Here is a 114358-nt window from a genome sequence, read left to right as displayed (position 1 = left end):
TCGACGCAGAATACCAGCATCTCAAGGATCGCACCCATCGCTGGGTGGTGGAGCGGCTGGATGAGGAAGGCATCGAGGTTGGCAATGCCGGCCGCGATCAGCTTGCCGATTTTGTCCGCACTGCGGTTGGGCAGCATATCGCCCTGAATCGGGTGCCCCTGTCCACGCAGGATCTTAATCAGCTGGTTCGCGATACACTGGACGAGGTAACCGGTTATGGGCCATTGGAGCCTTTGCTGGCCGATCCCCGTATCAACGATATCCTGGTAAATGGCCCGGACAGCGTCTTCATTGAGGTGGCCGGGGTCCTGCAAAAGGCATCGGTGCGATTCATCAACGACGATCATGTGGTGCGGGTAATTCGTCGTATGCTCGCTCCCCTGGGGCGGCGGCTGGACGAGTCCAGTCCCATGGTGGATGCTCGTCTGCCGGACGGGTCCCGGGTCAATGCGATCATTCCGCCGCTGGCCCTGGATGGCCCCAGCATCAGTATCCGTAAATTCACCCGTCACCATCTTGGTGCTCAGGAGCTGATTGATAGCGGCTCCCTGACAGAGGCGTGTCTGGATACCATGGTCAAGGCCGTGGAGTCGCGGCGTAACATCATCATCAGCGGTGGTACCGGCACCGGCAAGACCACCATGCTGAACCTGATCAGCCAGTACATTCCCCGTCAGGAACGTATCCTCACCATTGAGGATTCCGCCGAGCTGGTTCTCAATCATCCTCATGTAGTGCGTCTGGAAACTCGTCCGGCGAATACTGAAGGCAAGGGGCGCATCAGTGCGCGAGAGTTGGTAATCAATGCCCTGCGAATGCGCCCGGACCGGATTATTCTCGGCGAGGTACGCTCCAACGAGATCATCGAATTGCTCCAGGCCATGAATACAGGTCATGACGGTTCCATGAGTACCATTCACGCCAATAGCACCCGTGACGCGCTTGTGCGTATCGAAACATTGCTGGCGGTGAGTGGCTATGAGGCCAGTGAAACTGCCATCGGACGACTGATCGGTTCGGCGCTGGATATCATCATTCAACTGGAAAGGTTGCCCGATGGTCGCCGTCGCGTCAGCGAAGTGGTCGCGCTGACGCCGACGGAAAACGATCTGTACCACATGGATTACCTGTATCGGAGCCAGACATGAGTGCGGTAGAGCTGCTTGGCATGGCACAGCTGCTCGGCATTATTGCCGTGCTGACGGTGCTTATGCAGCTCGTCTGGTTTCGTTATCGGCAGCGCAGCCTGTTGACCGAGCGAGTGCGTCAGCGTTTGCAGCAACGGATGGAAATCGGCGGCGAACCGGGGCAAGTGCGAGTGGTTGCGGGTCCGTTGGAGCGACTGCTGTTGCGTGCCGATATTCGCCTGTCCAGAACGCAGCTGTCGCTGCTTGGTATCGTCATTTTTTTGCTTTTGGTGCTGGTGTTGGCGTCCTCCGGGCTCATTGCGGCGGCGGTGGTGTTGGCGCTGGTGGCAGCGAGCCTGTGGATGTACTGGCGGTTTCGCTTCCAGCAACAGCGGCGGATGATTTTTGAATCACTGCCGGGAATCATGGAGTCGACCCTGCGCTATATGAGTGCCGGCCGGTCGCTGGAGGCGTCGTTGATGGAGTCCTTTCAGGATGCTCCGCCGGTGTTTGCGCCGCTGACCTTCAGGCTGCGTAGTGCGATTGAATCCGGGCGCGATTACACGGGTTTGTTTGAAGACTTTTCCCGGCTTTACCAAGTGTCATCGCTGGTACTGGTTTCCATTGCGCTACGGACTTCCGCGCGGTTCGGCTCCTCCATTCGGCCAGTCCTGGAGCAGGTGGCTACATCGCTGCGTTCTCAGCAAGAGCTGCGTCGGGAGTTTCTTGCCTCCACCGCAGAGACTCGCTTTACCGCTGGCGCCTTTACCCTGCTGCCGCTGGGTATGGCTGCCTACATGATGCTGATTAACGAGAAGTATGCCGAGGTGCTACTGAATACGGACACCGGCCATACCATGTTGATGATTGCCGGTATCCTGCAGGGCCTTGGTGTGCTTGTTATCTGGCGAATGATACAGGGGGTCGGCCGTGAATAATGTGCTGCTGATTCTCGCTATTTTGCTGTCGGTCTTGTCTGTGTGGCTGGTATACAAGACTCGGGATTGGGCGTTACGTGCGCGGGTCAGCCAGCGTTTGCAAGATAGCGGCAACCATCGGGATGATGAGGATCGGGGTTTCTGGCTGTGGAAGCTGTCCAGTTCGCTGACGGAATCCTCTATCGCTTCGGGCGATTATCAGGAGATTCGCCAGGCATTGGCAGGCATGGGTAAGAGCCGAGAGCAATCCCAGGTCATTTACCTGCTGTCTTGCTGGCTGTTGCCGGCTCTGGTGGCGCTGGTGGGGTTTCTGGTGTTTGGTTTGCTGGGCGGTCTGTTGGCGTCGGCGGCGGGATTCATTGTACCGCGTAGGGTCATTCGCGGCATGGGGGCTCAGGCAGAGCTCAGGCAGAATCTGGAAGCCGTAGAGCTTTGCCATATGACACGGATGCTGATGGAGGCGGGGCTCTCACTTGAGCGCGTATTGCGCATCATCGGTCGCCAGGGGCGTCCGCTTCTACCTATTCTGATCATGCGGATAGACCGTTTTAATCGATTGATGAAATCCGGTGCAGAGCGCACGCAGGCACTGGATGAGTTGGGCGAAAACAAACGCATTCCGGTGCTGCGAAGTTATGTAGTACTGATGAAGCAAAGCAGTCAATTGGGTGCCGGAGTATCCGCCAGCCTGGATCAAATTATTGAAGAAGCCCAGAACGTGGAACGTAACCGCATTCGGGAGGAAACCAATCGGATCGGCGCCAAGATGACGGTGGTAATGATGGCGTTCATGCTGCCGGCACTGTTCATCTTGATAGGCGGCCCGGCGGTGATTTCCATTGCCGATGCATTGGCACGATAACAAAGGGAGTAACGACATGCGTGGCATGGTTTGGGGAGCACTGGTACTACTGGCGGGGTGTGCCCATCAGTCAGTGCCGGAGTCGGCCCCGGGAACAGTGGATGTGTCATCAATTGCCTGCAAGGAGGCATTGCAGCCAGAACAGCGCGTGGATCTGGAAATGGTGGATACCCTGATGGCCAAGGGGCGCAATTATGCAGCTCTGGCCCAGCTGGAAAGTAAACCGATGAGCGCCATCGATCACTGGTTACGCTACGGCCAGTTGTTGGCGGCCTCCGGCAAGCTGGATGAGGCTGAGCAGGTGTATCGTGCCCTGGCCAACCGCTGTGATGATGGTCGTAGTCGTCATGGCCTGGGTATGGTGTTGCTCAAGCGCCATGAAGTCATGGCGGCACTCTCCCACCTGGAGCGGGCTCGCAGCCTGGCTCCGGCCACTTCCCAGGTGCGTAATGATTACGGCTATGCCTTGATGCTGGTAGGTCGCTACGAGGATGCGGCTTTCGAGCTGCGCACCGCCCTGGAGCTGGCCAATGGCAAGGGGCCGGTTCGTCAGAATCTGGCTGTGGCCTATCTGATGACCGATGACCGTGAGGGCCTTCGGGCGTTACAGTCGAATTATGGTTTTTCGGAGGATGAAATCGCCTATGCCGAGAAACTCAGTGAACAGTTCGGGAGGACCCGACAATGAAAAAACTGGCCTTGATACTGATGTTGCCGGGAACGGTGCTGGCGGCGGAGCCCCGGCAAGCCTATACCTTTGGTGTTTCCGGGCAGGTCGTCAGTAATAAATCCGAGACGGTCACTGACTGGCTGCTCAATCAGCAGAGGGACTCCCGCCCTGCAGGGCAGAGTGAGCTGGCGGCACCGCTTTATGTGGATACCCAGCGCCGCCTGGCAGATTCCTTCCGTACCGCGATTCCGGAAAGTTTCGGTGAACAGACCCGAGACGACAATTAATCGTTTCCGGCAGCGCGGGGCCCTGTCGGTCATCACCCCGCTATTGCTGCTGATCGTCATTATTCTCACGGTAATGGCGCTGGATGGCGCACGTCTGTACAGCCTGCGCAGCGAGATGCAGGCCCAGGTGAATGTGGCCGCCCAGGCTGCGGCGGGGGAGACACAGACATGCGGCGGGCAGGCACCCAGCTCTGCCGTGGTGCAACAGCGTGCGCAGGCAGCCGCCGCCGCCCAGGGGTTCCAGGGTGATGCTGCTGCCCTGCAGGTGCAGCTCGGTGTCATTGAAGATGGCGACAATGATGGGGTAGTGGCTTTCGCACCTGTTAGCTTCATTGAAGAAAGTAATGCAGTACTGGTGAGTTATACACGCACCGAACCGATATCCATGCTGCTGCCGCAATCGGTGTTCGGAGGTATCGACATTTCAGTCAACGCCGCCGTGCGTAAGGAAGTGGAGGCAACCATCAGTGCTGCCGGGGGTACAGCCGGCGTAGGTGGTGATGCCACCTTGCTCGGCACTCTTCTTGGTGTGGTTCTTAATCAGCCGGGGTTCGGACTGGACCCGACCGATCTGAACAGTCTAGAAAACGCCACGGTACAACTGGGAGATTTGCTCTCTGCAGCGGGGGTTGATGACCTGGTGGAGCTCTTGCCGCTTGAGGCATCTGCCCTGGCGGCTGCACTCAGTGATGTTGGTGGGATTGCTGCGCCGGTGGCGGATATGCTCGATGACCTGGTAACGGCTGAGGGGATAGAGACTATCAAGGTGGCCGATATTATCAGTGTTGCGGAGAATGCCTCTGTCCCGGACTCCAGCGAATTTCCTGTCTATGACCTGGTCATCAGTCTGGTGCTCAATCTGGCGGAGCAGCAGCAAGCTGGAGAAGGTGGGGTGCTGTCATTGCCGCTGAATATCAACAATCTTTCCATTCCGTTGATTGCCAATATTACGGCTGTGGACCTGGGCTTGAATGTGGGGGAGCCGCCTACGGTGGCCGTGGGGCCGGCCCGACAGAATGCGGACGGTGAATGGGTAACCAGTTTCTATGCCCCGGACCTGACTCTTCAGTTGTCGGCTGATGTGGAACTGTTGCCAATAAACATTGGTGGGCTTTTGTCGTTTTCGCTGGCTGATTTGACCATTCCTCTGGCAGTGAATGCCGGTGGTGGCAGAGGCCAGCTGGTGTCTGCTGACTGTGCCCGTGGTACGGCAAACACCGTCGAGTTCGGCGTTAATCTTGAGCGGGAAGTGGCTCGTATCGTAACTGGGACATTGACCTCGGATGGCGAGTTACAGCCTGAGCCGCTGGAAGCGACTGTCGGCAGGTTGACCTTGTTGTCAGGGCTGCTCCCTCCCATTGAAGGCATACTTTACCTGAATGCGGAAGTGGATGGTCTGGCGCCCGGCGTGGAAGAAACGGTATTCATGGATCCGCGCTATGATTTGTATTGTGATCCTGTCGATGGGTGTGATCAGTTGAGATACAGCGACCTGGGTGATGGGTTGTCCGGTCTTGATCTGGATGTAGAGGTTAATGAGGCCTCATTGCTTAAAAGCAGTTTTGGTTTGATCAACCTGACGCCGCTATTGAAGCCTATTCTGGATCCGGTGCTGGCGTTGTTGGACGACGTGATATTGAGTCTGGCTCAGGCAGTGATTAACCCTTTGCTGAGAACCCTGGGTGTCGGCTTGGGGGGGATCAGTGTCAATATCAGCGCTGCCAACCAGGATGGCATTCAACTCATCGAGAACATTACGGTTGAGCCGCTGGGTCAGTGATGATGGCCGTCGCTGCCGCTCGCGGCCATTCAGCGACACGTCTGATGCAGGCGGGTTTCGATCCTGCACCATGTAGCGTGCATTGCCTCGCCTGTTTGCCGTCCGGCTGTAACTCTTATTCTATCGTTGGCAATCTGAAACCATAAAAAAGGCCGCAAAAGCGGCCTTTTTTACGGTGCCTTGATATGGCTAAGGCTCAGTGGGCAACTGCGGCCGGCCGGTAACGGGTCAGCTGATCGGCAAACTCTTGCAGGGCAGCAATGCCGGACTCGCGGGCATCGTGGTACCACTGCTCCAGGGCTTCCACCATTTCTGACGAGTTACGGCTGGTCTGGGACCAGATGTCCTGCAGGCGCAGGCGGAACTGGTAGATGGCATCCAGGGTTTCGTTGCTTTCCGTCAGTGTCTGCAGGCGCTTTTTCTGTCCGGGCTTGATCAGGCTGATGTCGCGGTGGAACAGGGCATGGGCACGGGCATACAAATCGCGGGTAGCGTCGCAGGCGCGGGCCTGTTCCTGCTTGAACACCGGCAAGATCACGGTCTTGCGGTAGTTGGCCATTACCTGGAAGCGGTGCTGCATGATGCCGCGAAGGGCATCCAGATCCACTTTGCTGGCGCTTTTCTCGAAGGCCGGCTTGGGAGCGACCTTTTTCACCTTGGCCAGGCCAAGTATCTCGAACAGACGAATCCAGGCCCAGCCCATGTCGAACTCGAAACGGCGCACGGACAGCTTGGCGGAGTTGGGGTAGGTGTGGTGGTTGTTATGCAGCTCTTCGCCACCAATCAGGATGCCCCAGGGAGAAATATTGCGTGACGCATCGGCACATTCGAAGTTGCGGTAGCCCCAGTAATGACCGATACCGTTGATGACGCCGGCGGCGAACAGCGGGATCCACATCATCTGAACGGCCCAAACAGTGATGCCGGCAGCGCCAAACAGCAGCAGGTCGATCACGGCCATCAGGGTGACGCCACCCATGGGAAAGCGGGAATAGACGTTTCGCTCAATCCAGTCGTCCGGGCAGCCCGCCCCGTATTTACTCAGGGTTTCCTGGTTTTCCGCTTCTTCGCGGTACAGTTCGGCACCTTCGCGCAGGACTTTCTGGATACCTTTGACCTGCGGGCTGTGCGGGTCGTCTTCGGTTTCGCACTTGGCGTGGTGTTTGCGGTGGATAGCGGTCCACTCGAGGGTATTCTGGCCGGTGGTCAGCCACAGCCAGAAACGGAAAAAGTGTTTCAGCACCGGGTGTAGTTCCAGAGCCCGGTGGGCGGAATAGCGGTGCAGGTAGACGGTGACGCCGACAATGGTGATGTGGGTCATGGCCAGGGTGATCAGAATCAGGGCACCCAGGCTGGGGGCCAACAGGCCGTTGCTCAGATAATTCAGCATGAAAGTCGCACAAGGTAAAAACGGAGTTCCTATTGTGCCCAGTCGGGGTGACAGGAAGAAGGTGCCGGATAGGTCAAATTCGGACTTTCGGGCCAAGGGTTGGCCAGGGGCGGATAAACGGTAGGAGAAAGCGCGCAAGGCCCCCGGGGTTTGACCCGGAGAGCAATTGCAGGCCGGAAACGGAAGGCTATGGGCGACGGCAAAGGGGTGAAAGGTTCCCGGGTTTGCTTTTCGAAACTCGCACCTCGTCACTCGCTACGTCGATCCAGGCTTTTATAGGCAGGGGTCAGGGCGCTCCAGCAACAGGTGTCCATGGGGATCCACCGATGCCTGCCAGCCCGGGGCCAGCCAGGTCGTGCCCACCGCTTCGGCAATCAGCGCCGGGCCTTGCAGGATCTGGCCGGCGCCCAGGGCGTCGCGATCATAAATGGTCACCTGCTGGTCCACGCCGGGCAGCTGCGCGTGCCGGGTCGCCGCTACGGTGAGGGCCGGCAGGGGCGGTTGGGTGGGTGGTGAGGTGGTGGCCAGGCTTTGCACCCTGATGTTCACCTGCCGTACCGGTAAGGCCAGCCGGTGGCCGAAGCGCTGCTCATGGGCATCATGAAATAACCGTTCCCGCTCCGCTGCCTCGTCCTGCCAGGGAATCTGCAGCACCGATGACTGGCCCTGGTAGCACATATCCACAAAGACCCGGTGCTGGATGTGGCTGGCGGGCACGCCCTCGCGGATCAGCTCTTCATGGCCTTGCTGTTGCAGGATCTCGATTTGCGATTGCAGCACGGTGTGGTCAGATGCCTCGGGCAGGGCCTGGAGTTGTTCTCGTTTGCGTGGCGCATAGACCAGCCCCTCGGCGGACAGGACCCCGGCACGGCGGGGGACAATGGCCCGCTGCATGCCCAGGTTGTCTGCCAGGGCGCAGACGTGCAGGCCGCCAGCGCCGCCAAAACTGAGCAGGGCGAAATCCGCCGGGTCGAAGCCTTTCTGGATGGAAATCACCCGTAGCGCCTGGGTCATGTGTTCATTGGCCAGCGCCAGTACTCCTTCAGCGGTGTCTTCCACGCCCAGGCCCAGCTGTGTTGCCAGTGTCTCCATGGCGTTTCGGGCGGCGGCGGTATCCAGTGTCAGGGAGCCGCCCAGGGCGAAATCCGGTTGCAGCCGGCCGAGTACCACATTGGCGTCGGTGACCGTAACCCGGTCGCCGCCACGGCCATAACAGGCCGGGCCCGGGTCGGCGCCGGCGGAATGTGGGCCCACATGTAAGAGGCCGGCATCATCCACATAGGCCAGCGAGCCACCACCGGCGCCGATGGTGTGCATGTCGACCATGGGCACCGCCACCGGATAGGGGCCAATGTGGCCCTGCTGGGTGAGGCGCAGGTCGCCGTCCAGCAGTGCCACGTCCGTAGAAGTGCCGCCCATGTCGAAGGTCATCAGTTGTGGTTGCTGAAGTTGCTCACCCAGGCGTCGGGCGGCAGCAAGGCCGCCGGCAGGCCCGGACAACAGAAGATTCACCGCCAGCCCGGCGGCCTGCTCGGAAGCGATGGTGCCGCCGTGGGATTGCATGATGGCCAGAGGTGCGGGCGTTGTCGCTTGCTGAAGGCGCTGCAGATAGTCCGCCACTTTCGGCGCTAGCCAGGCATTCAGCCAGGTGGCCATGCCGCGCTCGTATTCTCCCCGAGTCGCCAGAATGGCGTGGGAAGCACTGACGGTCAGGCCAGCTGCCTGCAGGGCCTGGCGGATGCGCTGCTCGTGGGATGAGTTCAGATAGGAAAATAACAGGCACAGGGCCACAGATTGGGGCTGGTGGCCAAGCACCTTTTCAACCAGTGCCGTCAGGTCCGCTTCTTCGAGCGGTGTTACTTCCTTTCCCTGGGCATCGAGCCGGGCAGGAATGCCTACAACTTCCAGAGTTTCCAGCACCGAGGGCGGTGGAGTCGGTGTCAGGTTATAGAGTTCTGCCCGGTTCTGGCGGCCGATGCGCAGAATGTCCTCAAGCCCCTGGTTGGTAATCAGCAAGGTGTTAGCGCCCTTGCCTTCCAGTGCCGCATTGGTGGCCACCGTGGTGCCGTGGACGATGGCAAGCTGTCCTGCGGCCATGGCATCGCCGAGCCCAAGCTCGTCAATGCCTTGCAGGATAGCCTGCTCGGGGGCCGAGGGCGTGGACAGTACCTTGTGAATGCGCGGCTCACCGTCGCCGAGCAGTACAAAGTCGGTAAAGGTGCCGCCGGTGTCGACACCGAGCCAATAGGAAAGGGACATAGCAGTGAATAGTGAACCGTGAAAAGTTAACAGCGACAAACAGGGCGTATCTGTTGGCCCCGGTGGTGCTACCATACCCGAAGCGGGTGAATTTTAACTATTCACTGTTAACTATTAACTATTCACTGCTTTCTTCATGCCCGAACTACCCGAAGTGGAAACCACCCTCAGAGGCATTCGCCCCCATCTGGAAGGGCGCATCCTGAAAGCGGTTACCGTGCGTGACCCGCGGCTGCGCTGGCCGGTCAGTGACGCCCTGTATGCGCTGAAGGATTGCCCGGTAATCGCCTTGCGGCGCCGGGCCAAGTACCTGCTGATCGAGCTGGAGGCAGGCCAGGTGATGATCCACCTGGGCATGTCCGGCACCCTGCGTGTGGTGGAGGCGGCGTTGCCGTTGCGCAAGCATGATCATGTGGATCTGCTGCTCGACAGTGGCAAGGTGCTGCGTTTCAACGACCCCCGTCGTTTCGGCAGTGTGTTATATCAGCCCGGCGCTGAGCCCCATGCATTACTGGCCGCGCTGGGTCCGGAGCCGCTGGGGGATGAGTTCGATGGCGACTGGTTGTTCGCCCGCTCACGGGGGCGAAAGGTAGCGGTGAAAAGCTTCATCATGGATAACGCCACGGTGGTCGGGGTAGGGAATATTTATGCGCAGGAAAGCCTGTTTCTTGCCGGTATCCATCCTTCCCGAGCGGCAGGGCGCATTTCCCGGGAACGTTATCAGCGCCTGGCAGGTGCCATCAAAGCGGTACTGGCCCGAGCCATTGAGGCTGGCGGCACCACCCTTAAGGATTTCACCAGTGCAGAGGGGCAGCCGGGCTATTTTGCCCAGTCCCTGAGCGTCTATGGTCGTGCGGGCTTGCCCTGCCCACAATGTGCGAGCCTGCTCAAGGCTGATCGCCACGGGCAGCGCAGTACCAGCTATTGCCCGCAATGCCAGCGGTAGGGTGTGACTGCGAAGTGAGAGCTGGTCACGAATTGACCATGCCGCCTATTGCTGGGGTACGAACAAAGGTGTAGATTGTGATGCAATTGTCGGAATATTAACGACTTAGCTGAAACAATGTCAGCGATACTTTAACTATAAAAATACAAGAGGGATTCACCATGAAGCGAGCAAAGCGCCCGGTAGTGGCATCTGTTCTCGCCTCCACCCTGGTGCTGAGTGCAATGACGCCGCTTGCTACTCATGCCCGATCCATGGGGGACGTGGATAATCGCCCAGGCGAAGTGGCCATGATCGGGGATGCCCTGATTGCCCGCCCTGTGCTGGCGGCTTCAACCCTGGTGGGATTCGCGCTCTTTACCGTCACGCTGCCGGTCAGCCTGCTGGGGGGCAATGAAGACGAGGCTGCCGAGAAGCTGGTAAGGGCCCCGGCCCGTAGTACGTTTCTGCGCTGCCTGGGTTGCACCCCGGCCCAGCACGATCAGCTTGCTGCTGAAAAAACAAGAAAAGACGCTCAAGAGAATAAGTAAGCCGGTAGGCTGATAAACAAGGAGTTAACATGAAAAAGCTTTGTGCCTCACTGGTGTTGTGCGGTTTGGGGGTCGTATCGGCCAACTCCTATGCAGATGGTTACCTTGCCGTGGGTTATGCCCAGCTTGAGCAGAATGATCGCTTTTTTGGTGATGATCGTTTTGATACTGGTGACCTGGTCGTCAAGTTGGGCGCTGACATTAATGAGTACTTCGGTGCTGAGATGCGGTTGGGGACGACGGTAATCAGCAATGAGGAGTCCGTAGCTGGCGGTGACCTGGAATATCGTCAGAATTATTTCTATGGTGGTTATGTGCGAGCCCGCTGGTCCAACAAGACTGCGCTGACTCCCTATGCGGTACTGGGCATTGCCCGCGCAAAAGAAACCCTGGATACCCCGATGGGTTCTTTCAATGATGACTGGACCGATTCGTCTTATGGGGCAGGTGTGGATCTGGATATTACTGACAGTCTGGCGATCAATGCAGAATACGTTTTGTATCGTGATAAGGACAATGTGACGATCAAAGGGCCGGCCGCTTCTCTGGTTTGGCGCTTCTAGAAACATCTTTCTGGCCCAGAAGAAAATCTGCTCCCCGCGAAAGTATTCCAGAGGGGAGCAGGTTTTTTTTGTCTGCAGGTGCGGTTTTGTGGAGCAATCGGCAAACAGCGCCGTGCTTAACCCAAGGTCAGGCAGTGCTTCTTTTCGCTGCAAAGATCGTTGAAAAGCGTTTTACACAGACCGTTCACCTTCTGGTCAAGCGCATTGTCATCGAAAGGGTCGTCTGCCAATGGTTGCCACTGCATGGCATTGAGCTGTAGCTGAATGTTGCGCAGCAGCATCCGGTACGGGTCTTTCAGGTCATACATGTCCAGAATCCCTTCCGCGTGGATCAGGGTGTGCATGCCCATGCTCATGGACCACTGGCCGATGCTGAAAGCCAACGGTGCCAGACCGTGGGTTTGCAGTTCGCCGTTTTCCATGGCGTCCTTGACCACCTGTTCTACCATGCGTCCGATGGGCTGGGTCGCCTCCAGCAGTTGTTCCCGGCGGTTGGCAGATGCTGCCTGCCAGACCACTTCGGTCATCACATATTGTTCCAGCCGGAAATGCTCAGGGTAGTGCTGGGCGAACAGGGCATAGGCCACGGCAAAGGCCAGCATCTTGTCACGGGTGCTCAGGTCTGAGTCGGCGACGCGCTGGAAGTATTCCCGGCGGGTGGTGGTCAGTTCCGTGCAGACCGCGATCAGCAAATCTTCTTTGGAGGCAAAATGGTGGTAAAGGGTGCCGGTGGCAAAATTGCAGCTTCGGGCAATGGCGGCCATCTGAATGCCGAGCAGGCCTTCGTTGCACAGTTGCTGGCGAGTAGCTTCGATAAACAGTTGTTCGCGTTCTGCCAGCGCCTGTTCGCGCCCGCTCCGTGTCTTGATCATAGTCGGTATCTGTTGTGATGCATGGAAACAGTGTGAATAGCATTAGAGGGTGGTTCAAGCGCTTTGTGATAGCGCCTCTGCCAGCCTTTCTAATACCCCGTTCAGGTGATGCATGCCCTTCTCGGTGCAGTGCAGCCGCTGAGCGGTGACCTCCAGCAATCCCTGTTGCTGGAGTTCCCCCAGATTGTTAATCCATTGTGCCGCAGGAAGCCCGGTGTTGTCCTCTACAGTCTGTAACCGGATACCGGCCACTAGTCGCAAGCCATTCATCAGGGCTTCAAACAAGCGGTCGTCTTCTGCCACTGGTTGGTACTGGCGGCGGGCTTCTTCCGGGTTGGCCAGATAGTCTTCCGGCTTACGGGTTTTCTGGTAGCGGTGGATGGTGCCTCGGCTCGCATTGGTGATCTTGCCGTGGGCGCCGGCGCCGATCCCCAGGTAATCGCCGAACCCCCAGTAATTCAGGTTATGCCGGCAGGCATGGCCGTCTTTTGCAAAGGCCGACACTTCGTAGCGGCGGTAACCCTGGCTGGCCAATAGGGCAAAGCCGGCTTGCTCGGTGTCGGCCATGTGATCAGGGCTTGGTTGATCGGGGGGGGAGCGGTAGAACACCGTGTTGGGTTCAATGGTGAGCTCGTACCAGCTCAGGTGTGTGGGTTGCAGATCCATGGCCTGCTCAAGATCGGCCAGGGCCTGCTCCCGGCTCTGGCCGGGCAGGGCATGCATGATATCCAGATTGAAGGTAGTGAAGCCGGCCTCCCTGGCCTGGTGGGCGGCCTGGATAGCGGCCCCGGCGTCATGAATGCGCCCCAGGGCCTGCAGATGGGTATTGTTGAAGCTTTGCACCCCGATCGACAACCGGTTGATACCGGCTTCCCGAAAACCGGCGAAACGACCGGCTTCCACAGTGCCGGGGTTGGCCTCCAGGGTGATCTCGGCCTGGTCACTCAGAGACAGCCGTTGCCGGATACCCTGGAACAGCTGCCGATAAAAATCCCCGGACAGCAGACTTGGTGTGCCGCCGCCAATAAAGACGGTTTCCACCGGACGATCTCCAATCAGCGGCAGGTCCTGATCCAGGTCCGCCAGCAGTGCCTGTAGATAAGCCGCCTCCGGCAACTCGCCCCGTTCATGGGAATTAAAGTCGCAATAGGGGCATTTGCGCACACACCACGGAGTGTGGATGTAGAGGGAGAGCGGAGGGTTCTTGAGGGGCATGAGGGCAATGAACAGTTAAAAGTGAACAGTGAACAGCTAAAATTCACCTGGTTCGAGTATGGTAGCAAACTGCCGAGGTGGAGGTGTGTGTCTTTTGGCCTTCGCTGTTAACTATTCACTTTTGACTGTTCACTGATTTATGCATATCTGGGTAGATGCGGACGCCTGTCCGCGGCCGGTGAAAGAGGTGTTGTTTCGGGCGGCGCAGCGAGTACAGATTCCCTGCACCCTGGTGGCCAATCAGCAGGTGGCGGTGCCCCGTTCTCCGTTGATCCGTGCCATTCAGGTGGGGCAGGGTTTTGATGTGGCGGATAACGAGATTGTTCGCCGTTGTCAGCCGGGGGATCTGGTGGTCACCCAGGATATTCCGTTGGCGGCGGAAGTCGTGGCGAAGGGTGCGGAGGCAGTGACGCCCCACGGCCACTGGCTGGACAAGGATACCGTGCGCGAGCGGCTGAACATGCGCGATTTCATGGAGGAGATGCGCTCCGCCGGCATGCAGACCGGCGGGCCGAGCAGTTATTCCAGCCAGGACAAGGGCCGTTTTGCCAATGCCCTGGACCGCTGGCTGGCCCGCATTCAGAAATAGCTGACCAGGCCGATCTGGCCCCAGCTTAAGTCATCGCCACCGTCCCGGCGCACGTCCTCCCCGGCCCAGCTATGCTGCCAGCCAGCGTGGAGTTCCAATGCTGGCATAATGTTCCAGAGTAGCTGGGCCCCCACTTGCCGATGGTTCGGACCGTTGTAGTCTTCACTGGCGTAGCCGTCATCGTAGGTTTGGGTGATATACAGCTTGCCGGTCCACCCGGAAAACAGTTCGCGTTGGGTGTGCAGCGTCAGTGAAAGCGCCGGAGGCTTGCTTGCTCCAGGTACCATCCAGTGACAGGGACAACCAGGGCTGGATCGGTGCATGAAAACCGGCGCCGGTCTCCACATCGTCAGCCCCTTGTGGATGAAACTGCAGGTAGGTGACGTTGAGGTAGGGGCTCCAGTGCTCAAAAAAGGGAGCGTATTCCACGAAGATGTTGTTTTCCCGGTAATCGCTGCCGTTGGCCCAAGCCTGCCAGACCCCGGCGGTGAGTTCCTGGCGGGTCAGGTCAACGGCCGCGGAGACCAGCGGGTTGCTGTCCAGGTTGTCCCGCCCTTCGCTCACGTAGCGACTCTGCCACTGTGACTGGAAGGTGCCTTCCAGGCCACTACCGTGTGTGAGCGAAACGGACAATGCCAGCGCGCTGGCAGTGGCAAGTTGTTGTTTTCGCATAGATGGCATCCCTGCTGCATTTTCTGAACATGTTAGCAGGCAGGGGCGATATCCGGGTGAAGGCGGCTTGTGGCGCTTACTGTAGTGCCTGGATCAGCTGGGCCATGGCCTTGCCCCGATGGCTGATGGCGTTTTTCTCTTCCGCGGGTAGCTGGGCGGCGGTGCAGTTCTTTTCTCTCACGAAGAAATGCGGGTCATAGCCAAAACCCTGATCCCCCTGGGGCTCCAGTACGATTTCCCCGTCCCAGGTACCCTGGCAGATCAGCGGCGTGGCATCGTCCTCGTGGCGCATCAGTACGATCACGGCCACATAGCGGGCGCTGCGGGAAACGTCCGGTGCATCAGCCAGCATCTCCACCAGCAGGGCGTTGTTCTTGGCGTCGGTGGCGCCGACCCCGGAAAACCGTGCCGAGTACACCCCGGGGGCGCCGTTCAGTGCAGCCACTTCAATCCCCGAGTCATCGGCGATGGCGGGCAGGCCGGTATGTTTGCTGGCATTGCGGGCCTTGATGATGGCGTTTTCCACAAAGGTGGTGCCGGTCTCATCCGCTTCCGGCACGGAAAATTCACTTTGGGCGACCACCTGGATATTAAGCGGCTCCAGCAGGCGCTGCATTTCGGCGAGTTTCTTGGCGTTGCCGGAGGCGAGAACGATTTTTTCCATGAAAACTCCTGACGTCGTTAGCGGCGAGCTTCAAGCTGCAAGCTACAACGCGAATCCGGGTTTTGTCTGTTTAGTAATTCAGGAGCCGCGCCGGGGATTTGGGCGCGGCTCCGAGGTTCAACCAAAAAAGAATCTGCAATCGCGTTGCAGCTTGAAGCTTGTTGCTTGCAGCTGCTTTTATACCGTCACCCGGTAAATCGCAATTTCCCCGAACAGGTTCGGCCATAGCCGTGCCAGTACGCCGCTGCGGTGACGGCGGTTGATCACCTGCCGTTCCAGGATGCGGATGTTGCTTTTGCGACAATGGGTTTCGAAATCCTGAACCGTGCACAGGTGGATATTCGGGGTGTTGTACCATTCGTAGGGCAGCGCGGAAGACACCGGCATGCGCCCCTTCAGGCCCAGGTAGGCGCGTACCCGCCAGTGACCGAAGTTGGGAAAGGTGATAATGGCCTCGCGGCCCACGCGCAGCATTTCATTGAGGATCTGGTCCGGGCGCAGTACCGCCTGTAGCGCCTGGGTCATCACCACATAGTCAAAGCGATGGTTCTGGAAGTTGCCCAGCCCTTCGTCCAGATCCTGCTCCAGCACGTTGACGCCTTTTTCGAAACAGGCTGCCAGGTTGTCCTGGTTGATCTCCAGGCCGTAGCCACGAATCTGTTTATGGTGCTGCAGGTGGGCCAGCAGGGTGCCGTCACCACAGCCCAGATCCAGCAGGCTGGCGTCAGCGGGGATCCAGTCACTGATCAGTTGCAGGTCATCACGCATGGTTGCCTGCCTCCACATTGTTGACGCCGTTTTCCACCTCGTTGGCGACCCTGTGCATGTAGGCGCCAAACAGCTTGGTGTATTCGGGGATATCCAGCAGGAAGGCGTCGTGGCCTTTGGGGGTATCGATTTCCGCGTAGCTCACATCGCGGCCGGCATGGACCAGGCCGTTGACGATTTCCCGGCTGCGCTCCGGCGCAAAACGCCAATCCGAAGTGAATGACATGACCAGGAACTTGCACTCCGGCTTTGCCAGGGCGGTTTCCAGAGAGTTATCGAACTCCCGGGCCGGATCGAAATAGTCCAGCGCCTTGGTCATCAGCAGGTAGGTGTTGGCGTCGAAGTTGCGCGAGAACACTTCGCCCTGGTGGCGCAGATAGGATTCCACCTGGAATTCCACGTCAAAGCCGAAATGGAAGCGGCCGGCACGCAGGTCGCGGCCGAACTTCATGCGCATGGCGTCGTCGCTCAGGTAGGTGATGTGGCCGACCATGCGCGCCAGGATCAGCCCCTGACGGGGGTAGGTGTCATGCAGGTAATAACGGCCGCCGTGGAAGTTGGGGTCGGTAAGGATGGACTGGCGCGCCACTTCATTGAAGGCAATGTTCTGGGCAGACAGTTTGGGTGCCGCCGCGATCACCACCGCATGGCTGAGCCGGTCCGGATAGTCGATGGACCACTGCAATGCCTGCATGCCGCCCATGCTGCCGCCGATCACAGCGGCCCAGCGGGTAATACCCAGCACATCCGCCAGTCTGGCCTGGCTGTTCACCCAGTCCTTCACCGTCATCATGGGAAAATCCGGGCCCCAGGGCTGACCACTTTCCGGGTTGATGGATGACGGGCCGGTGGAGCCGTGGCAGCCACCCAGATTGTTCAGGCTGACCACGAAAAAACGGTTGGTATCGATCACCTTGCCGGGGCCGATGCAGGTATCCCACCAGCCAGGGCGCTTGTCGTCAGTGCTGTGGTATCCGGCGGCATGGTGATGGCCGGACAGGGCATGACAGATCAGCACCGCATTGGAGGCGTCGCTGTTGAGGGTGCCGTAGGTTTCGTAGACCAGCTCGTAGGACGACAGGGTACGACCGCATTCCAGTTCGAGGGCGGTATCAAACTGGAGCGTCTTGGCCTCGACCAGACCGACAGAGTCTTCGGCAGACCATGGAGCGTCGTGGGGGATCTGTTGCGGCATGATGACTCGCTTGCAAAGGATGCCGCAAAGTCTAAAGCCCGCCCGGTAGCCGTGCAATCGACTACCGGGCGACAGGCTGGGTAATTCCTCCTCCTATATTCACGCCAGGGGTGAGAAATGGTCCTCTTCGCCCTGATTGCGGATCTCGATGTGGTGGTCCAGCGCCTGGTGGACGCGATTACGTTCATGCTTGCGATCCACATCGATAAGGATCAGGTAATTGCCGTTCTTCACCGACTGCAGGTACGGAGATAAATGATGATTGGCCTGGGAAATGCCGCGCAGACCACCGGCCCAGGCGCCGAAACAGGTGAAGAACAGGGCAGTGAGTAGCCATACGCCAAGGTGAGCGTCCACACCCCAGGGGTCAATAAAGGCAATGGCGTAACCGGCGATCAGGCCGATCAGCAGCCCGCGGGTGGCGCCGCTGTAGCCGTTGCTCATGATGTCGGTGTCTTCCCAGGGGGTGGTGGCATTGATGCCGTGACGATCCAGCTCGCCCGCATCCCGGGCCATCACATGGATGCGGTCACCACCGATTCCGGCGGTGTCCAGGCGGGAGATCGCGTTGCGAACCTGTTGCAGGTTGGGGACGAGATAGTAAACACGATACATGCGTCTTACCCTCCATCGTTATATGTTGGGTTCACGCTAAGCCTGCCACAGTGAGGGTCGGGTCAAAAAGTCATCAATTCGGGGTGAAGCATGGCAAAACAGGATCTTCTCGAGCGCCTCTACGCCCAGGTGGCCAACGAGGAAGATGCGCGCACCTGCACGGATATCAGTGAGGCTGCCTGCCGGGAGGTGCCCGGGAATTTCTTTCGCATTATCAGTGCCAATACCCTGACCAAGATCGGCGATCTGCTGATTAACCCGAAAACTGTGCTGGCCTGGCTGATCGCCGCGGTGGGCGCGCCGTCGTCGCTGGCGGCATTGCTGGTCCCCATCCGGGAGTCGGGCTCGCTGATTCCCCAGTTGATGATTGGCGCCCTGGTGCGTCGCTATCCGGTGCGTAAGGGGTTCTGGGCACTGGGGGCAGTCTTGCAGGGACTGGCCGTACTGGGGATGGGGGTCGCTGTGTGGATGCTGGAGGGCATGCAGGCGGGCCTGACCATTGTGGGCTTGCTGGTCCTGTTCAGTATCAGTCGCGGCTTCTGCTCGGTGGCCATGAAGGATGTGCAGGGCAAATGCATTCCCAAATCCCGCCGCGGCCGCCTTACCGGGTTGTCTGCCACGCTGTCGGGCGCCATCACGTTCGCGCTGTCACTGGTGATCTTTCGCGGTGGTGAGGACCCGTCCATGGCGTTTTATGGCGCGTTGTTGGCGTCGGCCGGGGTGGCGTGGTTAGTGGCTGCTGGTGTGTTCTTCACCGTCGACGAGTATCCGGGGGCCAGCGAAGGCGGCAATAACGCCTTCAAGGAAGCGCTGGCCAGCCTTGGCTTGCTGAAAACCGATGCCCCTTTCCGCCGTTTTGTGATCACCCGTGCCTTGCTGATGGCCTCGTCGCTGGCCTCACCGTTCCTGGTGCTGGTGGCCCAGGAGCAGGCTTCCCTGCCGCTGTTGCTGGGCAGCTTCGTACTCGCCTCCAGTTTGGCCAGCACCGTCAGCGCCACGGTCTGGGGGTATATGGCTGACACCTCCAGCCGCAACGTGATGGTGCGCGGCGGCGGGCTGGCGGCGCTGGTCTGTCTGCTGGCCGGTGGTTTTGCCGCCTGGGGACCCCAGGCTGACTGGCTCCACTGGCTGTATCCGCTGGCCTTCTTCGTGCTCGCCATCGCCCATGCCGGCGTGCGCATCGGCCGCAAGACCTACATGGTGGATATGGCCGGTGGCACCAAACGCACGGACTATACCGCGGTCAGTAATACCGTTATCGGTGTTCTGTTGCTGGCGGTGGGTGGCATCAGTGCGGGGGTGGCGATGCTGGGCAATGACTGGGCCTTGTTGGTGCTGGGGAGCATGGGGGCTATCGGGGTATTTAGCGCGTTGTCACTGAAGGACGTTTGAGGAAGAGGCAGGCTTCAAGCTACACCGCGAGATGCAGGCCGCTGGCAACCCGGCGAGATAAGGTTTTATGTGGAAAATCAGTCGGGATCGCGGGCAGAGTGTTTCCGTTCAGAATGGTCTGGCCCGCGCCTTGTAGCTTGAAACTTGTCGCTTGCAGCTCAGCCCTTCTCAAACAGCAGATCCCACACCCCGTGCCCGAGCTTCTCCCCGCGCCGTTCAAACTTGGTTTCCGGGCGCCATGCTGGTCGCGGTGAAAACTGGCCGATACCGGCCAGATTGGTGAAGCCGTCGGCACCGTTCATCACATCCATCATGTGTTCGGAATAGTTTTCCCAGTCCGTGGCCATGTGTAGTACGCCGCCGGGTTGCAGCTTGCGATGCACCAGGGCCACCCAGGCGGGCTGGACGATGCGGCGCTTGTGGTGCTTTTTCTTGTGCCAGGGATCGGGAAAATAAAGCTGTACCCGGGCCAGGCTGTTATCGGGGATACACAGCTCAAGAATCTCCACCGCGTCATCGCAGTAGCTGCGCAGGTTGCTCAGACCGCGCTGCTGGATCTCCATCAGCAGGGCGCCGACACCGGGGCGATGCACTTCGATACCGATAAAGTCCTTGTCCGGATCGGCCTGGGCCATATCCGCCAGGGAGTGGCCCATGCCGTAGCCGATCTCCAGCACCCGTGGTGCATCACGGCCGAACACCGCTTGCGGGTCGAGCAGGCCGTCGGCACGTTCCAGGCCAAACTGCGGCCAGAGGGTATCCAGCGCATTGCGCTGACCGGCGGTGAGACGGCCTTCGCGCAACACAAAGCTGCGCACCTTGCGCATGACCTTGCCGGTTTCCGGGTCTTTATCCTGTTTGATGAAGTCGAGCATGGGGTTGCCAGGTGAGTTGAGCGGGGGGCGATTGTAGCAAAAACCGTGGCAGGGGGGAGTTCACGTCATCTTGATGGCTGGCGGGTGACCATGATCCTGCAAGTCATGGTATTGAAACCCCGTTACCCCTGGCGCCGACTCTCCCCCAGAGCGGCGCCATTTTTTTTGCTAGCGGCTGATGCCGTCCAGCGGCGATGAGGCAGAGGCATAGGCCTTGCGGGGCATGCGCCCGGCCAGGAAAGCCTCCCGTCCAGCTTCGATGGCTTTCTTCATGGCCGAGGCCATTAATACCGGCTTCTGCGCATGGGCCACCGCAGAGTTGAGCAGCACGCCGTCACAGCCCATTTCCATGGCAATGGCCGCATCGGAGGCGGTGCCGACGCCGGCATCCACGATGATTGGCACCTTGGCCTCTTCCATGATCAGGCGGATGTTGTGCGGGTTGAGAATGCCCAGCCCGGAGCCGATCAGGGAGCCCAGCGGCATTACCGCCACGCAACCCATGGTTTCCAGTTCCTTGGCCACAATCGGGTCGTCGTTGGTGTACACCATCACCTTGAAGCCGTCGTCGATCAGCTCCTGAGCGGCCTTCAGGGTGTGGGGGATGTTCGGGTACAGGGTTTTCTGGTCGCCCAGCACTTCCAGCTTGACCAGATCGTGACCATCCAGCAGTTCCCGAGCCAGCTTGCAGCAGCGCACCGCATCCTCGGCAGAGAAGCAGCCGGCGGTGTTGGGCAGGATGGTGTATTTGTCCGGGCTGATGAAATCCAGCAGGTTGGGCTCATCCGCATTCTGGCCAATATTGGTACGACGAATGGCCACGGTGACGATCTCGGCGCCGCTGGTTTCGATGGCCTCGCGGGTTTCGTCGAAATCCTTGTACTTGCCGGTGCCGATCAGCAGTCGGGAAGAATAGGTGTTACCGGCAATGGTCAACAGATCGGACATGGGGGCCTCGGGGTCAGGTTACTGCAAATGGAATAGGGTCTGGGTGATGTCAGCCACCACCGATGGCATGAACAATTTCCACCACGTCGCCGTCTTTCAGAACGAAATCGGCATGCCGGCTCTTCGGAACAATGTCCCGGTTCACTTCCACGGCCAGCCGCCGGCCGGCCAGATTCAGCTGAGTCACCAGATCCGCGATGGTGGAGCCATCCAGGGTAAGGATATCGCCGTTGACGGTAAGCTTCATGATAGAGATCAAACTGCCTTGAACAGGGACCAGGCCAGCATCAGCCAGCCGATGATCAGCGCGGTGCCGCCCAGCGGGGTAATGGCGCCGAGCCATTTCTGACCGCTGAGCACCAGTACATACAGGCTACCACTGAACACCAGAGTGCCGGCAAACAGCACCCAGCCGGCGGTGATCATGCCGCTGGCAGCAAACGCCTTGGCCAGCAGCCCACACAGCAGCATGGCCAGGGCATGGTAGAAATGGTATTCGCTGGCGGTGGACCACACGGCCAGCATGGATTCGTCCACGCGGGATTTCAGACCATGGGCACCGAAGGCGCCGAGGATAACGGCCAGTGCGCCGTTCAGGGCGCCGAGTAGTAGCAGAGTTTTCATGGACGGTATGTTACTCGCTTGCAGGCATACACGCAGCACGCAACAGACGGAAAATGAAAAGCCCCTCGAAAGGGGCTTTGCGTGTTGCTGGCCGCGTGTGGCGTGCAGCGTCTCTTTTTACGCCGCGATGGCGTTGCGCAGTTTCTTGATGGCGTTGTTTTCCAGCTGGCGGATACGCTCGGCGGACACGCCGTATTCGTTGGCCAGGTCCTGCAGGGTGGACTTCTGATCAGCCAGCCAGCGGCGCTCAAGGATGTCGCGGCTGCGTTCGTCCAGTGCCATCAGGGCAGAGCTCAGCTGGCGACTTTCCCGTTCCTGTTGGTCCTGCTCGGCCAGCAGATCCGCCGGATCGCTGTTGTCGCTGTGCAGGTAGGCAGCCGGGGACACCACGGGGCTGTCCTCGTCATCGTTGGTGGGGCCGTCGAAGCTGGCGTCATAGGCACCCAGACGGCCTTCCATATCTTTCACCTGGGCAGCGGTAACACCCAGATCATCAGCCACTCGCTGGGCTTCTTCCATGCTCAGGCGACCCAGACGCTTCTTCTGCCCGCGCAGGTTGAAGAACAGTTTGCGCTGGGCCTTGGTGGTGGCCACCTTGACGATGCGCCAGTTCTTGATCACATATTCGTGAATTTCCGCCTTGATCCAGTGCACCGCAAAACTCACCAAACGCACGCCCTTGGTGGGGTCGAAACGCTTCACCGCTTTCATCAGACCCACATTGCCTTCCTGGACCAGGTCGCCCAGAGGCAGGCCGTAGCCGGTGTAGCTGCGGGCGATATGCACCACAAAACGCAGATGCGACAGCACCAGGTTGCGGGCGGCATCAAGATCTTGCTCGTAGTAATACTGTTCCGCCAAACGTTGTTCGTCGTCTGCGCTGAGTACCGGCACGGCATTAACGGCTCGCATGTAGGCGTCCAGGTTGTTACCCGGTACGGCCAGCATAAGCGCCTGTGCTTGTGTTGAAGGGGTTGTCATGCGCGTTGTCTCCTCGTTGAAGACCAGTCTCTATCCTTGTGTGCCATGATATTAGCACTCGGTTGATTGGAGTGCTAATAGGCAAAAAGGTTCCCGGCGATTGAGAGGGTCGATGGGGCAATCGTTGAGTCTAGATGGGCCATGTGAACCGGGGATGAACAAGGAATTGGACTCGGACAAAGGAGCAAGGTTCCGGGGGGAGGCTGCTGTAGGAGTGGCGCTTGAGCCGCGAACATGCTTGCCACAAGCCGTGCCAGGCATTCGCGGCTCAAGTGCCGCTCCTACAGGGGGGCTGGGGGTAGCTCAGAAATTCGGCTCGATATCGCCCAGATGCCGGCCCACCGCCAGCCAGGCGCCGAGCAGCCCCAGGATGCCACTGAATACGGGCAGGATGATCAGACTGGATGCGGCCATGGAAGTGAGTGATTCCTCACTATTGTACAGGGCCAGCAGTTCGTCGATGGGCCCGCCCAGCCACCACAGGGCTATCTGTACCAGGATTACCGCCGCTGCGCCGCCGGCAAAGCCGAAGCAGAACCCGGAGTAGAGGAAGGGGCGGCGCACGAAGCCATCGGTGCCGCCGACGATTTTCACCACCACGATCTCCTCCCGGCGGCTTTCGATGGCCAGCCGGATGGTGTTCACCACCACCAGTACCACAGCGGCGGCCAGCGCCAGGGTGAGGGCGGAAATCAGCCGTTCGCCCAGCTCGATCAGAGCATGCAGGCGGCGCACCCATTCCACGTCCAACTGCACCAGATCGACGCCGTCCGCCTCCGCCAGGCGGTTTTCCAGGGCACGCAGGGTGACCGGGTCGGTGTCGTCCGGGTAAACCACGATCAATGGTGGTAGCGGGTTGTCCGGCAGGGCCTCCAGCACGTCACCGAAGCCGGACAGGGTCTTGAATTCCGCCAGTGCCTGTTCCCGGGTGATCACCTCGGTGCGGGTAATGTTATCCAGCCCTTGCCAGTCCCGGGCCAGCTCCCGCTGGCGCTGCTCAGCGATGTTCATTTCCAGAAACACGGACAGATGGGCATTGCCGTCCCAGCCGCGAGTAATGGCGCGGGCATTGTCCAGCAGCACTGCCAGGCCTGCGGGCAGGGCCAGGGCAATGGCGATAACCAGGATGGTCATGGCGCTGCTGGCGCGGGCTGCATTGAGCCGTTGCAGGGCATCCTTGAAAGAGTCCTGGTGGTGCTGGCGCCAACTGCGGAAACGGTCCTGCAGGGAGGTGCGGGCACTGTGTGCCCCGGCCACCCGGCGCACTCGCTCCGGTTTCTGGCGACTGGCCTTGATCGGGGTGGCGTTTCTTGGCCCCTTGTTAGCTGCCATGGTGGCCCCCTTCGTCGCCGTCGTGGATCAGGCGCCCCTCACGCAGGGTCAGCAGGCGGTGGTTATAGCGGGCGATCAGGCTCAGGTCGTGGGTGGCGATCAGCACGGCGACGCCGACCCGGGCAAAATCCTTGAACAGATCCATGATCTCCTCGGAAAGGGCCGGGTCCAGGTTGCCGGTGGGCTCGTCCGCCAGCAGCAACGGAGGCTTGTTGACCACCGCACGGGCGATACCTACACGCTGTTGTTCGCCGCCGGACAGCATGATCGGGTTGAGCTTTTCCTTGTCCAGCAGGCCGACCTTGTCCAGGGCGGCGCGTACCCGCTTGCCGATGTCGCTGCGGGCGTAGCCGGCGATGATCAGGGGCAAGGCCACGTTGTCGAACACGGTGCGGTCGAACAGCAGCTGGTGGTTCTGATGCACCATGCCGATCTTGCGGCGCAGCAGGGGAATATGGCGGTTGCCGAAACCGTTCAGGTTCTGGCCGTCGATTAACACCTGCCCCTGGGTAGGACGCTCGAGCATCATCAGCAGCTTCAGCAGGGTGGACTTGCCCGCCCCGGAGTGACCGGTCAAAAACGTCAGCTGCCCGGCAGGGAGCGTGAAGCTCACCTTGCTGAGTGCGTCTTTGCCATTCGGGTAGCGTTTGCTGACCCGGTCAAACTGAATCATGAAGTCTGCTCGATTATTGTTGGGTGCCCGGCCTGCCGTTGGCGCGTCCCTTCAGGGGGACGGACGTCCGACGTCTGACGTCAGACGATATCTTCAAACAACGCCTGCACAAACTCTTCCGCATGGAAGGGTCGCAGGTCTTCCAGCCGCTCCCCCACGCCGATAAAGCGGATCGGCAGGCCGGTGCGTTTGGCCAGGGCGAACAGGATACCGCCTTTGGCGGTGCCGTCGAGCTTGGTCAGTGCCAACCCGGTCACGCCGGCGGCATCGCGGAACTGTTCCGCCTGCTGGATGGCATTCTGGCCGGTGCCGGCGTCCAGTACCAGCAGCACTTCGTGGGGTGCATCCGGGATCAGTTTCTTCATCACCCGGGTGACCTTGGTCAGCTCTTCCATCAGGTTGCCGCGGGTGTGCAGGCGGCCGGCGGTGTCGGCGATCAGCACGTCCGCACCGCGGGACTGGGCAGCCTGGACCGCGTCATAGACCACGGATGCAGAGTCTGCGCCGGTGTGCTGGGCCACCACGGGAATATCGTTACGCTCGCCCCATACCTGCAGCTGCTCCACGGCGGCGGCGCGGAAGGTGTCGCCGGCCGCCAGCATCACGCTCTTGCCTTCCGCCTTGAAGCGGCAGGCCAGCTTGCCGATGGTGGTGGTCTTGCCGACCCCGTTCACGCCGACCATCAGGATCACATAGGGTTTCTTGCTGCCGTCGATGTTGAGCGGTTGGTCCACCGGCACCAGCAGCTTGCGCAGTTCGTTCTGCAGGGACTCGTACAGGGCGTCAGCATCTACCAGTTCCTCGCGGCTGACCTGGCCGGTCAGTGCCTCGATGATCACGTCGGTGGCTTCCACGCCCACATCCGCCACCAGCAGCTGGGTTTCGATTTCCTCGAAAATCTCGTCGTCGATTTCCTTGGCGCCCACCAGCAGGTCTGCCAGACCCTTGCCCAGGCCCTTGCGGGTCTTGCCCAGGCCCTGCTTCATGCGCGTCCAGAAGTTTCCGCCTTCGTCGCCATCATCCGCCGTTTCAGGCTGGTTTTCTGCCTGTGGTGCCGCTTCCGGGGTGACGGGGGGTGTTTCCGGCTGGGGCGTTGCCGGGAGCGTCGGCTCGGTTCGGGGCCCAGCGGGGCCGGTCGCTTCCGGTTCGGGCTCAGCGCCAGCCTCGTTCAGTTCATCGGCATCCACACCGGTGAACATGCGCTTCCAGAAGCCGGTCTTCTTGTCTTCCGGCTTGGGTGCGTTGTCGTCGTCGCGGGAAACTTCGTCGCTCATGTTCAGTCTTATCCAATCGCGAAGAGGGTAAATCGAGCCTCTTCCTTTGCAATGAGGCTGCAAGGACAGGGCGGTAAACCGGTATGCTATGCCGGCGATAACAAAAATGCGCCCTCCTGCAGGCTTGAGTTCGCCTGGCGGGCTTTCAACTGCCTGCTAGCGAACGCGCGGCTATCCTAACACTTCGCTCACGGGGGAGCAGCTTCCGGGGGCGGTAGCGCAACACAATGAGGACAATGGATGAGAAAACTCATGGTGGCACTGGCGGCCATTCTCTGGAGTCTGACCGCCCGGGCCGAGCTGCCCACCCATGCCTTTACCCTGGATAACGGCCTCAAGGTGCTGATCCGTGAGGATCATCGGGCCCCTGTGGTTACCGTGATGGTCTGGTTCAAGGCCGGCAGCTTCGATGAAGCGCCCTATGAAACCGGCCTGGCCCACGTGCTTGAGCACATGATGTTCAAGGGGACCGAGCGACTGGGCCCGGGGGATTTCTCCAAACTGGTGGCCCGTTATGGGGGCAGCGACAATGCCTTCACCAGTTATGACTACACCGCCTATTTCCAGCAGTACGAGGTGTCGCGCCTGCCGCTGGCCCTGGAGCTGGAGGCGGAGCGGCTGGGCAACCTGAAGATCGACGATGACGAGTTCCATCGCGAGTTGCAGGTGGTGCTGGAAGAGCGTCGTATGCGCACCGACGATAACCCCAATGCCCTGGCCTGGGAAAAATTCCAGGCGGTGGCCCGGCCGGGCACCGGCTATGCCCACCCGATCATCGGCTGGCGTTCGCTGCTGGCCCAGCTGCAGCCGGAACAGGCACGTAGCTGGTACGAGCGCTTCTATGTACCGGGCAATGCCACCCTGGTGGTTGCCGGTGACGTGACCCGCGACCAGGTGGAGCCGCTGGTGCGCCGATTCTTCAGCGACTTGCCTGCCGGTACCACGCCGCCACGGCCGACACAGACGGTGACTCCTCCCGCCGGTGAGCGACGTCTGGACCTGACCATGGCCGTGCAGGTGCCCGCTCTCTACATGCTCTATAACGTTCCCTCCCTAGTGACTGCGGAACAGAAGCGGGATTTCTATGCCCTGACCATGCTCGCCGGGGTGCTGGATGGCGGCATGAGTGCCCGCATCGAAACGGAGCTGGTGCGCGGAGAGAAGCTGGTGGCCGGGGCCGGTGCCAGCTACAGCGGCATCCAGCGCGGCGATGGCACCTTTACCCTTACCGCGACCCCGAACCCGGGGGTCACTCTGGAGCAGGTAGAGCAGGCCCTGCGTGAGCAGATCAGGACCCTGCAGACCACCTTGCCGAGTGAGGACGAAATGGCACGAGTGCGAGCCGGTGTGCTGGCCAGCCAGGTGTTCGAAAAGGATTCGGTGATGGGTCAGGCCATGGAGCTGGGCATGCTCAGTACCCTGGGGCTGGATATCGATCTGGCCGAGCAGTTTGAAGAGCAGCTGGGCAAGGTCACCGCTGAGGATGTGCAGCGGGTGGCCCGCCAGTGGCTGGTGCCGGAGCGGCTGGCAGTGGCCCATGTGGTGCCTGAGCAGGGGGAGCAGCAATGAAAAGCGAGCTACAAGCTACAAGTTACAAGCTACAAGGGGTGAAGATGGCGGCTTACTCTCCTCGCAGGGCGGCGTTCCGCGCTGCCGGTGTCGAGGGCGCGGCGCCTGCGCTATTCGATTGGCTGAAAGGTTTGCGCGCGTTGCAGCCTGTAGCTTGCAGCTTTCGCCTTCTGGCAGTGTCGGCAGCGTTGCTGCTCAGCGCCTGCGCCAGCTTCCCGACTACGGAAAAACAGGTGGCGGCCAGTGAGCCCCAGGCGCCGCAGTTGGACATCCAGTCATGGCAGACGGAGCAGGGTGCCAAGGTCATGTTCGTGCACAGCGATGCCTTGCCCATGCTGGATATTCGTCTGGTGATGGCCGCCGGCAGTTCCCGGGATGACGGCTTGCCCGGCGTAGCCTCGCTGACCAGCGCCCTGATCGGCCAGGGCGCCGACGCCCTGAGTGTGGATCACATCGCCCGCGGCTTTGAAGATCGCGGCGCCAGCTTTTCCTCCAGCAGTTACCGGGACATGGGCATTATCAGCCTGCGCACCCTGTCGGCGGTGGAATATCGCCAGCCGGTGGTGGCGCTGTTCAACCGGGTGATCGGTTCACCCAACTTCCCCCAGGACGCGCTGGACCGTCTGCGCACCCGCGCCATGCAGGGGCTGCGCATGGAGCAGCAGGTGCCGGGCCCGCAGGTCAGCAAGGCGTTCATGGCCACTCTGTTTGCCGACCATCCCTATGGTCAGCCCAGTGAAGGAACGCTGGAGAGCTTGCCGCAGATCCAGCGGCAGCAGCTGGTGGATTTCTATGAGAGCTATTACGCCGCTGGCAATACCGTAATCGCCATGGTGGGGGACCTGTCGCGCAGTGAGGCCGAGGAGATAGCCGCACGGATCAGTGCGGCACTGCCAGAGGGCCCGGCGGCGCCAGAGCTGCCCCGGGCAGAGGTGCTCAGCGAACGCAAACGCGAGCACATCGATTTCCCTTCCGCCCAGACCCATATTCTGCTGGGCAACCAGGCCACCTGGCGGGGCAACCCGGATCATGTGGCCCTGCACGTGGGCAACCAGATTCTCGGCGGTGGCGGCTTTGCCTCCATTCTCACCGACGAGGTGCGCCAGCAGCGCGGCTTTGTCTACGGCATCGGCAGCGGCTTCTCGGCCATGGCGGCGGGCGGCCCTTTCCAGGTGCAGTTCAAGACCGCCAACGAGAATGCGGATGAGGCGCTGAGCTTGACGCTGGATCTGATTGGCAAATTTGTTGAAGACGGTCCCACTGACGCGCAGCTGGAGCAGGCGCGGGCCAATATTCTTGGCAGCTTTGCCCTGAGCACCGCCGACAATAGCGACATCATCGGCCAGCTGGGCGCCATCGGTTTCTACGATCTGCCGCTGGATTACCTGCAGTGGTTCAACCGCCAGGTGCGGCAGGTCACCGTGACGGATATCCGCGAGGCCTTCCAGCGAACCCTGGATGTGGATGATCTGGCCATCGTCAGTATCGGCCCGGAGGCACCACAGATCTTGCAGGATCAGGGCAGTGATGCCCCGGAGGTGGAGGAAGCGCGCCGTGGCGACTAGAGGTCAGGGCCGCAAAGGCGGCGCCACCAGCAAGGGCCAGGTGCGTATCATTGGCGGTGAACGACGGGGCCACCGTTTGCAGTTTGTCGATCAGGGGGGCGATCTGCGCCCCTCGTCCGATCGCATGCGCGAAACCCTGTTCAACTGGCTGCAGTTCGAATTGCCCGGCCTGCGGGTGCTGGATCTGTTTGCCGGTTCCGGGGTGCTCGGCGCAGAGGCCTTGAGCCGCGGTGCAAAGCGGGCAGTACTGGTGGAAAAAAAGCGCGAGCGTGCCGCCGACCTGAAACGCCAGTTACTGCCGTTGTTTGACGACCGTATCGAGATTCACAACGCGGATGCCCTGCAGTGGCTGGCCCACAGCGCCCTGCAGTTTGATCTGGTGTTTGTGGACCCGCCCTACGACCTGGGGCTGGCGGAGCCGGCCTGTGCGGCGCTGGAACAGCAGGGGCTTTTGGCAGAAGGCGCCTGGGTCTATGTGGAAAGCCGTCGTCACGGGGAGTCCCCTTCGGTACCGGCGAACTGGCAGCTGTATCGGGAGAAAAGCGGAGGTGACATTCTCGCCCGATTGTTTCGCCGTGAAACGGCTTGATTCCCATTCGTCGGTTTGTGGCGGAGAAAGGGGACAGTCGGCTCTCTAAAGGGGGTAAATGGTATGCGGGGGTATGTCAGTGTGATTGAAGTCGCAGTCGCTCCGTTGAATTATGTATATGAAGCCATTGGGGGTGGCTGCTGACGACGGCACATAACTGACACCGTCACCGGCTCAAGGACGGGGGCGAATATGGAAAAGGTCTCGGAACGGATTCAGACGGCATCCATCGGCCTGGACAAGGACCGGTTTCTGCGGCAGTTGCTTGGCTATCTGGCCGAGTCCCTGCAGGAAGTCACCGGCATGGATCAGGCCGAAGGCTTCATCTCCCTGGTGGGCCAGAAAATCGGTGACGAACTGAACGCGCACTATCTGCAAGCCCTCAAACTGACTCAACTGGACCGCCACCAGATCGCCGCAGTGCTGGTGGATCTCAAGCGTCGTATCGACGGGGATTTCTATCTGATCCATGCGGATGAGCGGCAACTGGTGCTGGGCAACCGCCGTTGTCCGTTCGGCGACAAGGTGATCGGTCGCCCGGCCCTGTGCATGATGACGTCCAATGTGTTCGGCGTGATCGCAGCGGAAAATGCCGGTTATGCCCGGGTGGACATCCAGAAGGCCATCGCCAATGGTGACGGCCACTGTCATGTGGTCATCTCCCTGGACGGCAGCGATATGGAGGCGGGGCGGGAGTACTTTCGCTCCGGGGAATGATGCCTTTGTCCGCGGATTGCCGCGCCCTGATTGATGCGTTATCCATGCCGGTGTTCGTGGTCCATGGCGATGGCCGGCTGGAGTGGCTGAACCGCCGGGCTCGACGGGTGCTGGCTGGCAGCGCGCCGCAAACCATCAAGAACCTGCTGGTGTCACCTTCGCGAAGCGAGGAATTTCTGCGCGTCATGCGCCGCAACCAGGCATTTTCCCACCTGGCGGTGCACCTGCGACCACCATTGCAGGACAGCTATATTGCCAGTACCCGCATTGCCCGGCAGGGGGAGTTTCTGGATTGCTGGCTGCTGGAGCTGTTGCCCCGGCAACTGGTGGTGGGTGGCATGTATCAGCTTTCCCAGATGATTCAGCGCACCACGGTGCTGAAACGGGAACGGGCGGTAGCGGAAAAGACCGCCCGAATGGCGCTGACCCAGGCGTCCCGGGATTCCCTTACCGGCATTGCCAATCGGCGGGCCTTCGATGACTGGCTGGCGGCGGCCCTGATTCAGGCGGATCAGCAGCAGGACTGGCTGTCGGTGATGATTGTGGATCTGGACTATTTCAAAGCCATCAATGACACCCATGGTCATGATCTGGGCGACCAGGTGCTCAAGCGCGTGGCGCGGTTGCTTGGCGGTGCGCTCACCCGGCGTGGCGATCAGGTGGCGCGCATCGGTGGCGAGGAGTTCGGTGTGTTGTTGCCCGGGGCGGATATCCATGCCTCCCTGAAAGTGGCCTGGCGGCTGGTGATGACCCTGCGGCACTACAATGTGGGATGTCCGGCTGGTGACAGCTGGCACCCGGTGACCCTGTCCGTGGGGGTGGCCACACGACTTCCCGATCAGATGACCACCGGCCGCGACCTGATGCGTGAGGCCGACCGCAGCCTTTATCTGGCCAAGCAACGGGGCCGTGACCAGGCAGTACATGGGGCCCTTTCTGCCCAGTCAGATCCTCCCAGAGCCGATGCCGGCTAATGTGGCGCCCAGGCACAATCAGGATGTGGCTATCCACAACCTGTGCGGCTTGGCGGCAATCCACAAGCAGGAAATGGCACAACCTGAACTAGAGCCCCATTTGTGACTGGCGAATACTGTGTCCATACGCAGGAGGATTTGCCATGAATAGCAAAGCGGTTGCGACGTCGCCGAACACGCCAAAAAAACTGAACAACAGTGATATTCAGCCCCGCAAGATGGATTTTGCCTTCGACCCGGCCATGCCCCGTTACTGGTTCGACGGCGATCAGTTCAAGACCATTCTGCTGACGGCCCTGTCCTGCACCTTTCCGGAAGGTGAGCGCTTTTTTGTCCGTTCCGTGCGGCATTATCAAAAGCAGATCCAGGACCCGCTGCTGCGCGAGCAGGTGAAAGGCTTTATCGGCCAGGAAGCCCACCACGGCAACGAGCACGATGCCTTCAACCACTTTATGGAATCCAAGGGTGTGCCCACCCGCCAGGTGGATGAATTCGTTAATCGCGGCATGCGTTTCATGGCCAAGCACCTGTCGCCGCAACGACAGCTGGCCAAGACCTGCGCGCTGGAACACTTCACCGCCATGCTGGCGGAACTGATGCTGGAGCACCCGGACTTCTTCAAGGGCATGGACGAGCGCATGTTGCCACTGTGGTTATGGCATGCGGTGGAAGAAAGCGAGCACAAGGCGGTGGCCTTTGATGTGTATCAGGACCAGGTGGACAACTACTGGGTGCGCACCTCGGAAATGGCCTTTACCACCGTGGAATTCATCAGTTTCACCATTTTCCATTACTACCAGCTGCGCAAGGGCATGGATGATCCCACCGATTGGCGATCCGTGCGCGGTGGCGTTAACTGGCTGCTTGGCAAACCGGGCTGGCTACGCAAACTGGGCAAGTCCTACCTGGCCTATTACAAGCGGGATTTTCATCCTGCCAAGCGCGACAGCACCTTCCTGCGCAAGCAGGGGTTGAAGAAACTGGCGCGTCTGCTGGATCGACCGGATCTGCTTGGCTGAGCAAGGCGCGGTGGATTATGGCATTCGGCCTGATGCACCCTGCGTGGCCCTTCATGTTTTCCTGTCGTACTGGCGTGTTACGGTGGAGAAACACCATGGAGGTGTTTATGCACTGGTTTCATACACTGAAAGAAAAGCTGTTCCCTTCTCGTCATCAGCACAAGGATGAACAGCCCGCCCACGAGCCGCTGGATTATCACCCGGCCCATGAAGGGGAAACACCGGACGATCTGCATCGTGGCCGGCACCGTATCAAGGAAACCTTTACCAGCCACTGGGATCTGGACTATCTGCCCCGCGAAGAGCTGGAAGAGGCGTTGTCGAAAAACCGCAAGGATAAAGAGCAAAAGTAGGCGGCGAACCGGGTCAAATGTCGCCGCCGCGCCGGGGGCGGGGTATCTGCTGTTCCTGAAACCGCCGGGAAACCCGCACCACGATATCGCTCTGGAAGGCCTTCTCGTAATGCACGTCCAGCACATAGGCCTTGGAGCGCAGGCGGATCGCCAGCAGGTTACCGATTTCCACTTCCTCGATAGCGAAAGACACCGGCTTTTTCAGGTAGGCGTAGCGGCTGGTGACAATCACTTCCTCGATAATGCTTTTCGCGGCTTCCAGGTCCGCATCCAGCCCCACGTGAAAGTCGGTGACGATCATCATGTCCAGCTCGCCGGCATTGCCGGAGGCCACCACATCGGTGATGAAGCGGGAGTTAGGGATGGTTACCAGGTTGTCGTCCAGGGTCTGCAGGCGCACGGTGCGCAGGCCGATGGACACGATTTCCCCGTAGACATCCGCAAAGCTGACCCGGTCGCCCACCCGGAAGGGGCGGTCGAACAACAGCAGCAGGCCGGCCACCAGGGAGGCGGCGATGTCCTTGAGGGCGAAACCCAGGGCCACGGCGATGGAGCCACCGGCAGCCAGCATGAATTCCTTGGGCGGTTGCAGCACCCCGATGATCAGCGCGGCGGTACCCACGGTGTAGAGCACAAAGCCGATCAGGGTGGTGATCTGCAGAATCAGGAAGCGCCGGGTGGGCAGCTTTTCGGTGATCTTCAGGCTGGCCTTGCTGATACCCCAGTTCAGTGCCCACAGCACAAAGCCGCCGATAAACAGCAGCAACAGGGCGTAGATGTTGAACAGCTCAACCACCACCGCCAGATCATTGACGATATTGCCTTCATTCATTGAGCAGATTCTTCCTTGTCAGGTAACTGATCACCTGCTGATACCACAGGGGTTTCAGCCGGTAGCGGCCGTCCTCGGATTTATTCAGGAAACCGGCATCGAAACCGCCCTTGAGAGCGTAGCGCACCACATTGCCCGGCAGGTTGGTCACATGACAGATTTCCTGGCTGGTCAGATTTTCATGGGTGGCAATGGCGGCGTACACGAACAGGGCATTCTCGCCCATGCTGTCGAGAATGCTGGCAGAAGGCGGCGTGGGCAGGCCCACCAGCACCTGTCGGCCCTTGGGCTTCACCGAGGTCAGCCATAATCGCAGGGCCACCATGGGATTGCCGCGGCAGGCATCCCAGAGCAGGCTGAAATAGCGTTGCTCCGCGTTGCGAACATTGCCCGCTTCCGGTCCGCGGGAAGAGAGCAGCACCTCGTCGTAGCGGACCCGATGACCACTGAGGTGGTTGCGCGCCAGGATCAGTGAGCGGATATCGGTCTGACCCCAGCGCTTCACTTTCACCACGTTGCGGAACTGGTAATCACGGCCGAATACATTGCACAAATAGGCCCAGCTCTGGTTGTTGATCATCAGCAGCCAGAACACATTATCCAGCCGTGCATTGACCAGGCTGAGCACCGTGCGCCAGCCTTCCAGGCCGCCGATTTCCTTGAGGAAAAAGTTCTGCGCCTCGTCCAGCACCACCAGGGTGGGCTGGCGCTCCTCGTCACTTTTCACCAGTGCCGCCGGACCTTCCCCGGCCAGGTCCACATCCAGGGCATCGCCCACCAGGGAAAGAATGGCATCCGGGTCCATGGTCTTGGCCGGCACCGTCAGCTTGACCAGATTGAGGCCTTTGCAGCTTTCCGCCAGCGCCCGTTCCAGCCGGTCGATACTGACCGTTTTCCCGCAGCCCTTTTCGCCCACCACCACCTGGGCATTTTCGTCGGTCTTGTCCTCATGCCAGCGCTGGATGTTTTTTTCCATGGCCGTCACCAGGCCGGTATCCACAAAGGGCGTTTTGCTGCCTTCTGGCAGGGCGGTGGCAAACCAGCGTTCGTAATGTTCATCCACTGGCTGTTCATTGTCGGCATCATCTTCATCGTTGTTGATGCGGGTGCGCAGCCGGAACAGGCGAGCCTTGAAGCGCATATACCAATCGAAGTCCGCCAGCACCCGATCCACGAAGCCCACCAGAAAACTGGCCAGCGCCACCGGTAACAGCAGCGGCGCAAACAGCCAGAACAGGACCGGGGTGAGCAGTTTCTCCGCCAGCGGATCCAGCCGCGAAGGGAGAATCGCTTGCAGGCAACGCTGATAATCCTCGGGACGAAGCGCCAGTAGTCGGCCCAGCCCCCAGTAAATGGCTACCAGCAAAATGCCAAGGCAGAGGTAATAGAGCAATGACGGGCCCAGGCTTTCCCACACGATCAACAACGGCAACCAGGGCAGTATCAACCAGCGTGAAATGAGCCTGGCGTGGTCGTGGACCTGTCGTGACTGATCGCTGCTCAGATAGGCGTTGGCACTCTGTGCTACCCGGATCACCAGCCATTCACCGATCAGGCAGAGCAATCCGTAAATCACATAAAGCCGGGCCAGCGGTAGCAGCCAGACAAGAATGCGGGTGGAGGGGGTGTCCAGAAGCGGTGCCAGCAGATCCAGCATCAGCCATAACAGCACCCAGGGCAGCATTGGCGCCAGGCCGCTGATCAGGCGGCTGGCGTTGCGCAGCCAGCGGTGCTCACCACTGGCGCGGACCACGGATTCGTGCAGGGTCAGAGTCCATTGGCGGGTGCGCCGGGCCAGTCGTATCAACAACATGAAGCCGGCAATGCCGAGAATCAGCGCCACGCTGTTCTGCACCAGCGGCAGAAAGCGTTTGTTCTTTGCTGATTCCTGCAGATCAAGGTCGATCACATGGGCGGTATCCAGCAATCGCTGGCCGATGCGCTCGACTTCGTGGCTGAGTAATGCCGGCGCCTGGGCGGGCCCCCCCATGGCGTCAATCTGGCTCCACAGGGAGTGGCGCTGCCACAGATCGGCGCGCAGCTGGCGTAGTTGGCTCTGGATTTCCAGGCGTGTTCGCAGCAGGTCACGCCATTGTGCAGTGGGCTGCGGTGGCAGGGTCAGTGCCGGGCTCTGGTACCAGAGTTGATCCAGTTGTTGCAGCGCCTGTTTTGGTGATGCTCCGAGCAGGGGCAGGATGGCCCAGGTTTGCTGGACATGATTGCTGAGTGTGCTGGCCGCCTGGCTGACCGGTTCCAGAGAGTCTTCCGTATCGGTGAGCGTCTGCAGGTGCTGGTAGAGCGCAGCCAGGGCCGAGAATGCCTGACGCTGGGTGCTGGGCAGCTGGGTGAATTGCTGGCGCAGGGCATGCAGTTTCTGGTCCTGCTGGTGCAGTTGTCCGACCAGGGTATCGATATCGTTTTGCAGGGCCTCGCACTTGTTGACCGGCACGCTGCGCTCGCCGGGTTCGGGCTGCGGCAGGGCGGGGGTTTCCTCAAGGGGGTGGCCAAGCAGATCTGCCAGCTGACGGGGATCGGGAACGTTACCATTCAGGTAGGTCTGTAGCTGCTGACGCTGGGCGGCTTGCTGCTGTTTTTCCTGTTGGAGCTGCTCCAGGGTCTGGCGGGCTGCTTCGCAGGCGGCCACACCGTTGGCGTGCGCCATGGCGGCCAGGGCCAGAAAAATAACAGCAATACACAGCCGTAAACATGGCGATACCATTCGCAATTCCTTCTCCTCAGCAGCGTCCATTGTAGGAACCGGTAGCCATGCCGTCATCCATTGATATTGCCCATAGGGGCGGACAGCCAGTCAAGAGGATACCAAGATAACAGAGTGCTATAGTCAAGAAAGGCTCAAAACGGTTCCAAGGAGGCAGCCATGAGCGAATTGATTGTGCGGGCCCTGATGGCCAAACACCCGGCGGCAGTGAAAATCGGCACGGAGCTGACGGCGGTGGTGGATATTCTGTTGCAGCACAAATTCACTGGTCTGCCGGTGGTGGATGATCACAACAAGGTGGTGGGCTTCGTGTCCGAGCAGGATTGTCTGCGTAAGCTGCTGGTGTCCAGCTACCACTGTGAGGGCAGTCTGGTGGTGGAAGAGTTCATGCATGACCAGCCTCTCACTGTTCACGAAGAGGACTCGGCGGTGAATGTGGCGGAACTGATGGTCACCCAGAAACCGAAGATCTACCCGGTGGTGGATGACAAGGGCATTCTGGTGGGGCTGCTGACCCGGGAGCAGGTACTGCGGGCCCTCAAGGACAGCCGCCGCGGCTGCGATTGATCACGTCGGTAGCCAATCGCGAGTGACAAGGAGCGACGGCGGGGTGCGGGCTGTTCTCGAACCTTGAACCCGTGACCCCTGCGTACAATCCCGCGTTCATCCCCCGCATTACATTCGACGACAGCTCAAAACAACAACTCGGGAGAGCTGTCATGCGTAACCTGCAAACTTTTCTGGCCGATTACGGCGAGAGTCACCAGAACCCGGTCAACCAGTGGGTTCATATCCTCTGTGTGCCGGCCATTTTTATTTCCACCATCGGCCTGTTCTGGCTACTGCCCCTGGGGCGCTGGCTGGGCCTGGAAGGGGCTGCGGCCTACTGGGTCAATGGTGGCACCCTGCTGGCGGTAATCTGCATGCCGTTTTACTTGCGCATGTCTGTGGGCATGACGGTGCTGATGGCAGTCTGGCTGGCCGCGGCCCTGGCGATCATCGTGGCGGTGGATCGCAGTGGTCTGTCACTGGCCTGGAGTGCCGCGGTGGTGTGGCTGCTGGCCTGGGCGGTGCAGGTATGGGGTCACAAGGTGGAAGGCAAGAAGCCATCTTTTGTGGATGATCTGGTGTTTCTGCTGGTGGGGCCCATGTTCGTCAGTATTGAGCTGGCCCACAAACTCGGCGTTCGCTCCCGCGAATCGGCCTGATAATCCATTGCTCGCCAGCGGCCGGGCGGGCATGATCGGCGGTTATGGATGCCACACACTCACCTTCATCAGACTTGCCGTTAACGCCCCTGTTTCTCTGGCCGGGCGGCTGGTTGATGGTGATGCCTGCCATCGATAATCAGCCCCACCAGCATGTGGCGGCCTCCCTGTTGGTGGGGGTTCACCAGCCGATTCGAGTAACGGTGGATGGCCGTCCGCGCCAGGAGCGGGTGGTGCTGGTGCCGCCGGATATGCCCCAGAGCTTGAACAGCCGGGGGCCGGTGGCGGTGATTCACCTGGACCCGGATGAGCCCGCCTGGCGAGCCCTGGCTCGTCTGGGTGGGCTGGATGAAAAGCAGCAACGCTGGTGTGTTGAGCAGATTGCGGCACTGGTGCAGACCGGCAGTGAAGCCCGGGCCCGGCAATTTCTGCACGGTCTGCGACGTCTGGCAGAGCCCCTGCCGCTGGATCCTCGCATCGCCGATGCCTGTGGTCTGATGCGTGCAGGGGAGATGGCTCCCTCCATGGATGCCCTGGCGGAGCACGCCAACCTTTCCGCTTCCCGATTCCGGCACCTGTTTCGTGAACAGCTAGGTGTTTCACTCAAGCGTTATCAGCTGCATCTCAAGTGTCAGCGGGCGCTGGCCCTGTGGCGTAGCGGCATGAATTTCACCGAGCTGGCGGTGGCCGCCGGCTTCTACGATCAGCCCCACCTCAATCGCACCCTGCGTGCCATGTTCGACTCCCTGCCATCGCGGTATGCTCGGGGTCTACCGGTGCAAGTGGTGCACCTGAAAGAATAATGATGGAGGCCCCATGGATTACCAGCATATTTCCACTGATCTGGATGAAAAGATTCTTACCATTACCCTCAACCGTCCGGATCGGCTGAACGCGTTCACCTTGCGCATGAAAGACGAGCTGGTCCATGCCTTTGGTGAGGCGGACCGCAATGATGCGGTGCGCGCGGTGATCGTTACCGGTGCCGGCAAGGTGTTCTGCGCCGGCATGGAAATGCAGCCTGAAGAGGGCGGCAATGTGTTCGGTTATGATGACGCCGAAGGGATGAACCCGCCGCTGGAACAGATTCGTGATTCCGGTGGTGAGGTGTCCCTGGCCATCTACAACTGCCGCAAACCGGTAATCGGCGCTATCAATGGCGCTGCCGTGGGGGTGGGTATCACCATGACCCTGCCCATGGATATTCGTCTGGTGGCGGCCAACAGCAAGATCGGTTTTGTGTTCACCCAGCGGGGGCTGACCCCGGAAGCTTGTTCCTCCTGGTTCCTGCCGCGAGTGGTGGGTATTCAGAAAGCCATGGAATGGGTTATCAGTGGTGATATCTTCATGGCCGAAGAAGGCGTGGAGGCCGGGCTGTTCCACAGTGTCCATGACAAGGGTGAAGTGGTGGATGTGGCCCGCTGCATTGCCCGTAAGATGATCGCCAAGAGTTCCCCGGTGGCGGCGGCCCTGGCCAAACAGATGCTCTGGCGCAACCCCAACTTTGCCCACCCCATGCAGGCCCATGCGGTGGAATCAAAAATGATCTATTGGTCCAACGAATTCTGGGATGGTCGCGACGGCTTCACCGCCTTCCTGGAAAAACGCGAACCGCGTTTTGAAACGCCAATGGCGGATATTCCGCAGCAGTTTGATTTCTGGAAAGAAGAGAAGATCAGTGAACAGTGAACAGTGAACAGTGAACAGTGAACAGTTAATAGCTCCGCGATCATGATGCGTGATGGCTGAAAGCCAGGAGGCCGCGACCAAACTTTGGTCGCGGCCTCCTGCGTTTGAAACACTGCGGCGCTTTGCCCCGCGCCGCTGTTCACTGTTAACTATTCACTATTAACTGCCTTTTCCCTGTACTGCGCCGGTGTCATGCCGGTCCAGCGTTTGAATGCCTTGGAAAAGGCGCTCTCATCGGAAAAGCCCAGTTTGTCGGCGATATCGGCCAGCCGGGTGCCTGCCTGTAATTCCGTTTCTGCCATGCCTTGCAGCAGGGCATCGCGCAGCAGTTTGAAGCTGCTGCCTTCCTCGCCCAGTTTGCGCACCAGATGGCGCCCGCTCATGGCCAACTGGTCGGCGACTTTTTCCTTGCCCCAGTGCGGGTACTGGCGGAGCAGGTCGCGGACGGTGGCGCTGAGAGACTGGCTGCCCAGGTTGTCCAGCAGCTGGTCGGCTAGGGTGCGCAGGTGGTGGCACAGGGACGGGTTGGCATGGATCAGCGGCAGGCTCAGATCGCTGGCAGGTAGCACCAGGGTGTTGTGCTCGGCGGCAAAGCGTACCGGCAAACCGAGCAGGGATTCGTAGCGGCGATTGTCGTCCAGCGCCGGGTGGGCGAAGGTAATGCGGCTGGCATGCAGATGATCGCCGGTGGTCCAGCGTGACAGTTGCAGCAGGGCGGTCATGGCCGCTTCCACCCGTTCCCGCTGGCGCACGGTGTACTGGGGCTGGTAGCGAATCTCGCATTCGCTGTCGTGTACTTGATACGAGAAGGTGCCCCCCTCGCCGACGATGGGGTAGTAATCCATCAGCGAATCCAGCGCCTCTTCCACGGTGTCGCAGCTCATCAGCACCATGCCCACGGTATCCAGATGCCCCACCTGCAAGGCCAGCCCAAACTGGATGCCCACCAGCGGGTCGCGGGCCTGTTCGCAGAAGCTTTCCCAGATTTCCCCCTGCAGCGCCAGGCTGACACGGTCCTGTTCGCCGATGGCCTGTTGCAGCCTGACGGGCAGGGCAAAACCCAGCTGTTCTGCCGCCTGGCTGATGGCCTGGGTAAAGCGCACTGTCACGGTGGGGGTGTGCGTCATGGGGTGTGCGCCATAGTGGTAAACAGAGGTAAGAGGTCCCGAATTAACCGTGGCAAGGTCCCGAATTGGCCGTGAGCCTGCAACCGGTGAACCGTAGAGTAGACATCATACCAAATGCTGAGTCCAACTCGGCAAACCCGGATCCGGGTTCATAATAATAGTTATCGGGACAGCCATGTACGCAGTGATAGGCGCCGGCCCCATGGGCCTGGCCACCGCCAGAAATCTTAACAAGTACGATATTCCTTTCATCGGGTTCGATCTGAACAGCGATGTGGGGGGCCTGTGGGACATCGATAATCCCCACAGCACCATGTATCAGTCCGCGCACCTGATTTCCTCCAAGGGAATGACCGAATTCAGTGAATTCCCCATGCCCGATGAGGTGGCCACTTATCCCCATCACAGTGAAATGAAGCGCTATTTCCAGAGTTATGCGCGCCATTTCGATCTGTATCGCCACTACGAATTTTCCACCCGGGTGGTGCGGGTGGAACGCGATGGTGATGGTTGGCAGGTGACCACCGAACGGGACGGGGAAATGCAACGCCGTTATTTTCAGGGCGTGCTGATCGCCAATGGCACCCTGCACACACCCAACCAGCCCAGCCTGCCGGGCAAGTTCGAGGGTGAGCTGATGCATTCCTGCGACTATCGGGATGCGTCGGTGTTTGATGGCAAGCGGGTGCTGATCGTGGGTTGTGGCAACTCTGCCTGTGATATCGCCGTGGACGCGGTGCACCGGGCGGCCAGTGTGGATCTGTCCGTGCGCCGGGGGTATTACTTTCTGCCCAAGTTTATCGGCGGCAAACCCACCGACAGCATCGGCGGCAAGCTCAAGCTGCCTCGGGGACTCAAGCAGCGTCTGGATGCCAGGCTGATTCGCCTTATTGTCGGCAAGCCCAGCGATTACGGCCTGCCGGAGCCGTCATACCGGATGTACGAATCCCACCCGGTGATCAATTCCCTGGTGCTGCACCACCTCGGCCATGGTGACATCACGCCCCACGGTGACATTGTCGGAGTGGTGGGCGATACGGTGACCTTCGCCGATGGCCAGTCCCGGGTTTATGACCTGGTTCTGATGGCCACCGGTTACAAGCTCGACTACCCCTTTATCGATGCCTCGGAACTGAACTGGCACAACGCCGATGCGCCGCAGCTGTACTTGAATGTGTTCCACCCGCAATACCGTAACCTGTTCATGATGGGCATGGTGGAAGCGGCCGGGCTGGGCTGGGAAGGGCGCAATGAGCAGGCGGAGATGGTGGCGCTCTACATCAAGGCCCGGCAGAACCAACACCCGGAGGCAGACAAGCTGGAGAAGAAAGCCAGCGCGGAAGCCGGCCAGACCCTGGACGGCGGCTTCGACTACCTGAAGCTGGAACGTATGGCCTACTACGTGCACAAGGACAGCTATCGCAAGGCGGTCAACGCCCACATCGCCGACCTGAAACAGGGGGTGTGAGGTGGAGGTTCAGTTCAGTAGCGAGAATCTGCTGATTCTCAACGTCATCCTGGCGTTCATGATGTTCGGGGTGTCCCTGTCGCTCACCGGTGAGGATTTCCGGCGCGTGCTCAAACGCCCGGATGCGCCCATTGTCGGTCTGCTTGCCCAGTTCGTCCTGCTGCCCGCCGCCACCTGCCTGACCACCTGGTTTTTTGAAGTGGAGCCGGAAATGGCGCTGGGCATGATTCTGGTGGCGTCCTGCCCGGGTGGTTCGTTTTCCAACATCATGACCTGGTTGGCCCGGGCCAATGTGGCGGTATCGGTAAGCATGACTGCCATCTCCAGCCTGGTGGCCATGGTGATGACACCGTTCAACTTTGCTCTGTACGGCTGGCTTAACCCGCATACCCGGTCGATGCTCACGGCAATCCAGCTGGACAGTATGAATATTCTGATTCTGGTGGTGCTGGTGCTGGGGCTGCCGCTGCTACTGGGAATGATGACCGGCAAGCTGTTTCCCCGCTTTGCCGCCAGGGCCGAGAAACCCATGCGGGTGATTACCCTGCTGGTGTTGTTGCTGTTTGTGGGCGTGGCCTTTGGCAACAACATGGATGTGTTTCTGGCCACGGCGGACCGGATCGTCATCCTGGTGGTGCTGCAGAATCTGCTGGCGCTGGGCATGGGCGCCTTTGCCGGCGCCCTCACCGGCTTGCCCCGGCAGGACCGCCGGGCCATCACCATGGAAGTGGGCATCCAGAATTCCGGTCTGGGGCTGGCGATTCTGTTCACCTTTTTCCCGGAGGCCAGCGGCATGATCCTGATCGCCGCCTTCTGGGGTGTCTGGCATCTGATTTCCGGCCTGCTGCTGGCCTGGTGGTGGTCACGGGGCCATGAAGACCGCCAAAACCCAGAGGAGGCGGCATGCGACGACGCATCCTGATAACCGGCGCCGCCGGTTATATCGGCAGCCAGGTCGCCCGGCGGCTAAGCCAGGAGCACCATGTGGTGGGGGTGGATATTCGCGCTGATGACAGTGCCGATTTCCCTTTCTTCGTGATGGATATTCGCGATCCGGCGTTGGGCAGGTTGATAAGTGAGCAAGGTATTCAGCAGGTGGTTCACCTGGCCGCTGTGCTGGAGGATTCCGGCGACAGGGAGCGGGATTTTGATATCGATGTGAACGGTACCCGCAACGTGCTGGATGCTTGTGTGGCTGCAGGCGTGGAGCAGTTGGTGGTGACCAGTTCCGGCGCCGCTTATGGCTATCACCCGGACAATCCTGCCTGGCTGGACGAAGACGATGCCCTGCGCGGTAACCCGGAGTTTGCCTACTCGGATCACAAGCGCCAGGTGGAAACCCTGCTGGCGGAGTATCGCCAGAAACACCCGGCACTGAAGCAGCTGATACTGCGTCCGGGCACCGTGCTGGGCGCCAATACCCGCAACCTGATCACCCGGCTGTTCGAGAAACCGCGCCTGGTGGCAGTAGCCGGTTCGCCTTCGCCGTTCGTATTTATCTGGGATCAGGATGTGGTGGCGATCATTCACAAAGGGGTGCTGGAGGGCAAGGCTGGTTGCTACAACCTGGCCGGCGATGGCGCTCTCAGCATTCATGAACTGGGTCGTCTGCTGGGTAAACCGGTGATCTCGGTTCCTGCCGGGTTGATTCGCGCTGCCCTGTGGATGGGCAATCGCCTGGGCCTCACCAACTACACCCCGGCACAGGTGAACTTCCTGCGCTATCGGCCGGTGCTGGCCAATCGACGACTCAAGGAAGAGTTCGGCTATATCCCGCGCAAGACCTCGGAGCAGGTGTTTCGCTTCTATATGGCCAACCAGACACAGAGGAAGGACCAATGAAAACCGTACTGATTACCGGTGCCGCTTCCGGCCTCGGCTGGGCCCTGTCCCAGCGGGCCTTCGCGCTGGGCCATCGTGTCATCATGACCGATATGAATGCCTTGCAGCTGGCGGCGCGGGCAGATGTGCTGGCCAATCAGGATCCGTCCCGGGTTACCTTCCACCAGCTTGATGTGACTGACAGCGAGGCGATCACCGCACTGGTGGCCTTGCTCAAGGAAAGGGAAGGTGGCCTGGATGTGCTGATCAACAACGCCGGCATTACCCATCGCTCCCTGGCGGACAAGACTGACATCGCCGTGTTCCGCAAGGTCATGGCGGTGGACTGGCAGGCGCCGGTGGAAATGGCAGTGGCCTGCCTGCCCCTGCTCAAGCGCAGTGGTGGAGGCATCATCAATATCGGCTCCATGGCTGGCTGGATGCCGGTGCTGGGGCGGGCCGGTTACTGCAGCGCGAAAAGTGCTCTGAGCCAGTTTTTCGAGGTGCTGCGCGGCGAGGTGGCGCAATACGGGGTGCATATCCTGATGGTGTATCCCAGCTTCCTGGACACGCCCATTGAAACCAATGCCCTGGGGCACGATGGCCAGCCCGCCGCGCATCCCCGTTCCATGGTGGGTGCCATGCAGACGCCGGAGTGGATGGCCGAGCGGGTGTTCGAGGCCTACTATCGCAAGAAAAAGCGCCTGTTCCCGGATCGCTTTACCTGGTTCGCCAGCCTGTTGTGGCGGCTGGCGCCGGATGTCTACCAGCGCATGATGGTGCGCAAGTTCGCCTCCGAGCTGGAACCCCGTTAAATGGCAGAAATGATCACCCTGCCCTGGCTGTTGCTGGGGCTGTTTATCTTCCTGGCCTTCACCACCGAAGCCGCCACCGGCTTTGGCAGTATCGTTATCGCCCTGTCTCTGGGGGCGCTGGTGTTGCCGATGACGGAGATTCTGCCGGTGCTGGTGCCGCTCAATATTGTCATGAGCAGCACTCTGAGCTGGCGGCACCGCCACGCCATTCACTGGCCCACCCTGTGGAAACTGATCCTGCCCTTGATGGTGGTGGGGACCCTGGCCGGCTACGGGCTACGTCCCTGGCTGGGAGACCAGTTGCTCAAGAATGCTTTTGGGGTGCTGGTGCTGTGGTTCAGCGTCCGGGAGCTGTGGCGAATGTGGCATGGCGCCATCGTTTCAGCCCATGGCGGCCTGTGGACCCGGGTGTGGATGTTTCTGGCGGGTATCACCCATGGTCTGTTTGCCTCCGGTGGCCCGCTGCTGGTCTATGCCCTCAGCGGTCTTTCTCTGGACAAGCAACGTTTCCGCGCCACTCTGATTCTGGTATGGCTGGCCCTCAACAGCCTGCTCACCCTGGTATTCCTGCTGGATGGCAGCCTGCTGCCGGCGGCGCCGCGAATTGCCATGCTGGTGCCGGTGGTAATTGCTGCCATGGTGTTGGGGGAAGTGCTGCATCACCGGGTCAACGAGCAGCGGTTTCGTCAGGCGGTGTTTGTGGTGCTGGCGGTAACCGGAGGTATTCTGGCCTGGCCGGGTTGAAATGAGCTACAAGTTGCAAGCTACAAGTTTCAACGCGGGCTGGCCTGTCAATTGATGGCAGGTCGTTCCCGCGATTAACGGTAATGACGCGGGCTCGGGATCTCAAAACGCCAGGATCTTTCCCTCGCGTTGCAACTTGAAACTTGCCTCTTGCCACTCTCCCTGCATCGCCACCGCCCCTCTGACGTGGTATTCATGACATGTCTTGTTTACAGGCATTCAGGAGCTGCCATGTCCCATCTGGAAATTCGTCCGGTGACCGGTTTTGCCGTGGAGCCCTGGCTGGATGAGCTGGCTGAATTGCGCATTCAGGTGTTTCGGGACTTTCCCTATTTGTACGAGGGCAACCGGGATTACGAGCGTCGTTATCTGGATCGGTATGCCCAGTCTGATCGCAGCGTCTTTGTGCTGGCGCTGGAGTTCAACCGGCTGGTGGGGGCGGCCACGGCGTTGCCGCTGCTGGAGGCGGATGGCGAATTCCAGGCCCCGTTCCGGCAACTGGGCGCCGAGCTGGGCTCGGTGTTTTATTTCGGTGAGTCGGTGTTGCTGAAACCCTATCGGGGTGAAGGGGTGGGTCATCGTTTCTTTGATCTGCGTGAGCAATATGCCGCTGATTTCGGATTCCTGCATACGGCGTTCTGCGCGGTACAGCGGTCGGAGGATCACCCCTTGCGTCCTGACGGTTACCGACCTCTGGATGATTTCTGGCGAGGCCGGGGCTATTTTCCCCAGAACCAACTGGTAGCCCATTTCGACTGGACAGACGTGGGTGAAGAGAGTCCCAGCCGCAAGGCCATGCAGTTCTGGTTGCACAGCCTGTGACACGTTAATGAAAAAGCGTGAAGGACCATGTCGTTACCCCAGGGGGGCGCTTGCTAGTAGCTGTCTTTCCCTGACATCGCGTTGTGCTGTTGCTATACAGCATTGGCTTGCGTGGCATTGCCATTAAACTTTCACCCATATGGGTGATTAATCGTCAACATGTGCTCCCTATACTCGGTGCCTCGAGTGTGAATTTGTTGTGAAGGGGGCTTCATGGAACGTTATTATCGCACTCACCAGCACTGGGCTGCGCGTGTTGCGCGACAGGCCATGATCATTGTTCCGCTGGCGTTATTGGCGGTGGCAGTGGCCGTGATGGTGGCAGGCTGACCGAATGGGTATGCCGGGCTGTGGTTCTGCGACATCGCCCGCCTGCTTATGCGTACAGACATTTCCGTTACCCCGGTACTCCCGTCACCGGGACGTCTTCCTATACTGCCGGCCCTGAATGTCCGGGGAAGTGCCATGAAATACGAGTACCGATGGCGGTGTTAGTGGTGGGGTAGAGGGCTCGGTTTGATGCTGGGTGCTTGACGCCGGGCGGATACAAAACCGTTAGCGCGCTCGACCTGAGTAGAGCGCCCTTGCACCTGATCGACGTCAGGTGTCAGCCATCTTTTGCATCAATACCACTGGATTGCCCACCAGGGTGAGCTGCCAGCCCTGTTCACGGGCCAGCCAGGCAAAGGTGTCCGGCTGCCAGAAACAGACATGGGTGGGGTCGCGACGGTAATGCCAGTGGGCAAAGGCGCCATCGTCGATCAGCCAGCGGGTCATGATGCCCAGCCAGCCGCCCGGTTTAACCAGTTGGGCGAACTGCAGCCATTCCCGCGAGGGGCGATGCAGGTGTTCAACCACTTCCGTGCAGGTCACGAAGTCGTATTGTTGATTCAGTGATGTCGGGTCGGGCGCATAAATCGGGTCATAGGTGCGGCAGGGAAAGCCTCGCTCATTCAGCATCTGGGACAGAGCCGGGCCCGGCCCGCAGCCGAAGTCCAGGCCGCGGTCACCTGGCCTCAGTCGTTCACACAGGGGGTCGGCCAGCTGCGCCAGAAATGTCCGGTAGCCGGGGTCTGCCGGATTGTTGTCGTGCAAGTCGTACTGGGTCTTTTCCGTTTCCCTGTCTGGCAGTGTGGCCGGATCTTCAAAGGTCAGGCGGCAGGTGTCGCAACGAAAATAGTCGCGATGCTCCACCCGGGAGAAAGGTCGAGCCAGGTTGTCGCAGAGCGTGCAGCGCATTTATGACTCCAGCCACCGCTGGATACGCGCATAGGTGCGGCTTTCCTCAATCATGGTCATATGCCCCATCTGGTAGAACAGCTCCCGGGTCAGCCGTTCCGCCTCAGGGTAGAGGCGCGTGGCCAGGCCGCTGTCCACGGTTACCAGCCAGTCGCCGCGCGGTTGGGGGTGGCCCGGTTCACTGACACTGCCGGCGATGAATAACTGTTCCACCTGGGTATCCAGCGGCACCTTGCTGCTGGGGCGTGGTTCGTCCAGGGGCCGGTCTCGCCACTGGTCTTCCAGTACATAACCGAAACGCAGGTCGCGGATGCCATCGGAGCGCAGGTTGGCCAGCCGCATCAGCGGGCGCGAGTAGGGAGTGGCACCCAGCAGGCGGTTAACCTGATTGCCGGCGCGTTCCAGCATGGCCCCCTGATGGGGTGAACCCAGGCAGGCCAGGTGGGTAACCTTGTCGGTCCAGGCATCGCCGCGCTGGCGGCCCTGATGCAGGGCACTGCGGGCCACCAGGCCACCCATGGAGTGGCCGATCAGGATGACTTGTTGGGGCAAGGCGGTATGGGCCAGCAGCCCGGCCAGCTTGCGGCCGTTGTCGGAGATATGTAGGCCGGTGTTGTAGCGCAGGTAGCGCACATCGGCTTTCAGTTCACCCCGGGCCCAGTGGCTGAAGGCATCTGCCGCCGGGTTATTCCAGCAGGCATCGTTCATGCACAGGCCGTGCAAAAACACCACCAGGGTGTCGCCTTCAGCCGGGCCGGTGGGCAGCAGCTTCATGGGCAGGGCATAGGGGCTGTGCTGTTCGGCCAGCAGCTGGCCGAAAACGCCGTTGACGATGCTTTGCAGGTCCAGGCTGTCGCGCAGTTCCCGGTTCGGATCTGCCAGCAGATCTGCCATACCCGCCACATTGCCCGCCTGGCGAAAACCGTAACGGATCAGGTTGTAGATCATGGGTGCGGGGGTGTAGTCGTTGCCGCGCAGACCAAACGGGTTGGCCACGGTGCCGTGAATATCCTGCACCACCTGGGTGATTTCGTTGCCCACACGGGTGACCAGCTGCGCCAGCCCGCCCACATTACGGCCAAATTGCTTCATGGGTTCTCCTTGTCTTGTCCGCATCATAGCAGGGTGCTACCAGTCTGTCGGAAGTGGCTGGGAGTGGTTGCGTAAAAACCCTTCGCCGGATTGAGCAGGCAGCGTAATGATTCGTAAAATGCCAGGGCTTTGCGTGTTTCTTCTTGGTGTGCGGCCCATGATGGCGATACAGTCTGAATGACTGATACTTCAAGGAGTGAGTCTATGCATACTTTCAGTAAAGCAGTTCTGGCTGGCCTGTTCGCCTCTTCCGCCCTGCTGGCCGGTTGCGACAGTAACGATGGCCCGGTGGAAAAAGCCGGTGAAAAAATGGATGAAGCCGTAGACTCCATGAACCCGCAAGGTCCCATGGAAGAAATGGGCGAGGATCTGGACAACGCCTATGAGAGCGCCGAAGAATCCGCTGAAAGCATGAAGGATGCGGCCGAGCAATAAAGGCTATACCAAGATGTTGAAAAAGCCGCCTTCGGGCGGCTTTTTTTATGGGTGCCTTTCTGCCACTTGGCAGGTGCTTAGCAGTTCGTCGATGGCCTGTTGCTCCGGTGGCGTAATCAGGAGTCGGTAGCGCTGCTTGATCCGTTGCCAGTGCTGCCCGTACTGGCACCAGTAGCCCCTATTGTCCGGCAGCCACTGGTCCGGGCTGCTGGCACCCTTGCTGCGGTTGGCGCTGGCAGACACCGGCAACAGATTAGCCGGATCATTGGCAAACTGGCGCCGATGGCGCTCATCCCAGCTATCGCCGCCATGGCCGTGAGCATGGCGAAGGGGTACCAGATGGTCGATATCCAGGTCGCCGGCGGAGGTAAAGATGTGGTCGCTGTAGGGATCGAGCCAGCGGCCGGTGGCCACGGTGCAGCGATCATCCTGGGTGAAGGTCACCGGCACCTGGCTGGTGGCAATCAGTATCTCCGCGCGGGTGTCCTGGCAGTCGCCATCCTCATCCAGCCAGTGGGGCCAGTCACTGCGCTCATACAGACCGGAAAAGGCCCGTTGCTGCTGGCGGGCCTCCTGCTCCGCCTGCCGTTGCTGACGGTGCAGGGTCAGGCAGGGTTCGCGGTGGCAATGATAGGCGCCGGTGGCCCGGTCGCTGTGGCCGCCCTGCTTGTCCAGGCCTCCGGGGTGGCCATGGGCAAGGTTGGCAACAACGATTAGCAAGACGGTAAGGTGTCGGGTGGGCAAAAGGGGGTCCTACGGGAAAAACGGCAATCTGACTAGGATATCAGCGTGCGAATATGTAGGCGATATCTTACAGTGCAAATTCAGGCAACCATCCAGTAGCACCGAGATACAAACGGCAACGAGGCAAAACGAAATTCCACTGTGGATAGCGTCAGGTGGTCGCTAGAGTGAAGCTGCCGGGTTGTGGCCGTTTCATGCGTGCGGTCAGCCAAGGTGTTGTTTTGCAGTGCATTTTGAGCAGTAGCAGTTGCAGGAGTCTCGGGTATGGCAAGCCAGTCGGAAGCGGAGCGATGGCGTCAACAGGAGTTGGCGCTTACTGCCGTAGAGCATCGCCTTCAGGCGCTGGGTGAGTATCTGGCAGTGTATCGGGCCAGTTATGCCTCCAGCGGTGAGGGTCGGCATTACGCCAGGGTGCGAATGTTGCGCAAGGATATCGGCCGTTTGCGTGCCTGGTGGTGGTACCTGCAGGCAACCCGTAGAGGGGCGTCCTGGTTGCCGCTGCTTGAGCGGGTGGTCGGTTTGTTGGCGGTGTTTGTCAGCCCCGTTCGGCGGGGCGGGAGTCGTCGCCATTCTTCCGGAATGCTGCGTCATCTGAGCAGTCACAGCCTGATTGAGCGGGCCTATGCAGCGCTGGAGGATGATCTGCAAGGCCAATTGCTGACCTTGCGACTGGCCCAATATCAGCGCCCCACCGATAGCCGTGGCCGGGAGATCAATATGTTGCAGCGGCAACTGGAGGAAGTGGCGGTCCTGCGTGCCAGTGGGTTGCCTGAGCCACGCCGCCTGACCGCTATCTGTCATGTTCTGCACCGGGTAATGACGGTGCGCCAGTGGCTGGGTTTGCAGTTGCCTCTGGCTAACCTAGCGGACCGTTAATGTTGGCTGCCAATCGACTTGCCCCGGCCCTGGAAAGCCTGCCGCGTGTGTTTGCCTTGTCCGATCTGAAGCAATTGCTGCCCGGTGAAGAAGGTCAGGCGCTGGATGTGGCGCTGCGCTGGCTGGAAGCCGGTGTCATCAAGCAGGTGGCGCCGCCTCGGCCAGTATTCTTCAAGGTGATTCTTGGTGAAGAGCTGGACGAAGCGGATCGCTGTCGCGCGCTTTTGCGGGCTTTCCCTTCGCTGGTGATGGTGGCGGGTTCGGTTCTATGGAGACAGGGGCTCAGTGCCCAGCGTGACACCTCGCTGGAATGCTGCGTGTCGGAAAAAGAACTGAATTGCAGTTTGCCTGGTGTGGCCCTGCGCTGGCGGCCTCCGGCCTGGTGGGCGGCGGTGCGGCAGGCCGGGGGTATTGCCGGAGACCATCATGGCGTGGCCATGCTGACCCCGGAAATGGCCCTGGCTGATGCAGCCGCGTTTCGGGATGTATGGATGCCGGACCGGGAAGCGGTGGACTGGAACCAGTTGTCCACTGCCAAGCTCAGCGAAGCTACCCAACACTTGTTGCCGCTCCGTGAGGAGAGTGGTGTCCGCGCGGATTGACGGAGCCTGCCGCACTGTTATTAAATGAGAACCATTATCAGGTTTTCAGGATTCTTCTCCCATGTGGTTTGCCGTTCTGGCCTCCCTGGTCAGCGTTGTCCTCTTTTATCTCAGTGATCGCCAGCAGCGTTGGCTGGATCAGCCGCTGCCGGGCCTGGCCCGGCTGCTGGCCCTGTTGTTGCTGGCTGCGGCGGCCGCTCTCTGGGTGGTGAGTCTGGGCGTGGGCGTGGGGCTCTTTGTGGGGCTCTGGGTGGTTACCCTGCCGGCGCTATTGTTGCCGTTGGTGGCCGGACACTACCGCGACAGCTTCCAGCGGGGGCCGCGCGGATGAGATATTTTCTGGGTATCCTGCTCAGCCTGCCCTTGTCACTCATGCTGATCGGCCTGTTGGCAGCGGCCCTGCCGATGCCCTGGCAGGGCTGGCTGGTGCTGCAGCTGATCACTGCCATGGTGCTGTGGATGCTATTGGCGCTACTGGTCGCTCTGCCGGCAAAGACCTGGCAGCCTCTGGTTGCCCTGCTGGTGGCCAATCTGGCCGCCTGGCTGGCCCTGCAGGCCACCCCGTTATACGGAGTCGGCGCATGAAAGGAGAGCGCTTGCGCCGGATGATCGACCTGCATGCCTGGCTGGGCATGGTCAGCGGTCTGGCCCTGTTTGTGGCGTTTTTTGCTGGCGCCATCAATGTGTTTCATCACGAGCTGCACCACTGGCAGGAGGCGTATCACGGTGAGCCGGCGGCTGCCCCCATGGGGATGGACCGGCTGCTGGAGCAGGTCACTGACCAGTACCCGGATGCCCGCAAGCGTCTTTATCTGCTTCCTGATGCAGAAGACCCGGGGGTGATGTGGTTCGAGTCCGCCGAGGACGACTGGGTCACCGCCCACGCTAAGGATTTCAATACCGAGGGGGTGCGCGAAGAGGTCCCCCGCTCGGCGCTGGCGGATTTTATCAACGAGCTGCACTTCGCCCTGGGCATTCCCAACCCGGGCTGGCCGATCAATATCGGCATGACGTTCATGGGGCTGATCTCGGTGATGTACGGGGTGGCGCTGTTCAGCGGGTTGCTGATTCACTGGCCGAAAATCCGCAAGGAATTCTTTGCTCTCAAACATGAGGGCAACATGCGCCGATACTGGAAAAACCTGCACAACGTGATCGGCATTATCAGCTTCCCGTTCCACCTGATCATGTCTGTTACCGGTGCAGCCATGGGCATGTTCACGGTGGTGGCGGTGCTGTTGGGGGTGCTGGTGTTCGGCCCCCAGCTGCGCGGAGTGATCAGCGAGGAAACCGATGTGTGGCCGGCGGTGGACAGCCAGGGCGACACTGTGACCATGCCGTTGATGGACGATGTGCTGTCCGCTGCCCGCCATGAGCTACCGGAGCTGACCGTGGACTGGCTGGAAATTCGCGGCTACGGCGACGCCGCCGGCTGGATTGATGTGGCCGGCTCCGTGCCCGGTTATCTGGGGCACCATGCCCATGTGGTGCTGGACCCGACCCTGGGGCCGTTGCGGGTGATCGCGCCGGGGCAGCGCAGTGTCAACTTTGCCAGCCTGTCGCCGGTCTATTCCCTGCACTTCGGCGACTATGGCGGCTTGTTGGTGAAACTGCTGTACTTTGCCCTGGGGCTGCTGGGCTCTTTGCTGTTTGTGTCCGGCAATATTCTCTGGTGCGAGCGTCGCTCGGACCGCACTGGCCCCAGCCGTTCTTCGGCCTTCTTGCTGCGCCTGACGTTGGGGGTTTGTGCTGGCGTGGTGATCGGCATTGCCTTCAGCTTCCTGGCCAGCAAACTGTTGCCGCATACCCCGCTGGCGGGGCTGGTGGCAGTGGCAGAACGGGGTCTGTTTGCCTTGATCCTGGTGGTGTTGGTGGCCTGGAGCCTGCGCGCATCGCCATTGCGGTTCAGTAGCCAGATGCTGCGCATCGCGCCGTTCTGCTATCTCGCCATTCCCTTGCTGCACACCGGGTTGGAGGGTGGTCATGCCTGGCTGGAAGCGGATAACCGGCTGGTGAATCTGTTGTTGCTGGCGGTGGCGGCCTGCCTGTGGGTGGTGCGTCGGCAGTTCCGCAAGCGGATCCGTCAGGCGGAGCCTCATCCCCTGTGGGTGGGCAAGGTGTCCGCTGATCATCCCAAGCATCTGACTGACACCGAGTTGGAAAACGAGGCGGCGGTAACGGATTAGTGGATCGGAGTTATTCAGAAGCTCCTTAACCCAAAAAGGGCCGGATATCCGGCCCTTTTTCTCACTTCAGAAGCGGTAGGTGGCCTGCAGGCTCAGCCCATGGGCGCTGTTTTCAAACTCTGCGCTGTAGCTGGACTGGTCCACCTTGCCCTTCTTCTCTTGCAGATAGGCGTAGGCCGCATCGATGGTCAGGTCGGCGGTGGGGCTCCAGCCGGCGCCCAGGGTGAAGATGTCCCGGTCGCTGACCGGAATCCGCACGGTGCGGTGGGCGTCGTTGGTGGGCGAGTTGTCCCGGGCGTAGCCGGCACGCACCACCCATTGCGGGTTCAGCTGGTAAGCACCACCAAAGGCAACCGCCCAGGTGTCTTCCCACTTCAGTTCTTCTGAAATGGTGGCGAAGCTGCCGGCGTAGGCCGGATGCACGCCGCTGTTGTTCACTTCAATGCCGCGCAGGCGGCTCCAGCGGGTCCAGGTGGTGCCCAGGTTCAGTGTCAGCTTGTCGGTGGCGCGGAAGCTGACCGAGGTATCCACGGACTCCGGCATGGTGATGTCCAGCTCCGCATCGTAACTGCCATTGAGGCCGGGCAGCCCGGTGGGGATCATCGGGTTGGGCGGGATCGGGCCCAGCATGCCGTTGGCGCCACTGACTTTGGTGTGGCCTTCCAGGGTGTAATCGGTCTTGGAGTGGTAGGTCAGACCCCAGTCCAGCCGATCGTTGACCGCTATCAGCAGGCCCAGGGTGTAGCCCACGGCCAGATCGTCGCCTTCGATATCTACCTCGGCGTCGCCGCTACCGGGAACCGGGCCGGGCACGGCCGCGTTCGGCACATTGCTGCTGAGGGCGCCGTCGATGCGGTTGAGGGTGGGGCCAAAGCCGACGGATACCTTGTCGGTGAAGGCGTAGCTCAGGGTCGGCTGGATGGTCACAACCTGCACTTCGCTTTTCAGGCCGTTGTAGCGGCCCTGCCAGCCATCCTCGTAATCACTGATGACGCCAAAGGGGGCGTATACGCCGATGCCGGCATGCCATTTGTTGTTGAGCGGAGTGACGTAATAGCCGAACGGAATGGTGGTGAAGGGCACCATGTCACCGTCGTTGCTGCCGCCCTGGCCCCGCTTTCCCTGGGGGTTATGGATGTCGGTGCGGGCGTCGATAAAGGCCAGGCCGCCACTGATCTCGGCGCGCTTGAGGCGGCTCATGCCGGCCGGGTTGCCATACAGGGTGCTGGCGTTGGCGGCGCTGGAAGCGCGACCGGCGTAGGCGGAGCCAGCGCTGCTGGCGCTTTGTTCGTTGAGGGCCAGGCCATTGGCCAAGGCCTGGCCGGAAGCCGCGGCAATGGCTGCTGCCAACAGGACGTTGTTCGAATACTTCATGATAACTTTCCCGAGTTGTTTTTTGCGCGCGCAAGTTAACATTCAGACACAAATTATTACAGGATGTTTATCATCAACGTCGCCGAAAAATAGCAATAAATCGCCATTTTCATGGAAGCATGATGTTTATTGTTGTGAAGGTGGTTCGAATATAAATTAAGTGTTTACCGCTTTTGGGCTTTGCGGGTGGGCTCGCAGCTGTTGCGAAATGGCAGAGAGATGGGCGATTAGCCTGGAAGGGAGGAAACCCTGTTCGGCGCCAGTAACGTATTTGCGGATGCGTTGCTCGGGGCAGCGAGGAGGCATGGGCGCGGCGGTAATGGGGGTGCCGCGCCGGATTTGGACATTGGAGAGGGGGCTGTTGTCAGGGGCGACCGGTTACCGGTTTGCGCGAAAACATCCCGATCATCGGTGTGCCCTGTGCCTGCAGAATCGGCTCGATGTCCCGGTGCAAGGCGTGGTACCGGTAAAACGGCACTCGTGGGAACAGGTGATGGATGGAATGCAGGTTCTGGCCTAACCAGAACCACTCCAGTGGTTTCATCCAGCGGGGCATGATCAGGCTGTTGGTATTGCGGTAACGTTCGCTGACCTTGTAGGGGTGGTGCGGGCGATAGGCAAACCAGTAGGCCGTGAAGAGGGCGCCGAGATAGTAGCCGAGCAGAATCACCGCCACCGCGCCGGGCTGGTCTACCATGGCCAGAAAGGCAATGCGCCAGCCCAGTGATACCAGGAGCTCGGTGCTATAAATCAGCTTTTCTCTCAGGGATGCACTGGCCCAGCTGTGCTGCACAAAAAACGTATTCTGCACCAACTGGAAACGTAGTCCGGCAACCAGGAAGCCCAGCGGCCCTTTCTGCATTCCGCTGATAATGAAATCCGGGTCCTTGTCTGGCTGGTTGGTATAGCGATGGTGGGTGAAGTGCTCAATGCGGTGAGAGGCATAGGGGATGGCGATGATCGGCGCCACCAGATACCCGCACAGGTCATTGATCCATTTATGGCTGTCGTTGTGCCCGTGGATGTTGCCGTGGGCCGCCTCGTGCAGCGGTGTGTAGGACATATAGGTCAGTGCCCCTACCAACAGGCAGGCGCCCCAGGCGGGCAGGGAGCCACTGGCGAACAGTGCAAGAGTGGCAACGAAGGCGGTGACTACGGCCGCGGTCAGTAACATTGTCGGCCAGGCGGTTTTGCCCATATAGTGCTTGGCGCAGGCAATGGCCTGCTTGTTCAATGTGGCTGGATCCATGGTCTTGCCTCTTGTGGGTATCATCAGGCTCAACACTACGGAGCTGCCACAACAACCAGAATAGCCACCGTGGCCAATCGCCCTGCATTAGTGGCCAGAGTGTGACCGGGCGGTATCTGCGGGATCGGTAATGCAGCATTCAGACGACAAGTTCCATCCAGTGGCCATCAGTCAGGTCATGCTCAACTTTGCCCAGCGTCATGGCATTGACCGGCAAACCTGCCTGCTTGGCACCGGCATTGCCGAGGCTGCATTGTCCAGTGGCGAGGGGCTGGTGACCCGCACCCAGGAAATGCGTCTTATCGAAAACCTCATGCTGGCCCTGCCATCTGTGGGTGTGGGAGGCTTCGAGCTGGGTCTGCAATACAACCTGGCGACGTTCGGGGTATGGGGGTTTGCCCTGCGTACCTGCAAGACCCTGCGCGATGCTGTCACCCTCGGCATACGCTATCTGCCACTGAGTACCGCCTACTGCCGGATTTCGGTTTGTGAGGAAGGCGATAGCTTCAGCATGATATTCGACCCGGACCCGATACCGTCACACCTGCGCCAGTTTCTGCTCGAGCGGGACATGGCCACGGCCCTCAATCTGGTCAGGGAAATCACGCTTCAGGGGGTGGAGTTTACGGGCATCAAATTCACCGGAGAGCCGCATGTGGCGGCGTCTGTGGTGGCGGAGCTGTGCGGTGTGGCGCCCACCTTTCAGGCCCATGAAAACCGAATCCTGGTCAACCGGGTCGGGGCCAACCAGCCGTTCCCCTGCTACGATCCGGTGCTGACCCGCATGCTCGAGCAGCAATGTCGGCAGCGTATGGACACCGTGGAAAGCAGTGGCGTTGCCGGCAAGGTTCGCCAGAAACTGCTCGGAGAGCTGGGCCTGGGTGCCACCCTGAACGACATGGCCAGCGAGCTGGCCCTCTCTTCGCGCAGTCTGCGTCGCAAACTGGAACAGGAAGGCACCAGCTACCGCGATCTGGTTGAAGAGGAGCGCCGCCAGCTGGCCTTGCAGCTGCTCAGCAACACCATCATGAAAATCGAAGAGGTTGCCGCCCATCTGGCCTATACCGATGCCGGCAGCTTTGTCCGCGCCTTTCGGCGTTGGCAGGGGTGCTCGCCCAGTGAGTACAGGGGAGATTCGTCTGGGTGATAGCCGCGATGGGGCACAAAAAAGGGGCCTCCCGGCTGGGAGGCCCCTTTCTTTTATATGGCACGCCCGAGAGGATTCGAACCTCTGACCTTTGCCTCCGGAGGGCAACGCTCTATCCAGCTGAGCTACGGGCGCAAAACTTGTTGCAGACAGCCGAATGCGGTGAATCAGTTCCTGCTGTCTGCGGATGAAGAACTTGGGGGTTCAACGGGCGCGAATGATAGCCGGTTGTGGCGTTGGCGTCCATGGATGGGGTGCATTGCGCGCGCAGATGCTTATAATCTGCGCGCGCCGTGCCATCACGGCCGTCACTACGCGGCAGTCTGCCTCTTTCGGGTTTCCGGCAGTGCTGCCTTTCCTTACGAGCCCGTGTCTGTGACCAGACAAGCGTATCGGAGGAAACAGGATGAACCTGTACTGGATTGTGCTATTACTGGCAGTAATTGTGGAAATTGCCTGGGCCATGAGCCTCAAGTGGATCCAGATGCAGCCAGGGGTGGCGTCCATCGGCACGTCGCTGGTGCTCACCGCGCTGAACATGCTGATGCTCTCCTATGCCATGAAAGGGATTCCGGTTGGCACTGCCTATGCGGTCTGGACCGGACTCGGGGCGGTGGGCATTACCGTGCTGGGTATCCTGTTCTTCAAAGACCCGGCCACCCTGTCACGGCTGGCCTTCATGGGGCTGGTGGTGGTCGGCATTATCGGCCTCAAACTGACCGCTTCAGCGGCCTGATGGCAGATTCGGGCTCGCACGCCGGTGCCGTCCATTTTACAATCTTTTCCCGTGATACCCCCGATAAATCGGTACCCTCTGCGGGCAGATGTTGGCCGCCAACTGATGGAGAAAACTGTGCGCATTGCTTATCTGGAAGATGACATGGCTCAGGCTGAGCTTGTCACTCACTGGCTTAAGGAAGCGGGCCATAACTGTATTCACCTGGCCAGCGGGCGCGAGTTCATGTCCCTGTTACGGCGCGACACTTTCGACATCCTGGTGCTCGATTGGGAAGTGCCGGATATGAACGGCTATGCCGTGCTGGAGGAAGTTCGGGCCAGTGGCAACCGCACCCCGGTGCTATTTGCCACTCAGCGGGATGATGAATCTTCCATTGTGGGAGCTCTCACCCAGGGCGCGGACGACTACATGGTCAAGCCTACCAAGCAAGCGGAATTGCTGGCCCGGATAGCCGCTCTCGGGCGCCGGGCGGGGGTATCGGATATGGATGATGAAACTGCCCTGACAGTGGGGCCCTGGACAGTGGACCGGTCGCGGCGGCAGATCCTGCTGGCGGACGAGCCGGTGAAGCTGACTGACAAGGATTATGAGCTCGCCAGCTACTTGTTCCAGAATGTGGGCAAGCTGATGAGTCGCGCCCACTTGCTGGAAAAAGTCTGGGGTATCATGACCCCTATCGAATCCCGCACGGTGGATGTGCATATCAGCCGCATCAGGCGCAGCCTGCAGATACGCCCGGAACAGGGCTACCGCATCAAGACGGTCTACCAGCATGGTTACCGGCTGGAGCCGATTGAAGAATAAGGACATCACTATGAGGGTCTGGTTGTGTGCAGCCCTGCTGCTGGGGCTGACGACTGCCGCAGCGGCATCCGATGATTGGCATTACACCCTGCGCCCCGGGGATACCCTGTGGAAGGTCTGCCAGCAGTTTGCCCAGGAACCGGCAGCCTGCTGGCGGGACCTGGCCAGCCATAATTCCCTGGATAACCCGCACAGCATCAGCCCCGGGCAAAGCCTGCGGGTGCCGATTTCCTGGTTGAAGGAAAAGCCGATTCCGGCGCGAATACTGGCCGTGACGGGTGAGGTGATGCTGTACCCTGCTGCTGGTGGTGAGGCTCGTCAGGTGCAGAGTGGCGAGACGGTGGCCTTTGGTGATGCGCTGGAAACCGCTACTGGCGCCAGTGCCCGGTTGCAGTTTGCCGACCAGTCAGAAGTGGTGATCAAGCCCGGCAGTCTGCTGGTGGTTAACCGCTATCGCCGGTTTCTTGATCAACAGGGCGAGCAGACCGAGCTGCGTCTGCAGCGCGGCAATATTCGTAACACGGTAACTCCGGCCGGCAACGATGATCGCACCTTCCGGGTCTTTACTCCCGGTGCGGTGGCGGCGGTGCGAGGTACCGAGTACTACGTCAGCGTGGACGCTGGCGAAACCACCCGCAACGAAGTGGTGGATGGTCGGGTGGATGTCAGTGCCCGCGGCACCCGCCGTGATGTGCAAGCCGGCTTTGCCACCCTGGCGCGTCTTGATGAGGCGCCCATCGAACCGGTTCCCCTGTTGCCGGCCCCGGCGGTGGAGCTGTCAGTGACCCATGAGGATGTGACGGCGGCGTGGCCCACCCAGGCGGACGCGGCCAGCTACTGGCTGGAATGGTACCGGCAGAGCGATGCGATGTTGCTCGGCCAGGCGTCCTTGCAGACCGGGCAGTGGCAGCAGGATCTGCCGGTGGGGGATTATCGTCTGCTGGTGCGCGCCGTGGACGAAAATGGCCTGCGGGGCCATGAAAGCTGGACCCATTTCTCCATCGAGCCGGCACCGGAGCCCGTGCCAGAAAAAGAGTCAAAATGGGACCTGTGGGTCTTTCTGGGCGGGGCCGCGTTGTTGCTGGCGCTGTAACGGATGCGCTCGCGTCTGAATGCCTACCAGCGCCGCTATCTGGCGGAACACATTTCGGTGCTGTTTCTGGTGGTTGGCCTGTGCGCCCTGCTGAGTATCAGCGGGGCCTTGTCCTTCGTTGACCGCTACATCTACGACAACCTTCTCAAAACCCTCCCGGACGAGCCGTCCCCGGATCTGGTCATCGTCGGCATCGACGAATACAGCCTTCGGGAAATCGGTCGTTGGCCCTGGGATCGCAAGGTCCATGCCCAGTTGATCAACCGTCTCACCGAGATGGGCGCGCGGGCGATACTGGTGGACCTGATTTTGTCCGAGCCGGACCGCAACAACCCGGCTTCCGATCTCGCTCTGGTTCAGGCCATGGCGGCCAATGGTCATGTCTACCTGCCGGTGCACGTGGAACAGTTGCGTGCTGGTGGCCAGCTTATCGAAGTGCTGCCCTACGCGCCGTTTGCCCGTGCTGCCGCGGGGCTTGGCCACGTGGACCTGGAGCTGGACAGCGACGGGGTGGCCCGCTCCGTGTACATGCGCTCGGGGATTGGCCAGGCCTGGTGGCCCCATATCACCCAGACCTTGCTGATTCAGGAGGGCATGTTGTCGGAGAATACCTTCCCGGCCAACAAGGGCGAGGAGTTCTCCGGGCTGGCCAATGTGCGCCGCTACCATCGTTACGTGCCCTTTGTCAGCGGCCCCAACAGCTACCCGCAGGTGTCCGCGGTGGAGTTGCTGAATAACCTGATTCCGGAACAGTTGATCCGCGACAAGATTGTGCTGATTGGTGCCACCGCGGCCGGTCTGGGTGACATGCTGCCCACGCCCATGGCCAGTCAGGGCGAGTTGATGGCCGGGGTGGAAGTCAATGCCAACCTGCTGGATGCCCTGCGCGCCGACCGGTTGATCCGCGAGCTGCCCATGACCAGTGTGCTGGTGCTGGGGTCCATGTTGGCGCTGCTGGCGCCCTTGCTGCTGCCCTATGTGTTGCCGCGCTGGAGTATTCCCCTGGTGGGCGGGGTGATTTTGCTTTGCCTGCTGGCAAGCATGGTGGTGCTGATCGTGCTGCGCCTGTGGTTCCCGCCTTCCGGGGCCATGGCGGCGGCGTTGATGGCCTACCCGCTGTGGACCTGGCGGCGCTTGGAATATTCCCTGTCCTATATGCGCCATGCCTTGGAGCGGCTGTCCGAATACAGTGATCTGAATCAGCGCCTGACCCGGCCGTCCACCCTGGAGCAGATGGGGCGCATGTTTGATCAGGTGCTGCCGGTGCGCGCCTGGCGGTTACTGGGTGGTGAAAAAACCTGGCGAGGTGGCGACAGCCTCCCGGCGGCCACCTGGAAAGGCGCCCTGGCGCGTCAGTATCGTTTCAAGCATGACGGGCGTCGCTATGAGCTGGATCTGGTGTGGCACCAGGCCCTGCATGCGGATACCTATGATTACTGGGTGCGGGCCATGCTGGTACGGGTGCGCACCCATGCACCCACTGTGGGGCCTCGCTATGAAGTGCTGGAAAAACATATCGACCGGCTGCGTCGGGAAGAGGATCGCCAGGAAGCCTTGACCCGGTTCTTCCAGGTGACCCTGGCGCAGATCCGGGAAGGGGTGATCATCGCCGATGCCTGTGGCGTGATCGTTTATGCCAACCCGCAGGCCTCTTTCCTGCTTGGCCTGGAAATGGGGGCGCTGGATGCGGGGCAGCCCATGGTCACGGACCTGGGGCGAGAGCTGGATCTTCGTGAGCATGGCTGGGACGATCTGTTGCGCCAGTCCCTGGCTGAGGGGCGTACCCAGCTGGAATGCCGCAATCGGCAGGGTGCGGACCTCTACCTGGATATCCTGCTGGTGCATGCCGGTGACAACCCGGGGCGGATGATGATCATCTCCTTCAAGGACATCAGCGACGTGAAACAGGCCCTGCGGGCCCGATCGGAAATGCTGGATTTCCTTTCCCATGACCTGCGTTCTCCCATGGTGTCGGTGCTGGCGCTCACCGAGAAAATGCGCCAGCAGGGTAATGGCCAGTCCCTGGAGGGGTTTCTCGATAACGTGCAGCACTATGCCCAGCGCAACCTGAATATTGCCGAGCAGTTCCTGCAGCTGGCCCGGGTGGAAGCGGTGGAATCGGTGGAAATGAACGAGCAGGACATGCTCGATGTGGTGGAGAGTGCCATCGATATGGTGCAGATCCAGGCCCAGCAGGCCGATATCATCCTGCGCTTTGATTATGATCCCGATCAGGAAGTCTGGGTGCTGGGCAATAACGAATTGCTCGAGCGGCTGATGGTGAATCTGCTCACCAATGCCATCAAATACAGCCATGCGGGCAGTTCCGTGGATGTGCGCCTGTATGCCCGGGAGGAAAGCGTGGTTTGTGAAGTGCGCGACCGGGGTGTGGGCATTCCGCCGGAATTCCAGGAGCGGCTGTTCCAGCGCTTCAGCCGTGCCAGCACCAGCGGTGGCGCCCGCACCCGGGGCGCGGGCATGGGGCTGCGCTTCGTCAAGGTGGTCACCGAGCGTCACGGCGGCGACATTCAGGTCGAAAGTGTGGTCAACGAAGGCAGTCGCTTCACCCTGTCATTACCCCGTGTGGAAATACACTAACAGCGTCAGACGCCAGATCCGGTAACGGCATGCAGTGTCGGTTTTCCCTTCGCTGTCCGATGTTCGGTGTCAGGAACAACATCAAGCATTTTGTCCCCACGCCCTGAGCGGGTATAATCGCCGGCGCAGCGCCTTCGGGCGAAACACAGAGAATAGAGGTGGAATCGTGAAAAAGATGCTGACTGCCAGCCTGGTACTGGTCGCTACCCTGTTTGCCGCCGGTAGCGTGGCTGCAAAGAGCACCAAGGAAATCTCCCCTTACCCGTTGGGTGAGCGCTCTGTATTCAGCGAGCGGGCCATCGCCGAGCGTATTCAGCCGGTAGGTTCTGTGTGTGTCGAAGGTGAAGATTGCGGCAGCGCTGCCGCTGCTGCTGAAGAAGTGGCCAGTGGTCCGCGCAGTGGTGAACAAGTGCACCAGTCTGCCTGTGCAGCCTGTCATGCCACTGGTGCCGCGGGTGCACCCAAAACCGGTGATGCCGCTGCCTGGGCCCCGCGTATCGCCAAGGGCAATGCCACTCTGGTCAAGCACGCCATCGAAGGCTTCAACGCCATGCCGCCCAAGGGCATGTGCATGGATTGCTCTGACGATGAGATCAAGGCTGCCGTCGAGTACATGGTTGGGCAGAGTCAGTAATCTTGCTGCGACTGCTGTTCATTATGCTGTCGGTCCTGTGGCTGGCAGCCTGTTCCGACGATAGCGCCCCGGCCGCTGCGGATGCTTCGCAGGCCCGCGACGGGGCGCAGTTGTATCGCCAATATTGCGTAACCTGCCACGGTTCCGGCGCCCTGGGGGCGCCCCGTGTGGGCAAGGAACACCGCCTCTACTGGTCCCACGAAATCGAAGAAGAAGGTTTCGACACCCTGGTCCAGGAAGCCATCGACGGCATCAACTCCATGCCCCCCCGTGGAGGCTGTTTCGACTGCAGCGACGACGAAATCCGTAACACCGTGATCTACATGCTGCAGCTGAGCGGCGCGAAGTAATTACTCCACCCCTCATTTCCCCTCGTGTCTTTTAAGGCTGAAGCTGTTCGGGCTGCGGCTGGCCGCTGTTTTCCCCCGCTATTGTTTTTCCGGGGTTCATGGCATGCAGCGGAGTGCTGGCTGGCGCTTTCCGTGCTTCAGGCTGGTCGTTGCTGACGGGCTCTTCGGTAATCTCCGGCAAGCGTTCTTCCACCCAAAGGAGAATGTCTCCCCAGACGGTTTCACGGCGTCGATCATGGAGTGTGGCATGGGTAAGTTTGTCGTAGACATTCAGGGTCTTGTCCTTGCTGCCCAGTTGTCCCAGGGTAAATTCGCTGGATTGTGGCGGCACCAACACGTCCCGGGTGCCCTGCTGAATCAGAACCGGCGTGGTGACTTTCTCAAGACCGTCTTCGACACGGGCGGTGGCTTTGTGAAGACCGGTAAAGTACCCAAAGGGCAGCGCTTTGTGAGTATTGTGCGGGTCGTCAAGAAAGCGTTGCCGGTTATCTTTCTCCTTTAGCATCAGTCCGACGCCGAGCCGCTCCATAAGGCCTCCATGGTAAAAAGCCGGCATGTTGGGGAAAACCTTGCCGGGTTGCGACAACATCCACAGGCCGGCATCAGACAGCCAGTTCGGTGAGTTCAATGGCCCGAAGCTAAGGCCCGGTCGAACCGCGGGGGCATTGAGAATCAGCCCGTCCACGGCAATGGTGCCTTCAATCTGCGATAGCAAGGCGATGGTGCCGCCCATGGATTCACCTTGCAGATAGACCGGCAGATCCGGGTAACGGGTTTTCACTTGTTGATAGGCCGCATTCAGGTCCAGCAGGTAGTCATCGTAGCTGTCGATGACGCCGTTGCGACCATAGCCCTGTGATTGCCCCCAACCACGAAAATCCACCCCCAGAACGGCATAACCCTGTTGGGAAAAATGGTTAGCCATGGGGGAATAAAATCCGGAATGGGCAATAGTGCCGTGGAGAAACAGCAATACCGCTTTGGGTGTTTGTGGTGTGTCTGGCAGCCACCACTGGCTGAACAGAGCCAAGTTGTCTTCACTTTCCAGAATCACCGGCTGCGCACCGGGTGCCGCCAAGTATTCCTGTGGCGGAGGGTTGAGATCCGGCGACAGGGAAAACATGGAACAGCCCTGCAACAGGGAGCAGAAAATGAGAAGGATAAAAAACGGAAAGGATATCGGTTGGTGATGCTTCATGGCTGTGGCTCACTTCTCTTCATTGTTATTGTCGCGGAGGTGAAGGTTTCGCTAGTTGGGTATCTTCATGATGATTTCGCTGTTCCAGTGCCCTTCGGGGATGGCGATCCGGCCAAAGTCTTCGGTGCCGAAGCCGACAGTGCCAACCAGGGGCTGTCCTCCGTTGTCGCCAAAGTGAGCGGACTGGCCCAGCAGCAGATCATTGCGGATGGATAATTGTGGCAGGCTGTCAGCGGTGTTCTGGCCTGACATTAGTGCCACTTCGCCATCTTTCCAGGCTACCGTGCCGGATACCTGATTCACGTAGAAGGTGGACTGCGGGCTGGAAATTTCGCCGAAACGCATATACGCATCGCCGTCGAAGTTGAGCAGACCGTTAAAGCCGATGGGGGCGGCACCAGTGAAGGTGTTGACCGTTAACGGGTTGAGAACGAAGAGAAACCGGTCGGTGCTGAGATTGATATCCACCAGTGAAATCTTGGTCAGCGCGTCATAACTCAAGTCCGCCATGTCGCCGCCGCCGAAGATGCCGCGGAAACGGTATTGCGCCTTGTTGTCGGTTTGCAGCCAGAGCCCGCCAGGCAGGTCCGGGTAACCGCTGTCACCGTCGGTGACGCGCAGAAACAGGTCACGGGCCTGGTACAGAATGTCGCCGTTGACGATGCCGACGCCATTATGGCCGCTACTGCCGGGGATGCCGGAATTGGTATCAACCACCATAAAATGCGTATTGCTCTGCCAACCATTGCCGGCGCTGCTGCGAATGGTGGCACTGCTGCTATTGGCTCGTCGCCAGGCATCTGGGGACTGGGCAATGAGGGTAATGTCGGCGCGGATGCCGGTGCTGGTAGTGCTAACAGGGACGCCGTCGCCACGACCTTCGGGATAGAGGAAAATATCCGCATCCAGTTTTCCGTAGGTAAACGCCAGCCCCCAGTTGACAGGAGTGACGTTGCCTTCTGCCGCCGGGTCGTTGACCCGTATATGAGAGCCATAGGCCAGCAACTGTGCATCGCGTATCAGGGTGGCAAAAGAGGCCTCATTGGCTCCCGGTCCATCGCTGGCCAGCCATTCCCCGCCGGAGGCAATGCAGGAGTTCTGGTCCGGTATACCCGAGGTGAAGCCGCCGGCACAGAGTCCGGTGGGGCCGCTGCCTCCCTGAATGACATCGAAAATCACCGGAAAGGAAAACATCGGTCCGGGCGCATTCCCCAGACGACGCCAGTTGGACAGGGAGGTGACGGTGCCGTTACCACCGGCTTCGCCGATGTCCAGACGGAAATCGTTGTCGAAATCCCATTGGCTGAGCAGGTTTATGCCCTGGGAACGGTTGCCCGTCTGGTTGCCATCGTAATCCTGGAAAGTGTTGGGTCCATCCATGTAGGTGTTGTACCCGAAGCCGCCACTGCCGATGCGCAGCAGTGGATTGGCCAGACCGCCATGCCAGCCGAAGTGCAACAGGCGCTGGCGGCCGGTTATGTCGAAATCCGTGGGTGTGTTTTTGAAGGCCAGGTCAAAGGCGATGTCCGTCCTTGCATAGGGTGCGCTAAGGAACAGGCCGGCGTCATCGATGCCCAGCCGCCCTGTTGCCGGGGCGTGGCCACCGGCCGCACCGTTAGTGAAGCGGGTGTCTACCAGAAAGTCGGCCAGGCTCAGTTCGGCGGCGCTGGCATTGCCCTGGCGGTAGAACAGGTCACCCTCGGCGTGAAATGTCAGCTGAGCAAAATTGCCAGCGCTGTTGAAGGGGCCGCCCCGGTTGACCAGGTTGAAGTTGCCATGGGACTGAACCGCAAAGGTGCCCAGCGAGCTGGCCGCCGCGTCCATGGCGGGAGTGTTGTATGTCAGTCCACCCAGCACCAGTCGCTGTGGCGACCAGCTGCCAGCCAGGGCCATCAGCGGATTGCCGCCGGTATCGGTTCCCACATCAAGGTCGAGCTGGGTGATGCCACCACTGCTGCCATTGGCGCCGGTGATCTGGATGTCCTGAATCAGGGTGCAGGCATGCTGATTTGCGGCGCCGCCTGTGCAGGAAAAATCATTAAGTCCATTGTCGTCGGTGACCCAGTTAAGCTGATCGGCGCTGATGCCGGCATGACTCAGCGTGGCTGAGAGGCCATCTTGTCCGTTGATGGCTGATAGACTGGCGTCGTTGAGCGGTTCCAGCCCGGCCCATGTCAGGGAGGGGCACAACAGTAGCAGCAAGGTGTGGCGGGGCTGTGTCATGGAGCCTCCTAGCAGAACCGGGCCGAGCCGTAACAATTCTGCGCCGCGACAAAATCCAGCTTGGGGTTGTCGATATGGATGGGACTATTGTTTGGCCCCAGGGCGCTGATCAGCCCGATAAGGTTGAAAGAGCCGGGTAATACGATGCGGTCGGAGGGGCGCAGATCGAGCACTTTTGCGTTGGCGGCACTCAGCCACCAGCCGGTATTGGCGCGGGAAGAATAGGCGCTGCTGCAACGCCCGGTTACCTGCCCATACTGGGGGTCGCATGCGTCAAAGCTGCCCAACCTGGTTGCTGGTGGTGTCTTTTCGTAATGTGGCCAGGAAACGGGTTCCCTCTGCAGAGAGAGGAAGAAGCCAGAGCTGTTGGGGGTGAGCAGGTAATGAATCTGGCGGGTGTCTATCTCCAGTGAGCCATAGCCTTCCAGGGCGATGCCCAAAGTCACATCTGCCTTCATCCTGAGTTGTGCCGCGGCCACATAAAGACTGCTTAGCCGTGTGCCTCCAGCATCGATAAAAAACGGCGTGTCACTGGAGGAGCATGGGGAGAAATTGATGCGGCCGATACAGCCGTCAATATTTGCGGTTATGGATGGATAAAAAGGCCAGACACACAGAAGTATAGGGTCGCATATCCTTGCCCGTGCCCTGAAGCCAGCGGAAAGCTCCAGGCCGGGCAAATACCCGCTGATCGAGTTGAGGCCGGAATGGCAGCCCAGCACGCCGGCACCGGTTGTAGCGCCGGGAACGCAAGTGCTGCCATGCTCCTGGTTGATGATATTGCCCGCCCCGGAGGCCACTTCATTGGGATACCCCTTGTTGAGATAATCCCGGCCCATGCGCAGTGCACCATTGATGGTTTGCGCCCCCAGCTTGATGCCGACCACTTCCCGCAGAGTAGGGTTGTCATCGTTCTTTATCGCCAGCTCCATGTAGGGGCGAATCAGTTCGAAGGCGCTCTCCGGCCCCCAGTTGCCGCTGTCATCGGCATTGTCTGCGTTATAGGCAGGGCGGTTACCGGCAGCATTGATGCCCATGAAGCCCAGGTAGTCCACATCCAGATCGCAGGCAGGGCTGGTGGTGAGTAGATCGTTGACGCCGCCACACCCCAGCTGAAATTTGGCAATGTTCAGGTTCAGGTTGAGCTTGGCGTCCAGTCCCATGCGGTAAAAATCGAAATTGGCGGTGCCATCGGTGGGGGCTCCTTCCAGTTCATTGGGGCTGATATGGTCGGCGAGAAACAGGCTGCCGTTCTGGCCGGTAACACGGGCCAGGGCGTTGTCATCCATGGCGGTCATGGCCAGTCCCGAATAGGGCAGCAGCATTGCTGTGAGGCTGATCAGGGAAATCAGCATGCCCGTGCGCCAGCCTGTGTCAGAAACCGAACACATGGGCATCCCCCATAAATTTCGAACGTGAAGGCGCATTGAGTGCTGCGCTATCGGCCATGCGAAAACCGAGCACGCTACCGTCAGCGGCATCGCGCATATAGCCCGGAGTGGCGCCGTCATCAAATTCCAGGGCTGTGCGGCCGATGTTCATCAGCAGGTTAAGGTCGTTGTATTCCCCGGGGGCTTTGCTGGCCGGGTAGGAAACACGAACGGCCTGCAGGCCTGAGGGGCTGCAACCGTCTAGCAGGCAATCACCCTGGCCATCTGCGTCACCATCCGTGAGCGCTCGAAAACGGTCCGGATCCGCATAGCTGGTGGCAGTGTCTGGGAGTACATCGCCATCGAGACGGATATCATTGATTTCAAGGGCGCCGTAATAATCCTTGAGCATCAGCCATATGCCTTCCCGGCCGGAAAATTCCAGCCCCATGCGACAGCCGTTGAGATTGCCGGTGCAATTTATTGGCGAGCCGCTTGCATCAATGTTGTTGCGCAGACGCAGGCTCAGCTGCATCCCTTCGGCACCGGTGATCGCGGCCAATTCATCATCGCCAACCGGTTCCAGTGCGAAGACTGTGTGGCTGGCGAGCAGTATTGCGGTCAAAAATGGCAGCATCCGAAAAATCATCAGCACCCCCCTGACTGACAGCTGATCAGTTCGAAACGATTGATCAGCAGCCCTTCCATTCGGGCATCGCCCAGGTTCACGTTTTTGGTGGGAAAGGTACGGGTGTAGTCGCCGATGCTCTGAGTAATCACAGGGCCACTGCCATCCACGGTACAACCGCCTGCGTTGCCGGTGTTGCACTGGTAGTTTTGTGTGCGTTGCCGGCTATTTGTGGGTCCTCTTTTGTCGATAACCAGCGACCGTGCCGCGTAGGCATTGAAGGGGGCGCAGTCAATGCAGGCACGAAAGAAAATGCCGTCGTTGGTGTTGTTGATACTGTTGCGGCCGGTAGCGGCACCGGGGTGCCAGTCGCCGTAGCGGATATGCCCGTGGGAACTACGGTAATTCAGACAATTCTGGTCATCGGCGGCACAGGGCTGCCCCAGATTGGCCAGCGCCAGTCGGGCGGTTTCGTAGCCCAGTACATCGCCGTCATTCAGGCCGTAGTAGCGGTTGTAGACGGTAGGGTTGTTGGGTATCCGGGTCAGCTCCAGGGAAAAGTTGCCGCTGTTGCCTACCGCATTGAGTACCAGTGCCTGGTAGTAGAGCTGGCCCAATGGCAAAAAGGCATCCAAGTTGCGGAAGTGCAGGCCTTCATTATTGCCGAACCGTGGCGCCTGGCCGATGGTGTCGCTAGCAAAGGAGCTGGGGGTGCCCGGGTTATTGTCATTGTCGTGCTGGGCCACGCTGAAGCGGAAGTCTCCTTGCAGGTAAGAGTGATACAGCATGGCAAACGTCTCACCGTAAAGGGGGCTGGTGCCGGAATCGGTAAAACGGAACATGCGGAACACGCTGCCTGCCGCATTGCCGCGGATAATGGTCTGGCTTTTCAGCAGGCCGCCGTCATTGGCCACGCCCGTGCCGGCAGCCAGGGCCTGGGTGGATGGATCGCGGGTGGCGCCGGCTTCGATTTCGCCCCAGAAGGACATCAGGTAATCCGGCTGGCTGGTGGGGGCCAGGTATTCGTAGATGGTCTTGTCCGGGTTGCCCGGGTCGTTGTTGACCAGGTTGCCCTGATAATCCATACCTTTGGGGGACCAGGCGCGCATCAGATAGGGGTTGTCGAACGGTGAGAAATTGGCGATCTGTCCGCCCCGTGGGCAGTTCATGGCAGTGGCGCCAGGGTTGCAAGCCGAGGTGTCGTCCCAATGCAGACCAGCGCCGGCCACATTGACTGCGCTACTCAGGTTGAGTCCATACCAGCGCAGGTCGCCGCGACGCCAGCAATCGAGATTGGACGCTACAGTACCGCTGCCGGTGCAGGCATCGGCTGGTGTGGAGCCCACCTGTTCCAGATAGCTGGTAGGCGCCATCAGGTAGGCAAAGTCATCCAGTGCCACGGCAATGCCGGCCCCATGGGCGGCAGACATTTCTGCTTCGTCCATGGGTTGCATTGCAGCCTGGCTGATCGCGCCAACGGCCAGCAGCAGGGCACTTGTTATTGTTGTTTTCATGGGAGTCCCCGGTTGGAAGACATGCGCACATGTCTGCAACGAGGGACTATTGTTGCGTTACTGGCTATCGCTTAGGCAGGGGCAAACCCTGTCACGGCAGTGACAAATGTAGACAGGGGTCAGGTTAGCTGCTGCCGGATTTCAGCTGGGCTTCTGCCGCACAGTTGACGGAAGCGGCGCTGGAAGGAGCGTGGGTCGGAAAAGCCGAGGCGTTGGCTGATTTCAGCGACGGTCAATTCGGTCAGAGTGAGATAGTCATGGGCCAGTTGCAGGCGGGTCTCGTCGAGAAGGTCCTGCCAGGCCAGCCCCTCATCGGCCAGGCGTCGATCGAGGGTACGGGCGGACATGTTGAGCCGGTCGGCTACCGTCTTGCGCCGTGGCATACCATTGATCATCTGGTCGCGAATCAGCCATTTGATTTTTCCGGCAAGCCCTTGCTGCTGTTGCTGTTCAAGTAGTTGGCGTTTCGCGGTGGCTTCCAGTTCTGCCAGGCCGCTATCGCCAAACAGATTGACGGGAAGGGCAAGGGTTTCCGCATCCAGCTTGAACATGGTTTGCTGTTGCCCGAATTTTACCGGGCAGAGCAGGAGCGCTTCGATATGCTTCTTTTCGTTATCGCTGGCCGGCTCGAAGTCCAGCCAGAGTTGCTGAGGGGCCAGTTGCGGTTTGCCGGTGACCATGCGTCCCATGCCCAGCACCAGGGTAAGCAGTGTCAAGGTGAGGTGGCGGCGCAGAATGGGGTGCTCGGTCACCATGAAGGGTTTTAGCAACATGCTGCCGTTGGCGTCTTCTTCAATACGCAGGCCGCCCGAGTTGCCACCAATCAGCGCTTGATACTGATGGGTAATCTGGATGGCTTGCTGCAATGAGGAGGTGTTGATGGCCAATGAGGTAATGATGCCGTAGATGGCGGGCATGGTCTGTTCGCCAATATGCAGGCCAAGGAGCTCATCATTACTGGCAAGAAGCAGTTCACGAAGAAAGTTTTCGTGCTGCTCGTTAGGAACCTGGCAGGTGGGCTGGAGGGCCTTCTGGATATCAATTCCGGCCCGAACCATTGCCTGTTGGGCAGGCAATCCAAGTCGTTGTGCGCCATAGAACATTTGTGCGATAGCGATACCACTGACATAAAATTCGGGACTGCTTGTGGTCATCGGGCGGGTGTCCTGCTGTCGCTGGTCGATTCTGTGCCCCCAGGGCGCTAAGCAACACTGGAAAATCAAGGGCAAAGTGATAATTATCCCAAGAGCCTGCTGCTGCTGACAGGACTATTGTTACCGCTGGGATAACAAATATTGCCATTTGGCAGAGCGAGCCGGGGCAGGATGACCTTCATTGCTATCCGTTTTATTCATTGTTTTGCGGCATGCCAAACGGATTTTCGATGCAAACGAGCGGTGGTCAGTTGGCGAGCTATTAATCCAGCAGTGCCCTGAGATTGGCGATGCTGGCTTCTGCCACCGCATCTTCCTTGGCTTCATCCTTCTGAATACCGATGCCCAGATAGTCGATATCCTCCTGGGGCATTTCGTCCACGAAGCGGCTGGCGGTGGTGTCGATCTTTTCGCCGTACTGTTTGCGGGTCAGTGCCTGGGTCATGGCCAGGGTTTCCCGGGCACGGGTGATGCCCACGTACATGAGTCGACGTTCCTCGACGATGTTGTCTTCCTCGATGCTGGTGCGGTGGGGGAGAAACTCCTCTTCCACGCCCATCATGTAGACGTGGGGGAACTCCAGCCCCTTGGAGGCGTGCAGGGTCATCAGTTGTACCCGGTCGGAATCGTCTTCTTCCTGTTGCTGTTCGAGCATATCCAGCAGTACCAGTTTCTTGATCACTGCCTCCAGATCGCTGGCGCCGTCTTCTTCGTCTTCCTGTTTTTCCAGCATGCGCTCGATGCTGCGCACCAATTGCCAGATATTCTCGATATTTTTCTCACCGATGCGCGGGCTGGAGGCGTTCTGCATCAGCCAGCCTTCGTAATCCATGTCAGAGATCAGCTCGGTCACTGCCTGCAGGCTGTTATGGCCAAAACAGAACTGGCGCTTGTCATCCAGCCATGCCTTGAACTTCTGCAGCTTCTCAGCGGCCTTGGGGTTCATGACTTCGCTGAGGGCAATGTCGTCACACACATGGTAGAGCCCCTGTTCCCGTTTCAGCGCCCAGGTGGCGAGTTTTTCCAGGGTGGCGGGGCCGATCTCCCGACGCGGGGTGTTGATGATGCGCAGAAAGGCGTTGTCATCGTCCGGGTTCACCAGCAAGCGCAGGTAGCACATCAAATCCTTGATCTCGCTGCGCGAGAAGAAACTTTTGCCCCCGGACACCTTGTAGGGAATCGACAGGCTCTGCAGTTTCATTTCCAGAATCCGTGACTGGAAATTGCCGCGATACAGCACGGCAAAGTCTTTCCACTTGAGACCCTGTTGAAGGCGGCGGTGAAAGATATCGCTGGCGATCCATTCGGTTTCTGCTTCTTCATCGCGCAGGGCGGAAAAGCGAATCGGCTCGCCGTAACCATAGTCGGACCACAGGCTCTTCTCGAACTCGTGGGGGTTGTTGGCGATGACCGTGTTGGCGGCTTTCAGGATGCGCCCGGTGGAGCGGTAATTCTGCTCCAGCTTGACCACTTTCAGGGTGGGCCAGTCCTGTTGCAGTTGCGCCAGGTTTTCCGGGCGGGCGCCGCGCCAGGCGTAAATGGACTGGTCGTCATCGCCCACTACGGTGAACTTGCCCGCCGGCAGGGTGAGCATCTTCACCATTTCGTACTGGGCACCGTTGGTGTCCTGGTATTCATCCACCAGCAGGTACTGGATGCGGTTGCGCCACTTTTCCAGGATGCGCGGCTGTTCGCGGAACATGCGCGCCGGCATCAGGATCAGGTCATCGAAATCTACCGCGTTGCAGACCCGCAGCATGCGGTCGTAGCCACCGTAGGCCATGGCGGCACGCAGGTCCTCATCGGTGTCGGCGGTACTTACCGCTTCCTCAGGCAGCACCAGGGCGTTTTTCCAGTCGGAAATACGCTTGTGGATCACATCCACGGCGTCCAGGTCCCGTTCCGATTCGCCCTGACGCAGGATCTCCTTGAGGATCTCCTTGCTGTCGGCGCCGTCGAGAATGGAAAAGCCGTTACGCAGGCCGCAGGCTTTCAGCTCCGACTTGAGAATGCGCAGACCCAGATTGTGGAAGGTGGAGACGATCAGCCCGCGGGTCAGGTCCCGGCTCACCAGCGATTGCACCCGCTCCTTCATTTCCCGGGCGGCCTTGTTGGTGAAGGTCACCGCAGCGATATGGCGGGCGGACATGCCCCTTTCCTGGATCAGCCAGGCGATCTTACGGGTGATCACGCTGGTCTTCCCGGAACCTGCCCCGGCCAGTACCAGCAGTGGGCCATCGGCATAATGCACGGCTTCCTGCTGGCGGGGGTTGAGCTTGCTCATAGGGCTCCGGAAAATCTGGGGGTGTGAAATCGGGCCGCTATGATACCAGCGATGGCGCTGCACTCCAGACACCTTATGTCGGTTATCATGGCGGTTTTCCCGGTAACGGTTTTGCCCATGCGTCTGGACTATTTTCTTGCCCACAGTGCCGGCCTCACCCGCAAGGAGGCCAAACAGCTGATCAGCCGCGGGGCGGTCACCGTGGACGGCGAGGCGCGCCCGAAAGCCAACCTGCAACTGCGGGACGGGCAGGGCGTCTGGCTGCATGACCAGCCGCTGCAATTGCCGGGCCACCGTTACCTGATGCTGCATAAACCGGCGGGGGTGGTGTGCTCCACGGACGACCCTGAGCATCGCACCGTACTGGACCTGCTGCCTGCGGAACTGCGCCAGGACCTGCACCCGGCGGGCCGCCTGGATCGGGACACCACTGGCCTGGTGCTGTTGACCTCGGATGGCCAGTGGTCCCACCGGCTCACCTCCCCGAATCACCATTGCGACAAACGCTACCGGGTAACCTGCGCCGACCCGGTCAGTGACCAGGATCTGCAGGCCCTGCGCGATGGCATCCTGCTGCGCGGTGAAGACTCGCCCACCTTGCCAGCCCGGGCAGAACGGGTGCATGCCGACCAGTTGCTGCTGACCATCCGTGAAGGGCGTTACCATCAGGTAAAACGGATGCTGGCAGCACGGGGCAACAAGGTGGTGGCCCTGCACCGGGAGCGGATCGGCGAGATTGCGCTGGATGCGGCACTGGCGCCCGGAGAGTTTCGGGCCCTGAGCGAGGAAGAGATTCAAAGTCTGTAAGGTTTTCCGTAGGAGCGTCGCAGGCGGCGCGATAACCAACCCAGAATCAAAAGCCTTTTCACCACAGAGGCCACAGAGCACGCAGAGAAAAATCGGTCTTTCCAGGTTTTGGGCTATCGCGCCGCCAGCGACGCTCCTACAGAAAAGCACAAAGGGAGGTTGTCATGACACAACGCCAATTCGGTGCCGTTACCGTGGAAACGGTACAGGGCGACATTGCCAACCAGCCGGATCTGGATGCCATCGTCAATGCGGCCAATGCCGAGTTGCGCATCGGCGGTGGTGTGGCTGGCGCCATTCACCGCGCCGCCGGTCCGGGGCTGGAGAAGGAATGCATCCCGCTGGGCCCTATTCGCCCGGGTGACGCGGTGATCTCCAGTGGCCACAACCTGCCCAATAGCCACGTGATTCATTGTCTCGGCCCGGTGTATGGCCGGGATGAACCGTCGGACCAGTTGCTGGCGTCCTGTTATCGGCAGGCGTTGCAGCTGGCGGACCAGCACGGCATCGCCCGCCTCGGCTTTCCGGCCATTTCCACCGGGGTATTCGGTTATCCGCTGGCGGAGGCGGCGCAGGTGGCGCTGCAGACGATCCGTGATACCGCACCAGCCCTGAAGAGGGTGAGCCTGATACGCTTCGTGCTGTTCAGCGATGCGGATCTGGCTGTTTTCGATAAGGTATTAAAGGAACTGTAGGAACGGAACGCAGCGCAGTAACGTATCGCGTTCGGCGCGCCCCAAGGGAATGCCGTGCTGGTATAGCGAAAGAGTAGGTGTTCGCCATGCGAGCATAGCTCCTACAAAACAGGGAGAGTCAATGTACGCCGTGATTTTCACCGCTATCATGGCCGATCAGGACAGCCGGTACCGGCAGATGGCTGGGCAGCTACGGGATCTGGCCATGACCGATTTCGGCTGCACGGAATTCATCAGCGTCACGGAAGGGGAGCAGGAAATTGCCATCTCCTACTGGCCGGATGAAGACGCCATCAAAGACTGGAAACAGCAGGCGGAACACCGGGTTGCCCAGCAGTTGGGCAAGGAAGGCTGGTACAAACACTACAAAGTGGAAGTGGTGAAAATCCTGCGGGCCTATGACGGTCCGTGAATCTCCGCCCGCCGTAGGAGCGTCGCTGGCGGCGCGATCACCCGCGTCAAAAAACACGAATCACACGTCTAAAGCGAAGCGCCTGTAGGCGTTCCTCTTGAGGGACGCCTACAGCGGCTCTGTAGATGCTGCGGCAGCCCGCTTAGTTCAACTGCCCCTGCAGCTCCATCACATCCACGGTCCGCTCCCGGTTAAGGGGGTCGACCAGGGTATGGGCATCCTGATAGACGCGCGGGGTCTTGTAGAGCATGGCCACCGCTTTCACATGGCTGGGGCAAACGTAACGTTCGGGCATTTCCCGCTGCAGCCAGGCGCGCACTTTCGGTGCCTGATCGGAGCCCATCTTGGGAAACAGGTGGTGCTCCACATGGTGGCTGAAGTGGAAGTGCAGCGGATCGATCCAGCGCCAGGCGCGCACGCTCATGGAATTGTCCACCGGATGGTTGTTGTCCATCTGCGGGCGCAGCATGTGGTTGGTGAGAATGTAGCTCTGGCCGATGAAGTTGATGATCGCCATGGGGATCAGCACGGTGAAGATCGCCAGTGGGCCGGACACGATGGCCAGCGTTATCCATGCCGCCATGCACAGGTAGGATTGGCGGATCGCTTTCTTGCGGTTGAATCCCTTGAATTCCTCACGCTTGCGGGTCTGCATGCGCAGCACCAGCTGACCGTGGAACATGAAGGAATAGAACAGGAACAGGAAGCTGTACCAGGTGCGTCCGCCGGGGGCCAGCTTGGTAAAGTTGGCGGTCTTGGGGTGTTTCTCGTAGCGGTACAGGGTGCCGAAGGAGTCCGGGTCCTTGTCGCCCAGGTTGGTGTGGGCGTGGTGGGCCACATTATGCCAGCGGCGCCAGAATTCCGGAGCGATCAGGGCCGGGCCAAAGCCGATCCAGCCGAGGAAATCCTGCATGCGACGACTCATGCCCAGCGCGCCGTGCAGCACTTCGTGGGCCAGCAGGGCCTGGCAGGCGAGGGTGTGCCCGGCCAGGATGCCCAGCAGCAGGTTGCCCCACCAGGGCAGGCTCAGCATCAGGATGGCAGCGATGCTGCCGATGATCACGGCGCTCATGGGTATAAACCACAGGGCGCGCAGCGGGCGGGCCTTGAAGGTGGCCGGGCCCAGATCCTTTTTCACCGCATCGCGGATGGCGCGGGCATCATCGGCGCCAAAGTGTCGGCTGTACGCAGGTTCTTGCATGGTCATGGTTGTCCTTGGCTGTCAGGCCGGGAAATTCGGATGCAGGCATTCTGGTGAACAGTTGTGCTTGGGCGAAGTGCAGGGCTGGACAGAAATAAGTCATTTTCGGACAGGTGAAAAATTGGCGTATAGTAGGGGCATGACTCACGAGCGCTTTATACAACTGGATCCTGGCACCGGCCGTTCCCCGGTCCCCGTCAACTACGTGCGCAATCTGGTGGAACTGATTGCCGAGGTTGGCGTGGATACCCGTCGATTACTCTCTCAGGTGGGTTTGAGGGAAGACGAGGTCTATAACCCGCAGCCGGCTCTGCGCTTCGAGCAGTTCCGCCGTGTCATGGTGGGCGCCCGTGAAATGACCGGTGATCCGGCTCTGGGGCTGGCCCTGGGGCAGCAACTAACACTGACAGCCCATGGCCTGCTCGGCTATGCCGCCATCAGCAGTGCCGATCTGGGCGATGCCTTGCGGTTGCTGGAACGTTATTTCCGTACCCGTACCCGCCTGTGTGTTCCCCGTATCGAGCCGTTTCAGGACGGTGTGCGTTTCTGCCTGGTGGAAAGCGTTCCCCTGGGCGATATTCGTGAAACCTACCTGGAAGTAGTGGTAGCTGCGGTGGTCGGCGGGATTCGCTATCTGCTGGGCGATCGTTTCCAGGGGGCGGTGCTGGAGCTGCCTTACCCGGCGCCGGCCCATGCGGATCGCTACCGGGAACTGCTGGCCATGCCGGTGGAATTCGAAGCCGAGGTGGCGGCGCTGCGGCTACCCAAGGCCCTGCTCAGCGAGCGCTTTACCCTGTCCGACCCGGCGTCCCGGCAGATGGCCGCGCAGAAATGTGAGGAAGAGCTGCAACGGTTGGAAGCCGATCAGGACTGGGCCAGCCGCGTGCGCGCCCGGCTGATGCAGGCGGAGGGCATGCTGCCCAGCCTGGAACAGCTGGCCAGCAATTTCCACGTTACCTCGCGCACCCTGCGCCGTTATCTCAATGCTTTGGGCGTGAGCTACCGGTCCCTGCTGGAAGAGGTGCGCATGACCAAGGCCATGGCCTACCTGCAGGCCAATATCACTGTGCAGCAGGTGGCCTCGAAACTGGGCTACGCCGATCCCAGTAATTTCGCCCGTGCTTTCCGTAAATGGACCGGCCACCCGCCCAGTCACTTCCAGCCGTAATCCTGCGACTCTCGACGAAGCCGCTGTAGCAGCAGCGCCCGAGTCGCGAACCAGGGGGAAGCTACAAGCCTCAAGCTACAACACGAGCGAGACCTTCATTATCTGAAACGCCGTGCCCGCGAACTGAAAGTGAGGTGGTGCGCGGGCACGGCCCTGGACTTATCCCAAGACATTGATTCGTGTTGTAGCTTGTAGCTTGTAGCTTGCCTTGCGGCTTGTATCCTCCGGGCTCGCATCTTGTCTTTCCCTGTAGCAATCCCTTTCTCATGACGATAGTGTTCCTGTCCGCGTCAGCCAAAAACAACACCCCATGAGCAACAGCGAACCGGTCCTTCTGGTCAGCCGGCACAACCAACCCCGTGGCAGTTGTCAGCGTGGGCGCATGCAGCGTCAGCGCCTGATCCATCGTGCGTCCTACGTGGTGGTGCGTGATCTGGCCGGGCAGGTATGTGTACAACAACGTGCCGCCGACAAACATTTTTACCCGGGCAGTTGGGATCTGGCTGCCGGTGGTGTGATGCGACCCAATGAAACCGTGGGCGAAAACCTGTCGCGGGAATTGTTCGAGGAAGTGGGTGTGCGACGGCAGTTTTCCCGCTGGCAGTGGTTCTTTTTCTCCAATCCCCATCACCGGGTGTGGGGTGCGCTGGCGTCCGTGGTGGTTTGCCCGGATGCGGTGTCGTTGAGCGATGAAGTGGTCGCCATTGAATGGTTGCCGGTCCGGGACGCGCTGCTATTGCCAGATGCCACTCCTGATACCCGCCACGCACTTTCCTTGCTGTTGTCATCCTCCTTCTGAGCGTTTTCGTCCTTGTGGCCGACAGGTAGGCTGGGTAGCTTCTCTCCCAGATGCAGAAAAGGGTGAGGAAGTTATGTCCCAGCGATTCAGTGTGACCGGAAAGCGTATTTTGATCACCGGTGCGTCCAGTGGCTTTGGTGCCCACTTTGCCATTGCCCTGGCCGAAGAAGGGGCCGACGTGGTGCTGGCGGCCCGCCGGGTGGACAAACTGGAAGCCACCGCCGAGGCGGTACGGGAACTGGGCCGTGAGGCCACCGTGGTGCCCATGGACGTGAGTGACTACAGCAGTGTGGAGGCCGCCTTTGCCGATATGCCGGCGGTGGATGTGGTGGTCAACAATGCGGGTGTGTCCCATGAAGGCCCCACCGACGAACTCAGCGAGGAAGACTGGGATGCGGTGGTAGATACCAACCTGAAGGGTGTCTGGGCCGTCTCCAAGTTCGCTATCCAGCAATGGAAGCGTGACGGGCGTCCGGGCAGCCTGATCAATATTGCCTCCATTCTCGGCCTGCGTGTGGGTGGCCGGGTGGCGCCCTATACTGCCTCCAAGGCGGCGGTGGTGCAGCTCACCAAATCCCTGGCGCTGGACTTTGCCCGCTACCACATCCGCTGCAATGCCATCTGCCCCGGCTACGTGGAAACCGATATCAACCGGGATTTCTTCAACAGCCCGCTGGCGGAAAAAATGCTCAAGCGCATTCCCTATCGACGCCTGGGGCAGATTGACGAACTGGTCGGTCCCCTGTTGCTGCTGGCGTCCGATGCGTCGTCCTACATGACCGGTTCGGTGATCGCAGTGGACGGCGGTCATCTCTGCAACACTCTCTAACTGAATTCACCGAGGACAGATCATGGATTTTTCCCTGAGCCCGGAGCTGGAAAGCCTGCGCCGCAAAGTGGCGGCGTTTGTGGAAGCGGAAATCATGCCGCTGGAAAACGACAAGGCCAATTACGACGACCATGAAAACTTCAAGGAAAGCGTGGTCGACGCCCTGCGAGAAAAAGCCAAAGAGGCTGGCCTGTGGGGCTTCCAGTTACCGAAAGCGCGCGGCGGCCTGGATGTGGGCGTGGCCGGTATGGCGGTGCTCTATGAAGAAGCCGCTCGCAGTCCGTTCGGCCCGGTGGTATTCAACTGTGCGCCGCCGGATGACGGCACCATGATCCTGCTCAACAAGATCCTCAACGACGAGCAGAAAGAACGCTGGTTACAGCCCATGATCGACGGCAAGGTGCGTTCCGCCTTTGCCATGACTGAGCCCGATGGTGGCTGTGGCTCCGACCCGTCTCTGACCTATACCTCCGCCACCAGGGACGGTGACAACTGGATCATCAAGGGCCGGAAGTGGTTCATCACCGGGGCAGAAGGTGCGCAAACGTTTATTCTGATCGCCAAGACCAGTGACGACCCGCGCAAGGGGCTCACTGCCTTCCTGTTTGATGCGGACCAGCCTGGCTGGGAATTGGTGCGCCGTATCCCGATCATGGGGCCGGAAGAGCACGGTGGTCACTGCGAACTGAAGTTCGATGGCCTGGTGATTCCCGATCAGAACCGTCTGTTGGAAGTGGGCGATGGCCTGAAAGTCACCCAGATTCGTCTCGGCACCGCCCGCCTGACGCACTGCATGCGCTGGCTGGGCCTGGCCAAGCGTTGTATGGAAGAAGCGGCCGACTATGTGGAAAACCGCATGAGCTTCGGTACTACTCTCGCCGAGCACGAAGGCGTGCAGTGGATGTTGGGTGACGTGGCCAAGGACATCGAAGTGGGGCGTCTGCTCACCATGCAGGCCGCCTGGAAACTGGACCAGGGGGACTTTGCCAAAAAGGAAATTTCCATGGCCAAGATCCACGTGGCCGACACCCTGCATAAGGCCGCCGATACCGCGATCCAGCTGTGCGGTGCCCGTGGCTATTCCAAGGACACCCTGCTGGAGTGGATCTACCGCTACGCCCGCCAGGCGCGCCTGGTGGACGGCGCCAGCGAAGTACACAAGATGGTGCTGTCACGGTTCTACCTGAAAGAGAAACGCGATTTCTTCCAGTGGGGTTAACCCCGTCCCTGCCGCCGCGTGCCGTCCTTCGGGCGAGGCGGCAGGGCACACCCTGTTAACGGCTGAAAGCCGCCAGGAAATGCATTGGCAGGCAACCCTTTTCCTGGTTGTGCCGCTGATGTGACCCCGCCTTCGGGCGTGTAACCGGGCTGCCCGGACGCCGCGCCTGCCCCTGCCGATCATATCGATGCCCCGCAGTTTTCCTGCTGTTCTCTACGGTCAATTCTGGCTGCAAGATAATGTCAATCTTCCAGTGCTTGTTTTTTCATAACTGTGATAATCTGCAAAAAATTGATGTGACTCAGGTCGCGAATTTCTTCGGACCAGGTGACAGTCAGAACGGTCGGCCGCGAATCGGCCCCTGTCTGGCAATGGGCCGGGGCGAGTCAGGAACAATAAAAAAAGAAAAGCGCAGTTCTACGGGGGTAGTCGCGCGGTTGTCATTTTAACGGGTTGTGGGGAAATGCATCATGCTGGATCAATACACTAGGCATCTCTATATGGAGAAATGCCTCAAGAGCGCGATTATCATCGTGCCACTGTCTTTGCTGGCTGCGCTGGTGGCGATACTGATCGCTGGCTGACTGGCAGCGCGGTGGCGGCAGCAAATCCGGGTTGGGTTATTGGGTATCCGCTACCGTTTGCCGGTAGCTCAGGGCTTCGCGTAGATGGTCCCGGTCGACGGTGTCTGTCCCGGCCAGGTCGGCGATAGTCCGTGCCACCCGGGCGCTGCGGTGCAGGGCGCGGGCGGACAATCCCATGCGGGTCATGACGTTGGCCAGCCAGTCCCGGTGGTGGCGTAGCAGCGGGTCCAGATCATCGCTGCCCAGTTCCCGGTTCAGCCGTCGCTGGCGTTGCCATTGCCGTTGCCAGGCCTGGCGGACCCGGGCGCGGACCGTGTCACTGGTTTCCCCCTGCCGATCACCGAGCAATTCCCGGGCTTCCACCGCGGGCACGTCCAGGTGCAGGTCAATGCGGTCCAGCAAGGGGCCCGACAGCTTGTTCTGATAGCGTTTGGCCTTGTCGCAACGATAGCCGCATCCCTTTTCCGGGTCGCCCAGATACCCGCAGGGGCAGGGGTTCATGGCGGCGATCAGTTGAAAGCGGGCCGGAAAGGTCAGCTGCTGGACGGCACGGGCAATACTCACCTCTCCGGTTTCCAGCGGTTCGCGTAATACCTCCAGCACCCGTCGGTCGAATTCCGGCAACTCATCAAGAAACAGGATGCCGTGGTGAGCCAGGGAAATTTCTCCCGGGCGCGGATGGCTGCCGCCGCCCACCAGGGCGGTGGCCGAAGCCGTGTGGTGGGGCGCCCGGTAGGGGCGTTGATGAAACAGGCGGGCCGGGCGGGGTTGCTTCAGGGAATGAATGGCCGCTACTTCCAGTGCCTGTTTCGGGTGCAATGGCGGCACCAGACCCGGCAGTCGTGAGGCGAGCATGCTTTTACCGGCGCCGGGAGGGCCGCTGAGCAACAGGGAATGGCCGCCAGCGGCGGCAATCTCCAATATCCGCTTGGCAGCGGCCTGGCCGCGGATTTCGGAGAGGCAGCCGCCCTCATAAGTGGTGGTTTCCGGTGCCGGGTGATCGTGGAATGGCAAAGGAGACTGGCCCACCAAATGGGCTGCCACCTGGGCAAGTTGGTCACCGGCCACGGTGTGGGCACCTGCCAGGGCAGCTTCATCCGCGTTGTCGCGGGGAACGATCAGGGTGCGGCCAGTGGGCTGGCAGGCCAGGGCGCAGGGCAGCATGCCGGGCACCGGGCTCAGGGCGCCATTTAATGCCAACTCACCGATAAATTCGTATTGGTTGCTGTCCAGCTTTCCGAGCTGGCCACTGGCCAGCAAGATGCCCAGGGCAATGGGCAGATCAAACCGACCACCATCCTTGGGCAGATCTGCCGGAGCCAGGCTCACGGTGATGCGCCGCTGGGGAAACTCAAAGCCGCTGTTGACCAGTGCCGAACGTACCCGGTCACGGCTTTCCCGCACCGCGGTGTCACCCATGCCGACAATGGTAAAGGCGGGGAGTCCCGGCGCCAGATGGGTTTCCACCCGCACCTCACGCGCCTGGATGCCCACTGGCGAGCGGCTGTACAGCAATGCGTGTGTCACGTTGCCTCGCAGAATTCAGGGTGTGCGAGGCAGTGTACGGGGAGGGGGGCGAGGTACGTGTGCGAGGTTGGCAGCGGCAGATGTAGGAAATCGGACTTTCGTAGGCGTCATGCGAGCATGGCGCCTACGGAAAAATACCGGGCGTCAGGCGTCCGTGGTTTTCTCCAGCTCCGCCACCTGCTTCTCCAGCGCTTCCAGCTTTTCCCGGGTGCGCATTAACACCTGCTGCTGAATATCGAACTCCTCCCGGGTAATCAGATCCAGGCGGCTGACGGCTTCTGCCAGCACGCTGCGCACATTGCGCTCCACTTCGTTGCGCAGGCCGCCCAGATCGGTGGGCAGGCGACCGCTGATGTCGGCCATCAGGCGGTCGATAAAGGGTTGATCAGGCATCTCGAATCTCCATCGGGGACAAGGGGCACTGGTGGGCCCGGGCCGCCGGGAATGCGGTCTTTGGCGGCGGTCCTTGTATTGGTGGGCGGATGGTAGCACGGTGTCCGGGGGCGCGGCACCGGCGGTGCAGGGCAGAGGCGTTGCACCAAGTTGGAACCCGCCCCAAGGTGGTGCGCTATAATGGCGCGCCGAGCCCGTTTCCTGAATCGGGATCGGGGTATAACCCACTGAAAATGCATGATTTTCTAAAACTGGCATGGGTCGTGCACTTGTTGGGTCAGAGCGTTCGAGCATACTGTGGATCGGGAACCATAACGGGGCTCGAAGTGAAACGGACGACACCGGACGCGGTGAAAGCTGAGGAGAATGAAATGAAACTGGTTACTGCCGTAATTAAGCCGTTCAAATTGGATGACGTGCGTGAAGCACTCTCCGAGATCGGCGTGCAAGGCATCACCGTTACCGAGGTGAAAGGCTTTGGACGCCAGAAAGGTCACACCGAGCTGTACCGGGGTGCCGAGTACGTGGTGGATTTTCTGCCCAAGGTAAAAATCGAGGTGGCCATCGCCGAGTCCTCTCTGGATCAGGTGATTGAAGCCATCGCGAAAGCTGCCAATACCGGCAAGATTGGTGACGGCAAGATCTTTGTCACCTCCCTGGAGCAAGCCATTCGTATCCGTACCGGCGAGACCGGTGAGGACGCGATTTAAGTTTTACCGTGTTGTAAATCGACCCATGCCAGGGTTTAGAGAACACGCTTCCATTTTCGGAGGGTTGCATTGTGGAAAATCAAATTTTTGAACTTCAGTACGCCATGGACACCTTTTACTTTCTGGTGTGTGGCGCATTGGTAATGTGGATGGCTGCCGGTTTTGCCATGCTGGAAGCCGGTCTGGTGCGTGCCAAAAACACCACCGAAATCCTGACCAAAAACGTGGCGCTGTTTGCCATTAGCTGCATCATGTACCTGGTGTGTGGTTACGCCATCATGTACGGCGGCGGCATCTTCCTGGACGGTATCGAAGCCTTCGATCTGGCCGGTGTGCTGAGTGCCTCTGCGGAGAACGGTTTCGACGGTGATTCCGTATATTCCGGCGCGTCTGACTTCTTCTTCCAGGTGGTGTTCGTGGCGACAGCCATGTCCATTGTCTCCGGTGCGGTTGCCGAGCGCATGAAGCTGTGGGCCTTCCTGGCTTTCGCAGTGGTCATGACCGGTGTGATCTACCCGCTGGAAGGCTCCTGGACCTGGGGTGGTGCCGACGTATTCGGTCTGTACAACCTGGGCGACCTGGGCTTCTCTGACTTCGCCGGTTCCGGCATCGTGCACATGGCCGGTGCGGCTGCTGCCCTGGCAGGTGTACTGCTGCTGGGTGCCCGTAAAGGCAAGTACGGCCCGAACGGTGAAGTGCACGCTATCCCCGGTGCCAACCTGCCGCTGGCTACCCTGGGTACCTTCATCCTGTGGATGGGCTGGTTCGGCTTCAACGGTGGTTCCGTACTGAAGCTGGGTGATGCTGCCAACGCACACTCTGTGGCCATGGTCTTCCTGAACACCAACGCCGCTGCTGCGGGTGGTGCGGTTGCTGCCCTGATCGTTGGCCGCATCCTGTTCGGCAAGGCTGACCTGACCATGCTGCTCAACGGTGCCCTGGCTGGCCTGGTTGCCATCACTGCCGAGCCGTCCACTCCGACTCCGCTGTTGGCTACCCTGTTCGGTGCCGCTGGTGGTGTGCTGGTCGTGTTCAGCATCCTGACTCTGGACAAGCTGAAGATCGACGATCCGGTCGGTGCCATCTCCGTCCACGGTGTGGTTGGTCTGCTGGGTCTGCTGCTGGTACCGGTTACCAACGCTGATGTGTCCTTCTCCGGCCAGATCATCGGTGCAGCTACCATCTTCATCTGGGTATTCGTGGCCAGCCTGATCGTCTGGGGCATCCTGAAAGCCGTCATGGGCATCCGGGTTTCCGAGGAAGACGAGTACGAAGGCATGGACATCGCCGACTGCGGCATGGAAGCCTACCCGGAATTCGTGAAAGGTTAATCCTTCTCAACGATTTCCCTGAGATTAAAGGGCGCCTCCGGGCGCCCTTTTTTTGTTTGGCAGATTGGGGTTTGCTGGCAAGGTTGTATCGATTGTTGGCGTGTTATCATTCGCCTTTTAATGGCGAGTGGCAGACCCAATGACAGAGCAGACAGTAATCCGGCTTCGTAAAAACGAAGAACGCCGCCTCAAGGCCGGCCACCTTTGGGTCTACGCCAATGAAATCGACACCCGCCATACACCACTGCGGGACCTGCCCGCCGGCGTTGCCTGCGTGGTCGAAGACAGCCGCGGCAAGCCGCTGGGCCGGGCCCTGCTCAGCCCCCATTCGTTGATTGCCGCCCGTCTCTATAGCCGTGACGTGAAACAGGAGCTGTCGCGCAGTTTCTTCAAGAAACGCATCGAACAGGCACTGGCCCTGCGCGAGACCCTGTTCGATGCGCCCAGCTACCGGCTGATCTTCGGCGAAGCCGACGGCCTGCCCGGGCTGGTGGTGGATCGTTTCGGTGATGTGCTGGTGGTGCAAACCGGTTCCGGCGCCATGGAAGCGCACCTGGACACTATCGTCAGCGCCCTGGATGCGGTGCTTAACCCGACCCATATCATTGCCAAGAACGAAGCTGCGGCCCGGGAAATTGAGGGCATGGAGCGTTACACCAAGGCATTGAAAGGCGATCTTCTTGACGAGGTATCGCTTACCGAAAACGGCGCTAACTTTGTGGCACCGCTGGCAGAAGGGCAGAAAACAGGCTGGTTCTACGACCACCGCAGTGCCCGCCAGGCCATGGCGCCGCTGGCAAAAGGGGCGCGGGTGCTGGACGTGTTTTCCTACTGTGGCGGCTGGGGTATTCAGGCGGCACTGGCCGGGGCCGAATCGGTCACCTGTGTGGATGCCTCGGAAACCGCCACCGACTATGTGCATCGCAATGCGGAGCTGAACGGGGTGGCGGACAAGGTGGGCAGCATTCAGGGTGATGCCTTTGCCGCCATGAAGCAGCTGATTGCCGATGGCGAAAAGTACGATCTGCTGGTGCTGGATCCGCCGGCCTTCGTGAAACGCAAAAAGGATTTCAAGAACGGCCTGGCCGGTTACCACGCCATCAATGAGCTGGCCCTGCGGCTGATCAAGCCGGGCGGTTACCTGATCTCCGCGTCTTGCTCCATGCACATGCCGGCGGATCGTTTGCTGGAAGTGGTCCACAGCAGTGCCCGACACATTGACCGCAGTGTGCAGGTGATTGGCTACCAGGGGCAGGGGCCGGATCATCCGATACACCCGGCCATTGCCGAGACCTCCTACCTGAAGAGCTGGTTCTGTCGGGTGAATTTCAGTCTGTAAATCGCCACTGGCCAAGCTGGACAGTGGCGACGTCGTTAGTGCTGTGGTGCTGTCTTTCTGGCCGCGCAGGAAGTCGTTATTGCAGTTTTCTTAGCATGGCTGCCATTCGGGTTCGCACCACCTCAATGGCCTTGTATGGGCGGATCATCACCTTGAAATCGGCGATTTTCCCGTCCTCATTCCACTGGATCATGTCCACGCCGTTGACAGCGATGCCGTCCAGCTCCAGAGCAAATTCCAGCACCGAATGCTCGCCATCGTTCACTTCACGGACATAACGGAAGCTGTCGTTCAGCAGCACGTGCAGTGCCGCTGTCAGGTAGGTAGTGGTCAGTGCCTTGCCGGTTTGCGGGGTATGCACCAGCGGTGAATGGAACACCGCCTGATCGGCAATCAGGTCACTGAGCGCCTGCGGGTCGCGGGTTTTTACCACTGCGTGCCAGGCATCAATATTCGCCATGGGATGTCTCCTTCAGGCTGCACTCAGTGCGCGGCGGGCCTGGTCATATTCGTCCGCCAGTCGGGCGATGGCATCGCCGGCGCTCTGGATGGCGTCCACCGCGCCAATGCCTTGGCCGCAGCCCCAGATATCCTTCCAGGCCTTCTTGTCGGAATCACCACCGGAGCCGAAGTTCATGGCGGACGGATCGCTTTCCGGCAGGTTGTTCGGGTCCATGCCGGCATTGACGATGGACGGTGCCAGGTAGTTGCCGTGCACCCCGGTGAACAGGTTGCTGTAGACAATATCCTCTGCGCGGCTGTCTACGATCATCTGCTTGTAGCCCTGGGCGGCATTGGCTTCTTCGGTGGCAATGAACATGGAGCCGATATAGGCCAGGTCGGCGCCCATGGCCTGGGCGGCCAGCACGCTGTGGCCGCTGGCGATGGAGCCGGACAGGGCCAGCGGGCCGTCGAACCAGGTGCGCAGTTCCTGGATCAGCGCAAACGGCGACTGGGTGCCGGCGTGGCCACCGGCACCGGCGGCCACGGCGATCAGGCCGTCGGCGCCTTTCTCGATGGCCTTGCGGCCGAAGCGGTCATTGATCACGTCGTGCATCACCATTCCACCCCAGCCATGTACCGCCTGGTTCACTTCCTCGCGGGCTCCCAGCGAGGTGATCACCATGGGCACCTGGTACTTTTCACACAGCTCCAGATCCTTCTCCAGCCGGTCGTTGGAGCGGTGCACGATCTGGTTCACCGCAAAGGGGGCGGCGGGCTGGTCCGGGTGATCCCGGTCCCAGGCGGCCAGCTCTTCGGTGATGCGGTGCAGCCACTCGTCCAGTTGCGACAGGGGGCGTGCATTGAGGGAAGGAAAGGAGCCGATGATGCCGGCCTTGCACTGGGCCAGCACCAGATCCGGGTTGGAAATAATGAACAGGGGTGAGCCCATCACCGGAAGGCGCAGGCGGTCAGCAATAGAAGCGGGCAGGGACATGACGGGTCCTCCAGTAATTGATTTACTCTGTAAAATTTACACCGTATAAGTTAAAGGTCAAGCCCCGTCCAAGCCGGTGAGCGAAATGGTCAGTGATCCAGGGTGGGGGGATTCACGCGCATGCCCGCATACAGGGTGCGCATAATCTTTTCGCGCAGGGTGTCGCCATCCATGCCACGCAGGCCGCTGGCCAGCTCCAGCACAACGATGCCGTGCAGGGTGGCCCAGAACATATAGCCGATCAGCTGGGCGTCCCCTTCCAGCAGGCCGGCGTCAATCATCTCGCGCACATAGGCCACCATGGTTTCCTGGGCGCGCAGATTGGCCTGGCGCAGCTCCGGGTAACGTTCTTCGTCGGGCTGGGTGAAGGAAAAGATCAGCTGATAGGCCGCCGGGTAGGTCTTGGCAAAGGTCACATAGGCATCGCCCACCGCCCGGGCCTTGGCGCGGGCATCCGGGGCCTGCTGCACCGCCTGTTCCAGGTTGGCGGAAAAGCGGTGGAAGGCTTCTGCGCGCACGGTGGCAAGAATCTCGTCCTTGTCCTGGAAATAGCGGTAGGGGGTCATGGGGCTGACGCCGAGGGTGCTGGCGATCTGACGCATGGTCACATTCTGCGGCCCCCGTTCGATAAACAGCCGGGTGGCCACATCACAGACCTTGTCGCGGAAGGCGGCAATTTCTTCGTCGGTTTTGGGCTTCTTCGCCAAGCGTGTCGCTCCGGGGCCGGAATTCAGGCTTACAGTGTAAACGATGTGGGCCTTACAACCGAAACCGGCACATAAATTGAATGAATCCTGATAAATTCCTGATGGCGACAATAAGGTGGCGTTGTGCCTCTACCTCCCGATTTTATGCAGGCCCGCGTGGACGCGGTGAAGAACCGTCTTGATGTGCAGGTGTGCAGCCTTTACCAGGCGGATGAGATCCATGAGAGCCTGGAGATCGTGGCCACCAGTGGCCTCAACCGCAACGCCCTGGGGGCCACCCTGTCGTTCCAGCAGGGGCTTACCGGCAAGGTGGCCCGCAGCCGGAGCCCGGTGGTGGCCCGGGACATCAAGGCTCACGCCGAATACCACTATGTGCCCGGCTCCGATGAGGAACGTTTCCAGAGCTACCTGGGTATTCCCCTGGAGCAGGCAGGGCGCCTCTACGGGGTGCTGGTGGTGCAGACCGAAGCGAAGAAAACGTTCTTTCTGAAGGATATCCGTGAGCTGCACAGTGCCGGCAAGGATCTGCTCGATGCACTGAAGCTGGTCACGCGCCAGGCATCCTGATCCCGTCATTGTGATGGGCCGAGACCTCCTTCCTTGGGCTGACTGTCCTCTCTGGTTATGATGCGATGGTCTTGGCAGGGGAATGGCTGTGAGCCGAATCTTGATTGTGGATGATGAACCGCGCATTGCGGAGCCGTTGATGTTTGCGCTGGAACGCGAGCATTTCTCGGTGGACCATGTGCCGCTGGGTCAGCAAGCGCTGGAACGTCTCGCCACCCGGGCCTTTGATCTGGTAGTGCTGGATGTGGGCCTGCCGGACCTGAACGGCTTCGAGGTGCTCAAGCAACTGCGCCAGTCCAGCCAGGTGCCGGTGTTGTTCCTGACCGCCCGCCAGGATGAGGTGGATCGAATCCTCGGTCTGGAACTGGGCGGCGATGATTATGTCACCAAACCCTTCAGCCCCCGCGAAGTGGTGGCACGCGTTCGCGCCATTCTTAAACGGCTTTCCCCGCGTGCGGATGATCGTGCCGCCAGCCTGTGGCAACTGGATGAGGCCGGTGCGCAGATTCTGTTCCGTGGCACCGCACTGACACTCACCCGTTCCGAATTCCGTATTCTCTCCGCCTTGCTGAAACATCCCGGCCAGGTGTTCACCCGGGCGCAATTGCTGGATATCTGCGACAGTGATGAAGACAGCTTCGAACGCAGTGTGGATACCCATATCAAGACCCTGCGCGGGAAATTGCGGCCACTGGACGGCGAGCATCTTGTCGCCACCCGCCGGGGTATTGGCTACTACCTGGAGAGCGTCGCGGAATGAAGCTCGGGCAGCGCCTACTGGTGTTCTACTTCCTGATTCTCGGGCTGGTGGGCTGGTTCGTGCTCGATCTGGTGTTCGGCCAGGCCAAACCGTTGGTGCGTCAGTCCGCTGAGGAAACCCTGGTGGACGCCGCCAACCTGCTGGCGGAAATCGTCGCTGAAGATACGAATAACGGCGAGATTGTGATTACGCCGTCCCTGCGCCAGGCGCTCAACCGTTATGCCGGCCGCACCCCGGATGCGAATATCTGGGGCCTGAAAAAAGATCGCATCCATACCCATATTTATATTACCGGCCCCACTGGCACCGTGTTGTTCGATTCGAAGGGCCAGGATGAAGGCCAGGATTTTTCCCGCTGGAACGATGTGCACCTGACCCTGCAAGGGCGCTATGGGGCGCGCACCACCCGCAGCGACCCGGATGATCCGTCCACCTCGGTGATGTATGTGGCCGCGCCGATCCGCGATGGCGGCAGCCTGATCGGGGTGATCAGCCTGGGTAAACCGGGCCGGGCTATCGAGCCCTTTGTGCAACTGGCGGAACGCCATCTGATGTTGTATGGCGGCCTGGCCCTGTTGGGTTGCCTGGTGCTGGGGGTGCTGCTGGCCTGGTGGCTCAGTCGTCGGGTCAATCGCTTGCGCCGCTATGCGGAGGCGGTGGCCAACAACGAACGCCCGGCGCCGCCGGTGTTTCGAGGCAACGACGAAATTCGCGATCTGGCCGATGCGGTCACTGCAATGCGCCGGCGCCTGGAAGAGCGGGCACGGCTGGAAGATAACGTCAGTCTGCTGACCCACGAAATGAAAAGCCCGCTGGCGGCCATTCGCGGCGCCGGGGAAATTCTTCACGATGAAATCAGCGACCCGTCACTGACCCGCTTTACCGATAACGTGATCCACGAAAGCCAGCGACTCAGCGACCTGTTGGATCGACTGCTGGCCATGGCCAAACTGGAAAAGCTGGAAAGCCTGCCCGCCCGCAAGAGTCGTGTCACTATTTCTGCGCTGGTGGAAGAGTGGCAGCGCAGTCGTTTTTCTCTAGTGGCGGACAAGCATCTGGAGGTCAGCGTCAACGACGGTGTTCTTCAGGCCGAAGCCGAAACCCTCAAGCTGGCTCTGTTCAACCTGCTGGATAACGCCCTGCGGTTTGCCAACGCGGAAACCACCCTCACAGTGCAAGTGGCAGGAGATCGCCTGACTGTGGAAAACATCGGTCCGCCCATCCCTGATTACGCACTGGACCGCGTCACCGAACGCTTCTATTCCCTGCCAGCCCCAGGCCAAGACAAAAGCTCCGGCCTGGGGCTGGCGATGGTTAACGAAGTCGCCAGCCTCCACGGCGGCAGCCTGACATTAACCAACACCGACAACGGCGTCCGCGCCACCCTGATAATTCCCCAGCACTAAAAACGCTTTCCGTAGGAGCGTCGCTGGCGGCGAGATCAAAAGCATTTCACCACAGAGGGCACAGAGTACACAGAGAAGAACCTGCCTTCTCCTCTGTGACCTCTGTAGTAAGTCAGTCAGGTATTGGGTTTATGCACTTCGTGCACCCTGCGGGCTTACCTTCGCGAGCTTAGTTCCTACAGCCAGGTTTAGGGTTTGATTTTCCTTGTAGCTCGCTGCTTGAAGCTTGTAGCTATCTCCCCCCACACAATCCCCACAAAACCCCCAACCTGACTTCGCACACTGCTCTCTCCATATGAGGGAGAGGAACCATGCGACCCAACCTGTTATTGAAAATGCTCACCATCGCCGGCCTGCTGATGGTGCTGGTGATTCCCCTGTTGATGATCCAGGACAAGGTCCGCGACCGCAGCAATGAAGCCTGGCAAGTCAAACAACAGATCGCTCGCCAGGTCAGCGGCGAACAACAGATCAGTGGCCCGGTGATTGTTACCCAACGTGTCCGTAAGCAATTGGTGGAAAAGACGGATTGTCGCCGCGGCGACAGCTGTACCGTGGTGGAAAAACGCACTGTGCTGGAAAGCCAGATTCCTGACGCCCTGAATGTGGATGGTCAGCTACAGACACAGATGCGTTACCGGGGGATCTACGGCACGCCGGTCTATCGCAGCCTGCTGCATCTGGAAGCGGTCTTTCCAGCCAACTGGCAGCACGTCAAACAACCGGAGCAGGTGGTGGCGTCGCGGCCATCGTTGCTTGTGTTGCAGATCAGCGATCTGCGCGGGCTGGTAGAGCGTCCACAGATCCTGGTCAACGATGTGCCTCTGGCGCTGGTGGAAACCGAACAGCTACCGTCCGGGCTGGGCGCCAACGCGGTGGCAGTGCAATTGCCCGATGAACTGGCGGGAGCCTTTACCGTCAAGGTGCGGTTGAACCTGAACGGCACAGAATCCCTGGCTGCCTTGCCGCTGGCCAAGGAAACCCGAATCGGGCTGCGCGCAGATTGGCCGCACCCCAGCTTCGAAGGGCTGGTATTACCTGTGGAAAGAGAGATCAATGCCGACGGCTTCACCAGCCAGTGGCGCACCAACAGCCTGGCGGCAGCCAGCGCCATCCTCTGCGCCAGGGGTGACGGCGCCTGTGGCGATGCCAGTCAAGCCCTGCGAGTAAGACTGGTGCAGCCGGTGACCGGGTTGTTGTCCAGCGAACGGGCACTGAAATACAGCTACCTGATTGTCGGCCTGACGTTCGCCGCTTTCTTCCTGTTCGAGATATTGCGTCGCTACCCGTTGCACGCCATGCAGTATCTGCTGGTGGGTCTGGCGCTGGCCATGTTCTACCTGCTGCTGGTTGCCCTTAGCGAGCACATCGATTTCGCCCTGGCGTATCTGGCCGCAGCGCTGTCCTGCTGTGCCTTGATCGGCGTCTATTTGATGGCGGTACTGCGATCACCGAAATCCGGCTGGATCTTCGCTGTCAGTCTGCTACTGGTGCAGGGCCTGATCTACGGCATCCTGATGGCAGAAGATTACGCCCTGCTGCTGGGCGCCCTGTTACTGTTCGCCGCCCTGGCCCTGGTGATGGTGGTTACTCGTAATCTGGACTGGTATGCCTTCGCGGTACCCGGCAAGGCCATGGCGAAAACAAACGCGGAACCGAGTGGTTGGCATGACGAGTAATCGCATCGCACGTTTGCTACGGGCCAGCCGACGTTTTCCTGCCCAACGCCGCGGTTTGCTGGAACGGGCCCTGCGCCTGTCCCAGCAGGCTCTTGCCGGCAACGCCGAGGATTGTGAAGCCCTGTTATGGCTGGGAATCATTTGGTGGCAATTGGGGGCGCGCCGTCGTGGTAGGGCGATTTTAAGAGCAGTACATCATTCGATTTAGTTAAGCCGGGTTTCCCTGCGATGCCGATTAACAACAGCACAAGTAGGGCAATCTTGTGGATATTGCGGTTTTTTTACAATTGGGTTACTACTTAACGCGGATCGAGGGAGCCCATGAACGGGTTCAGGATGGCCTTGGTTCATTTTTATTAATCAGGGAGAAATTCATGAATAAGAAAATTCCAGTATTTGCGATTGCCGCGCTTGCCGGTGCCATCAGCCAGACTGCCATGGCTGAAGCGCCTTCTTTCAACTACGTGCAGTTCGACTATGTTGTATCCGGTGACTCGGAAGTTAGTGAGGGCGGCCTGTCCGAGTCCTTTGATCTTGAACAGGGGTTTGGTCTACAAGGCGGTTTCGAAATCGGTGACTATGTCATGGTCATGGGCCGGCATTTGTCGCTGGACTATGAGGATGACCTGGGTTTTGCATTGGGTGAAGCTGAAAATGCCGTGTTTAACGACATGACGTTTATTGGTGTCGGTGCGCATATCCCGGTGGCGGATATGATCGACCTTTATGGTGCAGTCGGGTTCAGCCGGCCAACGTTCATTGGTATTGCCGGTGAGGGGTATGGCCTGGAAGTCGGCGCCCGTGCCAACTTTGAAATGGTGACTGCATCACTTTGGTACAACATGGCTGATACGGATACCAAGATCGGTGCGGATTCCCTGGATATTGACCCGGAATTACTGGGGCTGGATGTGGCCATCTCCTTCGCCCCGGATGCGCCAGAGCTGGTATTGGGGTACGTTGATGCGACCCACGAACTCGAGATTGACAACGATAAACTTGACCTGGATTACGATCACTTCTCCATTGGTGTAAGAAAATCCTTCTGATCGTCCTGACCCGGGATCCGCTTGCGGATCCCGTTTTTCTTCTTGCTCCAGGAAAAATACTTCCATCCTTATGAGTCAACGGAAAATTTTCTTTCACGTGTTTAGTGATCGAATACCTTTTGAGTTTTAAAAAAGAGGCCGCGCTCCTCCATCCAGGAACGCGGCCTCTTTGTTTCCAGTATCGACAAATGCTATTGCGCGAACTATTAACTATTCACTGTTAACTATTAACTGCTTTTCCCGTATGCCCGTAAAAACAACGCCACCACCTGTTCCGCATGGGGCTGTGCTTCGCTGGCCGTCATCGGCTGCTGATAGCCGATCATGACGCGCATGTGTTGACAGCCCTGCAGCAGGGCAAAGAAGTTTTCCGATGCCTGCTTGGGATCACTGACATCAAGCTGACCGGCGGCATTGGCGCTGCGGATCAGGTTTTCCATGGCGGTGAGCGTACGTTGCGGGCCGGCCTCGAAAAACAGGCGTGCCATTTCCGGGTCCTGAGTGGCCTGGCTGTTCATCAGCCGTTGCAGCTCCACGGCGTCCGGGCTGTGGATCAGCTCGAGAAAGGCCAGCCCGATCTTGGTAAGGGTGGTGCGCAGGGGCTGTTTCTCGTCCAGCTCGAAGATTGGCACCGGCAGCATATTCTGGCATTTCGCCTCAATGGCGGCGGAAAACAACGTTTCCTTGTCGCTGAAATGGCTATAAACCGTCAGTTTGGAGACCCCGGCTTCCTTGGCCACCGCATCCATGCTGGTGCCCGCAAATCCTTGGGAAACAAAGAGTTTCTTGGCGGAATCCAGGATGGCGGCGCGCTTGGCCGGATCCTTGGGGCGGCCGCGGGTGGCGGGGGCTGAAGTCTCTGTCATCTGGCTCACATTTCAATACTGGACGGTTTAGTTTAATAAAATTACTATACTGGACAGTATAGCATAAAGGGAAGGCACCGTCGGTGGCCTTCAAGGTGCAACACGGGTTAGCAAGGGGAGAGGGTCGTTGCCATGTTTCGTTCACTGTTGATACCGGGTCTGGTTATCGGGGTCGTTGGGGCCCTCAGCCTGCAGGCCTGCTCCGATGCGGAATCCGGGAAAACCGAAGCACCGCGCCCGGCCCTGGTGGTCCAGCCGTTGACCGCCGGTGCCAGTCAGGATGTGTTTCCCGGCGAAGTCCGTGCCCGCTACGAGCCGGAGCTGGGCTTTCGCATCGCCGGCAAGATCAGTCAGCGCAAGGTGGATGTGGGTGATCGCGTCAGCAAGGGCGATGTGCTGGCCACCCTGGACACCGATGACGTGAACCTGCAGCTGGACGCCGCCCGTGCCCGCTTTGCCTCTGCCCAGGCTGATCACAAGCTGGCCCGCAGCGAGCTGGATCGTCACCAGGCCCTGCTCGAACGCCAGGTCATCAGCCGCTCCCAGTATGACAGTGTGGAAAGCCGTTTCGATGCGGCCCAGGCCCAGCTGCGCCAGGCCCGCGCCAACCTGAATGTGGCCCGCAACCAGACCGACTACGCCACTCTCAAGGCGCCCCAGGACGGGGTGATCGCCCAGCGTCTGGCGGAAGCCGGCCAGGTGGTGGCCGCCGGCCAGCCAGTGTTTGTGCTGGCGGTGGATGGCGACCGGGAAGTGCGCATCGACCTGCCCGAGCAGGATGTGGGCCGGTTCGTCATCGGCATGCCAGTGGCCATCGAACTGTGGTCACGCAAGGGCAAGGTGTTCCCGGGCACCCTGCGGGAGCTTTCCCCGTCCGCAGACCCGCGTTCACGCACCTTTGAAGCCCGGGTGGCCTTTGATAACGATGATGTGGGTGCGGACCTGGGCCAGTCAGCTCGGGTGGTGGCCAGTGGCGCCGCCGGCAATGGTGTGCTCACGCTGCCCCTGGCTGCGGTTACTGCGGAGGGGGATGAGCGATATGTCTGGGCGGTGAACCCTGCAGATTCCAGCCTGATAAAAACCCCGGTGGAAACTGGTGCCTATGGTGCGGAAACCATCCCTGTGCTGTCAGGCCTGCAAGCGGATACCTGGGTGGTAGCCGCCGGTACCCATTTGCTTCGTGAAGGGCAGACGGTGATCCCCGTGGATCGCCAGAATCGGCAGATCGAACTGGCGGCAGCAGACACCCGATCCCCGGCCGATGACGCCGAGACCGAGAGCGAATAGGGAGCACCACCATGTCATTCAATCTCTCGGAATGGGCGCTCAAGAATCGCGCTCTTGTGCTCTACGCCATGATCCTGCTCGGTGCCATGGGGGCCATTTCCTACGCCAGCCTGGGGCAGAGCGAAGACCCGCCGTTCACCTTCAAGCTGATGACCATCAATACCCAGTGGCCCGGTGCCAGCGCCGAAGAAGTCTCACGGCAGATTACTGAGCGCATCGAAAAGAAGCTGATGGAAACCGGCGACTTCGAGCGCATCACTTCCTACTCCCGCCCCGGCGAATCCCTGGTTATGTTCATGGCCCGGGATGAAATGCGCTCCAAGGAGATCAAGGATCTCTGGTACCAGGTGCGCAAGAAAGTGGGCGATATTCGGCATACCTTGCCCCGGGATGCGCGGGGGCCGTTCTTCAACGATGAATTCGGTACCACCTTCGGCAACATCTATGCGCTGACGGGCCCGGGTTTCGACTACGCCATCATGAAAGACTACGCCGACCGCCTGCAGCTGGCCCTGCAGCGGGTGGACGATGTGGGCAAGGTGGAGCTGGTCGGCCTGCAGGATGAAAAAATCTGGGTGGAAATTTCCAACACCAAGCTGGCGTCCCTGGGCATTCCCCTGGTCACTGTGCAGCAGGCGCTGCAATCGCAAAATGCGGTGGCCGATGCCGGCTTCTTTGAGACGCCCAGCAGTCGAGTGCGCCTGCGAGTGTCCGGAGAATTCACCAGTGTGGAGGATATCCGCCACTTCCCCATTCAGGTGGGAAACCGCACTATCAAGCTGGGTGATATTGCCACCGTTTATCGTGGCTTCAGTGACCCGCCTCAGCCGCGTATGCGTTTCATGGGCGAGAATGCCATCGGCATTGCCGTGTCCATGAAGGATGGTGGCGACATCCTTGCCCTGGGTGAAAACCTGGATCAGGCCTTCCGCGAACTGCAGCAATCCCTGCCCCTGGGCATGGAGTTGCGCAAGGTCTCCGATCAGCCAGCGGCGGTGGAAGCCGGGGTGGGCGAGTTTGTCCAGGTGCTGATGGAAGCCCTGGTGATCGTGTTGCTGGTGAGTTTCTTCTCGCTGGGATGGCGAACCGGCATGGTGGTGGCGCTGTCCATTCCGTTGGTGTTGGCCATGACCTTTGCGTCCATGAAGTATTTCGATATCGGCCTGCACAAGATTTCTCTGGGGGCCCTGGTGTTGGCGCTGGGTCTGATGGTGGACGATGCCATCATTGCCGTGGAAATGATGGCGATCAAGATGGAGCAGGGCTTCAGTCGCTTGAAAGCCGCCGGCTTTGCCTGGAAAAGCACCGCTTTTCCCATGCTTACCGGCACCCTGATCACCGCCGCCGGGTTCTTGCCCATCGCCACGGCGCAATCCAGTACCGGTGAATATACCCGTTCGATCTTCCAGGTGGTGACCATTGCCCTGCTGGCATCCTGGATTGCGGCGGTGGTGTTCGTGCCTTATCTGGGGGAAAAGCTGCTGCCCAACCTGGCCAAGCGGGATGCCAGCGGGGATGTGCACGATCCCTATCAGAAACCCTTTTACCAGCGTTTTCGTGGTGTAGTGGAATGGTGCGTGCGTTATCGCAAAACGGTCATTGGTCTGACCGTGGGCATCTTCGTGTTTTCCCTGCTGCTGTTCAGCCTGGTGCCCCAGCAATTCTTCCCGGCGTCCAACCGGCTTGAGTTGATGGTGGACATGAAGCTGGAAGAGGGCGCGTCGCTGACCGCCACCCAGGAGCAGGCCCTGCGACTGGAAGCCATGCTCGGCGAGAACGAACTGATCGAAAATTATGTGGGCTATATGGGCAGTGGTTCCCCCCGTTTCTATCTGTCCCTGGATCAGAAACTGCCGGCGGCATCGGTGGCCCAGTTCGTTATCCTGACCCGCAATATCGACGAACGGGAACAGGTATTAAGCTGGCTGGAAGATACTCTCAAGCGGGATTTTCCCACCGTGCGCACCCGTGTGTCGCGGCTGGAAAACGGTCCGCCGGTGGGCTACCCGTTGCAGTTCCGGGTCTCCGGGGAACACATTCCCCAGGTCCGGGAACTGGCCCGGCGCGTGGCAGACCATGTTCGCGACAATCCGGCTACCCAGAACGTGCACCTGGACTGGGAAGAACCCAGCAAGGTGGTGCGTCTGAATGTAGACCAGGACCGGGCACGGACCCTGGGTATTACCACTGCGGATCTGTCTACTGCGCTGCAGGCGTCACTATCCGGGGTGGCGGTAAGCCAGTATCGGGAGGATAACGAGCTGATCAATGTGGAAGTGCGCGGCGACAGCCAGGAGCGTCACGCCCTGGGTCTGCTCGGCAATCTGGCGGTACAGACCAGCAATGGCCGCAGCGTGCCGCTGAACCAGATTGCTACCCTGGAGTACGGTTTCGAGGAAGGCATTATCTGGCACCGGGACCGCCTGCCCACAGTGACCATCCTGGCGGATGTGAAGGGCGATGCCCTGCCGGCTACTCTGGTGAATCAGATCATGCCGCAGCTGGCTGACGTACGCGCTGACTTGCCGCCGGGCTATCTGCTGGAAGTGGGTGGCACGGTGGAGGAATCCGCCCGTGGGCAGAAATCCGTCAACGCGGGCATGCCGCTGTTCATCCTGGTGGTGATCACTTTGCTGATGCTGCAACTGCGCAGCATGCCCCTGTCGCTGATGGTGTTTATCACTGCACCACTGGGGCTGATCGGGGTGACCTTCTTCCTGCTGATTTTCCAGAAGCCGTTCGGGTTTGTGGCCATGCTCGGCACCATCGCGCTGGCGGGCATGATCATGCGCAATGCGGTAATTCTGGTAGACCAGATTGGCCAGGACATGGACCAGGGACTCAGTACCTGGGATGCCATCATCGAATCGACGGTACGTCGTTTCCGGCCCATCGTGCTCACAGCGCTCACCGCGGTACTGGCCATGATCCCGCTGTCACGCAGCGTCTTCTTCGGTCCGATGGCGGTGGCCATCATGGGAGGGCTGATCGTGGCAACGGCACTGACCTTGCTGTTCCTGCCGGCGCTCTATGCCGCCTGGTTCCGGGTCAAGGAAGAACACGCCCCTGCCACTCACAACGAACGCTGATGAAACGCCGGTCATCGCCGGCGTCCCCTCGCCCCGGTTCTTCCGGGGTTTTTTTTGGAAAAAACACTGCCGTAGGAGCGTGGCTGGCGGCGCGATAACGTAACCCATGAAATCGCGCCGCCAGCGACGTTATTCGCTACGCTCACCCTGCGGACCGACCTTCGGTCGTGGCTTCGCTGCGCCTGCTCCTGGATAAATCAGTGCGTGCGCATTGCCACCTGGATAGTCAGCGCCTCGCTCTGCCCCTGATGCGCCGCCCGCACACACCGCAAGCTGAACGTTCCTTCCCGGTCAAATCGCCACGGCAAGGTTACCGTAGTGCCCGGCTCGCTCAGTCGGGTGTTGGGGTAATCCTTGCGTAGATCGGGCATCAGCTTGTGGATCAGATCCTGGTCGCGGAGGGCGGTGTCATCGCCCAGAGCAAACAGATGCCAGTCTTCACTGTGGTTTGTCAGACTCAACCGCACACTATTTTGGTAGGGGATGGACAGGCTGGCGGGCGTCCAGGAATTGTAAAAACTCACCGCCAGGATCGGTAAATCCGCCGGGTTTCGCAGTGCCGTGCCTGCCGCCATGGGGATCTCGTCTGGCAGAAAGCCATGGGCCCCGCTACCCTGCGATAAAGACAGCGTGCCGGCCAGCAGCAAAAGAATAGGGTATTTCAGTCGGTCAGGCATGGCATCGTGTATGAAATGGAGGGATCTCTGTGAGAACAAGAATACGCGTTTTACTGATGACGTGCCTGTGCATCTGGCTGGCGTCCGCCAGTGCCGCACCGCTCACTGTGGCAGTGAAGGCCTCGCCACCATTCAGCTTCCAGAATGGTGACCGCTGGGATGGTGTCAGCGTTGAGCTGTGGGAACAGATCGCTGAGCAGGCTGGCTATGAATACCGCTTCCGCCCCTACAAGACGGTGTCCGACATGCTTGCGGCGGTGGAGCTGGGTCAGGCGGATGTGGCCATCGGTGCGATCAGTGTCACCGGAGATAGGGAGCGTCGGCTGGATTTCACCCAGCCCATGTACCGGGGTGGGTTGGGCATTGCCACCCGCACGGAAGCCAGCGGCTGGATGACCACCCTGCGCGGCCTGTTTTCCTGGAAGTTCTTCTCCGCCGTGCTGGCCCTGGGGCTGGTGTTGTTGCTGGTAGGGCTGCTGGTGTGGCTGTTCGAACGAAAGAAAAATCCGGAGCAGTTTGGCGGCTCTGTGAGCAAGGGTATCGGCAGTGGTTTCTGGTGGTCGGCGGTGACCATGACCACCGTGGGCTATGGTGACAAGGCGCCGGTGAGTACGGCAGGGCGCTTCATCGGGTTGGTGTGGATGTTTGTCAGCATCATCACCATTTCCGGTTTCACCGCCGCCATCGCATCCAGCGTTACTGTCAACCAGTTGCAGACCCGGGTGGCGGGGGCTGGTGATCTGCCCCGCGTGGATACCGCCGTAGTGGAAAACACCAGTGGCGAGCAGTGGCTGGTGGCTGAAGGTCTCAGTTATCGCCCTTACCCGAACCTGGAAAAGGCCATGCGTGCGGTGGTGCTCGGTGAGGTGGATGCGCTGGTAGCGGATGCGCCGGTGATGCGCTACATGCTGCGCGAACGGGAAACCTCCCAGGTACTGGTGCTGCCGAAAATGGTCCGCGAGGAAAGTTATGCGTTTGCCGTGGCCAACGGCAGCAAACTGCGCGAGCCCATCGACCAGGCCATGCTTGATATCCTGCCTTCCCAGGAATGGCGATTGGTGTTGAACCGTTATCTCGGTTCAGATCAGTAGCCTCTGTCCTTTCGTTATCAACAGGTCTCAGGCGTCGCTGTCATCACGTAACAGCGGCGCCAGGCTTGCCAGCTCCTCTTCCAGATTCCAGTGCATTTCCTTGGCGGTCACGTGCAGTAGTATCAGTGCATTCACCGATGCATCGGACTGGCGTTTTCCGCGCAGGCGTTTGGTGAAGCAGCGGTTCAGTTCATTGAGCGCCGCATAGCGTGCGTTGAGATCGGCCAGTGAGACATCGCTATCCTGGTGTTGATTCATATGCCGTTGCAGCAAGTAAAGGCTGGCGGTGCGCACCAGGGTTTCCGTTTCATTGCTGAGCGGAAGATGAAATCTTGCCATCGGACGCAGAAAACGCGTGTGCGGACAGTCGCTGAGACCACAGATCAAACCGAACAGAGAGCTCAGTGCTCGCTGCAGCGTGCTCGTTTGGTTGTACTGTCGCTGCGGGGTATCGACTTGCACGGAAACAGGCTGAAACGAGTCTCCCAACGCAGAGTCCGGCAGCAAAAACGCCAGGTTGAGCGCGATGGGGCAATAGCGATGGGTATCTTTATCAAGCGGACAGTGGCTGCATTGATGGTAAGTCAGTTCTGCCCAGGCTGGTGGCTCGAAATCGGGAGGAATGGCGATGGCATCATCCACCATCTCGATGGCGATGCGTTGTTGCCCGCCTTCCGGTGTGGTGAGGGTGTACACATAATCAGGCTGCATGGACTCTTTCAGACTGTTTCAGCGGCAGCTTGATGATGAAGGTGGTGCCGGCGCCGGGTTGGCTCTCCACCGTCATGGTCCCGCCATGGTGGCGAATAATGTCATGACAGATCGACAGGCCCAGACCGGTTCCCTTGCCGATGGGTTTGGTGGTGTAGAAAGGCTCGAAGATTTGCTCCAGATTCTCGCTCGGGATCCCCGGCCCGTCATCGGCTACTTTCAGTGTGCACCACTGGTCGTCACACTCTGCGCTAATGGTGATGGTGCCTCTGCCTTCAATGGCCTGGGCTGCGTTGACGAAAAGATTCATGAACACTTGTGAAAGCTGGCTTTCCGAGCCGGGGATCAGTGGCAGTGATTCCAGGTTGCTGTGACTGACGTTGATGCGATTCTTCAGCTCGTGCTTGGCCAGGTTCAGTGATGTGGCGATGCAGGAAGCAATGTTGGTGGGAGAAAACGATTCCGGCTGATTGTGAGAGAAATTTTTCAGATCGCGGATGATTTGCTTGATGCGTTCAATCCCCTCACGGGTTTCATCGATCAGCGCCGGGTGATCTTCCAGCATGAAGCTGAGTTTTCGGTGATCAATTTTCAGGTTGGCTTCTGCCTGAAGAAACTGCTGGAACTTCTCCTCGTTGATTCTTTTCTGCAGGCCCTTGATCACGCTGGACATGGTGTCCAGGTATTCCCGCGAGCGATTCAGGTTGGAAGACAGCATGGCAATGGGGTTGTTAATCTCATGGGCAATGCCTGCTGAAATGGTGCCCAGGGAAGCCATTTTTTCAGAATGCAGAAGCATGGTTTCCACATGGCTCAGTTTCTGATCTTTCTCTTTTACCTCCTGAATCAGCTGATTGTTCTCCGTCTTGATATCGGTAATGTCCGTGCCGAAGTAGATAAAGCCGTCATCCTCGTCAGAAATATAGGAAAGAGGAAACAGGAACATGTTCATCCAGTAAAGGCTGCCATCCGCCCGCTGATTGCATACCTCTCCATTCCAGACTCCGGACGCCGCATGCTTGCATTGCATGATGGGCAGGCTGTCATGGCTATCCGGGTGGTTGACGCTTTCATCTTTGCCAATCAGCTGGGAAAAGGCGTGGCCGCTGAGAGACAGGAACTTGTCGTTGGCAAAGGTAATGGTGCCCTGGCTGTCCGTAGTCAGTACACAGTACTCATCGATGATGCGGGCCAGGGGGCCGAGCAGGGCCTTGTTGAGTTTGTATTCATCCGCATTGACCTCGATCAGGTGCATCTTGCGCCCGAACCGGTTATCCGTCAGGGAGGCAAACTCCGCCAATTTGGCTTCCACATTGATGGAGGTGCGGTAGGTTTTGTAAAGAAAGAAAATGATGACAAGAAGAATCACAGTGGAAGAGACCAGGAACAATCCTTGCGCTTCCATACCGAAACCGATTTCGGTGTTGTTAATAATGCTTTCCATGGAGCGGGTCTTCCTGTGTTTGGCTAGCCGAGATCAGTCCTCATAGCCAAGACTGCGCAGTGTCTTGCGTTGTTCGCGAACGGTCTCCGCGAGGATGCGGTTTTCCAGCAAAATATCGCGGAACTTGAGCCCTTCACGGATATTGTCGAGCAGTTGTTCGTCATCCCAGGGTTTGGGGATAAAACGGAATGCGCCGGCCTTGTTGATGGCGGACATGACGGTTTCGATATCGATCACCCCGGTGAGAAGAATGCGAATGGTATCCGGCTGGATATCACGAAGTTCCTGCAACAGCTCCAGGCCGTTGATCTCCGGCATCATGTAGTCGGTAATAACCGCATCAAAAACGGTAGTGCGCGCCCGGCGCAGGGCTTCCCGCGGGTCCTGGTAGGTTTCCACTTCCCAGTCGGTGTACATGTTGATGGTGCGCTTCAGAGCCTTGAGGATGTAATCCTCATCATCAACAAGCATGACCTGATACATATCACGATCCTCATCCATGCTGTTCCGGGTGCAGCGTGGCTACCCTTGAGAGGGAGGCTTCGCCGGCCGGACCGTCACCTTTGACGATACCCTCGGGTATCGGTGCTGACAATTGATGGCAGGCCACGGGGGGTTCCAGTCATGCCGCCTGTTCTGCCGTTTGTCCGGCATGTTCGAATATGGCGCTTACCGCCAGCAAATACCCATCAAGACCTCATTTTCTGTGGGCTTGTATTGCGAATAACAGCGTTATTGCTGACACCTTCGCGATGCAAGTATCGCTTTCCGCCGTAGGAAAAAAATTTCGGTGCTGTTGGCTAGCGAATATCGGTAATCGCTTTGGTCACCGAGCCGGTGGCAATCAATCGTTCTTCGCCGCTGGCATTTACCGCCAAGGCTTCTGCGCGCATGGCCGCCAGGGTGCGGCCCAGCCGATCCAGTCGTGCGCGAATCACTACACTTTCGCCTTTCATGGCGGCGCGCAGCACGCTGCTGTGGGTTTCCACGGTGACCGGTTGCTGGTCGGCGGACAGGGATGGCACCACCGCAAAGAAGCAGGCTACGTCCATCAATGCATAGAGGATGCCGCCGTGCAGGGCGCCCATGGGGTTGGCGGTGAAATCGTTCACCGCAAAGCGCACCTCGCTGCGGCCTTCGCCGGCGCTCAGCAGCTCCAGCTGGCAGGCGCTGTGCAGGGGGTGGGCAAGAACGGAATCACGGACTTCTTCCAGGCGGCTCATGGTATCTCTCGTCAGAAAACGGGGTCGATACTGTGCCTCTTGCTGCTGCCCCTGTGAATGACCGGATGAAACTAAATCCCTTGACCGGGGTCTTCACTATTCGCAGAGTAGAAACCCCTAATCCACGGCAGGCACCATGAAGGCACTGGTCTGGACATTGCTGCTGATCATCTGCACTCACGTGCTGGTGCTTGATGCCATGCATCACGAGCACGATGCCGACGTGGCCGTGGAGCAGCTCGACGCCGCTCCCGCCCAGCTGGATGTGCTGGATGCCGGCGGTGATCATTGCTGCCAGTGCCATGGTTTCATGGCCAGTGCAGATTGCGATCCTGCACGGTTACCCGCACCCCCGGCCCGGGTGCTGGCCCTGCGTCCCCCCTTGCCGGATGCCCCGGCCGATAATCCGTTCCGCCCTCCCATCGCCTGATCGTTTTCCCGACCTTGTGTCGCGCCTGAGCGCGACAGATTCCGGATAACCGATCAGGAGCTTTCCCATGGAAAGTCTGTCCGCAGTAGTGCGCCGTTGCGCACTGCTAATGCTGCTGTGCGCCACCGGTGCACAGGCAGAAACCGCCCCCGGCCAGTGGGCCGGCTGGCTGCAACAACAGATCAACAGCCTGCCCGCCAGCCGGGCCATCACTGCCGAACAGGAACGCTGGCTGGCGGAAAACCGCGATGAGGCCCAGCCCCTCTATAACCCGGCCTTGAATATCAGCTATGAAGACAGTGCCGACACCACCAAAACTGTGGGCCTCAGTCAGACCCTGGACTGGTCTGGCAAGGCTCGCGCCCGACGCGATGCGGTGTCGGTGCGCGATACCCTGGCGCAACTGCGCGCCGACAAGGCCCGCGCCAACCTGCTGGCCGACAGCCTGAATGCCCTGGTGGCATTCGACGCCGCCCGTGCCCGCCTGGCTGCCACCCGGCAACAGGAACAGCAGCTGTCTGCACTCAGCGACCTGATTCGCCGCCGAGAACAGGCCGGTGACCTGGGGCAGGTGGATGCACAACTGGCCTGGCTGTCCCTGGCTCAGACCCAGCAAGCCTTGGCGGATGCGGAAAGTGACGCCACCGCTGCCGCGACACAGTTGCGACAGGTATTGGCCAGTGAACAGCCGGGCCAGTCCCTGCCGTCGGCTCGCCACTGGCAGGGGGTTGCGGTCAGCACCGATGCGTCACAACGGTTGCCGGCAAGCTTTGATCTGCGTCTGGCGCAGCTGCAGCTGGCCCTGGCCGAGCAGGGTGCCGCCGTGGCGAGCCGGCAGCGCCGGGCCGATCCCACCCTGGGTTTCAGTGTCGGCAAGGAAGGCGACGACAACCTGTGGGGTGTGGATATCAGTCTGCCCCTGAAACTGTTCAATACCGGCGAAGCCGGTTACCAGGCTGCCCTGGCCGACAGCGATGCCCGCCGCGCCCTGCTGGAGAAAACCCGCGCCGACATCGCCGCCCGCCTGGACGGCGCCCTGCGCAATTACCAGCAACGGCGCGAGCGCTGGCAAACCTGGCAGCAACTCACCGGCGACACCCTGGGGCGCAGCGATGCGCTACTGGAACGGGTCTGGCAGCAGGGTGAACTCACCACCCAGAACTACCTGCAGGCCCTCAACCAGAGCCTGGATACCCGCCTGTCTGGCATCGCCCTGCGCCAAGCCATGCAACAGGCCTGGGTTCAATGGCTCCAGGAAAGCGCCCAGCTCAACGACTGGTTGAATAGCCTCGCTAACTAACAATGTCCCTGTAGGAGTGGCGCTTGAGCCGCGAATTTACTTGGCACGGCCTGTCGAAAGCAGGTTCGCGGATCAAGCGCCGCTCCTACAAAAAATTTGGAAATTTTTTATGAAAACCAAATCGTTTTTCAAACAATCCCCACTGGCCCTTGCCCTGCTGGCAACCCTGGTCAGCCCCGCCTGGGCCGAAGACAACCACGTCCATGCCCATAACGAAAGCAACGAAACACAGCAACATGCACAGCAACCGGCCCCGGACGAGAATGCTGACCATGATAGACATGATCACGGCGGCGTATCTGAAGACGCCCATGAGGAAGACACGGGCCTGGAGCTAACCGCCGAACAGCAAAGCATGCTGAGCCTGCAAGTCATCACCTTGCAGCCGAAAGCAAACGCCACCCGGACCATGACTGTTCCGGCAGAAATCACCAGTAACCAGTACCGTACCTGGGTGGTGCCGGTGCGTATCAACTCCCAGGTGCAATCGCGCAGCGCCACCTTGGGCCAGCACCTGAAGAAGGGCGACCCCATCGCCACCCTGTTCAGCCCGACCATGGCACAACTACAAAGCGACCTGCAGGTGGCCGCCGACGCCTGGCGGCGGGTGAACAACCTGGGCCGTCGCACCGTGGGCAACCAGCGCTACCTGGATGCTCAAGGTCAGTATCAATCCCTGCGTGCCAGCGCCAAGGGCTACGGCCTTAGCGACAGTGCCATAGCAGATATCGAAGCCGGCAACAGCGAAAAGGGCGTCTACACCCTTACTGCTCCGGATGACGGCCTGGTGCTGGAAGATGCCTTCCAGCAAGGCCAGTGGCTCATCGCCGGCAGCGCCCTGGTGACCCTGGTGGATGAATCCGAACTGTGGGCAGAAGCGGCGTTACCTCCCTCGCCGGGTCTGCAGATCGCCACCGGCACCCCGGCGCGGGTCATTGTGGGTGACACCACCGTGGACGGCCAAGTGATCCAATCCGGCCACCGCCTCAACCCGGTCACCCGCACCCTAGCTGTGCGCGTGGCCATCCCCAATGCCGGCCACCTGCTGCACCCGGGCATGTTCGCCGATGTGGCCTTGTCACTGCCGGCCCCGGATAACGCCCTCACCGTACCGGAGGAAGCGCTAACCCGTGGCCCGGATGGCGACTGGCAACTGTTTGTGGAAGAAGAGCCGGGCCACTACAAACCCGTGGAAATCGAACTGAATGGCCAACTGGAAAACCGCCGCATCGTTACCGGCATCGACCCGGGAACGCGCGTGGTCACCCGTGGTGCCTTTTTCCTGGCCAGTGAAATGGCCAAATCCGGCTTTGAAGTCCACAACCACTAATTGAATTGCCAGTGTTTTCAATTAGCAGAGTCGTGCTGGAGGGTCCCCTCTCCCTTGAGGGGAGAGGGACAGGGAGAGGGTGAGAGGCGCCAGACGCAGGGAAATAATCATGCGTTTTTCCTTTTTCTCCTCTATCTCAAGCCCCGAATGCTTCGCTAGCAAAAAACACCGGCAGGTCCAGGAGACCACCATGTTCAACAAACTAATCGACTGGGCGGTAAACAACCGCCTCATTGTCTTGCTACTACTGGTCATCACCATCGGCGTGATCGGCTGGCAATTGCCCAACCTGAAACTGGATGCTTTCCCGGACGTGACCAACGTCCAGGTGCAGGTGAACACCGAAGCCGAAGGCCTGGCCGCGGAAGAAGTGGAGCAACTGATCACCTATCCCATCGAGGCCGTGATGTACGCGCTGCCCCAGGTGGCCGAGGTGCGCTCTATCTCCAAGACCGGCCTGTCCATCGTCACCGTGGTGTTTGAAGAGGGCACCGATATCTACTTCGCTCGCCAGTTGGTGTTCGAACGCTTGCAGGCGGCACGGGAAGATATTCCCGACGGCGTCGGTACCCCGGAAATGGGCCCCAACACCTCCGGCCTGGGCCAGGTCTACCAATACCTGCTCACCGCCGAACCCGGCTCCAATGTGGATGCCATGCAACTGCGCAGCCTCAACGACTGGGTGGTGAAGCTGCTGCTAATGCCCGTGGGCGGTGTCACCGATGTGCTCAGCTATGGCGGCGAAGTACGCCAATATCAGGTCAACGTGAACCCCACCCGGTTGCTGGCCTACGACTTGTCACTGCAACAGGTCATGGACGCCATCGCCGCCAACAACCGCAACGCCGGTGGCTGGTATCTGGATCGGGGTGCAGAGCAACTGGTGATTCGCGGCATGGGCTGGGTTGGCAGCGGCGAGCAAGGGCTTGGTGACATTGCCGCCATTCCCCTCAAGGAAGTGGACGGCACCCAGGTGCGCGTCAGCGATGTGGCAAAAGTGGCGTTCGGTGGCGAGATCCGTCAGGGCGCTCTGACCATGACCCGCCGAGATGCCAACGGCGAACCGGAAGCGCTGGGCGAAGTGGTAGCCGGCATCGTGCTCAAGCGCATGGGCGCCAACACCAAGGCCACCATCGATGGCATCAAGGAACGCGAAGCGCGCATCCAGCAGGCCCTGCCCGACGGTGTGGAATTCCAGGTGTTTTACGACCAGGCCGATCTGGTGGAAAAAGCCGTCAGCACCGTGGTCACCGCCTTGCTGCTGGCCTTCGTGTTTATCGTCATCGTGTTGGCCCTGTTCCTGATGAACCTCCGCGCCACCGCGCTGGTGCTGTTGTCCATTCCGCTTTCCATTGGTCTGGCCTTGTTGGCGATGGCAAGTCTGGGCATGTCCGCCAACCTGATGTCACTGGGTGGCCTGGCCGTGGCCATCGGCATGCTGGTGGATGGCTCCGTGGTGATGGTGGAAAACATCTTCAAACACCTGAGCCGCAAAGAGGGCAGTCACGACTCACAGGGAGGCATCGCCTTGAGGGTAAAAGACGCCGCCCAGGAAGTGGCACGCCCGGTGTTCTTCGCCGCCAGCATTATCCTGGTGGTGTTCCTGCCCCTGTTCGCCTTCGAAGGGGTGGAAGCGAAAATGTTCGTGCCCATGGCCATCAGCATCATGCTCGCCATGACCGCCGCCGTGCTGGTGGCGTTGATCGTGGTGCCGGCGCTGGCCGGTTTTCTGTTCCGTCACGGCGTGGAAGAAAAGCCCAACAAACTCATGCAGTGGCTGGAGGCCCGCTATCGAAAACTGCTGGCCAAAGCCATGCAGGCCCGCAAGGCGGTCATCGGCGGTGCGGTGGGCCTGTTTGCATTGGCGCTGGCCACCACGCCCTTTATCGGCACGGAATTCGTGCCGGTACTGGAAGAGGGCACCCTGGCTTTGCGCGCCACTCTGGCTCCGTCCTCCAGTCTCGATACAGCGCTAGAAGTGGGTCAGAAACTGGAGAAGGAAATCATGACCTTCCCGGAAGTCACCTACGCGCTCAGTCGGGTAGGGCGCGCGGAAATCGGCGGCGACCCGGAGCCAGTGAGCAACGTGGAAATCTATATCGGCCTCAAGTCCATCGACGAATGGGAAAGCGCCAGCACACGTCTTGAGCTACAGGAAAAGATCCAGCAGAAACTGGAAAAACATCCCGGCCTGCTACTCAACTTTTCCCAGCCCATCGCCATGCGCGTGGACGAACTGCTCTCCGGCGTCAAAGCCCAGCTGGCCATCAAACTGTTCGGCCCAGATCTCGACGTGCTCCAGGAAAAAGGCGAAGCCATCACCCAGGCCGTCAAGGAAGTGGATGGCGCTACCGACGTGCAACTGGAGCAGATCGCCGGGGAAGCCCAGCTCGTCGTCACTCCGGACCGCAACGCACTCAGTCGCTACGGCCTGAGTGTGGATCAGGTCATGGATCTGGTCAGCAACGGCCTGGGCGGCGGCAGCGCCGGGCAGGTGATTAACGGCAACGAACGCTACGATATCTACGTGCGCCTGGAACAAAACGCCCGCAAGGACGCCGAAGCCATCCGCAACCTGCGCCTCAAAGCCGCCGACGGAGCCTGGGTGCGCCTTATGGATGTGGCGGACGTATCCCTGGTCTCCGGCCCACCGCAGATCAGCCGCGACGACGTGCAGCGCCGTGTGGTAATCCAGGCCAACGTGGCCGGTCGCGACATGGGCTCCGTAGTGGCGGACATCCAGCAAGCCATCGACAGCGAGGTAGACCTGCCCGCCGGCTACAGCGTGGACATCGGCGGCCAGTACGAAAACCAGCAGCGCGCCCAGCAACGCCTGGCCATGGTGGTGCCCGTGGCCGTGGGCCTCATTGCCTTGCTGCTCTACTTCGCCTTCGGCTCCGTGGCCCAGGCTGCCCTCATCCTGGTCAACGTCCCCTGGCCTTATCGGCGGCATCCTCGCTCTGGCTCTCAGCGGCCAGTACCTGTCGGTGCCCAGTTCCGTAGGCTTTATCACCCTGTTCGGGGTGGCAGTGCTGAATGGGGTGGTGATGGTGGAAGCCATCAATCATCGGCTGCGTGATGGGGAGGCGCTGGAGACGGCGATCTTCGAAGGCGGTGTCTCGCCTGCGCCCGGTGCTGATGACTGCGCTCACTTCCATGCTGGGTCTGATTCCCATGTTACTGGCCACCGGGTGGGCAGTGAGTGCAGCGGCCGCTGGCAGTGGTAATTGTCGGGGGGCTAGTGTCGGCGACGGGGTTAACGTTGCTGGTACTGCCAGTCTTTATGGGGTGTTTTCGAGCGGTTCGTGGGCCTTCAAGTGTAATTTTGGGTTTTTAATGATTAAGTAGTGTTCGGGGGCGTAATGGAATACGAAATTATAAAAGAAGCAGATCGATCTCTTGGCTATGTAAAAGAGATTTCCGATATGGCTGATAAGAATAGGGCTTCATTTGGTTTTTTGTCTGCTTCGGCGTATGAGCAGATGGCTTCAAAAGGACAGTTGTGGGTTGTTGTAAACGATATAAATAGGGTTGTCGGCTATTTGATGTTTGGTGGAACCATGCCGACATTGAAAGTATTTCAAGTTTATATATGTGATTCGATAAGGGGGGAGGGGATAGGTAAGAATCTGATTGACGAGCTCAAGAGTTATGCTGGAAATATGAATTATCACTCCATTATAGCGAGAGTTGCATCTGATCTCCCTGCTAATAAATTTTGGGGGAAAGTTGGTTTTTCCGTATATAAGCAGGAAAAAGGAGGGGAGACAACAAAGCGAACCATTAACGTTAGAGGCTATCGGCTTCACGATAATGATCTTTTTGGTGACAGTGTGGCTGGGGGTTCTGGCATTCGCCCCACGGGCCCTGTTCTAGAGAAGCCGATCTATGCCTTAGATCTTAATCTTCTTTTGGATATAGTTAAGAGTCGCCCGGGAAGTGAAAAAGTTGTTAAGTTAATGCAGGAAGGGTTTCAAGGGAAATTTTCTATTTGTGTTACCCCTGAGTTCAAAAAAGAGCTGGCGCGAGAGTCTGAAAAATTTCTAAACGATCCTGTTATGAAGTTGGCGTATGCATTTCCTGAGCTAGAATCCGGCAGCGAAGCATATAAAATTGCAAGTTCACTTGGTGAGATCGTTTTCCCTTCTCGATCACTGAACCGGAGGGGGGCTGTTAATGATGCTTCTGATTTAATGCACTTGGCTCATTGTATTTCCGCAGGGGTTGCGGGGTTTGTGACTCGAGAAAAAGCCTTGTTAAGAGCTTGCGAATCAATTCGTGAAATGCATGGTGTTGCTATTGTTTCGCCAGAAGAAATTGTTCTTGATGATGGTGATTGGCTCGATTTTTCTAATCCGGCAAGTGCTGGATTTGTTCCCTCATGTGCTTCGGTATCCCGTGAAATTGTAAGATTTGTAGAGGATTTTATTCCGCCAAAAAACATCATGGACTTGCTGAGTGTAAATGCGCTTAATTTTAATGATTTAAGCGTATATGAGGCAAGGTATGATGGCCGTTTATTTGGTGTATATTTTTCGCAAAAACCTCAAAAAACTACGGGGAGAGCTTTGGCTGCGCTTTACTTGGATGAAAGCAATCCAAAGTCAATAGCTGCGATTGATCATTTTCTTGAAATAGCTATTAGGCACAAAAGTGGTTTTTCGTATCGCATAGATTTGTATGTTGGTAAAGGTCAGGATGTCACGCAAGAGACCTTGGCCAGAAAGGGATTTTTTGATCAGGGAGAGTGTTTTTCAAAAATCATTTTCAATGATTTTGTGAGCTATAAGAATTGGGCTGATTTCTCTCGTGACGTTAAGTTGTTGTGTGGATTTCATGTGCCCAAAAAGTTGCCTTCTAAGAAAGAGCTTATAAATACAGGTGTTTGCATTTCAGATGAAGAAAATATGGTTCAGGAATTTTCATGGTTTGAATTTGAGACGCTTATTGGTCCGAGATTTATATTGAATCATGATAGGGACTGCATTTTGGTTCCCATCCGAGAGAATTATGCAAGCGGGCTAATAGGAGATGTGAAAAATCAACTTTCACTTCTTTCAAATCACGATCAATCGCTGTTGCTTGAAAAAGCCTACTTTAGGTCTCCTTCGAGGGCTTCCATCTTTAAGAAAGGTGGTGTTGTGGCTTTTTACGTTTCGGGTGGCAGTAGTATTCAGGAAATTATTGGATTCGCAAGAATAACTTATTCTGATGTTGTTCCAATTCATGAGGCGATAGTTAGGTTAGACAGACAGGGAGTGTTGTCGCGTGATGAATTAATTGGTGTGTCGGATAAGCGTGGTATGATACATGCGTTCACATTTGATAATTTTTTGGCACTCGATAATAGAGTGTCTTTTTCAAAGGCAAAGAAGCTTGGGCTTATTAGTGATGCCAACCTTGTTTCGCCGGAACGGATTGATTTTAAGCAGCTAAGGTCTCTAATTGGAGCGGCTTTCTATGCATGATGCCATAATTTCTCTTAAGCCAAGGCATGCTGACAATGTGTTGTCTGGTGCTAAAACTGTCGAGCTAAGAACTAGAGGAATTAACCTTCCTGAAGGGGCTAAGTTGTGGATTTATACAACGCTTCCTGTTGGCAAAGTGAGTTTGTCTGCAGAAATAGATTTTATTGAGTGTCTTCCTCCAGATTTAATGTGGGAAAAGCATGGTAAAGATATCTGCATCACTAAATCAGAGTTTGATGATTATACGAATGATAGAGAGATGGTTGTGGCAATAGGTTTGAGAAATGTAAGTGCCTTAGAAAGGGGTGTTTGTTTGAATACAATGAGGCGTTATGAAGAAAACTTTCAGCCCCCTCAGTTTTTCTCCAGGCTTTATCCTGAGAGGGCGCTTTACTCAGCCTTTTACTCATGATTTTTTTCTCTGATGATGCTGGCGAGGCTTGGCTGGAACCTTGGGAAAGGGTTCTGTAATTTTCCATATAACCTAATGGGTAGTAAAGTTGGAAGTGTTGAATGAGAGCTATATCCGACTTTCAGAAGCAGTGAATGATGATAATAAGATATTGGCTTCTGAAAATTTAAGTTTGTTCGGGTCTAAGATATTGAATAAAAATAAGAGGAGGATAGATGGCCATTTTTCGAGGCTTGCTGAACTTGATCGAGAATATCAAGGATATTTGCGGCCTCGAGGAGCAATAAACGATCTGAATATGCGGAATGCTCAGCTTGGCATTCTTACCTTGTCAAGAAAGATGGCGGTGGATGCCATTGGGAATTACGAAACGGCCATTTCTGGTTTTGATGCTGGGTTTAAATTTCAGATTAGTTCGACCATCGCTTTTTTGGCATTTTTGATATCCGTTTTGGGTTTGATTTTTTAATCCATGGCTAGGTCACGCTCTTCGTCTTGAATGGTGAGAGGCGCAAGATAATCGGAACATAAATAATCGGGGACACCCATAAATTGGAAGATCGCCTACGCTGAAAATGCACGATGTCTGATATTGGTCTGTTCGTATGGTCAGTATCTTTGGGGTAATAGAGCAGTAGGGGACACCCATCAATTGGAAGATCTCCTACGCTGAAAATGCGTGATGTCTGAAAAAGTGATGCGTGTCCCGGATGAAGAGTCCGCGCAAACGGCAGGTGTGGCAGATGAATGCCCAGGGTATTCCTTTTGAGCCAATGATGCGGGTGGCGGCACCCGCCACAGTATT

General features: G+C 59.4%; 109 protein-coding genes, 1 tRNA gene and 1 pseudogene (1 of these 111 running past the window's edge). 66 read left to right on the top strand and 45 right to left on the bottom strand.

The genetic code is table 11. The features are described 5' to 3' along the window. The 6 genes in view from KZ772_RS11515 to KZ772_RS11490 are tightly spaced (at most 16 nt apart) and all read left to right on the top strand, a layout consistent with a single transcriptional unit that may run on beyond the window. On the top strand, positions 1–1148 hold the 3' portion of the coding sequence (locus tag KZ772_RS11515; RefSeq protein ID WP_290509927.1) for a CpaF family protein. Its footprint begins 13 nt before the window's first position; 1148 of the gene's 1161 nt are visible here — the last part of the coding sequence; its start codon lies beyond the left edge, outside the window; its stop codon occupies positions 1146–1148. Then, on the top strand, positions 1145–2065 hold the full coding sequence (locus KZ772_RS11510; protein WP_290536715.1) for a type II secretion system F family protein: 921 nt from the start codon (positions 1145–1147) through the stop codon (positions 2063–2065). Before KZ772_RS11515 ends, KZ772_RS11510 begins: the two co-directional genes overlap by 4 nt. Then, entirely contained in the window at positions 2058–2927 is an 870-nt protein-coding gene (locus tag KZ772_RS11505) for a type II secretion system F family protein (protein ID WP_290536714.1), read from the top strand. Before KZ772_RS11510 ends, KZ772_RS11505 begins: the two co-directional genes overlap by 8 nt. 16 nt (positions 2928–2943) lie before the next feature. Next, positions 2944–3615 carry a tetratricopeptide repeat protein gene (locus KZ772_RS11500; protein WP_290536713.1) on the top strand — a complete coding sequence of 224 codons (672 nt, stop codon included), beginning with the start codon at positions 2944–2946 and terminating at the stop codon, positions 3613–3615. Beyond that, positions 3612–3884, top strand: coding sequence for a hypothetical protein (locus tag KZ772_RS11495; RefSeq protein ID WP_290536712.1), 273 nt, complete (start codon positions 3612–3614; stop codon positions 3882–3884). Before KZ772_RS11500 ends, KZ772_RS11495 begins: the two co-directional genes overlap by 4 nt. Next, positions 3859–5664: a hypothetical protein gene (locus KZ772_RS11490; protein WP_290536711.1), complete on the top strand. Its 1806-nt coding sequence runs from the start codon at positions 3859–3861 to the stop codon at positions 5662–5664. The genes KZ772_RS11495 and KZ772_RS11490 overlap by 26 nt, the downstream gene beginning before the upstream one ends. A 196-nt stretch (positions 5665–5860) precedes the next feature. On the opposite strand, the gene KZ772_RS11485 is transcribed toward KZ772_RS11490, so the two are convergent. Continuing rightward, a complete protein-coding gene (locus KZ772_RS11485; protein WP_290536710.1) occupies positions 5861–7054 on the bottom strand; it encodes an acyl-CoA desaturase in 1194 nt (397 codons plus the stop codon). A 273-nt stretch (positions 7055–7327) separates the two neighbouring features. Then, positions 7328–9313, bottom strand: coding sequence for a hydantoinase/oxoprolinase family protein (locus KZ772_RS11480; RefSeq protein WP_290536709.1), 1986 nt, complete (start codon positions 9311–9313; stop codon positions 7328–7330). Between the two features lie 136 nt (positions 9314–9449). On the opposite strand from KZ772_RS11480, the gene mutM reads away from it, so the two are divergent. The 3 genes from mutM to KZ772_RS11465 all read left to right on the top strand — a co-directional run bounded on the left by mutM (position 9450) and on the right by KZ772_RS11465 (position 11352). Next, the gene (gene mutM / locus KZ772_RS11475) at positions 9450–10259 is read left to right on the top strand and encodes a bifunctional DNA-formamidopyrimidine glycosylase/DNA-(apurinic or apyrimidinic site) lyase (protein ID WP_290536708.1); all 810 of its coding nucleotides are present in this window, start codon (positions 9450–9452) and stop codon (positions 10257–10259) included. A 161-nt stretch (positions 10260–10420) separates the two neighbouring features. Continuing rightward, positions 10421–10789 (top strand): hypothetical protein, encoded by a 369-nt coding sequence (locus KZ772_RS11470; RefSeq protein WP_290536707.1) that lies wholly within the window; start codon positions 10421–10423, stop codon positions 10787–10789. A 29-nt stretch (positions 10790–10818) separates the two neighbouring features. Further along, on the top strand, positions 10819–11352 hold the full coding sequence (locus tag KZ772_RS11465) for a porin family protein (RefSeq protein WP_290536706.1): 534 nt from the start codon (positions 10819–10821) through the stop codon (positions 11350–11352). A gap of 116 nt (positions 11353–11468) precedes the next feature. Here the strand turns inward: KZ772_RS11465 and KZ772_RS11460 are convergent, their stop codons facing one another. Further along, positions 11469–12224: a TetR/AcrR family transcriptional regulator gene (locus KZ772_RS11460; protein ID WP_290536705.1), complete on the bottom strand. Its 756-nt coding sequence runs from the start codon at positions 12222–12224 to the stop codon at positions 11469–11471. Between the two features lie 54 nt (positions 12225–12278). Then, positions 12279–13439 carry a radical SAM family heme chaperone HemW gene (gene hemW / locus KZ772_RS11455; protein WP_290536704.1) on the bottom strand — a complete coding sequence of 387 codons (1161 nt, stop codon included), beginning with the start codon at positions 13437–13439 and terminating at the stop codon, positions 12279–12281. Positions 13440–13578: 139 nt separating this feature from the next. On the opposite strand from hemW, the gene KZ772_RS11450 reads away from it, so the two are divergent. After that, positions 13579–14028 (top strand): YaiI/YqxD family protein, encoded by a 450-nt coding sequence (locus tag KZ772_RS11450; protein WP_290536703.1) that lies wholly within the window; start codon positions 13579–13581, stop codon positions 14026–14028. A 177-nt stretch (positions 14029–14205) separates the two neighbouring features. On the opposite strand, the gene KZ772_RS11445 is transcribed toward KZ772_RS11450, so the two are convergent. From KZ772_RS11445 to KZ772_RS11425, 5 genes are all read right to left on the bottom strand, one after another. Beyond that, entirely contained in the window at positions 14206–14700 is a 495-nt protein-coding gene (locus KZ772_RS11445; protein ID WP_290536702.1) for a hypothetical protein, read from the bottom strand. A gap of 76 nt (positions 14701–14776) precedes the next feature. Then, positions 14777–15364 carry an RdgB/HAM1 family non-canonical purine NTP pyrophosphatase gene (gene rdgB, locus KZ772_RS11440; protein ID WP_290536701.1) on the bottom strand — a complete coding sequence of 196 codons (588 nt, stop codon included), beginning with the start codon at positions 15362–15364 and terminating at the stop codon, positions 14777–14779. Positions 15365–15541: 177 nt separating this feature from the next. Further along, on the bottom strand, positions 15542–16132 hold the full coding sequence (metW, locus tag KZ772_RS11435) for a methionine biosynthesis protein MetW (RefSeq protein WP_290536700.1): 591 nt from the start codon (positions 16130–16132) through the stop codon (positions 15542–15544). After that, positions 16125–17327, bottom strand: a complete 1203-nt coding sequence (locus KZ772_RS11430; RefSeq protein ID WP_290536699.1) for a homoserine O-acetyltransferase — start codon at positions 17325–17327, stop codon at positions 16125–16127. The genes metW and KZ772_RS11430 overlap by 8 nt, the downstream gene beginning before the upstream one ends. Before the next feature lie 99 nt (positions 17328–17426). Continuing rightward, positions 17427–17942, bottom strand: coding sequence for a hypothetical protein (locus KZ772_RS11425; protein ID WP_290536698.1), 516 nt, complete (start codon positions 17940–17942; stop codon positions 17427–17429). Positions 17943–18032: 90 nt separating this feature from the next. On the opposite strand from KZ772_RS11425, the gene KZ772_RS11420 reads away from it, so the two are divergent. Continuing rightward, positions 18033–19334, top strand: coding sequence for an MFS transporter (locus KZ772_RS11420; protein ID WP_290536697.1), 1302 nt, complete (start codon positions 18033–18035; stop codon positions 19332–19334). A gap of 158 nt (positions 19335–19492) precedes the next feature. Here the strand turns inward: KZ772_RS11420 and trmB are convergent, their stop codons facing one another. The 8 genes from trmB to ftsY all read right to left on the bottom strand — a co-directional run bounded on the left by trmB (position 19493) and on the right by ftsY (position 26041). Continuing rightward, a complete protein-coding gene (trmB, locus tag KZ772_RS11415) occupies positions 19493–20209 on the bottom strand; it encodes a tRNA (guanosine(46)-N7)-methyltransferase TrmB (RefSeq protein WP_290536696.1) in 717 nt (238 codons plus the stop codon). A gap of 168 nt (positions 20210–20377) precedes the next feature. Then, entirely contained in the window at positions 20378–21157 is a 780-nt protein-coding gene (locus KZ772_RS11410; RefSeq protein WP_290536695.1) for a thiazole synthase, read from the bottom strand. Between the two features lie 49 nt (positions 21158–21206). Continuing rightward, positions 21207–21404 (bottom strand): sulfur carrier protein ThiS, encoded by a 198-nt coding sequence (gene thiS / locus KZ772_RS11405; protein ID WP_290536694.1) that lies wholly within the window; start codon positions 21402–21404, stop codon positions 21207–21209. Between the two features lie 8 nt (positions 21405–21412). Then, positions 21413–21781, bottom strand: coding sequence for a DUF423 domain-containing protein (locus KZ772_RS11400; RefSeq protein ID WP_290536693.1), 369 nt, complete (start codon positions 21779–21781; stop codon positions 21413–21415). Between the two features lie 117 nt (positions 21782–21898). Beyond that, positions 21899–22762, bottom strand: coding sequence for an RNA polymerase sigma factor RpoH (rpoH, locus tag KZ772_RS11395; RefSeq protein ID WP_290536692.1), 864 nt, complete (start codon positions 22760–22762; stop codon positions 21899–21901). 303 nt (positions 22763–23065) lie between these two features. After that, complete coding sequence (ftsX, locus tag KZ772_RS11390; protein ID WP_290536691.1) at positions 23066–24094, bottom strand: permease-like cell division protein FtsX; 1029 nt, start codon at positions 24092–24094, stop codon at positions 23066–23068. Then, positions 24084–24767: a cell division ATP-binding protein FtsE gene (ftsE, locus tag KZ772_RS11385; RefSeq protein WP_290536690.1), complete on the bottom strand. Its 684-nt coding sequence runs from the start codon at positions 24765–24767 to the stop codon at positions 24084–24086. The genes ftsX and ftsE overlap by 11 nt, the downstream gene beginning before the upstream one ends. An 80-nt stretch (positions 24768–24847) precedes the next feature. Continuing rightward, entirely contained in the window at positions 24848–26041 is a 1194-nt protein-coding gene (ftsY, locus tag KZ772_RS11380) for a signal recognition particle-docking protein FtsY (protein ID WP_290536689.1), read from the bottom strand. Between the two features lie 240 nt (positions 26042–26281). Between ftsY and KZ772_RS11375 the strand changes: the two genes are divergently transcribed. From KZ772_RS11375 to KZ772_RS11345, 7 genes are all read left to right on the top strand, one after another. Then, positions 26282–27610 carry a pitrilysin family protein gene (locus KZ772_RS11375; RefSeq protein ID WP_290536688.1) on the top strand — a complete coding sequence of 443 codons (1329 nt, stop codon included), beginning with the start codon at positions 26282–26284 and terminating at the stop codon, positions 27608–27610. A gap of 44 nt (positions 27611–27654) precedes the next feature. Then, the gene (locus KZ772_RS11370) at positions 27655–29175 is read left to right on the top strand and encodes a pitrilysin family protein (protein ID WP_290536687.1); all 1521 of its coding nucleotides are present in this window, start codon (positions 27655–27657) and stop codon (positions 29173–29175) included. After that, positions 29165–29764 carry a 16S rRNA (guanine(966)-N(2))-methyltransferase RsmD gene (rsmD, locus tag KZ772_RS11365; RefSeq protein WP_290536686.1) on the top strand — a complete coding sequence of 200 codons (600 nt, stop codon included), beginning with the start codon at positions 29165–29167 and terminating at the stop codon, positions 29762–29764. Before KZ772_RS11370 ends, rsmD begins: the two co-directional genes overlap by 11 nt. Positions 29765–29956: 192 nt before the next feature. Next, on the top strand, positions 29957–30481 hold the full coding sequence (locus tag KZ772_RS11360) for a methanogen output domain 1-containing protein (protein WP_290536685.1): 525 nt from the start codon (positions 29957–29959) through the stop codon (positions 30479–30481). Continuing rightward, positions 30478–31455, top strand: a complete 978-nt coding sequence (locus KZ772_RS11355; protein ID WP_290536684.1) for a sensor domain-containing diguanylate cyclase — start codon at positions 30478–30480, stop codon at positions 31453–31455. Before KZ772_RS11360 ends, KZ772_RS11355 begins: the two co-directional genes overlap by 4 nt. A 143-nt stretch (positions 31456–31598) precedes the next feature. Beyond that, positions 31599–32474: a metal-dependent hydrolase gene (locus KZ772_RS11350; protein ID WP_290536683.1), complete on the top strand. Its 876-nt coding sequence runs from the start codon at positions 31599–31601 to the stop codon at positions 32472–32474. 95 nt (positions 32475–32569) lie between these two features. Beyond that, complete coding sequence (locus tag KZ772_RS11345; RefSeq protein WP_290536682.1) at positions 32570–32827, top strand: hypothetical protein; 258 nt, start codon at positions 32570–32572, stop codon at positions 32825–32827. Between the two features lie 13 nt (positions 32828–32840). Here the strand turns inward: KZ772_RS11345 and KZ772_RS11340 are convergent, their stop codons facing one another. Together KZ772_RS11340 and KZ772_RS11335 are read right to left on the bottom strand one after the other, a co-directional pair. Next, entirely contained in the window at positions 32841–33659 is an 819-nt protein-coding gene (locus KZ772_RS11340) for a mechanosensitive ion channel domain-containing protein (protein WP_290536681.1), read from the bottom strand. Beyond that, positions 33652–36378, bottom strand: a complete 2727-nt coding sequence (locus KZ772_RS11335) for an AAA family ATPase (protein WP_290536680.1) — start codon at positions 36376–36378, stop codon at positions 33652–33654. The genes KZ772_RS11340 and KZ772_RS11335 overlap by 8 nt, the downstream gene beginning before the upstream one ends. 159 nt (positions 36379–36537) lie before the next feature. Here KZ772_RS11335 and KZ772_RS11330 point away from each other — a divergent pair, with 159 nt between their 5' ends. The 4 genes from KZ772_RS11330 to KZ772_RS11315 all read left to right on the top strand — a co-directional run bounded on the left by KZ772_RS11330 (position 36538) and on the right by KZ772_RS11315 (position 39275). Next, positions 36538–36945, top strand: a complete 408-nt coding sequence (locus tag KZ772_RS11330) for a CBS domain-containing protein (protein WP_290536679.1) — start codon at positions 36538–36540, stop codon at positions 36943–36945. A 152-nt stretch (positions 36946–37097) separates the two neighbouring features. Further along, entirely contained in the window at positions 37098–37586 is a 489-nt protein-coding gene (locus KZ772_RS11325) for an Mpo1-like protein (RefSeq protein ID WP_290536678.1), read from the top strand. A gap of 44 nt (positions 37587–37630) precedes the next feature. Continuing rightward, positions 37631–38389 carry an AraC family transcriptional regulator gene (locus KZ772_RS11320; protein ID WP_290536677.1) on the top strand — a complete coding sequence of 253 codons (759 nt, stop codon included), beginning with the start codon at positions 37631–37633 and terminating at the stop codon, positions 38387–38389. Between the two features lie 13 nt (positions 38390–38402). Next, positions 38403–39275 (top strand): enoyl-CoA hydratase-related protein, encoded by an 873-nt coding sequence (locus KZ772_RS11315; RefSeq protein ID WP_290536676.1) that lies wholly within the window; start codon positions 38403–38405, stop codon positions 39273–39275. Positions 39276–39424: 149 nt separating this feature from the next. On the opposite strand, the gene KZ772_RS11310 is transcribed toward KZ772_RS11315, so the two are convergent. Beyond that, on the bottom strand, positions 39425–40402 hold the full coding sequence (locus KZ772_RS11310) for an AraC family transcriptional regulator (RefSeq protein ID WP_290536675.1): 978 nt from the start codon (positions 40400–40402) through the stop codon (positions 39425–39427). Between the two features lie 175 nt (positions 40403–40577). On the opposite strand from KZ772_RS11310, the gene KZ772_RS11305 reads away from it, so the two are divergent. The 6 genes from KZ772_RS11305 to KZ772_RS11280 all read left to right on the top strand — a co-directional run bounded on the left by KZ772_RS11305 (position 40578) and on the right by KZ772_RS11280 (position 46072). Next, positions 40578–41870 carry an NAD(P)-binding domain-containing protein gene (locus KZ772_RS11305; RefSeq protein ID WP_290536674.1) on the top strand — a complete coding sequence of 431 codons (1293 nt, stop codon included), beginning with the start codon at positions 40578–40580 and terminating at the stop codon, positions 41868–41870. Between the two features lies 1 nt (position 41871). Further along, a complete protein-coding gene (locus tag KZ772_RS11300) occupies positions 41872–42792 on the top strand; it encodes a bile acid:sodium symporter family protein (protein ID WP_290536673.1) in 921 nt (306 codons plus the stop codon). Beyond that, complete coding sequence (locus KZ772_RS11295; RefSeq protein ID WP_290536672.1) at positions 42774–43712, top strand: SDR family oxidoreductase; 939 nt, start codon at positions 42774–42776, stop codon at positions 43710–43712. The genes KZ772_RS11300 and KZ772_RS11295 overlap by 19 nt, the downstream gene beginning before the upstream one ends. Then, positions 43709–44506, top strand: coding sequence for an SDR family NAD(P)-dependent oxidoreductase (locus KZ772_RS11290; RefSeq protein WP_290536671.1), 798 nt, complete (start codon positions 43709–43711; stop codon positions 44504–44506). Before KZ772_RS11295 ends, KZ772_RS11290 begins: the two co-directional genes overlap by 4 nt. Further along, on the top strand, positions 44507–45250 hold the full coding sequence (locus KZ772_RS11285; protein WP_290536670.1) for a sulfite exporter TauE/SafE family protein: 744 nt from the start codon (positions 44507–44509) through the stop codon (positions 45248–45250). It abuts the gene before it with no gap. A gap of 231 nt (positions 45251–45481) precedes the next feature. Then, positions 45482–46072 carry a GNAT family N-acetyltransferase gene (locus KZ772_RS11280; protein WP_290536669.1) on the top strand — a complete coding sequence of 197 codons (591 nt, stop codon included), beginning with the start codon at positions 45482–45484 and terminating at the stop codon, positions 46070–46072. Positions 46073–46672: 600 nt separating this feature from the next. Here KZ772_RS11280 and KZ772_RS11275 read toward each other — a convergent pair. Together KZ772_RS11275 and KZ772_RS11270 are read right to left on the bottom strand one after the other, a co-directional pair. Next, positions 46673–47311: a class I SAM-dependent methyltransferase gene (locus tag KZ772_RS11275; protein ID WP_290536668.1), complete on the bottom strand. Its 639-nt coding sequence runs from the start codon at positions 47309–47311 to the stop codon at positions 46673–46675. After that, positions 47312–48403: an alpha/beta fold hydrolase gene (locus tag KZ772_RS11270; protein ID WP_290536667.1), complete on the bottom strand. Its 1092-nt coding sequence runs from the start codon at positions 48401–48403 to the stop codon at positions 47312–47314. Positions 48404–48607: 204 nt separating this feature from the next. On the opposite strand from KZ772_RS11270, the gene KZ772_RS11265 reads away from it, so the two are divergent. Further along, positions 48608–48838: a hypothetical protein gene (locus KZ772_RS11265; protein ID WP_290536666.1), complete on the top strand. Its 231-nt coding sequence runs from the start codon at positions 48608–48610 to the stop codon at positions 48836–48838. A gap of 45 nt (positions 48839–48883) precedes the next feature. On the opposite strand, the gene KZ772_RS11260 is transcribed toward KZ772_RS11265, so the two are convergent. Next, entirely contained in the window at positions 48884–49582 is a 699-nt protein-coding gene (locus KZ772_RS11260) for an HNH endonuclease (protein WP_290536665.1), read from the bottom strand. A 264-nt stretch (positions 49583–49846) separates the two neighbouring features. Here KZ772_RS11260 and KZ772_RS11255 point away from each other — a divergent pair, with 264 nt between their 5' ends. The 5 genes from KZ772_RS11255 to KZ772_RS11235 all read left to right on the top strand — a co-directional run bounded on the left by KZ772_RS11255 (position 49847) and on the right by KZ772_RS11235 (position 53246). Then, positions 49847–50458, top strand: a complete 612-nt coding sequence (locus tag KZ772_RS11255) for a hypothetical protein (RefSeq protein ID WP_290536664.1) — start codon at positions 49847–49849, stop codon at positions 50456–50458. Continuing rightward, positions 50458–51060 (top strand): hypothetical protein, encoded by a 603-nt coding sequence (locus KZ772_RS11250; RefSeq protein ID WP_290536663.1) that lies wholly within the window; start codon positions 50458–50460, stop codon positions 51058–51060. The genes KZ772_RS11255 and KZ772_RS11250 overlap by 1 nt, the downstream gene beginning before the upstream one ends. Positions 51061–51121: 61 nt before the next feature. After that, a complete protein-coding gene (locus tag KZ772_RS11245; protein ID WP_290536662.1) occupies positions 51122–51391 on the top strand; it encodes a hypothetical protein in 270 nt (89 codons plus the stop codon). After that, complete coding sequence (locus tag KZ772_RS11240) at positions 51388–51645, top strand: hypothetical protein (protein WP_290536661.1); 258 nt, start codon at positions 51388–51390, stop codon at positions 51643–51645. The genes KZ772_RS11245 and KZ772_RS11240 overlap by 4 nt, the downstream gene beginning before the upstream one ends. Further along, positions 51642–53246, top strand: a complete 1605-nt coding sequence (locus tag KZ772_RS11235) for a PepSY-associated TM helix domain-containing protein (protein ID WP_290536660.1) — start codon at positions 51642–51644, stop codon at positions 53244–53246. The genes KZ772_RS11240 and KZ772_RS11235 overlap by 4 nt, the downstream gene beginning before the upstream one ends. A 66-nt stretch (positions 53247–53312) precedes the next feature. On the opposite strand, the gene KZ772_RS11230 is transcribed toward KZ772_RS11235, so the two are convergent. Both KZ772_RS11230 and KZ772_RS11225 read right to left on the bottom strand, forming a co-directional pair. Continuing rightward, a complete protein-coding gene (locus KZ772_RS11230) occupies positions 53313–54620 on the bottom strand; it encodes an outer membrane protein transport protein (RefSeq protein WP_290536659.1) in 1308 nt (435 codons plus the stop codon). 364 nt (positions 54621–54984) lie between these two features. Next, positions 54985–55869 (bottom strand): fatty acid desaturase, encoded by an 885-nt coding sequence (locus KZ772_RS11225; RefSeq protein WP_290536658.1) that lies wholly within the window; start codon positions 55867–55869, stop codon positions 54985–54987. Between the two features lie 130 nt (positions 55870–55999). Between KZ772_RS11225 and KZ772_RS11220 the strand changes: the two genes are divergently transcribed. Beyond that, on the top strand, positions 56000–57016 hold the full coding sequence (locus tag KZ772_RS11220; RefSeq protein WP_290536657.1) for an AraC family transcriptional regulator: 1017 nt from the start codon (positions 56000–56002) through the stop codon (positions 57014–57016). Positions 57017–57074: 58 nt separating this feature from the next. Here KZ772_RS11220 and KZ772_RS11215 read toward each other — a convergent pair. Continuing rightward, a tRNA-Arg gene (locus KZ772_RS11215) sits at positions 57075–57151 on the bottom strand. A 271-nt stretch (positions 57152–57422) separates the two neighbouring features. Here KZ772_RS11215 and KZ772_RS11210 point away from each other — a divergent pair. From KZ772_RS11210 to KZ772_RS11185, 6 genes are all read left to right on the top strand, one after another. Next, the gene (locus tag KZ772_RS11210) at positions 57423–57752 is read left to right on the top strand and encodes a multidrug efflux SMR transporter (RefSeq protein WP_290536656.1); all 330 of its coding nucleotides are present in this window, start codon (positions 57423–57425) and stop codon (positions 57750–57752) included. Between the two features lie 117 nt (positions 57753–57869). Next, complete coding sequence (locus KZ772_RS11205; protein WP_290536655.1) at positions 57870–58559, top strand: response regulator transcription factor; 690 nt, start codon at positions 57870–57872, stop codon at positions 58557–58559. A 10-nt stretch (positions 58560–58569) separates the two neighbouring features. After that, the gene (locus KZ772_RS11200) at positions 58570–59652 is read left to right on the top strand and encodes a FecR domain-containing protein (protein ID WP_290536654.1); all 1083 of its coding nucleotides are present in this window, start codon (positions 58570–58572) and stop codon (positions 59650–59652) included. A 3-nt stretch (positions 59653–59655) separates the two neighbouring features. Beyond that, positions 59656–62250 carry a CHASE2 domain-containing protein gene (locus KZ772_RS11195; protein ID WP_290536653.1) on the top strand — a complete coding sequence of 865 codons (2595 nt, stop codon included), beginning with the start codon at positions 59656–59658 and terminating at the stop codon, positions 62248–62250. A 175-nt stretch (positions 62251–62425) separates the two neighbouring features. Continuing rightward, on the top strand, positions 62426–62884 hold the full coding sequence (locus KZ772_RS11190) for a cytochrome c5 family protein (protein ID WP_290509983.1): 459 nt from the start codon (positions 62426–62428) through the stop codon (positions 62882–62884). A 2-nt stretch (positions 62885–62886) separates the two neighbouring features. Beyond that, positions 62887–63234, top strand: coding sequence for a c-type cytochrome (locus KZ772_RS11185; protein ID WP_290536652.1), 348 nt, complete (start codon positions 62887–62889; stop codon positions 63232–63234). A gap of 31 nt (positions 63235–63265) precedes the next feature. On the opposite strand, the gene KZ772_RS11180 is transcribed toward KZ772_RS11185, so the two are convergent. The 7 genes from KZ772_RS11180 to rep form a co-directional block, all read right to left on the bottom strand. Next, the gene (locus tag KZ772_RS11180) at positions 63266–64357 is read right to left on the bottom strand and encodes an alpha/beta hydrolase (RefSeq protein WP_290536651.1); all 1092 of its coding nucleotides are present in this window, start codon (positions 64355–64357) and stop codon (positions 63266–63268) included. A gap of 126 nt (positions 64358–64483) precedes the next feature. Further along, the gene (locus KZ772_RS11175; protein WP_290536650.1) at positions 64484–66655 is read right to left on the bottom strand and encodes a DUF6160 family protein; all 2172 of its coding nucleotides are present in this window, start codon (positions 66653–66655) and stop codon (positions 64484–64486) included. Between the two features lie 8 nt (positions 66656–66663). Then, the gene (locus KZ772_RS11170) at positions 66664–68010 is read right to left on the bottom strand and encodes a hypothetical protein (RefSeq protein WP_290536649.1); all 1347 of its coding nucleotides are present in this window, start codon (positions 68008–68010) and stop codon (positions 66664–66666) included. 19 nt (positions 68011–68029) lie between these two features. Further along, positions 68030–68662: a hypothetical protein gene (locus KZ772_RS11165; protein ID WP_290536648.1), complete on the bottom strand. Its 633-nt coding sequence runs from the start codon at positions 68660–68662 to the stop codon at positions 68030–68032. Positions 68663–68673: 11 nt separating this feature from the next. Next, on the bottom strand, positions 68674–70167 hold the full coding sequence (locus KZ772_RS11160) for a hypothetical protein (RefSeq protein ID WP_290536647.1): 1494 nt from the start codon (positions 70165–70167) through the stop codon (positions 68674–68676). Positions 70168–70286: 119 nt separating this feature from the next. Then, positions 70287–71321, bottom strand: coding sequence for an AraC family transcriptional regulator (locus tag KZ772_RS11155; protein ID WP_290536646.1), 1035 nt, complete (start codon positions 71319–71321; stop codon positions 70287–70289). A 262-nt stretch (positions 71322–71583) separates the two neighbouring features. Further along, positions 71584–73605: a DNA helicase Rep gene (rep, locus tag KZ772_RS11150; protein ID WP_290536645.1), complete on the bottom strand. Its 2022-nt coding sequence runs from the start codon at positions 73603–73605 to the stop codon at positions 71584–71586. A gap of 75 nt (positions 73606–73680) precedes the next feature. Between rep and KZ772_RS11145 the strand changes: the two genes are divergently transcribed. From KZ772_RS11145 to KZ772_RS11135, 3 genes are all read left to right on the top strand, one after another. After that, a complete protein-coding gene (locus tag KZ772_RS11145) occupies positions 73681–74412 on the top strand; it encodes a 16S rRNA pseudouridine(516) synthase (protein WP_290536644.1) in 732 nt (243 codons plus the stop codon). Positions 74413–74576: 164 nt separating this feature from the next. Then, positions 74577–75107 (top strand): macro domain-containing protein, encoded by a 531-nt coding sequence (locus KZ772_RS11140; RefSeq protein ID WP_290536643.1) that lies wholly within the window; start codon positions 74577–74579, stop codon positions 75105–75107. Between the two features lie 121 nt (positions 75108–75228). Beyond that, positions 75229–75519 carry an antibiotic biosynthesis monooxygenase gene (locus KZ772_RS11135; RefSeq protein ID WP_290536642.1) on the top strand — a complete coding sequence of 97 codons (291 nt, stop codon included), beginning with the start codon at positions 75229–75231 and terminating at the stop codon, positions 75517–75519. Positions 75520–75661: 142 nt separating this feature from the next. Here the strand turns inward: KZ772_RS11135 and KZ772_RS11130 are convergent, their stop codons facing one another. Further along, entirely contained in the window at positions 75662–76720 is a 1059-nt protein-coding gene (locus KZ772_RS11130) for an acyl-CoA desaturase (protein WP_290536641.1), read from the bottom strand. 139 nt (positions 76721–76859) lie between these two features. On the opposite strand from KZ772_RS11130, the gene KZ772_RS11125 reads away from it, so the two are divergent. The 4 genes from KZ772_RS11125 (at position 76860) to KZ772_RS11110 (ending at position 80735) form a co-directional block, all read left to right on the top strand. Then, positions 76860–77888: an AraC family transcriptional regulator gene (locus KZ772_RS11125; protein WP_290536640.1), complete on the top strand. Its 1029-nt coding sequence runs from the start codon at positions 76860–76862 to the stop codon at positions 77886–77888. A gap of 310 nt (positions 77889–78198) precedes the next feature. Then, entirely contained in the window at positions 78199–78687 is a 489-nt protein-coding gene (locus KZ772_RS11120; protein ID WP_290536639.1) for an NUDIX domain-containing protein, read from the top strand. Positions 78688–78760: 73 nt separating this feature from the next. Further along, entirely contained in the window at positions 78761–79516 is a 756-nt protein-coding gene (locus tag KZ772_RS11115) for an SDR family oxidoreductase (RefSeq protein ID WP_290536638.1), read from the top strand. A 22-nt stretch (positions 79517–79538) separates the two neighbouring features. Beyond that, positions 79539–80735 (top strand): acyl-CoA dehydrogenase family protein, encoded by a 1197-nt coding sequence (locus tag KZ772_RS11110; RefSeq protein WP_290536637.1) that lies wholly within the window; start codon positions 79539–79541, stop codon positions 80733–80735. A 620-nt stretch (positions 80736–81355) separates the two neighbouring features. On the opposite strand, the gene KZ772_RS11105 is transcribed toward KZ772_RS11110, so the two are convergent. Then, complete coding sequence (locus tag KZ772_RS11105; protein ID WP_290536636.1) at positions 81356–82846, bottom strand: YifB family Mg chelatase-like AAA ATPase; 1491 nt, start codon at positions 82844–82846, stop codon at positions 81356–81358. Positions 82847–82990: 144 nt separating this feature from the next. Further along, entirely contained in the window at positions 82991–83239 is a 249-nt protein-coding gene (locus tag KZ772_RS11100) for an accessory factor UbiK family protein (protein WP_035250611.1), read from the bottom strand. Positions 83240–83610: 371 nt separating this feature from the next. Here KZ772_RS11100 and glnK point away from each other — a divergent pair, with 371 nt between their 5' ends. The 3 genes from glnK to KZ772_RS11085 all read left to right on the top strand — a co-directional run bounded on the left by glnK (position 83611) and on the right by KZ772_RS11085 (position 86619). Continuing rightward, the gene (glnK, locus tag KZ772_RS11095; protein WP_008930504.1) at positions 83611–83949 is read left to right on the top strand and encodes a P-II family nitrogen regulator; all 339 of its coding nucleotides are present in this window, start codon (positions 83611–83613) and stop codon (positions 83947–83949) included. Positions 83950–84020: 71 nt separating this feature from the next. Further along, entirely contained in the window at positions 84021–85280 is a 1260-nt protein-coding gene (locus KZ772_RS11090; RefSeq protein ID WP_062814824.1) for an ammonium transporter, read from the top strand. Positions 85281–85419: 139 nt separating this feature from the next. Further along, positions 85420–86619, top strand: a complete 1200-nt coding sequence (locus KZ772_RS11085; protein ID WP_290536635.1) for a class I SAM-dependent rRNA methyltransferase — start codon at positions 85420–85422, stop codon at positions 86617–86619. A gap of 76 nt (positions 86620–86695) precedes the next feature. On the opposite strand, the gene KZ772_RS11080 is transcribed toward KZ772_RS11085, so the two are convergent. From KZ772_RS11080 to KZ772_RS11070, 3 genes are all read right to left on the bottom strand, one after another. Further along, positions 86696–87079: a nuclear transport factor 2 family protein gene (locus KZ772_RS11080; protein ID WP_290536634.1), complete on the bottom strand. Its 384-nt coding sequence runs from the start codon at positions 87077–87079 to the stop codon at positions 86696–86698. 12 nt (positions 87080–87091) lie between these two features. Continuing rightward, positions 87092–88057 (bottom strand): nitronate monooxygenase family protein, encoded by a 966-nt coding sequence (locus KZ772_RS11075; protein WP_290536633.1) that lies wholly within the window; start codon positions 88055–88057, stop codon positions 87092–87094. Positions 88058–88146: 89 nt separating this feature from the next. After that, a complete protein-coding gene (locus KZ772_RS11070; RefSeq protein ID WP_290536632.1) occupies positions 88147–88764 on the bottom strand; it encodes a TetR/AcrR family transcriptional regulator in 618 nt (205 codons plus the stop codon). A gap of 123 nt (positions 88765–88887) precedes the next feature. Between KZ772_RS11070 and KZ772_RS11065 the strand changes: the two genes are divergently transcribed. The 5 genes from KZ772_RS11065 (at position 88888) to KZ772_RS11045 (ending at position 94225) form a co-directional block, all read left to right on the top strand. Further along, a complete protein-coding gene (locus KZ772_RS11065) occupies positions 88888–89331 on the top strand; it encodes a GAF domain-containing protein (RefSeq protein WP_290536631.1) in 444 nt (147 codons plus the stop codon). A gap of 88 nt (positions 89332–89419) precedes the next feature. After that, positions 89420–90091, top strand: a complete 672-nt coding sequence (gene creB / locus KZ772_RS11060; RefSeq protein ID WP_290536630.1) for a two-component system response regulator CreB — start codon at positions 89420–89422, stop codon at positions 90089–90091. Further along, positions 90088–91497 (top strand): two-component system sensor histidine kinase CreC, encoded by a 1410-nt coding sequence (gene creC, locus KZ772_RS11055; protein WP_290536629.1) that lies wholly within the window; start codon positions 90088–90090, stop codon positions 91495–91497. The genes creB and creC overlap by 4 nt, the downstream gene beginning before the upstream one ends. Positions 91498–91808: 311 nt before the next feature. Next, complete coding sequence (gene creD, locus KZ772_RS11050; RefSeq protein ID WP_290536628.1) at positions 91809–93176, top strand: cell envelope integrity protein CreD; 1368 nt, start codon at positions 91809–91811, stop codon at positions 93174–93176. A gap of 374 nt (positions 93177–93550) precedes the next feature. Further along, positions 93551–94225, top strand: coding sequence for an outer membrane beta-barrel protein (locus KZ772_RS11045; RefSeq protein ID WP_290536627.1), 675 nt, complete (start codon positions 93551–93553; stop codon positions 94223–94225). 227 nt (positions 94226–94452) lie between these two features. Here the strand turns inward: KZ772_RS11045 and KZ772_RS11040 are convergent, their stop codons facing one another. After that, positions 94453–95091, bottom strand: a complete 639-nt coding sequence (locus KZ772_RS11040) for a TetR/AcrR family transcriptional regulator (RefSeq protein WP_290536626.1) — start codon at positions 95089–95091, stop codon at positions 94453–94455. Between the two features lie 132 nt (positions 95092–95223). On the opposite strand from KZ772_RS11040, the gene KZ772_RS11035 reads away from it, so the two are divergent. Beyond that, a complete protein-coding gene (locus KZ772_RS11035; protein ID WP_290536625.1) occupies positions 95224–96378 on the top strand; it encodes an efflux RND transporter periplasmic adaptor subunit in 1155 nt (384 codons plus the stop codon). Positions 96379–96389: 11 nt separating this feature from the next. Beyond that, positions 96390–99467, top strand: a complete 3078-nt coding sequence (locus tag KZ772_RS11030) for an efflux RND transporter permease subunit (RefSeq protein WP_290536624.1) — start codon at positions 96390–96392, stop codon at positions 99465–99467. A 197-nt stretch (positions 99468–99664) separates the two neighbouring features. Here KZ772_RS11030 and KZ772_RS11025 read toward each other — a convergent pair whose 3' ends face one another. Then, a complete protein-coding gene (locus KZ772_RS11025) occupies positions 99665–100144 on the bottom strand; it encodes a hypothetical protein (RefSeq protein WP_290536623.1) in 480 nt (159 codons plus the stop codon). Between the two features lie 56 nt (positions 100145–100200). Here KZ772_RS11025 and KZ772_RS11020 point away from each other — a divergent pair, with 56 nt between their 5' ends. Beyond that, the gene (locus KZ772_RS11020) at positions 100201–101235 is read left to right on the top strand and encodes a transporter substrate-binding domain-containing protein (protein WP_290536622.1); all 1035 of its coding nucleotides are present in this window, start codon (positions 100201–100203) and stop codon (positions 101233–101235) included. 27 nt (positions 101236–101262) lie between these two features. On the opposite strand, the gene KZ772_RS11015 is transcribed toward KZ772_RS11020, so the two are convergent. The 4 genes from KZ772_RS11015 to KZ772_RS11000 form a co-directional block, all read right to left on the bottom strand. Beyond that, positions 101263–101946, bottom strand: a complete 684-nt coding sequence (locus KZ772_RS11015; protein WP_290536621.1) for a hypothetical protein — start codon at positions 101944–101946, stop codon at positions 101263–101265. Beyond that, positions 101936–103390 carry an ATP-binding protein gene (locus tag KZ772_RS11010; protein ID WP_290536620.1) on the bottom strand — a complete coding sequence of 485 codons (1455 nt, stop codon included), beginning with the start codon at positions 103388–103390 and terminating at the stop codon, positions 101936–101938. The genes KZ772_RS11015 and KZ772_RS11010 overlap by 11 nt, the downstream gene beginning before the upstream one ends. A 33-nt stretch (positions 103391–103423) precedes the next feature. Beyond that, on the bottom strand, positions 103424–103891 hold the full coding sequence (locus KZ772_RS11005) for a response regulator (RefSeq protein ID WP_290536619.1): 468 nt from the start codon (positions 103889–103891) through the stop codon (positions 103424–103426). Between the two features lie 299 nt (positions 103892–104190). Next, on the bottom strand, positions 104191–104613 hold the full coding sequence (locus KZ772_RS11000; RefSeq protein WP_290536618.1) for a PaaI family thioesterase: 423 nt from the start codon (positions 104611–104613) through the stop codon (positions 104191–104193). Positions 104614–104749: 136 nt separating this feature from the next. On the opposite strand from KZ772_RS11000, the gene KZ772_RS10995 reads away from it, so the two are divergent. The 7 genes and pseudogenes from KZ772_RS10995 (at position 104750) to KZ772_RS10960 (ending at position 114022) form a co-directional block, all read left to right on the top strand. After that, a complete protein-coding gene (locus KZ772_RS10995; RefSeq protein WP_290536617.1) occupies positions 104750–105043 on the top strand; it encodes a hypothetical protein in 294 nt (97 codons plus the stop codon). A gap of 67 nt (positions 105044–105110) precedes the next feature. Beyond that, positions 105111–106343: a TolC family protein gene (locus KZ772_RS10990; RefSeq protein ID WP_290536616.1), complete on the top strand. Its 1233-nt coding sequence runs from the start codon at positions 105111–105113 to the stop codon at positions 106341–106343. Positions 106344–106452: 109 nt separating this feature from the next. Then, positions 106453–107673 carry an efflux RND transporter periplasmic adaptor subunit gene (locus tag KZ772_RS10985; RefSeq protein ID WP_290536615.1) on the top strand — a complete coding sequence of 407 codons (1221 nt, stop codon included), beginning with the start codon at positions 106453–106455 and terminating at the stop codon, positions 107671–107673. Between the two features lie 109 nt (positions 107674–107782). Then, a pseudogene (locus KZ772_RS10980) lies at positions 107783–111021 on the top strand (CusA/CzcA family heavy metal efflux RND transporter). Between the two features lie 14 nt (positions 111022–111035). After that, positions 111036–113141, top strand: coding sequence for a GNAT family N-acetyltransferase (locus KZ772_RS10970; protein WP_290536614.1), 2106 nt, complete (start codon positions 111036–111038; stop codon positions 113139–113141). Then, positions 113134–113553 carry an ASCH domain-containing protein gene (locus tag KZ772_RS10965; RefSeq protein WP_290536613.1) on the top strand — a complete coding sequence of 140 codons (420 nt, stop codon included), beginning with the start codon at positions 113134–113136 and terminating at the stop codon, positions 113551–113553. The genes KZ772_RS10970 and KZ772_RS10965 overlap by 8 nt, the downstream gene beginning before the upstream one ends. Positions 113554–113641: 88 nt before the next feature. Next, the gene (locus KZ772_RS10960; RefSeq protein ID WP_290536612.1) at positions 113642–114022 is read left to right on the top strand and encodes a hypothetical protein; all 381 of its coding nucleotides are present in this window, start codon (positions 113642–113644) and stop codon (positions 114020–114022) included. Positions 114023–114358: the final 336 nt, after the last annotated feature.

Source organism: Alcanivorax sp., from assembly GCF_019431375.1.
Lineage (GTDB): Bacteria > Pseudomonadota > Gammaproteobacteria > Pseudomonadales > Alcanivoracaceae > Alcanivorax > Alcanivorax jadensis_A.
Note: the sequence above shows the minus strand (reverse complement) of the source record. Positions and strands in the feature narration are given on the sequence as shown.

Coding starts and splice junctions, on each gene's coding strand:
- KZ772_RS11400 (WP_290536693.1), bottom strand. CDS start 21,781: ATGAAAACTCTGCTACTACTCGGCGCCCTGAACGGCGCACTGGCCGTT.
- KZ772_RS10985 (WP_290536615.1), top strand. CDS start 106,453: ATGAAAACCAAATCGTTTTTCAAACAATCCCCACTGGCCCTTGCCCTG.
- KZ772_RS11325 (WP_290536678.1), top strand. CDS start 37,098: ATGCGTAACCTGCAAACTTTTCTGGCCGATTACGGCGAGAGTCACCAG.
- KZ772_RS11305 (WP_290536674.1), top strand. CDS start 40,578: ATGTACGCAGTGATAGGCGCCGGCCCCATGGGCCTGGCCACCGCCAGA.
- KZ772_RS11375 (WP_290536688.1), top strand. CDS start 26,282: ATGAGAAAACTCATGGTGGCACTGGCGGCCATTCTCTGGAGTCTGACC.
- rdgB (WP_290536701.1), bottom strand. CDS start 15,364: ATGGAAAAAATCGTTCTCGCCTCCGGCAACGCCAAGAAACTCGCCGAA.
- KZ772_RS11430 (WP_290536699.1), bottom strand. CDS start 17,327: ATGCCGCAACAGATCCCCCACGACGCTCCATGGTCTGCCGAAGACTCT.
- KZ772_RS11270 (WP_290536667.1), bottom strand. CDS start 48,403: ATGAAGCAATTTGGCCGTAATGTGGGCGGGCTGGCGCAGCTGGTCACC.
- KZ772_RS11510 (WP_290536715.1), top strand. CDS start 1,145: ATGAGTGCGGTAGAGCTGCTTGGCATGGCACAGCTGCTCGGCATTATT.
- KZ772_RS11000 (WP_290536618.1), bottom strand. CDS start 104,613: ATGAGCCGCCTGGAAGAAGTCCGTGATTCCGTTCTTGCCCACCCCCTG.
- KZ772_RS11210 (WP_290536656.1), top strand. CDS start 57,423: ATGAACCTGTACTGGATTGTGCTATTACTGGCAGTAATTGTGGAAATT.
- KZ772_RS11370 (WP_290536687.1), top strand. CDS start 27,655: ATGGCGGCTTACTCTCCTCGCAGGGCGGCGTTCCGCGCTGCCGGTGTC.
- hemW (WP_290536704.1), bottom strand. CDS start 13,439: ATGCCCCTCAAGAACCCTCCGCTCTCCCTCTACATCCACACTCCGTGG.
- ftsE (WP_290536690.1), bottom strand. CDS start 24,767: ATGATTCAGTTTGACCGGGTCAGCAAACGCTACCCGAATGGCAAAGAC.
- KZ772_RS11235 (WP_290536660.1), top strand. CDS start 51,642: ATGAAAGGAGAGCGCTTGCGCCGGATGATCGACCTGCATGCCTGGCTG.
- KZ772_RS11030 (WP_290536624.1), top strand. CDS start 96,390: ATGTCATTCAATCTCTCGGAATGGGCGCTCAAGAATCGCGCTCTTGTG.
- KZ772_RS11115 (WP_290536638.1), top strand. CDS start 78,761: ATGTCCCAGCGATTCAGTGTGACCGGAAAGCGTATTTTGATCACCGGT.
- ftsY (WP_290536689.1), bottom strand. CDS start 26,041: ATGAGCGACGAAGTTTCCCGCGACGACGACAACGCACCCAAGCCGGAA.
- KZ772_RS11255 (WP_290536664.1), top strand. CDS start 49,847: ATGGCAAGCCAGTCGGAAGCGGAGCGATGGCGTCAACAGGAGTTGGCG.
- KZ772_RS11145 (WP_290536644.1), top strand. CDS start 73,681: ATGTCGGTTATCATGGCGGTTTTCCCGGTAACGGTTTTGCCCATGCGT.
- KZ772_RS11040 (WP_290536626.1), bottom strand. CDS start 95,091: ATGACAGAGACTTCAGCCCCCGCCACCCGCGGCCGCCCCAAGGATCCG.
- glnK (WP_008930504.1), top strand. CDS start 83,611: ATGAAACTGGTTACTGCCGTAATTAAGCCGTTCAAATTGGATGACGTG.
- ftsX (WP_290536691.1), bottom strand. CDS start 24,094: ATGGCAGCTAACAAGGGGCCAAGAAACGCCACCCCGATCAAGGCCAGT.
- KZ772_RS11015 (WP_290536621.1), bottom strand. CDS start 101,946: ATGCAGCCTGATTATGTGTACACCCTCACCACACCGGAAGGCGGGCAA.
- KZ772_RS11425 (WP_290536698.1), bottom strand. CDS start 17,942: ATGTATCGTGTTTACTATCTCGTCCCCAACCTGCAACAGGTTCGCAAC.
- KZ772_RS11500 (WP_290536713.1), top strand. CDS start 2,944: ATGCGTGGCATGGTTTGGGGAGCACTGGTACTACTGGCGGGGTGTGCC.
- KZ772_RS11080 (WP_290536634.1), bottom strand. CDS start 87,079: ATGGCGAATATTGATGCCTGGCACGCAGTGGTAAAAACCCGCGACCCG.
- KZ772_RS11265 (WP_290536666.1), top strand. CDS start 48,608: ATGCATACTTTCAGTAAAGCAGTTCTGGCTGGCCTGTTCGCCTCTTCC.
- KZ772_RS11120 (WP_290536639.1), top strand. CDS start 78,199: ATGAGCAACAGCGAACCGGTCCTTCTGGTCAGCCGGCACAACCAACCC.
- KZ772_RS11125 (WP_290536640.1), top strand. CDS start 76,860: ATGACTCACGAGCGCTTTATACAACTGGATCCTGGCACCGGCCGTTCC.
- KZ772_RS11450 (WP_290536703.1), top strand. CDS start 13,579: ATGCATATCTGGGTAGATGCGGACGCCTGTCCGCGGCCGGTGAAAGAG.
- KZ772_RS11460 (WP_290536705.1), bottom strand. CDS start 12,224: ATGATCAAGACACGGAGCGGGCGCGAACAGGCGCTGGCAGAACGCGAA.
- KZ772_RS11340 (WP_290536681.1), bottom strand. CDS start 33,659: ATGAATGAAGGCAATATCGTCAATGATCTGGCGGTGGTGGTTGAGCTG.
- thiS (WP_290536694.1), bottom strand. CDS start 21,404: ATGAAGCTTACCGTCAACGGCGATATCCTTACCCTGGATGGCTCCACC.
- metW (WP_290536700.1), bottom strand. CDS start 16,132: ATGCGTGATGACCTGCAACTGATCAGTGACTGGATCCCCGCTGACGCC.
- KZ772_RS11310 (WP_290536675.1), bottom strand. CDS start 40,402: ATGACGCACACCCCCACCGTGACAGTGCGCTTTACCCAGGCCATCAGC.
- KZ772_RS11010 (WP_290536620.1), bottom strand. CDS start 103,390: ATGGAAAGCATTATTAACAACACCGAAATCGGTTTCGGTATGGAAGCG.
- KZ772_RS11465 (WP_290536706.1), top strand. CDS start 10,819: ATGAAAAAGCTTTGTGCCTCACTGGTGTTGTGCGGTTTGGGGGTCGTA.
- KZ772_RS11085 (WP_290536635.1), top strand. CDS start 85,420: ATGACAGAGCAGACAGTAATCCGGCTTCGTAAAAACGAAGAACGCCGC.
- KZ772_RS11035 (WP_290536625.1), top strand. CDS start 95,224: ATGTTTCGTTCACTGTTGATACCGGGTCTGGTTATCGGGGTCGTTGGG.
- trmB (WP_290536696.1), bottom strand. CDS start 20,209: ATGCTCGACTTCATCAAACAGGATAAAGACCCGGAAACCGGCAAGGTC.
- KZ772_RS11135 (WP_290536642.1), top strand. CDS start 75,229: ATGTACGCCGTGATTTTCACCGCTATCATGGCCGATCAGGACAGCCGG.
- KZ772_RS11140 (WP_290536643.1), top strand. CDS start 74,577: ATGACACAACGCCAATTCGGTGCCGTTACCGTGGAAACGGTACAGGGC.
- KZ772_RS11130 (WP_290536641.1), bottom strand. CDS start 76,720: ATGCAAGAACCTGCGTACAGCCGACACTTTGGCGCCGATGATGCCCGC.
- KZ772_RS11190 (WP_290509983.1), top strand. CDS start 62,426: ATGCTGACTGCCAGCCTGGTACTGGTCGCTACCCTGTTTGCCGCCGGT.
- KZ772_RS11225 (WP_290536658.1), bottom strand. CDS start 55,869: ATGGATCCAGCCACATTGAACAAGCAGGCCATTGCCTGCGCCAAGCAC.
- KZ772_RS11285 (WP_290536670.1), top strand. CDS start 44,507: ATGGCAGAAATGATCACCCTGCCCTGGCTGTTGCTGGGGCTGTTTATC.
- KZ772_RS11330 (WP_290536679.1), top strand. CDS start 36,538: ATGAGCGAATTGATTGTGCGGGCCCTGATGGCCAAACACCCGGCGGCA.
- KZ772_RS11410 (WP_290536695.1), bottom strand. CDS start 21,157: ATGTCCGATCTGTTGACCATTGCCGGTAACACCTATTCTTCCCGACTG.
- KZ772_RS11075 (WP_290536633.1), bottom strand. CDS start 88,057: ATGTCCCTGCCCGCTTCTATTGCTGACCGCCTGCGCCTTCCGGTGATG.
- creD (WP_290536628.1), top strand. CDS start 91,809: ATGCGACCCAACCTGTTATTGAAAATGCTCACCATCGCCGGCCTGCTG.
- KZ772_RS11355 (WP_290536684.1), top strand. CDS start 30,478: ATGATGCCTTTGTCCGCGGATTGCCGCGCCCTGATTGATGCGTTATCC.
- KZ772_RS11025 (WP_290536623.1), bottom strand. CDS start 100,144: ATGCCTGACCGACTGAAATACCCTATTCTTTTGCTGCTGGCCGGCACG.
- KZ772_RS11470 (WP_290536707.1), top strand. CDS start 10,421: ATGAAGCGAGCAAAGCGCCCGGTAGTGGCATCTGTTCTCGCCTCCACC.
- KZ772_RS10970 (WP_290536614.1), top strand. CDS start 111,036: ATGGAATACGAAATTATAAAAGAAGCAGATCGATCTCTTGGCTATGTA.
- KZ772_RS11250 (WP_290536663.1), top strand. CDS start 50,458: ATGTTGGCTGCCAATCGACTTGCCCCGGCCCTGGAAAGCCTGCCGCGT.
- rpoH (WP_290536692.1), bottom strand. CDS start 22,762: ATGACAACCCCTTCAACACAAGCACAGGCGCTTATGCTGGCCGTACCG.
- KZ772_RS11020 (WP_290536622.1), top strand. CDS start 100,201: ATGACGTGCCTGTGCATCTGGCTGGCGTCCGCCAGTGCCGCACCGCTC.
- KZ772_RS11290 (WP_290536671.1), top strand. CDS start 43,709: ATGAAAACCGTACTGATTACCGGTGCCGCTTCCGGCCTCGGCTGGGCC.
- KZ772_RS10990 (WP_290536616.1), top strand. CDS start 105,111: ATGGAAAGTCTGTCCGCAGTAGTGCGCCGTTGCGCACTGCTAATGCTG.
- KZ772_RS10965 (WP_290536613.1), top strand. CDS start 113,134: ATGCATGATGCCATAATTTCTCTTAAGCCAAGGCATGCTGACAATGTG.
- KZ772_RS11360 (WP_290536685.1), top strand. CDS start 29,957: ATGGAAAAGGTCTCGGAACGGATTCAGACGGCATCCATCGGCCTGGAC.
- KZ772_RS11245 (WP_290536662.1), top strand. CDS start 51,122: ATGTGGTTTGCCGTTCTGGCCTCCCTGGTCAGCGTTGTCCTCTTTTAT.
- KZ772_RS11165 (WP_290536648.1), bottom strand. CDS start 68,662: ATGCTGCCATTTTTGACCGCAATACTGCTCGCCAGCCACACAGTCTTC.
- KZ772_RS11295 (WP_290536672.1), top strand. CDS start 42,774: ATGCGACGACGCATCCTGATAACCGGCGCCGCCGGTTATATCGGCAGC.
- KZ772_RS11155 (WP_290536646.1), bottom strand. CDS start 71,321: ATGACCACAAGCAGTCCCGAATTTTATGTCAGTGGTATCGCTATCGCA.
- KZ772_RS11200 (WP_290536654.1), top strand. CDS start 58,570: ATGAGGGTCTGGTTGTGTGCAGCCCTGCTGCTGGGGCTGACGACTGCC.
- KZ772_RS11275 (WP_290536668.1), bottom strand. CDS start 47,311: ATGCGCTGCACGCTCTGCGACAACCTGGCTCGACCTTTCTCCCGGGTG.
- KZ772_RS11420 (WP_290536697.1), top strand. CDS start 18,033: ATGGCAAAACAGGATCTTCTCGAGCGCCTCTACGCCCAGGTGGCCAAC.
- KZ772_RS11445 (WP_290536702.1), bottom strand. CDS start 14,700: ATGCGAAAACAACAACTTGCCACTGCCAGCGCGCTGGCATTGTCCGTT.
- KZ772_RS11170 (WP_290536649.1), bottom strand. CDS start 68,010: ATGCTGATTTCCCTGATCAGCCTCACAGCAATGCTGCTGCCCTATTCG.
- KZ772_RS11280 (WP_290536669.1), top strand. CDS start 45,482: ATGTCCCATCTGGAAATTCGTCCGGTGACCGGTTTTGCCGTGGAGCCC.
- mutM (WP_290536708.1), top strand. CDS start 9,450: ATGCCCGAACTACCCGAAGTGGAAACCACCCTCAGAGGCATTCGCCCC.
- KZ772_RS11175 (WP_290536650.1), bottom strand. CDS start 66,655: ATGACACAGCCCCGCCACACCTTGCTGCTACTGTTGTGCCCCTCCCTG.
- KZ772_RS11045 (WP_290536627.1), top strand. CDS start 93,551: ATGAATAAGAAAATTCCAGTATTTGCGATTGCCGCGCTTGCCGGTGCC.
- KZ772_RS11350 (WP_290536683.1), top strand. CDS start 31,599: ATGAATAGCAAAGCGGTTGCGACGTCGCCGAACACGCCAAAAAAACTG.
- KZ772_RS11110 (WP_290536637.1), top strand. CDS start 79,539: ATGGATTTTTCCCTGAGCCCGGAGCTGGAAAGCCTGCGCCGCAAAGTG.
- KZ772_RS11100 (WP_035250611.1), bottom strand. CDS start 83,239: ATGCCTGATCAACCCTTTATCGACCGCCTGATGGCCGACATCAGCGGT.
- KZ772_RS10995 (WP_290536617.1), top strand. CDS start 104,750: ATGAAGGCACTGGTCTGGACATTGCTGCTGATCATCTGCACTCACGTG.
- KZ772_RS11480 (WP_290536709.1), bottom strand. CDS start 9,313: ATGTCCCTTTCCTATTGGCTCGGTGTCGACACCGGCGGCACCTTTACC.
- KZ772_RS11220 (WP_290536657.1), top strand. CDS start 56,000: ATGCAGCATTCAGACGACAAGTTCCATCCAGTGGCCATCAGTCAGGTC.
- KZ772_RS11315 (WP_290536676.1), top strand. CDS start 38,403: ATGGATTACCAGCATATTTCCACTGATCTGGATGAAAAGATTCTTACC.
- KZ772_RS11005 (WP_290536619.1), bottom strand. CDS start 103,891: ATGGATGAGGATCGTGATATGTATCAGGTCATGCTTGTTGATGATGAG.
- creC (WP_290536629.1), top strand. CDS start 90,088: ATGAAGCTCGGGCAGCGCCTACTGGTGTTCTACTTCCTGATTCTCGGG.
- KZ772_RS11345 (WP_290536682.1), top strand. CDS start 32,570: ATGGAGGTGTTTATGCACTGGTTTCATACACTGAAAGAAAAGCTGTTC.
- KZ772_RS11160 (WP_290536647.1), bottom strand. CDS start 70,167: ATGAAAACAACAATAACAAGTGCCCTGCTGCTGGCCGTTGGCGCGATC.
- KZ772_RS11320 (WP_290536677.1), top strand. CDS start 37,631: ATGGATGCCACACACTCACCTTCATCAGACTTGCCGTTAACGCCCCTG.
- KZ772_RS11195 (WP_290536653.1), top strand. CDS start 59,656: ATGCGCTCGCGTCTGAATGCCTACCAGCGCCGCTATCTGGCGGAACAC.
- KZ772_RS11485 (WP_290536710.1), bottom strand. CDS start 7,054: ATGCTGAATTATCTGAGCAACGGCCTGTTGGCCCCCAGCCTGGGTGCC.
- KZ772_RS11240 (WP_290536661.1), top strand. CDS start 51,388: ATGAGATATTTTCTGGGTATCCTGCTCAGCCTGCCCTTGTCACTCATG.
- KZ772_RS11335 (WP_290536680.1), bottom strand. CDS start 36,378: ATGGTATCGCCATGTTTACGGCTGTGTATTGCTGTTATTTTTCTGGCC.
- KZ772_RS11230 (WP_290536659.1), bottom strand. CDS start 54,620: ATGAAGTATTCGAACAACGTCCTGTTGGCAGCAGCCATTGCCGCGGCT.
- KZ772_RS11495 (WP_290536712.1), top strand. CDS start 3,612: ATGAAAAAACTGGCCTTGATACTGATGTTGCCGGGAACGGTGCTGGCG.
- rep (WP_290536645.1), bottom strand. CDS start 73,605: ATGAGCAAGCTCAACCCCCGCCAGCAGGAAGCCGTGCATTATGCCGAT.
- KZ772_RS11180 (WP_290536651.1), bottom strand. CDS start 64,357: ATGTTTTCCCTGTCGCCGGATCTCAACCCTCCGCCACAGGAATACTTG.